The sequence below is a fragment of the Micromonospora sp. NPDC049529 genome, assembly GCF_055586685.1.
In genome coordinates, this window is the sequence record NZ_JBVJHT010000001.1 from 236,309 (window position 1) to 319,003 (window position 82,695).

77 protein-coding genes, 2 tRNA genes, 1 pseudogene and 1 riboswitch (1 of these 81 running past the window's edge) are annotated in these 82,695 nt (G+C 70.4%); of the genes and pseudogenes, 50 read left to right on the forward strand and 30 right to left on the reverse strand.

What is annotated here, in order from left to right:
- Nucleotides 1–384 carry the 3' portion of a dTDP-4-dehydrorhamnose 3,5-epimerase family protein gene (locus tag ACZ6QQ_RS01120; protein ID WP_465873277.1) on the forward strand. It extends 228 nt beyond the left edge of the window, so 384 of the gene's 612 nt are visible here — the last part of the coding sequence; the start codon falls outside the window, past its left edge; it ends in the stop codon at nucleotides 382–384.
- Between the two features lie 169 nt (nucleotides 385–553).
- Here ACZ6QQ_RS01120 and ACZ6QQ_RS01125 read toward each other — a convergent pair whose 3' ends face one another.
- Nucleotides 554–2,302 carry a proline--tRNA ligase gene (locus tag ACZ6QQ_RS01125; RefSeq protein WP_465873279.1) on the reverse strand — a complete coding sequence of 583 codons (1,749 nt, stop codon included), beginning with the start codon at nucleotides 2,300–2,302 and terminating at the stop codon, nucleotides 554–556.
- A gap of 128 nt (nucleotides 2,303–2,430) precedes the next feature.
- Here ACZ6QQ_RS01125 and ACZ6QQ_RS01130 point away from each other — a divergent pair, with 128 nt between their 5' ends.
- From ACZ6QQ_RS01130 to ACZ6QQ_RS01145, 4 genes are all read left to right on the forward strand, one after another.
- Nucleotides 2,431–2,958, forward strand: coding sequence for a SigE family RNA polymerase sigma factor (locus tag ACZ6QQ_RS01130; RefSeq protein WP_465873280.1), 528 nt, complete (start codon nucleotides 2,431–2,433; stop codon nucleotides 2,956–2,958).
- On the forward strand, nucleotides 2,955–4,136 hold the full coding sequence (locus ACZ6QQ_RS01135) for a hypothetical protein (RefSeq protein WP_465873282.1): 1,182 nt from the start codon (nucleotides 2,955–2,957) through the stop codon (nucleotides 4,134–4,136). Before ACZ6QQ_RS01130 ends, ACZ6QQ_RS01135 begins: the two co-directional genes overlap by 4 nt.
- Before the next feature lie 152 nt (nucleotides 4,137–4,288).
- Nucleotides 4,289–5,056 (forward strand): SGNH/GDSL hydrolase family protein, encoded by a 768-nt coding sequence (locus tag ACZ6QQ_RS01140; protein WP_465873283.1) that lies wholly within the window; start codon nucleotides 4,289–4,291, stop codon nucleotides 5,054–5,056.
- A 219-nt stretch (nucleotides 5,057–5,275) separates the two neighbouring features.
- A complete protein-coding gene (locus ACZ6QQ_RS01145) occupies nucleotides 5,276–6,178 on the forward strand; it encodes a sulfurtransferase (protein ID WP_465873284.1) in 903 nt (300 codons plus the stop codon).
- Between the two features lie 141 nt (nucleotides 6,179–6,319).
- Here the strand turns inward: ACZ6QQ_RS01145 and ACZ6QQ_RS01150 are convergent, their stop codons facing one another.
- Together ACZ6QQ_RS01150 and ACZ6QQ_RS01155 are read right to left on the reverse strand one after the other, a co-directional pair.
- Nucleotides 6,320–7,621 (reverse strand): YncE family protein, encoded by a 1,302-nt coding sequence (locus ACZ6QQ_RS01150; protein WP_465873285.1) that lies wholly within the window; start codon nucleotides 7,619–7,621, stop codon nucleotides 6,320–6,322.
- 97 nt (nucleotides 7,622–7,718) lie between these two features.
- Nucleotides 7,719–8,291 carry a hypothetical protein gene (locus ACZ6QQ_RS01155; RefSeq protein ID WP_465873287.1) on the reverse strand — a complete coding sequence of 191 codons (573 nt, stop codon included), beginning with the start codon at nucleotides 8,289–8,291 and terminating at the stop codon, nucleotides 7,719–7,721.
- A gap of 297 nt (nucleotides 8,292–8,588) precedes the next feature.
- Between ACZ6QQ_RS01155 and ACZ6QQ_RS01160 the strand changes: the two genes are divergently transcribed.
- The gene (locus ACZ6QQ_RS01160; RefSeq protein ID WP_465873289.1) at nucleotides 8,589–8,981 is read left to right on the forward strand and encodes a hypothetical protein; all 393 of its coding nucleotides are present in this window, start codon (nucleotides 8,589–8,591) and stop codon (nucleotides 8,979–8,981) included.
- Between the two features lie 38 nt (nucleotides 8,982–9,019).
- Here the strand turns inward: ACZ6QQ_RS01160 and ACZ6QQ_RS01165 are convergent, their stop codons facing one another.
- Nucleotides 9,020–10,267, reverse strand: a complete 1,248-nt coding sequence (locus tag ACZ6QQ_RS01165; protein ID WP_465873290.1) for an MFS transporter — start codon at nucleotides 10,265–10,267, stop codon at nucleotides 9,020–9,022.
- A 117-nt stretch (nucleotides 10,268–10,384) separates the two neighbouring features.
- Between ACZ6QQ_RS01165 and ACZ6QQ_RS01170 the strand changes: the two genes are divergently transcribed.
- The 5 genes from ACZ6QQ_RS01170 (at nucleotide 10,385) to ACZ6QQ_RS01190 (ending at nucleotide 17,933) form a co-directional block, all read left to right on the forward strand.
- Nucleotides 10,385–12,178 carry an HSP90 family protein gene (locus tag ACZ6QQ_RS01170; RefSeq protein ID WP_465873292.1) on the forward strand — a complete coding sequence of 598 codons (1,794 nt, stop codon included), beginning with the start codon at nucleotides 10,385–10,387 and terminating at the stop codon, nucleotides 12,176–12,178.
- A gap of 6 nt (nucleotides 12,179–12,184) precedes the next feature.
- Nucleotides 12,185–15,187, forward strand: coding sequence for a hypothetical protein (locus ACZ6QQ_RS01175; protein WP_465873293.1), 3,003 nt, complete (start codon nucleotides 12,185–12,187; stop codon nucleotides 15,185–15,187).
- A 24-nt stretch (nucleotides 15,188–15,211) separates the two neighbouring features.
- Nucleotides 15,212–15,835 (forward strand): TetR/AcrR family transcriptional regulator, encoded by a 624-nt coding sequence (locus tag ACZ6QQ_RS01180; RefSeq protein ID WP_465873295.1) that lies wholly within the window; start codon nucleotides 15,212–15,214, stop codon nucleotides 15,833–15,835.
- Between the two features lie 97 nt (nucleotides 15,836–15,932).
- The gene (locus tag ACZ6QQ_RS01185; RefSeq protein WP_465873297.1) at nucleotides 15,933–17,270 is read left to right on the forward strand and encodes an acetyl-CoA carboxylase biotin carboxylase subunit; all 1,338 of its coding nucleotides are present in this window, start codon (nucleotides 15,933–15,935) and stop codon (nucleotides 17,268–17,270) included.
- Nucleotides 17,271–17,435: 165 nt separating this feature from the next.
- The gene (locus ACZ6QQ_RS01190; RefSeq protein ID WP_465873299.1) at nucleotides 17,436–17,933 is read left to right on the forward strand and encodes a hypothetical protein; all 498 of its coding nucleotides are present in this window, start codon (nucleotides 17,436–17,438) and stop codon (nucleotides 17,931–17,933) included.
- A 152-nt stretch (nucleotides 17,934–18,085) separates the two neighbouring features.
- On the opposite strand, the gene ACZ6QQ_RS01195 is transcribed toward ACZ6QQ_RS01190, so the two are convergent.
- Complete coding sequence (locus ACZ6QQ_RS01195; RefSeq protein ID WP_465873765.1) at nucleotides 18,086–18,811, reverse strand: XRE family transcriptional regulator; 726 nt, start codon at nucleotides 18,809–18,811, stop codon at nucleotides 18,086–18,088.
- Nucleotides 18,812–19,229: 418 nt separating this feature from the next.
- Between ACZ6QQ_RS01195 and ACZ6QQ_RS01200 the strand changes: the two genes are divergently transcribed.
- From ACZ6QQ_RS01200 to ACZ6QQ_RS01220, 5 genes are all read left to right on the forward strand, one after another.
- Complete coding sequence (locus tag ACZ6QQ_RS01200) at nucleotides 19,230–19,511, forward strand: hypothetical protein (protein ID WP_465873301.1); 282 nt, start codon at nucleotides 19,230–19,232, stop codon at nucleotides 19,509–19,511.
- Nucleotides 19,512–19,704: 193 nt separating this feature from the next.
- Nucleotides 19,705–19,941 carry a hypothetical protein gene (locus ACZ6QQ_RS01205; RefSeq protein WP_465873302.1) on the forward strand — a complete coding sequence of 79 codons (237 nt, stop codon included), beginning with the start codon at nucleotides 19,705–19,707 and terminating at the stop codon, nucleotides 19,939–19,941.
- A 143-nt stretch (nucleotides 19,942–20,084) separates the two neighbouring features.
- Nucleotides 20,085–20,993, forward strand: coding sequence for a hydroxymethylglutaryl-CoA lyase (locus tag ACZ6QQ_RS01210; protein WP_465873304.1), 909 nt, complete (start codon nucleotides 20,085–20,087; stop codon nucleotides 20,991–20,993).
- A 130-nt stretch (nucleotides 20,994–21,123) separates the two neighbouring features.
- Nucleotides 21,124–22,656 (forward strand): acyl-CoA carboxylase subunit beta, encoded by a 1,533-nt coding sequence (locus ACZ6QQ_RS01215; RefSeq protein WP_465873306.1) that lies wholly within the window; start codon nucleotides 21,124–21,126, stop codon nucleotides 22,654–22,656.
- A gap of 87 nt (nucleotides 22,657–22,743) precedes the next feature.
- Complete coding sequence (locus ACZ6QQ_RS01220) at nucleotides 22,744–23,892, forward strand: acyl-CoA dehydrogenase family protein (protein ID WP_465873308.1); 1,149 nt, start codon at nucleotides 22,744–22,746, stop codon at nucleotides 23,890–23,892.
- A gap of 98 nt (nucleotides 23,893–23,990) precedes the next feature.
- Here the strand turns inward: ACZ6QQ_RS01220 and ACZ6QQ_RS01225 are convergent, their stop codons facing one another.
- Complete coding sequence (locus ACZ6QQ_RS01225) at nucleotides 23,991–24,410, reverse strand: hypothetical protein (RefSeq protein ID WP_465873310.1); 420 nt, start codon at nucleotides 24,408–24,410, stop codon at nucleotides 23,991–23,993.
- A 191-nt stretch (nucleotides 24,411–24,601) separates the two neighbouring features.
- Here ACZ6QQ_RS01225 and ACZ6QQ_RS01230 point away from each other — a divergent pair, with 191 nt between their 5' ends.
- Nucleotides 24,602–26,881, forward strand: a complete 2,280-nt coding sequence (locus tag ACZ6QQ_RS01230) for an MMPL family transporter (RefSeq protein WP_465873311.1) — start codon at nucleotides 24,602–24,604, stop codon at nucleotides 26,879–26,881.
- 164 nt (nucleotides 26,882–27,045) lie between these two features.
- A complete protein-coding gene (locus ACZ6QQ_RS01235) occupies nucleotides 27,046–29,697 on the forward strand; it encodes an ATP-binding protein (protein WP_465873313.1) in 2,652 nt (883 codons plus the stop codon).
- A gap of 266 nt (nucleotides 29,698–29,963) precedes the next feature.
- Here ACZ6QQ_RS01235 and ACZ6QQ_RS01240 read toward each other — a convergent pair whose 3' ends face one another.
- Nucleotides 29,964–30,410: a MarR family winged helix-turn-helix transcriptional regulator gene (locus ACZ6QQ_RS01240; protein WP_465873767.1), complete on the reverse strand. Its 447-nt coding sequence runs from the start codon at nucleotides 30,408–30,410 to the stop codon at nucleotides 29,964–29,966.
- A 158-nt stretch (nucleotides 30,411–30,568) separates the two neighbouring features.
- Between ACZ6QQ_RS01240 and ACZ6QQ_RS01245 the strand changes: the two genes are divergently transcribed.
- Together ACZ6QQ_RS01245 and ACZ6QQ_RS01250 are read left to right on the forward strand one after the other, a co-directional pair.
- The gene (locus ACZ6QQ_RS01245) at nucleotides 30,569–31,150 is read left to right on the forward strand and encodes a YceI family protein (RefSeq protein WP_465873315.1); all 582 of its coding nucleotides are present in this window, start codon (nucleotides 30,569–30,571) and stop codon (nucleotides 31,148–31,150) included.
- Between the two features lie 286 nt (nucleotides 31,151–31,436).
- Nucleotides 31,437–32,915: a glutamate-cysteine ligase family protein gene (locus ACZ6QQ_RS01250; protein WP_465873317.1), complete on the forward strand. Its 1,479-nt coding sequence runs from the start codon at nucleotides 31,437–31,439 to the stop codon at nucleotides 32,913–32,915.
- A gap of 51 nt (nucleotides 32,916–32,966) precedes the next feature.
- Here the strand turns inward: ACZ6QQ_RS01250 and ACZ6QQ_RS01255 are convergent, their stop codons facing one another.
- Entirely contained in the window at nucleotides 32,967–34,364 is a 1,398-nt protein-coding gene (locus tag ACZ6QQ_RS01255) for a hypothetical protein (protein WP_465873319.1), read from the reverse strand.
- A gap of 185 nt (nucleotides 34,365–34,549) precedes the next feature.
- On the opposite strand from ACZ6QQ_RS01255, the gene ACZ6QQ_RS01260 reads away from it, so the two are divergent.
- Both ACZ6QQ_RS01260 and ACZ6QQ_RS01265 read left to right on the forward strand, forming a co-directional pair.
- Nucleotides 34,550–35,251, forward strand: coding sequence for a PASTA domain-containing protein (locus ACZ6QQ_RS01260; RefSeq protein WP_465873321.1), 702 nt, complete (start codon nucleotides 34,550–34,552; stop codon nucleotides 35,249–35,251).
- A gap of 37 nt (nucleotides 35,252–35,288) precedes the next feature.
- A complete protein-coding gene (locus ACZ6QQ_RS01265; protein ID WP_465873322.1) occupies nucleotides 35,289–37,085 on the forward strand; it encodes a PASTA domain-containing protein in 1,797 nt (598 codons plus the stop codon).
- A gap of 67 nt (nucleotides 37,086–37,152) precedes the next feature.
- Here ACZ6QQ_RS01265 and ACZ6QQ_RS01270 read toward each other — a convergent pair whose 3' ends face one another.
- A complete protein-coding gene (locus tag ACZ6QQ_RS01270) occupies nucleotides 37,153–37,665 on the reverse strand; it encodes a hypothetical protein (RefSeq protein WP_465873323.1) in 513 nt (170 codons plus the stop codon).
- A gap of 194 nt (nucleotides 37,666–37,859) precedes the next feature.
- Nucleotides 37,860–38,162: a hypothetical protein gene (locus ACZ6QQ_RS01275; protein ID WP_465873324.1), complete on the reverse strand. Its 303-nt coding sequence runs from the start codon at nucleotides 38,160–38,162 to the stop codon at nucleotides 37,860–37,862.
- Between the two features lie 576 nt (nucleotides 38,163–38,738).
- On the opposite strand from ACZ6QQ_RS01275, the gene ACZ6QQ_RS01280 reads away from it, so the two are divergent.
- The 3 genes from ACZ6QQ_RS01280 (at nucleotide 38,739) to ACZ6QQ_RS01290 (ending at nucleotide 40,516) form a co-directional block, all read left to right on the forward strand.
- Nucleotides 38,739–39,614 carry a helix-turn-helix domain-containing protein gene (locus ACZ6QQ_RS01280; protein WP_465873325.1) on the forward strand — a complete coding sequence of 292 codons (876 nt, stop codon included), beginning with the start codon at nucleotides 38,739–38,741 and terminating at the stop codon, nucleotides 39,612–39,614.
- Nucleotides 39,590–39,811, forward strand: a complete 222-nt coding sequence (locus ACZ6QQ_RS01285) for a DUF397 domain-containing protein (RefSeq protein WP_465873769.1) — start codon at nucleotides 39,590–39,592, stop codon at nucleotides 39,809–39,811. Before ACZ6QQ_RS01280 ends, ACZ6QQ_RS01285 begins: the two co-directional genes overlap by 25 nt.
- A 291-nt stretch (nucleotides 39,812–40,102) precedes the next feature.
- Complete coding sequence (locus tag ACZ6QQ_RS01290) at nucleotides 40,103–40,516, forward strand: hypothetical protein (protein WP_465873326.1); 414 nt, start codon at nucleotides 40,103–40,105, stop codon at nucleotides 40,514–40,516.
- On the opposite strand, the gene ACZ6QQ_RS01295 is transcribed toward ACZ6QQ_RS01290, so the two are convergent.
- The 6 genes from ACZ6QQ_RS01295 to ACZ6QQ_RS01320 form a co-directional block, all read right to left on the reverse strand.
- The gene (locus ACZ6QQ_RS01295) at nucleotides 40,484–41,095 is read right to left on the reverse strand and encodes a hypothetical protein (RefSeq protein ID WP_465873327.1); all 612 of its coding nucleotides are present in this window, start codon (nucleotides 41,093–41,095) and stop codon (nucleotides 40,484–40,486) included. The two genes, ACZ6QQ_RS01290 and ACZ6QQ_RS01295, sit on opposite strands and share 33 nt — an antisense overlap.
- Nucleotides 41,096–41,230: 135 nt before the next feature.
- Entirely contained in the window at nucleotides 41,231–42,010 is a 780-nt protein-coding gene (locus ACZ6QQ_RS01300; protein ID WP_465873329.1) for a 3-ketoacyl-ACP reductase, read from the reverse strand.
- Complete coding sequence (locus ACZ6QQ_RS01305; RefSeq protein WP_465873331.1) at nucleotides 42,007–43,434, reverse strand: hypothetical protein; 1,428 nt, start codon at nucleotides 43,432–43,434, stop codon at nucleotides 42,007–42,009. The genes ACZ6QQ_RS01300 and ACZ6QQ_RS01305 overlap by 4 nt, the downstream gene beginning before the upstream one ends.
- A 317-nt stretch (nucleotides 43,435–43,751) precedes the next feature.
- Nucleotides 43,752–44,558 (reverse strand): WecB/TagA/CpsF family glycosyltransferase, encoded by an 807-nt coding sequence (locus tag ACZ6QQ_RS01310; protein WP_465873332.1) that lies wholly within the window; start codon nucleotides 44,556–44,558, stop codon nucleotides 43,752–43,754.
- Nucleotides 44,559–44,712: 154 nt separating this feature from the next.
- Complete coding sequence (locus tag ACZ6QQ_RS01315) at nucleotides 44,713–45,786, reverse strand: NAD-dependent epimerase/dehydratase family protein (RefSeq protein WP_465873334.1); 1,074 nt, start codon at nucleotides 45,784–45,786, stop codon at nucleotides 44,713–44,715.
- A 122-nt stretch (nucleotides 45,787–45,908) separates the two neighbouring features.
- Nucleotides 45,909–45,994 (reverse strand) — tRNA-Leu (locus ACZ6QQ_RS01320).
- Nucleotides 45,995–46,237: 243 nt separating this feature from the next.
- Between ACZ6QQ_RS01320 and ACZ6QQ_RS01325 the strand changes: the two genes are divergently transcribed.
- From ACZ6QQ_RS01325 to pknB, 7 genes are all read left to right on the forward strand, one after another.
- Nucleotides 46,238–47,032 carry a DUF3662 and FHA domain-containing protein gene (locus tag ACZ6QQ_RS01325; protein WP_363595866.1) on the forward strand — a complete coding sequence of 265 codons (795 nt, stop codon included), beginning with the start codon at nucleotides 46,238–46,240 and terminating at the stop codon, nucleotides 47,030–47,032.
- Between the two features lie 4 nt (nucleotides 47,033–47,036).
- Complete coding sequence (locus ACZ6QQ_RS01330) at nucleotides 47,037–47,519, forward strand: FHA domain-containing protein FhaB/FipA (protein WP_465873336.1); 483 nt, start codon at nucleotides 47,037–47,039, stop codon at nucleotides 47,517–47,519.
- Entirely contained in the window at nucleotides 47,516–48,988 is a 1,473-nt protein-coding gene (locus ACZ6QQ_RS01335) for a PP2C family protein-serine/threonine phosphatase (RefSeq protein WP_465873338.1), read from the forward strand. The genes ACZ6QQ_RS01330 and ACZ6QQ_RS01335 overlap by 4 nt, the downstream gene beginning before the upstream one ends.
- Nucleotides 48,989–49,067: 79 nt before the next feature.
- The gene (locus ACZ6QQ_RS01340; protein ID WP_465873340.1) at nucleotides 49,068–50,519 is read left to right on the forward strand and encodes an FtsW/RodA/SpoVE family cell cycle protein; all 1,452 of its coding nucleotides are present in this window, start codon (nucleotides 49,068–49,070) and stop codon (nucleotides 50,517–50,519) included.
- The gene (locus tag ACZ6QQ_RS01345) at nucleotides 50,516–52,018 is read left to right on the forward strand and encodes a peptidoglycan D,D-transpeptidase FtsI family protein (RefSeq protein ID WP_465873342.1); all 1,503 of its coding nucleotides are present in this window, start codon (nucleotides 50,516–50,518) and stop codon (nucleotides 52,016–52,018) included. The genes ACZ6QQ_RS01340 and ACZ6QQ_RS01345 overlap by 4 nt, the downstream gene beginning before the upstream one ends.
- Nucleotides 52,018–53,469, forward strand: coding sequence for a serine/threonine-protein kinase (locus tag ACZ6QQ_RS01350; RefSeq protein WP_465873344.1), 1,452 nt, complete (start codon nucleotides 52,018–52,020; stop codon nucleotides 53,467–53,469). Before ACZ6QQ_RS01345 ends, ACZ6QQ_RS01350 begins: the two co-directional genes overlap by 1 nt.
- On the forward strand, nucleotides 53,466–55,277 hold the full coding sequence (gene pknB, locus ACZ6QQ_RS01355; protein ID WP_465873345.1) for a Stk1 family PASTA domain-containing Ser/Thr kinase: 1,812 nt from the start codon (nucleotides 53,466–53,468) through the stop codon (nucleotides 55,275–55,277). The genes ACZ6QQ_RS01350 and pknB overlap by 4 nt, the downstream gene beginning before the upstream one ends.
- A 93-nt stretch (nucleotides 55,278–55,370) precedes the next feature.
- On the opposite strand, the gene ACZ6QQ_RS01360 is transcribed toward pknB, so the two are convergent.
- Genes ACZ6QQ_RS01360 through ACZ6QQ_RS01375 form a run of 4 tightly spaced genes read right to left on the reverse strand, consistent with a single transcriptional unit; the run spans nucleotide 55,371 to nucleotide 59,331 of the window.
- On the reverse strand, nucleotides 55,371–56,021 hold the full coding sequence (locus tag ACZ6QQ_RS01360; protein WP_465873347.1) for an aminodeoxychorismate/anthranilate synthase component II: 651 nt from the start codon (nucleotides 56,019–56,021) through the stop codon (nucleotides 55,371–55,373).
- A 5-nt stretch (nucleotides 56,022–56,026) separates the two neighbouring features.
- Nucleotides 56,027–56,311, reverse strand: coding sequence for a hypothetical protein (locus ACZ6QQ_RS01365; protein WP_465873349.1), 285 nt, complete (start codon nucleotides 56,309–56,311; stop codon nucleotides 56,027–56,029).
- Nucleotides 56,312–56,314: 3 nt separating this feature from the next.
- The gene (locus ACZ6QQ_RS01370) at nucleotides 56,315–58,516 is read right to left on the reverse strand and encodes a class E sortase (RefSeq protein ID WP_465873351.1); all 2,202 of its coding nucleotides are present in this window, start codon (nucleotides 58,514–58,516) and stop codon (nucleotides 56,315–56,317) included.
- A 5-nt stretch (nucleotides 58,517–58,521) separates the two neighbouring features.
- Nucleotides 58,522–59,331 (reverse strand): DUF881 domain-containing protein, encoded by an 810-nt coding sequence (locus ACZ6QQ_RS01375; protein WP_465873353.1) that lies wholly within the window; start codon nucleotides 59,329–59,331, stop codon nucleotides 58,522–58,524.
- Between the two features lie 219 nt (nucleotides 59,332–59,550).
- Here ACZ6QQ_RS01375 and ACZ6QQ_RS01380 point away from each other — a divergent pair, with 219 nt between their 5' ends.
- The 8 genes and pseudogenes from ACZ6QQ_RS01380 to ACZ6QQ_RS01415 all read left to right on the forward strand — a co-directional run bounded on the left by ACZ6QQ_RS01380 (nucleotide 59,551) and on the right by ACZ6QQ_RS01415 (nucleotide 67,784).
- Nucleotides 59,551–59,814 carry a cell division protein CrgA gene (locus tag ACZ6QQ_RS01380; protein ID WP_329105635.1) on the forward strand — a complete coding sequence of 88 codons (264 nt, stop codon included), beginning with the start codon at nucleotides 59,551–59,553 and terminating at the stop codon, nucleotides 59,812–59,814.
- 301 nt (nucleotides 59,815–60,115) lie between these two features.
- Complete coding sequence (locus ACZ6QQ_RS01385; RefSeq protein ID WP_465873355.1) at nucleotides 60,116–62,308, forward strand: (Fe-S)-binding protein; 2,193 nt, start codon at nucleotides 60,116–60,118, stop codon at nucleotides 62,306–62,308.
- Between the two features lie 133 nt (nucleotides 62,309–62,441).
- Nucleotides 62,442–62,570, forward strand: a pseudogene (locus ACZ6QQ_RS01390) (histidine kinase); the annotation flags it as partial.
- A gap of 47 nt (nucleotides 62,571–62,617) precedes the next feature.
- Complete coding sequence (locus ACZ6QQ_RS01395; RefSeq protein WP_465873357.1) at nucleotides 62,618–62,740, forward strand: hypothetical protein; 123 nt, start codon at nucleotides 62,618–62,620, stop codon at nucleotides 62,738–62,740.
- 83 nt (nucleotides 62,741–62,823) lie between these two features.
- Entirely contained in the window at nucleotides 62,824–64,149 is a 1,326-nt protein-coding gene (locus tag ACZ6QQ_RS01400; protein WP_465873359.1) for a hemolysin family protein, read from the forward strand.
- A 25-nt stretch (nucleotides 64,150–64,174) separates the two neighbouring features.
- Entirely contained in the window at nucleotides 64,175–65,218 is a 1,044-nt protein-coding gene (locus ACZ6QQ_RS01405) for a hemolysin family protein (RefSeq protein WP_465873361.1), read from the forward strand.
- Between the two features lie 135 nt (nucleotides 65,219–65,353).
- The gene (locus ACZ6QQ_RS01410) at nucleotides 65,354–66,382 is read left to right on the forward strand and encodes a C40 family peptidase (protein ID WP_465873362.1); all 1,029 of its coding nucleotides are present in this window, start codon (nucleotides 65,354–65,356) and stop codon (nucleotides 66,380–66,382) included.
- Nucleotides 66,383–66,596: 214 nt separating this feature from the next.
- Nucleotides 66,597–66,734: riboswitch (cyclic di-AMP (ydaO/yuaA leader) on the forward strand.
- Nucleotides 66,735–66,746: 12 nt separating this feature from the next.
- On the forward strand, nucleotides 66,747–67,784 hold the full coding sequence (locus tag ACZ6QQ_RS01415; protein WP_465873364.1) for a C40 family peptidase: 1,038 nt from the start codon (nucleotides 66,747–66,749) through the stop codon (nucleotides 67,782–67,784).
- A gap of 119 nt (nucleotides 67,785–67,903) precedes the next feature.
- On the opposite strand, the gene dcd is transcribed toward ACZ6QQ_RS01415, so the two are convergent.
- Nucleotides 67,904–68,482, reverse strand: a complete 579-nt coding sequence (gene dcd / locus ACZ6QQ_RS01420) for a dCTP deaminase (RefSeq protein WP_326561965.1) — start codon at nucleotides 68,480–68,482, stop codon at nucleotides 67,904–67,906.
- Nucleotides 68,483–68,597: 115 nt separating this feature from the next.
- Here dcd and ACZ6QQ_RS01425 point away from each other — a divergent pair, with 115 nt between their 5' ends.
- Entirely contained in the window at nucleotides 68,598–69,242 is a 645-nt protein-coding gene (locus ACZ6QQ_RS01425; protein ID WP_465873365.1) for a pyridoxamine 5'-phosphate oxidase family protein, read from the forward strand.
- Between the two features lie 114 nt (nucleotides 69,243–69,356).
- Here ACZ6QQ_RS01425 and ACZ6QQ_RS01430 read toward each other — a convergent pair whose 3' ends face one another.
- Nucleotides 69,357–70,334: a zinc metalloprotease gene (locus ACZ6QQ_RS01430; protein WP_465873367.1), complete on the reverse strand. Its 978-nt coding sequence runs from the start codon at nucleotides 70,332–70,334 to the stop codon at nucleotides 69,357–69,359.
- A 211-nt stretch (nucleotides 70,335–70,545) separates the two neighbouring features.
- Here ACZ6QQ_RS01430 and ACZ6QQ_RS01435 point away from each other — a divergent pair.
- Nucleotides 70,546–70,619: transfer RNA gene (locus tag ACZ6QQ_RS01435), tRNA-Gly, on the forward strand.
- Nucleotides 70,620–70,931: 312 nt separating this feature from the next.
- Here ACZ6QQ_RS01435 and ACZ6QQ_RS01440 read toward each other — a convergent pair.
- Nucleotides 70,932–71,414, reverse strand: a complete 483-nt coding sequence (locus ACZ6QQ_RS01440) for a DUF4760 domain-containing protein (RefSeq protein WP_465873368.1) — start codon at nucleotides 71,412–71,414, stop codon at nucleotides 70,932–70,934.
- 278 nt (nucleotides 71,415–71,692) lie between these two features.
- Between ACZ6QQ_RS01440 and ACZ6QQ_RS01445 the strand changes: the two genes are divergently transcribed.
- From ACZ6QQ_RS01445 to trxA, 3 genes are all read left to right on the forward strand, one after another.
- Nucleotides 71,693–72,259 (forward strand): hypothetical protein, encoded by a 567-nt coding sequence (locus ACZ6QQ_RS01445; protein WP_465873369.1) that lies wholly within the window; start codon nucleotides 71,693–71,695, stop codon nucleotides 72,257–72,259.
- A gap of 152 nt (nucleotides 72,260–72,411) precedes the next feature.
- Nucleotides 72,412–72,804 (forward strand): MerR family transcriptional regulator, encoded by a 393-nt coding sequence (locus ACZ6QQ_RS01450; protein WP_465873370.1) that lies wholly within the window; start codon nucleotides 72,412–72,414, stop codon nucleotides 72,802–72,804.
- A complete protein-coding gene (gene trxA / locus ACZ6QQ_RS01455) occupies nucleotides 72,774–73,121 on the forward strand; it encodes a thioredoxin (RefSeq protein WP_465873372.1) in 348 nt (115 codons plus the stop codon). The genes ACZ6QQ_RS01450 and trxA overlap by 31 nt, the downstream gene beginning before the upstream one ends.
- A 110-nt stretch (nucleotides 73,122–73,231) precedes the next feature.
- On the opposite strand, the gene ACZ6QQ_RS01460 is transcribed toward trxA, so the two are convergent.
- Both ACZ6QQ_RS01460 and ACZ6QQ_RS01465 read right to left on the reverse strand, forming a co-directional pair.
- Nucleotides 73,232–73,984: a glycosyltransferase gene (locus ACZ6QQ_RS01460; RefSeq protein WP_465873373.1), complete on the reverse strand. Its 753-nt coding sequence runs from the start codon at nucleotides 73,982–73,984 to the stop codon at nucleotides 73,232–73,234.
- Nucleotides 73,972–74,679, reverse strand: a complete 708-nt coding sequence (locus tag ACZ6QQ_RS01465; RefSeq protein ID WP_465873375.1) for a UTRA domain-containing protein — start codon at nucleotides 74,677–74,679, stop codon at nucleotides 73,972–73,974. Before ACZ6QQ_RS01465 ends, ACZ6QQ_RS01460 begins: the two co-directional genes overlap by 13 nt.
- A gap of 204 nt (nucleotides 74,680–74,883) precedes the next feature.
- Between ACZ6QQ_RS01465 and ACZ6QQ_RS01470 the strand changes: the two genes are divergently transcribed.
- Entirely contained in the window at nucleotides 74,884–75,759 is an 876-nt protein-coding gene (locus ACZ6QQ_RS01470; protein ID WP_465873377.1) for an LLM class flavin-dependent oxidoreductase, read from the forward strand.
- 12 nt (nucleotides 75,760–75,771) lie between these two features.
- Here ACZ6QQ_RS01470 and ACZ6QQ_RS01475 read toward each other — a convergent pair whose 3' ends face one another.
- Genes ACZ6QQ_RS01475 through ACZ6QQ_RS01485 form a run of 3 tightly spaced genes read right to left on the reverse strand, consistent with a single transcriptional unit; the run spans nucleotide 75,772 to nucleotide 77,453 of the window.
- On the reverse strand, nucleotides 75,772–76,137 hold the full coding sequence (locus ACZ6QQ_RS01475) for a hypothetical protein (RefSeq protein ID WP_465873378.1): 366 nt from the start codon (nucleotides 76,135–76,137) through the stop codon (nucleotides 75,772–75,774).
- The gene (locus ACZ6QQ_RS01480) at nucleotides 76,083–76,844 is read right to left on the reverse strand and encodes a hypothetical protein (RefSeq protein WP_465873380.1); all 762 of its coding nucleotides are present in this window, start codon (nucleotides 76,842–76,844) and stop codon (nucleotides 76,083–76,085) included. Before ACZ6QQ_RS01480 ends, ACZ6QQ_RS01475 begins: the two co-directional genes overlap by 55 nt.
- A 57-nt stretch (nucleotides 76,845–76,901) precedes the next feature.
- Entirely contained in the window at nucleotides 76,902–77,453 is a 552-nt protein-coding gene (locus ACZ6QQ_RS01485; protein WP_465873382.1) for a phosphoribosyltransferase family protein, read from the reverse strand.
- 169 nt (nucleotides 77,454–77,622) lie between these two features.
- Here ACZ6QQ_RS01485 and ACZ6QQ_RS01490 point away from each other — a divergent pair, with 169 nt between their 5' ends.
- From ACZ6QQ_RS01490 to ACZ6QQ_RS01505, 4 genes are all read left to right on the forward strand, one after another.
- On the forward strand, nucleotides 77,623–78,264 hold the full coding sequence (locus tag ACZ6QQ_RS01490; protein WP_465873384.1) for a septal ring lytic transglycosylase RlpA family protein: 642 nt from the start codon (nucleotides 77,623–77,625) through the stop codon (nucleotides 78,262–78,264).
- A gap of 147 nt (nucleotides 78,265–78,411) precedes the next feature.
- Nucleotides 78,412–79,539 (forward strand): PP2C family protein-serine/threonine phosphatase, encoded by a 1,128-nt coding sequence (locus ACZ6QQ_RS01495; RefSeq protein WP_465873385.1) that lies wholly within the window; start codon nucleotides 78,412–78,414, stop codon nucleotides 79,537–79,539.
- Nucleotides 79,540–79,677: 138 nt separating this feature from the next.
- A complete protein-coding gene (locus ACZ6QQ_RS01500; RefSeq protein ID WP_465873386.1) occupies nucleotides 79,678–81,531 on the forward strand; it encodes an acyl-CoA dehydrogenase in 1,854 nt (617 codons plus the stop codon).
- 167 nt (nucleotides 81,532–81,698) lie between these two features.
- On the forward strand, nucleotides 81,699–81,968 hold the full coding sequence (locus ACZ6QQ_RS01505) for a DUF6458 family protein (RefSeq protein WP_329105587.1): 270 nt from the start codon (nucleotides 81,699–81,701) through the stop codon (nucleotides 81,966–81,968).
- 15 nt (nucleotides 81,969–81,983) lie between these two features.
- Here the strand turns inward: ACZ6QQ_RS01505 and ACZ6QQ_RS01510 are convergent, their stop codons facing one another.
- Nucleotides 81,984–82,517, reverse strand: coding sequence for a SixA phosphatase family protein (locus ACZ6QQ_RS01510; protein ID WP_465873388.1), 534 nt, complete (start codon nucleotides 82,515–82,517; stop codon nucleotides 81,984–81,986).
- A partial coding sequence (locus ACZ6QQ_RS01515; RefSeq protein ID WP_465873390.1) for a hypothetical protein occupies nucleotides 82,514–82,695 on the reverse strand: 182 nt, incomplete at its 5' end. The genes ACZ6QQ_RS01510 and ACZ6QQ_RS01515, both read right to left, overlap by 4 nt.

Genomic DNA, 82,695 nt, shown 5'->3' on the forward strand with positions numbered 1-82,695 from the left:
CCGCAGGGTTCCCTGCTGGACATTGTGGTCGACCTGCGGGTCGGCTCGCCGACGTTCGGCCAGCACGAGGTGGTCCGGCTGGACACGATCGACTACCGCGCCCTCTACCTCTCCGAGGGTCTGGGCCACGGTTTTGTCGCGCTGGAGGACAACACCGTGCTGAGCTACGTCTGCTCGACCGGGTACGCCCCCCAGCGGGAGCGGATCGTGAACGTGCTGGACGAGGAGCTCGCCCTGCCGATCCCGGCCGACATCACCCCGAAGTTCTCCGAGCGGGACGCCAACGGCCCGAGCCTGGCCGAATTGCTCAAGGCCGGGCTGCTCCCGGAGTACGACGAGTGCCTGCGCTACTACGCGTCGCTGCGCGCCGCCCACCAGGGCTGACCGGTACCACCGCCCGCCCGCCCGTGGCGCTGACCGGGATCACCGGCCAGCGCCGGGGCGGACCCGGCAACCCTCGACCCGGTCGAGTGCCCGGCCGGGCGGGACCGACCGAACGCGGGTCAGGCGACCCGGCCGGGAAGCAAACCCAGGCGACCCGGACGAACGCGGGTCAGGCGACCCGGCCGGTGAGCCGGGCGACGATCTCCGCTACCGGCAGTTCGACCCGTTCACCGCCGGCCCGGTCGCGCAGCTCGGCGTACCCGTCGGCGAGCCGGCGGCCGACCACGACCGTGCGCGGGATGCCGATCAGCTCGGCATCGGCGAACTTGACCCCGGCCGACACCTGCGACCGGTCGTCGACCAGCACCCGCAGGCCGGCGTCGGCCAGCTCCCGGCCGAGTCCGAGCGCCGCCTCGGCCTGCGGGCCACGGCCAGCCGCGACCACGTGTACGTCAACCGGCGCGACCGCCGCCGGCCAGGCCAGACCACGGTCGTCGTGGTGCTGTTCGGCGATGGCGGCGACCGCACGGGACACCCCGATGCCGTAGCTGCCCATGATCGGCCGGACCGGCTTGCCGGCCGGACCGAGCACGTCCACCGCGAAGGCGTCGATGAACCGGCGACCGAGCTGGAAGATGTGCCCGATCTCGATTCCCCGGCGGATCGTCAGCCTCCCGGACCGGCAGGCCGGGCAGGCGTCACCCGCGCGGACCTCGGCCGCCTCGATCGTGCCGTCCGGGGTGAAGTCCCGGCCGCTGACCACGTTGACCGCGTGCCGGCCGGGCTCGTTCGCACCGGTCAGCCAGGCGGTACCGGTCACCACCCGGGGATCCACCAGGTAACGGATGCCGAGTTTCGCCAGCACCTGCGGTCCGATGTAGCCGCGAACCAGGTCGGGCCGGTCGGCGAACCCGTCGAAGAGGGTGGCGGTGTTCGGGTAGAGCGCCACCTCGACCCGCTTCAGGTCCACCTCACGGTCACCCGGCACGCCGATCACCAGCAGTTCCGGCTCGGCGACCCCAACCCGGCGTACGGACAGGACCACGTTCTTCAACGTGTCCGCGGCCGTCCAGTCGTCCCGACCACCCAGTTTGCGGGCGTTCGCGAGCTGCACCAGCGCCTCGATCGTCGGCGTGTCCGGGGTGTCGTACGCCTGCGCCGGCGGGAACGCGTCCACATCACCGGCGGCCGGCGGCGGTGTGGTCACCGCCTCGGTGTTGGCGGCGTAGTGGCAGGCGGTGCAGCCGACGAAGGTGTCCTCGCCGACCGGGGTGGCGGCCAGGAACTCCTCCGACGCCGACCCGCCCATCGCCCCTGACGAGGCGGCGACGATCGTGTAGTCCAGCCCCAGCCGGTCGAAGATCCGCTGGTACGCCATCCGGTGCTGGTCGTACGCCGCCTGCAACCCCGACTGGTCCAGGTCGAACGAGTAGGCGTCCTTCATCAGGAACTCCCGCCCGCGCAACAACCCGGCCCGGGGGCGCGCCTCGTCCCGGAACTTCGTCTGCACCTGGTAGAGGATCGCCGGGAAGTCGCGGTACGAGCTGAACAGGTCCTTGACCAGTAGTGCGGCCATCTCCTCGTGGGTCGGCGCGAGCAGGTGCTCGGCGCCGCGACGATCCTTGAGGGTGAAGATGTCGTCGCCGTACTCGGTCCACCGGCCGCTCGACTCGTAGGGCTCCCGGGGCAGCAGGGCGGGGAAATGGATCTCCTGACCGCCGATCGCGGCCATCTCCTCGCGGACCACCTGCGCCACCCGGTCCAGCACCAGTTTGCCCAGCGGCAGCCAGGTGTAGCCGCCGGACGCGGCGCGCCGGATGTAGCCGGCCCGCAGCAGCAGCCGGTGGCTCGGCACCTCCGCGTCCGCCGGGTCCTCCCGCAGCGTACGAAGGAAGAGCGTGGACATCCGAAGCAGCATCCAGGCAGCCTGGCATGTCGCAAACCCGACGTCCAAGCATTTCGGTACGACCAGCAACCTCGCGTCGCAGGGTCGCGTCTTGGGTGGCATGACTTGCCCACGTTCCACTACCCCAAGGATCGGTTCGGGTGGATCCCTCACTTAGCGAGTTCGACACCTTCGTCCGCACGCGTACCCCCGCGCTGCTGCGCTCGGCGTATCTGCTGACCGGGGACCAGCACCTGGCCGAGGACCTCGTCCAGTCGGCGTTGGCCCGCACCCACCGGGCCTGGCGGGGACTGCACGAGACGGGCAACGCCGAGGCGTACACCCGCAAGACCATGTACCACCTCCAGGTCTCCTGGTGGCGACGCCGCCGGGTGGCCGAGTCGATGACCGGTGACATGCCCGAGCCGCGCCGGGACGCCTCGACGGACCACGCCAGCCAGACCGCGCTCCGGCTCTCCCTGCGGGCCGCACTGCTGAAACTGTCCGCGAAGCAGCGGGCGGTGCTCGTACTGCGGTTCTTCGAGGACCGCAGCGAGGCGGAAGCGGCCGAACTGCTCGGCGTCTCCGCCGGCACGGTCAAGAGCCAGACGTCCCGGGCCCTGGCCCGACTGCGTTCCGTCGCCCCCGAACTCGCCGACATGTACCTCCTGGAAGGGAGCACCCGATGAACCTCGACCGTCTTCGCAGCGACCTGGCCGACCTGGCGGAGGAGGCCGCGCCGGTGGACCTGCGGGACCGCACCCTCCGTACGTCGCGCCGCCTCGGCCTCCAGCGGACCCTGGCCTCCTCGGCCGCAGCCCTGGTGATGCTCGGTGCCGCGACCGGCACCGCGTTCGCCTTCTTCCCCCGTGGCGACGTCGGTCCCACGCCGGCCGCGACGACGCCACCGGCGGTCGAGACCACGACGGCACCCCCGTCGCCGACACCGACGCCGAAGATGACCGTCGAAGCCCCGCCGCCCGCGCCGCTGACCCCCGCCGAGGTCGAGAACGGGTCGTTGACGCTGCCGGCCTGGGGAACCCCCTCCTGCCCGGCCGGAACCTTCCGGTTCAGCAAGGGCAACCACGTCTACCGCCCCCAGCCCGATTCCCCGATGGCGTTCGCCATCCTGGGCAAGCCGGTTCCGGTCGACGTGGACGGCGACGGTTCCAACGAGATGGCCGCGCTGGTCGTGTGCAGTCCCCACGCGGTGCACGCGCAGCAGGTGCTCGTGTTCAAGCGCGGTGTCGACGGTGGGATAGAGACCTTCGGGCAGGTGGTGAAGGTCCAGCCGGGGCCGGACCAGTCCGTACCGGAGGTGTTGCAGGCGGTGGCGGCCGGCCAGTCCGGGACAGTCCGGGCGCAGTGGGCCGACCAGCAGGCATTCTCGCCGGCGGCGCCGCAGTGGCGCGACTACCGCTGGCTCGGAGGCCGCTTCCAGCAGACGGCGGGCCCGACCAGGTTCCCCGACGTGAGCGCCGACGTACGGGTCACCGCCGCGAACCCGACCATGGTCAAGCAGGCAGACGGCTCCTACGAGGGTGAAGTGGCGGTGATCGTACGCAACGTCGGCCCGGCGACCGCAGAACCGCCCGTGGTGCATCTGACGCTGCCGAAGGGCGTGACCCTGGTACGGGCGCAGGGCACGAAGTCCGGTTGCGGCGTCAACGACCAGGGGCCGCCGATGGTCATGATCTGCACCGTGCCCGAGGTCGGCGTGAACAAGAGTGTGACCGCCGTCTTCACCCTGGTCTACCGGGGCGAGATGGTCCCGATGACCGGCGGGGTCGAGGTGTCGGCCAGCCAGGATCGCCGTACCCAGGACAACAAGGCCTCCTTCCAGTTCTTCAAGCAGGCCACCGGATAGTTCCGGAACCCCTCTGAGGCGTCCCGCGTGTGGCGGTGCCGAGCAGTGTTTGTCGGCGCCGCCACTTTCGGCGTACCCGGCGGTAACCTCGCCTCGGCGGGTGTAAGACTCCGATGGACCTGGTGGCAGGCGGCGGATTCAGGAGGATGCGGATGCGCTGGCGCAGCTTCGTGGCGGTGGGGGACAGCTTCACCGAGGGCATGGACGACGCGTACCCGGACGGCACCTACCGCGGGTGGGCGGACCTGGTCGCCGCCCGCCTGGCCGTCGAGGTCGGCCCCGATTTCGGGTACGCGAACCTGGCGATCCGGGGACGCCTGTTCCCGAGTGTGGTGGCCGAGCAGGTGCCCGCCGCCCTGGCCATGCGCCCCGACCTGGTCAGCTTCGCGGCCGGGGGGAACGACGTACTGCGCCGCAACTTCGACGCCGAGGCGCTGACCAGCCGGTTCGACCGGGTGATCCGGGAGTTCCGGGAGACCGGGGCGGATGTGCTGGTGTTCCGGTTCGCCGACGTGATGTCCCGGCTGCCCGGCCAGCGGGTGATGGCGCCCCGGGTGGCGGCGCTGAACCGGGCCGTCGGCGAAACCGCGCAGCGGTACGGCGCCCGACTGGTCGACCTCTTCGCCGACGAGGTGTTCATGCACCCGGAACTGTGGAGTCCCGACCGGCTGCACCTCTCCGCCGCCGGTCACCGACGGGTGGCCGGGCACGTGCTGGGCGCCCTCGGCCTGGCGCCGGACGAGCAGTGGCTGGTCGTACCGCCGCAGCCGGCACCGACACCCTGGCTGGCGGCCCGCGGCGCCGACCTGCGCTGGGCCGGTCAGCACCTGGCCCCGTGGCTCAAGCGCCGCCTCACCGGCCGCTCCTCCGGCGACACCGTCACCGCCAAGCGCCCGCTCCTGAGTCCGTTCACCGACTGACCTTCACGGTCTGGCCGGTCGACGAACGGGCCGCCCGCACCGAGCGGACCGGCGGTCCTGCTCTCGAAGACCGCGCCAGGGTCACCTTCCCAGCCGGCGTGCTCCAGCAATACGTTGCCCACAGTCTGGGGCTTCCCGTACGACGACAGCTGTCGAAGTGACCCAGCAGGCATCCGGTTCCCCAGCTGATCGGCGGAAGGCTGGCGTACGTTGGGCTGCATGTCCGTACCAAGTGATCCCACGCCTGCCCTGCAGGCATACGCCGACCCGCAGCGCCTGGTCACCACCGAGTGGCTGGCCGAGAACCTGGGCACGGAAGGTCTGGTGGTGATCGAATCCGACGAGGACGTGCTGCTCTACGAGACCGGACACATCCCCGGAGCGATCAAGGTCGACTGGCACCTGGAACTGAACGACCAGGTCACCCGGGACTACCTCGGCGCCGAGGCGTTCGCCGAGCTCTGCGCGGCCAAGGGCATCGGCCGGGACGACACGATCGTCTTCTACGGCGACAACTTCAACTGGTGGGCCGCGTACGCCCTCTGGGTCTTCTCGCTCTTCGGCCACGCTGACGTACGGCTGCTCAACGGCGGCCGGCAGAAGTGGGTCGAGGAGGGTCGCGAGCTGACCCGGGAGAAGGTCGAGCGTCCGCGCGCCGAGTACCCGGTGCCGACGCGTGACGACAGCCAGATCCGGGCGTACCGCGACCAGGTGGCGGCGCACATCGCCAGCGCCCGGCCGCTGGTCGACGTCCGTTCGCCGGGCGAGTACAGCGGTGAGCTGCTGCACATGCCCGACTATCCGCAGGAGGGGGCGATGCGCGGTGGGCACATCCCCGGTGCGGTGAACAAGCCGTGGAAGTCCGCCGCGAACGAGGACGGTACGTTCAAGCGCCCCGACCAGCTCCGGGCGATCTACGCCGACGAGTTGGGGCTGTCGACGGCGGACGACATCATCGCGTACTGCCGGATCGGCGAGCGGTCCAGCCACACCTGGTTCGTCCTGCACCACCTGCTCGGCTACCCGCAGGTACGCAACTACGACGGCTCCTGGACCGAATGGGGCAACCTCGTCCGCGCCCCCGTCGTCCAGGGCCCCAACCCCGGCGGCCTCCCCACCTGACCCCGCCGCCCTCCCCGTCCCCGTCCCCGTCCCCGTCAAGATCACCGCACTTGTAGAGAAAGAGTGGCTATCCCAACGCGGGAAGCCACTCTTTCTCTACATGAGGGCAGCGCTTTCTCTGTGTGAGGGGGCGGTGGCGGCTCAGGGGTGGGGGGTGAGGTGTCGGAGTTGGCTGAGGGTGGGGATGGGGAGTCGGCGGGTCTCGCGGCCGGTGGCGAGGTCCAGGCAGGTGATGGTGTCGGTTTGGCCGACGTAGCAGCAGCGGTTGTCGGGGGTGGTGGCGATGCCGCGTACGGGGGTGGGAAGGGTCCAGCGGACGGGGGTGGCGCGGTTCAGCGGGAGGGCGATCAGTTCGTGGCCGGCGCCGATGAGGAGGGTGCCGGGCGGGCCGAGGGTGGCGGCGGCCGAGGTGACCGGTCCGGTCGGCGGGGTGAACGTGAGGGTCCGATTGACCGTCAACTCGGTCGGGTCGATGACCGCCACGGTGCCGCTGGTCGTGTCGACCACGTAGACGCCGCCCCCGTTCGCGTCGAGCGTGATGGCGTGACCGGCGGCGGGATGCTCGCCGAACGGCGACGGCAGGTCGACGCAGTACGCCCACTTCTCGGTCAAACTCAGCGTGTGGACGAACGCGTGCACGTGCGGGGCGTCCGCCCGAGCCCCACCGACCAGGTCCCGGGTGTGCTCATGCTCGGGCTGGTGGGTGTAGAGGGTGAACAGTCGATGGGTACGGGCGTCGTACACGGCCTGCCGTCCCTCGCCCCGCATCTCCTCCTCGGCGCCGGGCGGCACCACCGCCTTCTGCCGGGTGAACAGCGGCTGTAGCTGGCCGGACGCAAGATCGACAATGCGTACCCGGTAGCGGTCCGGGGCCGCCGGCGGAAGATAGTCGAGGACGAAGAGCGCCTGGCCGGCGGTGTCGAACGCCTCCGGTTCGAGGTTGCCCGGCAGTTCCACCCGGTTGCGTTGACCGGCGCTGCCGGCCACCACGATCGTGGTCCGCTCCCGTCCACCCGGCCGGTACGGACCGGTCCCCGGCTCGCCCGGCGTGGCGAGCGCCACCAGGCTGCCGTCCGGGTTGGTGGCCCGCGCGGTGAGCCGTTCGGCGATCGTGCCGCTGCTGACCGACGCGCCGTCGGAGAGCCGGTGACTGGTCAACCGGGTGCCGCCGCCTGCCCCCTCGGTACGCACCAGCCGGGTCCCGTCACCGCTGAGTACGGCCTCGGACCGGTTCACCACGGTCCGGCCGGTGGCGGCGTCGAGGACCGCCAGTTCACCGGCTGCCAGCTCGACGACCAGGGATTCCGTGGGGGACGAGTCGCCCCGTGCCGGCTCGTCCGTCGCGCCGTCCCGGCATCCGCCGCTGCCCGCGACCAGTGCACCACCCGCCGCTCCGGCCGCGATCCCGCCCGCCAGCCGCAGCACCGTACGCCTTGTTGTCATGCCCGGTAGAGGCGTGACCGGTCGGCTGGGTTCCGACCCGTCCGCGCCATATTTTTGCGACGGCCTTTCGGGTACGGCCGAATGGATGGCAGGCGGGTCAGGTGCGGGACGCTTCGGGCTGATCGGTCGAGCCAGCGGCGGCGTCGGCGGCCCGAGGGGTGGCGAAGGGGTGGCGGGACAGGTCACGGGAGAGGTGGGAGCGGCGCAGGCCGAAGGCGCGCAGTCGGCGCAGGTCGGTCGAGCGGTCGTAGCTGAGTTGCCGGTGGAAGTAGTTGACGTGCTCGATGATCGCGAACAGTCCGTAGCCGAGGCCCGGCCAGGACGCGATACCCGGCGAGTCGACCGCCCCGTACGCGGCGATGGCGACACCGACCGCGAGCAGCGGCAGGTTGGCGACCCGGAGCAGCCGGAAGATCCGGATGCCCGGTAGTTCCCGCTGCCGGGTGTTCGCCTGGTGCAACTTGGCCAGCCAGTAGCCGGCGCCCTCGATCAACAGCAGTGAGAAGAGCAGGTAGCCCGCCACGTTGGCGAGGGTGACCGGCGCGTCGAGCAGGGCGATCCACACCACGGCGTGCAGCGGGATGTTGACCAGTTCGCCGTAGGCGAGCGAGCGCAGCCGTCGGCGTACGGGTCTGTTCCTGTCGGCAGCGGAGCGGGAAGTTGATCGCACGCTCCGCATCATTCACCACCGATGCCCGGTCGTGGGCCCCGTGATCCACTGGGGCCGCCGACCGGGGCCGCCCACCGGATCAAGAACCGTCACCGTCCGATCCAACGTCCGCTCGTGCGTCGCGGGAGCACTCGTAACACTTTCCTGAGTATCGATGCGCCGATCTTGCGGCCGGGTCGGGATCTTCACTACATTGACGAATGGTTCTGGCGTTGTCCGTGGTGCGGCGGGCGACGTTGTTCCGCTGGATTGACTCCTCTGCCCCGACCCATCCCACGTCGACAGGAGAAGGATCCCGTGAAGACCAGAACAATCGCGCGACGCGTGGCAGTCGTCTCGGCTATCGCCGCTCTGGCCAGCGTTTTCATGACGGTGCCGGCGCAGGCGTCGAGCGCCCGCGGGTGCATCTACCCCGGTGTCTGTTTTTACCAGACGAAGGCCAGGTGGGACGCGTACAGTCCCAACGCCCGCTACGTCGACACCTACTACCAGACGCTCAGTTCCAGCGCCGCCGGTGCCGACTACATTCTCAACACTCGCAACGACGACGGGGCCCTGATTTACACCAGGTCCACCGACGGATCGAGTCGCACCTTCTGTATCTTCCCCAACACGCACGCCCCACTGGCGAGTTATGAACACGCCTATGCGATAGACATCCACGACGCGTACAACTGCGCGTACCAGTAATTGACACGGCACTGATCGGCTGACGGCAGCAGGGTCGGTCAACCGGCCCTGCTGCCCAGCACCCGCCAAGCCGCCCCGGTGACAACGGCGAAGACGGCGGCTGCCGCATACCCGATCGGCAGGACCCCGTAGGCGTTCGCGGTGAAGCCGGCGAGCAGCGCGCCGACCGGGGCGGCGAGCAGTCCGGCGAAACGCTGGGCGCTGCCGACCCGGCCGAGCAGTTCCGCCGGCACATGCCGCTGGCCGTACGCCGACCAGAGCGCGTTCCACGTCGCCGATCCGGCGGAGAAGACCGCCAACGCGATCCCGCCGGGCACCGGATGCCGGGACATTGCGAGCCCGACCAGGGCGAACGTCTGCACGAGCAACACCCAGCGGAGCCCGGTACGGGTGCCGAGCCGGCTCGCGAGCCGACCGGCACCGAGCCCGCCGGCCAGTCCACCGAGCACCGCCGCTGCCATGAAGACGCCGTAACCTGCCTCGGACACCCGCAGCACCTCCAACGCGTAGAGGACCATCACCGCGATCAGCCCGCTGATCGCGAGGTTGCTGGCGGCGCCGAGCGCGGTGATCCGCAACAGGATCGGATCGCGCCGGATCCACCGCAGCCCGTCCCCGGCCTCCCGCCACGTCGACCGTCGAACCTGGACGGGAGCCCGGGGAACCGGAACCGGCGGCAGGGTCAGGGCCAGCAGTGCGGCGAGCGCGAACGAGGCGGCGTCGACCGCGAACGGCCACCCGGCATCGGCCGCGAAGAGCAGTCCGGCGACCGGGGCGCCGACGAATCCGCCGGCCACCGCCGTACCCGCCGCGAGCCGGCCGTTCGCGGTCGGCAACCGGTCGGCGGGCACCAGTGCCGGCAGCACCGCGAACGCCGCCGCGTCGAAGAGCGCACCGAGCGCCGCCAGCAGGAACGCGGCGACGGCCAGCGAACCGATGCCGACCTGCCCGAACAGCACCAGGACCGCCAGTGCGGCGACCAGCACGCAGCGCAACCCGTCGACCGCCGCCATCGTGCGCCGCCGGTCCCAGCGGTCGGCGTAAACCCCGGCGTGCAGGCCGAACAGCAGTGGCGGGACCTGCCCGGCGGCGACCACGGCCGCGACCAGGCGCGGGTCGCGGGTCAGCGAGACCGCGAGCAGGGCAAGAGCCGGGGTACGCACCGCGTCCCCGAACCGGGACGTCACCGCCGCCACCCAGAGTCGCCCGTACGCGGCACCGAGCGTTCGCCGTACGCCGGTGTGGTCGCGGACCTCGGGTTTCGCGCAGGTCGCCGGTTTGGTCATTGCACGACCGTGGGGGCTCGACCAGGTTGAGGGTCAATTCGGCCCGGATAAGGGCGGCGGGTGTCGCCGGTCACCGGTACGGTGGGCGCCTGCACCTGAACCGGGGAGTAACAAAGCGTGGACCGCACCTTCCAGGTTGACCTTCGCGGCATCGTCGACCTGCTCAGTCACCACCTGTACGCCAGCCCCAGGGTCTACCTGCGGGAGCTGTTGCAGAACGCGGCGGACGCGATCACCGCCCGACGGGCGGGGGATCCGGGCGCCCCTGCCGTGGTGTGGGTCGAGCCGCCGGAGTTGACCGGTGACGGCACCCTGCGGATCCACGACACCGGCATCGGCCTCAGCGAGACGCAGGTGCACGAGTTGCTCGCCACCATCGGCCGCAGCTCCAAAAGGGACGAGCTCGGCTTCGCCCGGCACGAGTTCCTCGGCCAGTTCGGCATCGGCCTGCTCTCCTGTTTCCTCGTCGCCGACGAGATCCGGGTCGTCACCCGGCACGCCGACCAGCCGACCGTGCTCTGGACCGGCCACACCGACGGCCGCTACCGGGTCGAGGTGGCCGCACCCGACGCCGCTCGGGCCGAACCGGGCACCACCGTGACCCTGGTGCCGCGTCCCGGCGCCGAGCAGTGGTTCACCCAACCGACGGTGACCGAACTGGCCCGGCTGTTCGGTTCGCTGCTGCCGGTCACCGTGCGGGTCGGCGAGGTCGAGACGACCAGCGGACCGCCGCCGTGGTCGGCCGCCGCCGGGTCGTCACCGGCCGCCCGCCGTGACGGACTGATCCGGTACGCCCGCGAAACGCTCGGCTTCACCCCGTTCGACGTCATCCCGCTGTCGGTGCCGGAGGCGGGCCTGACCGGGGCGGCCTTCGTGCTGCCGACCCCGGCGAACCCGGCCGCCCGGGTCGGACACCGGGTCTACCTGAAACGGATGCTGCTCACCGAGGGCGCAGAGGGGCTGCTGCCGGAGTGGGCGTTCTTCGCCCGGTGCGTGGTCGACGCCGGTGAGCTGCGCCCGACCGCCAGCCGGGAGGCGCTGTACGAGGACAGCCTGCTCGAATCCACCCGCGAGGCGCTCGGCGACCAACTGCGGGGCTGGCTGGTCCAACTCGCCAGCGGTGACCCGCGTCGGCTCGGCGAGTTCCTCCAGATCCACCACCTCGGGGTGAAGGCGCTCGCGCTGCACGACGACGACATGCTCCGGCTGGTCGAGCAGTGGTGGCCGATGGAGACGAACGCCGGCCGGATGACCCTGGCCGAGTTCCGCGCCCGGCACGGTGTCATCCGGTACGCCGCCACCACCGACGAGTTCCGGCAGCTCGCGGCCGTCGCCGCCGCCCAGGACCTGGCCCTGGTCAACGGCGGTTACACGTACGACAGTGAGATCATCGAGCGGTTGCCGGGGCTGGACCGGTCGGTCCTGATCGAGCGGCTGGAGCCGACCGACCTGACCACCCGGTTCGACACCCTCGACCCGTCGGTGGAGCTGGCGTTGCGGCCGTTCCTGGTCGCCGCCCAGCGCACCCTGGACCGGCTCGGTTGCGAGGTGGCGCTGCGCGCGTACGACCCGGCCTCGTTGCCGGCGTTGTACCTGGTCAGCCGATCGGCGGCGTTCCACGACCAGCTTGAGTCGACCCGTGCGCGGGCCGACGACCTGTGGGCCGGGGTGCTGGACGCGATCGCCTCCTCCGGCCCGCCGGAGCGACCGCAGCTCGTACTCAACCATCGCAACCCGCTGGTCCGCCGGATCACCACCCTCGGTGACCCGGACCTGGTCGGCCTCGCCGTCGAGGCGCTGTACGGGCAGGCGCTGCTGCTCGGCTACCACCCGATCCGACCGGCCGACGCGGCCCTGCTCAACAATTCGTTCCTCGGCCTGCTCGGCCGGGCTGTTCCGGGACAGGAGTGATCCGCGGTGGCCAGCGGTAACGCCGATCTGTGGGCGGTGTACGAACAGACCGCCCACCTGCCGTTCGGCGCCGGGCAGATCGCCGCGGTCGAGCAGCTGATCCGGCAGGTCGACGCCAAGGGTGACCAGGAGCTGGCGTTCGCCGCCCGGATCCTCGGCACCAGCGCCTACACGTACGGCGGCGAGCCGGCGAAGTCGTTCGTCACCTTCTCCTGGTGCCTGGCCGACTACGACCGCAACCCACAGCCCTACCACCAGCGGTACGTACACACGCTGCTCTGGCACTTCAAGCACATGGTCAACGCCCTGCTCGACTTTCCCGAGGTGCCGCTGGAACGCACGTACGCGGTGCTCGACGACATGGAACGCCGCTACCGCGACGGCGGCCACAGCCTCCAGGCGGTCTACAAGTACCGGCACCTCGTCGCCCGGCACCGGGGCGCCGACGAGGAAACCGAGGAGTGGTACCGCAGGTGGGTCACCGCTGCCCGCGACGAGCTGTCCGACTGCGCCGGCTGTGACCCGTCCGGGCAGGTCCGGCACCTCGCCGGAACCGGGCAGGTCGAGGCGGCGGTGGCGCTGGCCGAACCGGTGCTCGCCGGTCGGCTGACCTGCAACGAGCAGCCGCAGGGGATCCTGACCAGCCTGCTGGTGCCGTACCTGCGGTCGGGGCGGCGGGAGCGGGCGCGGGACGCGCACCGGCGGGCGTACCGGCGGTTGCGGGGCAACCTGGCCGACCTCGGCAGCATCGGCGAGCACGTGGAGTTCTGCGCGGTCACCGGTAACGAGTCGCGGGGGCTGGAGATCGTCGAACGGCACCTGGACTGGGTGGACCGGGCCCCGTCGCCGGCGGACGCGATGTCGTTCGCCGCGGCGGCGGCCCTGCTGCTGCGCCGGCTGGACGAAACCGGGCACGGTGAGCTGACCGTGCACCGCCGGGCGTACGCCGACCGACCCGCCGCCGACCTGCCGGTCGGTGCGCTCGCCGCCGACCTGAAGCAGCTCGCCACCGACCTCGCCGCCCGGTTCGACCAGCGCAACGGCACGTCGAGCCAGTCGGGATGGGTCGGGCGCCGGCTGGCGGCCGAACCGATCGGGGAACATCTGCCGCTGTCGGCGACCGCCCGCCGCCGGCCCGCCCCGGCCACCGTTGCCGGCTCACCGGCGGCGGCCCCGGAGCCGTCGCAACCGGCCGTCGGCGCGACGGATCCGGCGCCGACGCAGGTCCCGACACCGCCGGTGCCACCGGTGCCGACCCCGGCCGACATCCCGGTCGAGGCGACCCCGACCGACCTGCTCGACCTCGCCGAACGACACTGGAACACCGAGCGGTACGAGCACCTGCGCGTGCTGCTGCGAGTGCTCGACGAACGCTTCGGCCCGGACCCGGTGAGCTCGGACCCGGTGAGCTCGGACCCGGTGACGGCCGACGACGCCGGGCGGAATCGGGGGCTTGCCCCGGCGGACGAGGCCCGGTGGGTCGAGCTGCGGGCGGTGGAGCGGATGGTGTCCGACGACCGGTCCGCCGCGATCGCACTGCTCCGGCGGGCGGTCGAGCACTACCGGGAACTGGCCGACCAGCGGCGGGAATGGATGGTCGCCGGCCGGCTCGGCGTACTGCTCTGCCACGACGGGAACGAGACCGAGGGCCTGCCGCTGGTCGAGGCGGGAATGGCGTACCTGACCGAGCACGGGGACCGGGCCGAGGCGGCGGGTGCCCGGGACCGGGTCGCACTGGCCCTGGCCGGGTTGCAACGTTGGCCCGAGGCGCTCGAAGCCGTCGAGCTGGCGGCCGATACGGCGGCCGAGGTGGACGATCCGTACCTGGTCGCCCGGATCGGGCTACGACGGGCGATCTGTCTACAGGCGGCCGGTCGGCGCGAGGAGGCGCGGGACGCGGCGGCACTGGTCCGGGAGAGCTACCGGACGCTGGGTGTGCCCGAACGGCTCGCCACCGCCTGCATCTGCCACGCCCAGAGCCTGGACGACCCGACCGAGGTACGCGCCGCGCTGGACGAGGCGTTGCCGCTCGCGACCGGGGAGGCGGCCCTGCACGTACGGATCGGTCGGGCCAGGGCGTCGATGGCGCTGCAACGTCCGGTGGACGCGGTCGACGACTTCGTCGAGGCGGTCGCGATCTGCGCCGAACAGGGCATCGCCGAGGGGGCCGCGTACCTTCGGTTCGAGCTGGCGAACGCGTACCGGCTGACCGGGCGGATGCTGGACGCGGCCGAGGTCGCCGAGGAGGCGGTGCTCGAACTGGACCGGCTGGGCCAGCAGGGCGACGCCGACCGGTGCCGGCACCTGCTCGCCGGGGTGTACCGGGAGCTGGACGAGGACCAGCTCGCGCTGACCCTGCTGGACCAGCTCGCCGAGAACCTGGACGGGCCGGACAATCTCGGCGGCCGGGCGCAGGTGCTGGAGGAGGCCGGTGACCTGCTCTACGCCCAGGACCGGGACGCCCTGGCGGCGCACCGGTTCGCGGCGGCCGCGACCGCGTACGGGCTGGCCAAGATGCCGCTGGACGCGTCCCGGGCCGGTCGGCGCGAGGCGGACGCCTGGCACTGGGCCGGTGAGCCGGAGGCGGCCCTGGCGGCCGTCGAGCGGGCCGAGTCGGGCCTGGCCGCCCTGCCGGCGGAGGTCGCCGACGAACCGGCGGCGCGCTGGGAGTCGTCGATGCTCGCCGACAGTGCCGCTCGGGCGCTGGTCGGCGCCGACCGGCCGGAGGAGGCGTTGCGCCGGGTCGAGGGGGTACCGCAACGGCTGCGGTCGATCGAGGCGTTCGGTGAGGCGCTACAGGTCGAGCTGCTGATCGGGGAGGTGCTGCTGCGGCTGGACCGGGCGGCCGAGGCGGAGCCGATTCTGCGTACGGCGCTCGGTGCCCTGCCCACCGGATCGCCCGCCGTACGCCGCGCGGCGTGGTTGCTCGCCGAGGCGTTGGGGCAGTCGGGGCGGACCGCTGAGGCGGAGGAGCTGCGCCGGGAGCACGATCTGGACGCCGATGGCTGACCGGGGCCGGACTAGGCTGGCCTGGTGACGCTGGAACAGCAGGTGACAGGGGCGACGCCGGGCGGCACCCCGGCGAGTCCGCGGCGCCGGTCGCGCCGTGACGAAATCTTGGAGATCGCGGTCGGGTTGTTCGCGGCCCGTGGCTACCACGGCGTGTCCATGGATGACATCGGGGCAGCTGCGGGCGTCACCGGGCCCGCCCTCTACCACCACTTCGCGGGCAAGGAGGCGATGCTCGCCGCCGCGCTGATCCCGGTCAGCCAGGGGTTGCTCGACGGCGGCCGGCAGCGGGTGGCGGAACATCCGGGCCGACCGCAGGCGATCCTGGAGTCGTTGATCGACTTCCATGTCGACTTCGCGCTCGCCAACCCGGCGGTCATCGCGCTGCACCTGCACGAACTGGACCGGTTGCCGGAGGAACCGCGCCGGCAGATCCGCCGGTTGCAGCGGCTCTACGTCGAGGAGTGGGTGTCGGTTCTCACCGTGCTGCACCCCGGGCTCGCGGCCGGCGAGGCCCGGGTGCTGGCGCACGCGGCCTTCGGCCTGATGAACTCCACCCCGTTCCTCGGCGGCGAGGTCGACCGGCGTCGCCGGGCCGCACTGCTGCGGGCGGCCACCCTCGCCGCCCTGCTCGGGCCGATTTCCTGACCCTCGACGGGTTCGGAGCAACCCCGGATTCGTGATCCGAGGGGTACTCATGGTGTCCTAGCAATGTCAGGACGCCCGGACCCCCGAGGAGAAGGACATGATCGAGTCGCTGCTGGTCGCGAACCGCGGTGAGATCGCCCGCCGGATTATCCGCACTGCCAAGCGGCTCGGCGTACGGACGGTTGCGGTCTACTCGGAGGCTGATGCCGAGATGCCGTTCGTCCGCGAAGCCGACGAGGCAGTCTGTGTCGGCCCGGCCAACCCGGCGCAGAGCTACCGCAACGCCGAGGCGATCCTCGCCGCCGCGAAGTCGACCGGTGCGGTGGCCATCCACCCCGGTTACGGCTTCCTGTCGGAGAACGCGGACTTCGCCCGTACCGTCGAGACCAACGGCCTGATCTGGGTCGGACCGAGCCCGGACGCGATCACCGCGATGGGCGACAAGATCAATGCCCGGAATCTGATGGCCGCCGCCGGAGTGCCGGTGGCCCCCGGTACCACCGACCCGGCCGCCGATGTCGAAGCCGCCCTGGCGGCGGCCGACTCGATCGGGTTCCCGGTGATGGTGAAGGCCGCCGCCGGTGGTGGCGGGATGGGCATGGCGGTCGCGAACGACGCCGAGTCGCTGAACACCGAGTACGACAAGGTCCGCGCGTTCGCCGAGCGGATGTTCGGCGACGGCTCGGTGCTGATCGAGCGTTACTTCCCCCGGGTACGCCACGTCGAGGTGCAGATCCTCGGTCTGGCCGACGGTCGGGTGGTGGCCCTCGGCGAGCGTGAGTGCTCGGTGCAGCGGCGCAACCAGAAGCTGGCGGAGGAGTCGCCGTCGCCGGCGGTCTCGCCGGAGTTGCGTGAGCGGTTCCTGGCTGCGGCGGTCCGGGCCGGTGAGGCGGTCGGCTACCGCAACGCGGGTACGGTCGAGTGCCTGCTGGACCCGACGACCGGCGAGTTCTTCTTCCTGGAGATGAACACCCGGTTGCAGGTCGAGCACCCGGTGACCGAGCTGGTCTACGGGGTGGACCTGGTCGAGGAGCAGTTGCGGGTGGCCTCCGGGCTGGCGCCGAACTTCGACCCGGACGCGCTGGAGCCGCGCGGGCACGCGATCGAGCTGCGGATCAACGCCGAGGACCCGAAGCGGTTCCTGCCGGGGCCGGGCGCGGTCAAGTCGTGGGTGGAGCCGACCGGCGAGGGTGTCCGGGTCGACTCGGGCTACGCGGCCGGTACGACGGTGACCCCGTTCTACGACTCGCTGATGGCAAAGTTGATCGTGTTCGGGGCGGATCGGGCCGAGGCCATCGCGCGGGCTCGGGAGGCGGTTGCCGGGTTCGTGGTCGAGGGGCCGAAGTGCAATCTGCCGTTCTTCGCTGAGTTGTTGGAAAATGCCGAGTTCATCTCGGGGGATTACGACACGGGGATCGTTTCGCGGATGCGGTGAGTCGTGGGGTGGGGCCCACCGTGCCCACTCTGGGCCGTCAAGCTTGATTCCCGCCGTGGGCACGGTGGGCCCCACCACCTCGGCTCGTCATCGGATGACGTGCGTGGCTTTGCGACGATCGGCGTGTTGTCGACGGTCACGCAGTCCCTGGATGGGAGCCGGCACATGGAGCAAACCCGCGAGTTGGCAAACGATCGGCCGTCCTGGGCAGGTCAAGGCGATTTGAACAACGTCTACCAGGAGATCTGCTCCAACATCAGGGCGACGGACGAGGTCAGTCTCAAGCTCCTGACGGCGATTCCACTGGTGACCGGTGTGGGTATCGTGCTGCTGATGCGGGCTCCCGGGGCGGAGATACCCGACGCCGCCGTTGCGCTGCTGAGTCTCTGCGCTGCGCTGGTTACCTTCGCCGTGTACCGGTGGGAACGAAAGAACATGGCGAACTGTAGGCACTTCCGACGGTGGGCTGCGACCCTGGAACGGGACTTCTACGGACTGCGGCTGGAAGATCTGGAGTCCGCGCCGGCTGTCCTTCCCCACGCGCGCATACAGACGCCACGCTTTCTCGGAAGAGTGTGGACCAAGAAGGAGGCGCTTCAACTGCTGTACTGGGCGGCGATTCTGGGATGGCTGTCTGCCGGCTCCTACTCCATGACCGTGTAGCAACCCCGTACACCCTCGGTTCCGAGTCGGCGCCGCAACCGCCTAGGCAGCGGCTCGCGGAACTTCCGACAGGCGCTCCGACGACCGTGAAGATTATGAGGGGCAGCAAACGCGGGACCAGCGCCGGGTCATCAGAGCCGGGTCATCGGTCGTCACGGCTCGGGATCGGGTGGGCGATTGTAGCGCTCCAGGGTGGCCTTGTTCGTGGAGGCGTCCTGGAAGATCAGTTCCCAGGGACCGGTGTTGATGTCCATGTTCTTGCCGAACCCGACCCACTTGCCGGCCATCCTGCGCCCGGTCGGCTCGGCGAGCATCTGGATCGAGCCGTGATACCGCGCACCCCGGTAGTAGCTCTTCGGGTCCGTCTGTTCGACCCAGGTGCCGGTCAGGACGTTGCCGTCGACCGTCAGGTCCAGGGTCAGCGAAGAGTCTGCCGAACCGGGCAGGCTGCGTACGGTCAGTCGGTCGCCGTGCTGGAGCAGCGTGACGTAGTGCTGGCCGGTGAAGGTGGCGTTCCGGCCACTGGAGAAGTACTCGTAGCGACTCAGCCACACCCCGGAGTAGTCACCCTGCGGGCGTGCCCGACCTGCCTGAATGCCGGTCGTCGGGACAACCATTTCGGTGGGTGAAGTGGTGTCGTGCCCGCCGCGACCGTCGTCGGTCACGCGGGCGTGTGCTGCGGGCGCGAATCCGAGGACCTCGATCGGCAGGCCGGTGAGAGCTTCCAGGGCGCATGCGTAGGTCGGTCTGGGTGAGGTGATGGCGCCGGATTCCCAGCGCTGCACGAGCCGCTTGTTTGCGTCGTTGGGCCGCCCGGCACGCTGACCGGCGGCTTGGAGTGCGCGAGCGAAATCGTCCTGGCTCATCAGCAGGTTCATGCGGGCGGCCCGGAGCGCGCTGTTGGGTGTCGGCACCCTTCGGATGGTAATGGCAATGACGCCACAATGACGCCCTGCTCGCCGTCGTTGGGCCGCCTCTGTGGTCGTCGCGGAGGGCGACTGCTTGGCGGCATTGTGTGAGTGTGGGTGCCGGACAAGTCGAGCGTTGGGACGAACTCCTCCGCGCCGTAGTTCTGGCCGCTACCCGACGGAGGTGTGCGATGAGATGGAAGTGGTTTGCCGGCAGCAGACACGGATCGGACCCGATCGGTCCGTTCCGGGATCGACCGGCCCGCGAACCGGCACCGCAGCAGAGTCCGGTCGTGGATGTGCCGACCGTGGTCTCCGGTGGGGTACGCGCGCGGACGATGAGTGACCCGGAGCGACGAGCACGCTCCAACTCCCGCGAGGCGAGCTGGTGGCGATCTCGATGAACATCCTGCGCAGCGTGCCTGCTGGAACGCTTCTACACCTCCGACCGGGCGAGTGGTACATCAACGACGAGCCAGCCGCAGAGGAGGTCACGATCCGACTGGTCGCGATCGACCCGGCGGACCCGCGCACCATCGACGGAGAACAGGAGGTGTGGCTGTCTGCGCACTGGTCGACCTGCACCGACCCGAACCGGGCAGGGCACCTGCCGTGCTTCATCGGCTACGTCCGCGCCGCCGCGATCACGAGGGAGGCGACGGCGAGATGAGCCGGCAGGATGAGCCTCTCACTCCGGCGGCGATTTGGTGGGCGGCGGCCCGCACCATCGAGGGCCACGCCGGTGAGCGTCGGTGCCCGCAGTGCCGGCCGGAAGGGTGTTCCCAGCTCGACTGGGCTCGCCGGGGGCGGGCCGGGGGTGGCCAGGCGTCGGCGGCGCCGGTCATGCTGGCCGGTGTCCGTCCGTGACCGAGCCGGCGCAGGAGACCGGGCCGGTCGCCCAACTGGTGAAGCGGACGTACAACCACACGCCGGCTGCCCTCGCCGCACTGGACGAGCTGGCGTCGAACTGGCGGGTGTCCCGTACGGATGCGGTCAATCACGGGCTCCGGATCGCGGCCGTGGTGCTCAGGCTCGCCCCGGATGGGCACCTGGTGGTGACCCGACCCGACGGGACCACCGCCGAGGTGTACCTGGTCTGATTCGGGGCCGGCGGCAACCGGCCCCGGCAGAGCAGGATGCCCGGCCCGGACCTTGGATGGTCCGGGCCGGCTCCGGCCTGTGGGCTCGTACGGGTGGGCGAGTGACAATGGGTGGGTCCAGTGACGTCACAGTGAGGTGGCCGATGAGTCAACTGCCAGGTGCGGTGTCGATCCGCGAGGTGGGACCGCGCGACGGGTTGCAGAACGAGGACCCGATCCCGACCGATGCGAAGGTGCGGCTGCTCGACGCGCTTTCGGGGACCGGCGTGGGGCGGATCGAGGCGGTGTCGTTCGTGCATCCGCGCGCGATTCCGCAGATGGCCGACGCGGACGAGGTCTGGCAGGCGGCGACGCGGGCACCGGAGGTGCGCTACTCGGCGCTGGTGCCGAACTCGCGTGGGGCGCAGCGGGCGCTGGCGGCCGGGTTCACCGAGATCGAGGTGGTGGTGTCGGCGAGCGACACGCACAACCGGCGGAACGTGAACCGGTCGACGGACGAGTCGTTGGACGACATCGCCGGGCTGATCGAGTTGCTGCACGGGGCCGGGGCGACGGTCGAGGTGATCGTGGCGACGAGCTTCGGGTGCCCGTACGAGGGGGATGTCGCTCCGGCGCGGGTGGCGGGGATCGTCGATCGGGTTGTTGCCGATGGCGCTGATCGGGTCGCGTTCGGTGACACCACGGGAATGGGTACGCCGCGTCGGGTGCGCGAGTTGGTGACGGCGGTCCGATCCGCCCAGCCGGATGTGCCGATGTTGCTGCACTTCCACAACACCCGGGGTACGGGCCTGGCGAACATCCTGACGGCGTTGGAGTTGGGGATCACCGAGTTCGACGCCAGCATCGGTGGGCTCGGCGGGTGTCCGTACGCGCCGGGGGCGAGCGGGAACGTGGCCACCGAGGAGGTGGTGCACATGCTGCACGACATGGGTATCGAGACCGGGATCGACCTGGACCGGTTGATCGAGGTGGCGGAGTTGGCGGAGAAGCTGGTCGGGCGGCAGTTGCCGTCGGGGGTGCTGCGGGCGGGGCCGCGTACTCGACTTGTCTGACCCGGTGGGCGTGTGCCGGGTGTTGTTCGGCTCGATGCGCTAGCCTAACGACCGTTAAGTAGACTGTGTGGTGTCCCGACGGACGTCGGGACACCGGGTCGGTTGGTCGGGTGCGGTGTGAGGAGTCGGCGTGACGCTGGACAGTGAGGCGCTGGAACAGCTCCGCAAGCGGGTCCGGGGCGGTGGCGCGGAGAAGTACCACGCGGCGAACGCGGCCAAGGGCAAGCTCTTCGCCCGGGAGCGGGTCGCGCTCCTGGTGGACGAGGGCTCCTTCGTCGAGGACGGCGCGTACGCGAACGCGCTGGCCGAGGGGTTGCCGGCCGACGGTGTGGTCACCGGCCAGGCCACCATCGACGGCCGGCCGGTCTGCCTGATGGCGAACGACTCCACGGTCAAGGCCGGCAGCTGGGGCGCGCGTACGGTCGAGAAGATCATCCGGATCATCGAGCGGGCGTACGCGGCCGGACAGCCGATGGTCTACCTGGTCGACTCGGCCGGGGCCCGGATCACCGACCAGGTGGACCTGTTCCCGGGGCGGCGCGGCGCCGGCAAGATTTTCTGGAACCAGGTGCGCGCCTCCGGTTCGATTCCGCAGGTCTGCGCGTTGTTCGGGCCGAGCGCGGCCGGTGGCGCGTACATCCCGGCGTTCTGCGACGTGGTCGCCATGGTCGAGGGCAACGCCAGCATGTACCTGGGTTCGGATCGCATGGTCGAGATGGTGACCGGCGAGAAGACCACGCTGGAGGAGATGGGCGGGGCGCGGGTGCACTGCGCCGAGTCGGGCGTGGGCCACTTCCTCTGCAAGACGGAGGCGGACGCGCTGAAGGTGGTGCGCGACTACCTGTCGTACCTGCCGGCGAACTGGACGCAGGAGCCGCCGGCCGTACCGGCGGTGCCGGCGCCCGCCTCGGTCGATCTGGCCGCGCTGGTGCCGGCGAGCGAGCGCCAGGCGTTCGACATGCGCCGGTACGTCAAGGGCCTGCTCGACGCCGACTCGTTCCTGGAGATCCAGGCGCTCTGGGCCAAGGAGCTGACGATCGGGTTCGGCCGGCTGAACGGCGAGGTGGTGGGCGTTGTCGCCAACAACTCGATGTTCAAGGGCGGGGTGCTCTTCGTCGACTCGGCAGACAAGGCGACCCGGTTCGTCCAGCTCTGCGACGCGTTCAACGTACCGCTGCTGTTCCTCTCGGACGTGCCCGGATTCATGGTCGGTACGGCGGTGGAGAAGCAGGGCATCATCCGGCACGGCGCGAAGATGATCACGGCGATCTCCGAGGCGACCGTACCCAAGATCTGTGTGGTGGTGCGCAAGGCGTACGGCGCGGGTCTCTACGCGATGGCCGGTCCCGGCTTCGAGCCGGACGCGACGATCGCCCTGCCCACCGCGAAGATCGCGGTGATGGGGGCGGAGGCCGCGGTGAACGCGGTCTACGCCAACAAGATCGCCGCGATCGCCGACCCGGACGAGCGGGCCGCGTTCGTCGCCGCGAAGCGGGCCGAGTACGAGCGCGACATCGACATCGTGCGGCTGGCCAGCGAACTCGTCATCGACGCGATCGTGGAGCCGCACGAGCTGCGGACCGAACTAGTCCGGCGGTATGCCGCCGCCAGGGGCAAGGACCGTGAGTTCTCCCGACGCCGCCACGGCGTCACCCCGGTCTGAACGTTCTCGTTTTTCCCGCCGGTGGTCCGCCACGAGCGATTCGGCCGGCACCCGTGTCCCACGTTGTACCGCCTACGAGGAGGAACCATGGACTTCCGGCTCACCGAGGAGCAGGAGGCGCTCCGGCAGACCGTACGGGAGTTCGCCCGGGAAGTGGTCGCCCCGGTCATCGGCGAACACTACGAGAAGCACACCTTCCCGTACGAGGTCATCCGGGAGATGGGCAAGATGGGCCTGTTCGGGCTCCCCTTCCCGGAGGAACAGGGCGGTATGGGTGGCGACTACTTCGCGCTCTGCCTGACCCTGGAGGAGTTGGCCCGGGTCGACTCCAGTGTGGCGATCACCCTGGAAGCGGCGATCTCGCTCGGCGCGATGCCGATCTTCCGGTTCGGTACGGCGGCGCAGAAGGCGCAGTGGCTGCCGAAGCTGCTCAGCGGTGAGGCGCTGGCCGGGTTCGGGCTCACCGAGCCGGGGACCGGATCCGATGCCGGCGGCACCACCACGCGGGCGGTGCTGGACGGCGACGAGTGGGTGATCAACGGCTCCAAGGCGTTCATCACGAACTCGGGGACGGACATCACCGCGCTGGTGACCGTCACGGCGGTGACCGGGATCAAGGAGGACGGCTCGAAGGAGCTGTCCACCATCATCGTGCCGTCGGGGACCCCCGGTTTCACCGTGGCACCGGGTTACTCGAAGGTCGGTTGGTGCGCCTCCGACACCCACGAGCTGACCTTCGACGACTGCCGGGTGCCGGCGGCGAACCTGCTCGGCACCCGTGGCCGGGGCTACGCCCAGTTCCTCCAGATCCTCGACGAGGGTCGGATCGCCATCGCCGCGCTCGCGGTCGGACTCGCCCAGGGCTGCGTCGACGAGTCGATCCGGTACGCCAAGGAGCGGCACGCGTTCGGTAAGCCGATCGCGAAGAACCAGGCGATCCAGTTCAAGATCGCCGACATGGAGTTGCGGGCGCACATGGCCCGGTTGGCGTACTACGACGCCGCCGCGCGCATGCTGGCCGGCGAGGACTTCAAGCGCCAGGCCGCCATCGCCAAGCTGTACGCGAGCGAGAGCGCGGTGGACAACGCCCGCGAGGCGACCCAGATCCACGGCGGCTACGGCTTCATGAACGAGTTCCCCGTGGCCCGCTTCTGGCGCGACTCGAAGATCCTCGAAATCGGCGAGGGCACCTCCGAGGTCCAACGCATGATCATCGCCCGCGACCTAGGCCTCTAACACCCCGGATCACCTCGTTGATCATGAAGTTAGCGCGGATTTTCGTCCTCGGAGGCGCGCTAACTTCATGATCAACGAGGTGATGGGGCTGGGGCGGGTTAGCGCCAGCGGTTGATTGCGGTGAGCGCCAGGTCGGTGAAGTCGGTGACGAGGGCGGGATCGGAACTCGTGCCCTCCCAGCCCTGGTCGGCGAGGACCGTGACCACGTCGTCGACCCGCACCACCACGATCCGATTGAGCTGCTGGTAGCCCGTGGGCTCCCCGTCGGTGTCGAGCAGCGACTGCTCGGTCTCGAACATGATCGCCCGGTCGCCGACGGTGGGCGGCGGCAGCGTACGGATCGTCTTGGTGATGCCGCCGATTCCGACGAGCACCGTACAGGTGGCCGGCGCGTTGACGACCTGGTCCACGGTCAGGTCGACCAGGTAGTACAGGGCCAGCACCTGCCGTTGCCGGGCCGGCAGTTCGCGTAGGGCCGCCACCAGCAGCGGTCGGAGCGGGATCAGCCGGGCTAACATCGGCCGGAGCGGGATCAGCCCCGGCGAATGCGCCGGCCCGGTTCCGACTCCCGACCGGGTGACGGGTCCGGATGTGCGAATCGGACGTTCGGACTGACCGGTTGCGGGCTGGCGCGAGCCTGCGCCGGGTGCTTGCATCGACGGGACAAACACGCAAAGCGACCGTACGGGTCGCCGGGGAGGTCTCGGTCATGTTCGCTGCACTCGGGCGCTCGATGTGGCGCTGGCGCTGGCCGGTGCTGGGTGCGTGGCTCGTCGTCGTACTCGCCGGTGCTGCCCTCGGCGGTTCCGTCTTCGACCGGCTGACCAGCACGGACAACCTGCGGTCCGATGCCGAGTCGCAGGTCGCCCAGGCGCGGGTGGAGCAGCTCCTGCCCGAGGGCCCGACCGTGGTGGCCGTGGTGCGCGACCGGGACCCGTACGACCCGCCGTTGGTGGAGAGCGTCAACAAGATCTCCGCCGAGCTGCGGGCCCTGCCCGGAGTGGCCGGAGTGGACGATCTCTACAACGCACCGGGCGGCCGGATCGGCGCCGACAACCGCAGCACCCTGGTCCGGGTCGAGCTGGTCGACGGACAGCCGGACGCCGAGCGGGAGCGGGTCGAGGACCGGGTCACCGAGTTGCTGCGCCGCATCGACGCGCCGCAGGTGCTGGTCGGCGGCGAGGAACTGGCCGAGCGGGCGTTCGCCGACCAGGCGGTCCGGGACGCCGCCGTGGGCGAGTCGATCGCGCTGGTGGTGTTGCTGGTGGCGCTCGTGGTCATCCTCGGCGGCCTGCTGGCTGGCGCGATCCCGCTGCTGGCCGCGCTCGGCGCCGTCGCGGTGACGCTGCTCGGCCTGCTCGGGCTCGCCTCGGTGACCGAGGTCGGCGAGTTCACCGTCAACGTGGTCACCCTGCTCGGCATCGGCCTCACCGTCGACTACGCGCTGCTGCTGCTGTTCCGGTTCCGGGAGGAGCGGGCGGCCGATCCGGACGCTGGTCCGGCGGAACTGCTCGGTCGTACCCTGGCCACCGCCGGGCGGGCGGTGCTGATCTCCGGGTTGGCCGTGGCGGCGGCGATGATCGGGCTGTTCGTCTTCGCCGAGCCGCTGCTGGCGGCGATGGCGCTGGGTGGCGCCCTGGTCGTGGCGCTGGCGACGTTGGCCGGGCTGACCGCCGTACCGGCGTTGATCGCGGTCGGCCACCGGCGGATCCCGGCGCCGGGCGCGCGGACCTGGGCAAACCGCGCGGTCGGCGCGGTCACCGGCCTGGCCCGCCGGGTCCGACCGGCCACCCCCACCCCGGGTACGCCGAGCCGCCCGCACCCGCGCACCGCCCCGGCCCCCGCCGGTCTGCTCGTCCGGCTCGCCACGTTCGCCCAGTCCCGGCCGGGGCCGGTGGTCGCGATCGTCTCGGCCGGTCTGCTGCTGCTCTCGGTGCCGTTCCTGTTCGGCGCCAACCTGGCCAACTCGGACGCGCGGGCACTGCCGTCGACGATGGAGGCGCGTCAGGTGCACGACGTGCTGCTGCGCGACTTCGAGTCCGGGCGGGCCCAGCCGGTGGTCGTGGTGGTGACCGCCGACCCGGCCAGCCCGGCCGTACGCGACCTGATGAACCAGCTCAACCGGCTGCCGAACGTGATCCAGATGCAGCCCCGGCCGGATGTGCCGGGTAACGCGCTGGTGATCGACGTGACGCCCGAGGGAGCGACCGGTGGCCCCGAGTCCCGCGAACTGGTCCGTGCCGTACGGGCGCTGGACGCGCCGGTGCCGTTGCTGGTCGGTGGCCCGGCCGCCGAACTGGTCGACTACCGGTCGTCGGTGGCGCAGCGCCTGCCGCTGGCCGTACTGGTGTTGTTGCTGGTCACCGGGGTGCTGTTGTTCGTGTTGACCGGGTCGGTGGTGATCGGGGTCAAGGCGCTGCTGATGAACGCGCTGACCCTGCTCGCCACCCTCGGCATCCTGGTGCTGGTGTTCCAGTGGGGGGTGGGCGCCGCGCTGCTCGGGGTCGAGTCGTGGGGGGCGATCGACCTGACCACGCCGATCCTGCTCTTCGTCTTCGTCTACGGACTCTCGATGGACTACGAGGTCTTCCTGCTGTCCCGGATCCGGGAGGAGTGGCAACGCTGGTCCGGGCAGGTGACACCGGCCGGTCGACGCAGTGCCGGCGACCGTGCGGTGCTGGCCGGGATCGCCCGTACCGGGCCGGTGGTGACGGCCGCCGCGGTCTGCATCGTCATCGTCTTCCTCGGTTTCCTGCTCGGCGACCTGACCGCGGTGAAGGAGATCGGCTTCGGGATGGCGGTCGCGGTGATCCTGGACGTCACGGTCGTACGCGGACTGCTGCTGCCGGCGGTGATGAGCCTGCTCGGTGAGTGGAACTGGTGGGCGCCGGAGCCGCTGCGCCGGTTGCACGAGCGGTGGTCGGGCCGGCGTGGCCCGGTGCCGCCGGCCGTCACGGTGCCGGCGGAGCCGCTCGGGGCCGGTCGCTGACCCACCGGTCAGTATCACGATCCGATGATGTTGACCGATTTCTGACCGGATCCTGACCAGTTCCGGACATCTGCGGCGGTAACTGTCGGGTATTAGGTGCCTCCCCGTCGGTACCTTGACGCATGCCTGCCCCGGCTGCCGCGGTGTGCGTACTCTTCCTGCCCATGACTCCGGATCATGGGTCGGAGCGGGATGCCACCTGCTTCCCCGAGCTGCTGCGCACCCGGCGCCGGGCAGCTGGAATGACCCAGGCCGACCTCGCCGTACGGGCCGGAGTCGGGGTTCGGACCGTACGCGATCTGGAGCGCGGACGGGCGCAGCGCCCACAGCGGACAACCGTCGAGCTGCTCGCCAGCGCGCTCCGTCTGGCCGGCGCCGAACGCGCGGAGTTCATCGCCTCGTCGCGGGGGCAGGGTCCGACCGGGGCGGAGGCCGCACCGGCGACCCCGGCCGGGAGCCCGGCGACCGGGGCGGCGGCGGTGGCCGTCGGCGCCCCACCCGTGGTGCCCGGCGGCCGGCCGGCGGCAACCGGCCTCGGCCTGCCCGCGCCGGGAGCACTGATCGGTCGCGACGTGGAGGTGCCCGAGCTGGCCGGTCTGCTGACCGTCGGCACCGGCGCCGCCCCCTCGGTGGTCAGTCTGGTCGGGCTCGCCGGGGTGGGCAAGACCGCCCTGGCCCTGGCCGTCGCGGACCGGGTCACCGCGCAGCATCCGGGCGGGGTGGCCGGCATCGTGGTCACCGACATGTCCACCGAGAGCGACGTGCTGTCGGCGGTCGCCACCGTCTTCGGCGTCGGCCGGGCCCAGGACCTGGCCGCCCGGCTCTCCACCGGACCGTCACTGTTGCTGGTCGACGCGGTCGAACGGGCCCCCGGCGCGGTCGCCGAGGCGCTGCACCGGTTGGTCGTCGGTGCGCCGACGCTGCGGGTGCTGGCCACCGGGCGGCATCCGGTCGGGCTGGTCGGCGAGCGGGTCTGGCCGGTGGCGCCGCTGGAGGTGCCGCCCGCCGACGCCCCCGCCGAACTGGCCGTGGTCGCCCACTACCCGGCGGTCGAACTCTTCCTCGCCCGGCTGCGCCAGGTCCGGCGGGAGAGCCCGCAGCCGGACGAACTGGCCGCACTGCTCGCCCTGGTCCGCCGGCTCGGCGGTCTGCCGCTCGCGATCGAGCTGGCGGCGGCGCGCGGCGGCGTCCTCGACCTGAACGGGCTCCTCGACCGGTACGGGGACCGGGTGCTCGACCTGGCCCGCCCGGCGGCGGTGCACGAGGCGGTCGCGTTGACGCTGCGCGACGCGGTGGCCGCCTCGTACCGGTTGCTCGACCCGGACGACCGGGCGGCGCTGCGCCGGCTGTCGGCGTTCCGCAACCGGTGGTCGGTCGAGCTGGCCGAGGCGATGCTCGCCGGTGAGTCCGACCGGACCGGGCGCCCGTTGCCGGCGGACCCGGTGCCGCTGCTCGACCGGCTGCTGGCGCTCGGCCTGCTCAGCGCACGGGGCCGGGGACCGTTCCGGTTCCGGCTGGTCGACGTGGTGCGGGACTTCGCCGCCGAGTGCGCGATCACCGAGGGCGAGCAGACGGTGATCCGGCGCCGGCACGCGCAGGTGTTCGCCGGGCTGGCCGCCCGGACTGCGCCGGAGCTGAACGGGGCGAACCCCGGCGGCGCGGTACGCCGGCTGGACGAGATCTCCAGTGATCTCTGGGCCGCGCTGGCGCACGCCACCACCGACGACCCGCACACCGCGTTGCGCCTGGCGGCGAGCCTGGTCCGGTGGTGGCGGTTCCGGGGCAGGGACGTCGCCGGGCGGCAGTGGCTGCGCCGGTTGCTGGACGATCCGCGTACCGCCGGGGCCGATCCGGCCGTACGGGCCTGGGCGCGGGTGGGGGTGGCGCAGCTCGCCGCCGCGCACGGCGCCGGCCCGCAGGAACTCCCATCGGCCCGCGCGGCGCTCGACTGGTTCCACGACAACCGCGACGTGGGGGGTGAACTCGCCGCGCTCGGTGTCCTCTGTGGCCTGTGGACGGCGACCGGCGGGTACGGCGAGGCACGCCGGTTGGGTGAGACGATGCTGACGCTGGCCGGACGCAACGGCCGGCTGCGGGACATGGCGGTGGCGCAGCACTACCTGACCTGGCACGAGATCCGGAGCGCGAACCTGCCGGCGGCGCGGCGGCGGCTGGCCGCGATGGACCTGCTCGGCGCCCAGTGTGGCGACGAGCGGCTGCGGGCGTTGGCGCGGGCGAACCTGGCCGAGGTGGCCCGCCTCGACGGCCGGTACGCCGACGCGGTCAGCCAGGGCTGGCGGGTGGTCGCCGCACTGAGCGAGTACGGCGATCCGACCCACCGCCGGCAGGTTCTCGGCACGGTCGGGCTCGCCCTGGCCCAGGACGGCCGGCTGACCGAGGCAAGTGCGGTCCTGGCCGAGCTGCGGATGAACGCCGTGTCGGCGGTGATGTCGACGGAGGTCCGGTCACCGGCGGAGGCACTGGACACGGGACGACCGTTGGTCGACGACCGGGGTGGTGGTGAGGACGGGACCTGTGCGCTGATCGAGGCGATCCTCGCCGTACAGCGGTCCGACCGGGAGTGGGCGGTCGAGTGGTACGCGGCGGCGGCCAGCGCGTACGCCGTTGGTCGGGACCTGCGGGGTGCGGCGGAGGCGTTGGTCGGTCTGGTCGCGACCACCGACGACCCGGAGCTGCGTACGGTGTTGCTGGCCCGGATCGACCAGGTGTGCCGGGAGGGTGCGGTCACGCTGCTGCCCCGGGAGCGGGCGATGCTGGGTGAGATGCCGGCGCTGCCGGCCGAGCCGGTCGACTGACGCCGCTGCGTTGATGCGTTGGTTCCGGGCGTGGCGCGAGCGAGACTGCCCCCCGACAGCCCCTCACTTCCTCCCGCTCGCGCCACTTCCCCCGGAGCCCCCCGTTCGATGGACACTAGTCCGACCGGACGCGTGTTTCGTCCGGTAACGCGGCTAATGCCGAAGTGTACGGATGACTTCTGCCGGTTTTTCTGCCGGTCTCACGGGTGTTCCGACGGACACCGTCCGGCGGGTGCGGAGCCTCGGGCGGGCGGCGAGGGCCGGGGCTAGGCTGCGGACGCGGTGTCCTCGATCCCGGTGCTGCCGGCGGTGGCGCCCGGGTTCACCGCGTCCCGTACGTCCCGCAGGGCGCCGAGCAGGTTGCGCAGGGCATCCGGGGTGAGCTGCGAGGTGAACCACCGCTCGATCAGCGCCAGGTGGCCGGGGAGGGTTTCCTCCAGGCGGGCCAGTCCGGCGTCGGTCACCACCGCGTAGAGGCTGCGCCGGTCAGACGCGCAGGCGTGGCGGCGGAGCAGGCCGTCGCGCTCCATCCGGTCCACCACGCGGGTGACCCCGCTGGTGGAGAGGGAGGTCTGGGCGGCGAGGTCGCTCATCCGCAGGCGCCGCTCGGGCGAGCGGGTCAGGCGCATCAGCACCTCGAACTCGACCGACGACAGCCCGTGCTCGTCGAACTGGGTGGCGAACCGGGAGGTCAGCCCGGCGTGGACCTCCATCAGCAGCCCGAGGGCGGTGATGCCGGGGTGGTCGAAGAGCTCGTCGGTTGATGCCACCGGCACATCCTAGCAATCCTTGACAACGGGAATATTGCTCAGTCTATAGTTGCTCAGTCAGTCGTTGACGTACTCAATCATTCCTCGGAAGGGTCACGATCATGACCAGCAGCACGAACCCCGCCATCCGCGAGTGGGCCGGCCTGACCATCCCGGCCGCCGGCACCTACCTGCTCGACCAGGCACACAAGCGGGTCGGCTTCGTGGCCCGGCACATGATGGTGAGCAAGGTCCGTGGTGAGTTCACCGAGGCGACCGCCACCATCACCGTCGCCGAGGACCCGTTGCAGTCCTCGGTGACCGCGACCATCTCGGCCGCCAGCATCACCACCGGCCAGGCCGACCGTGACGCCCACCTGAACAGCGGCGACTTCTTCGAGGTGGAGAAGCACCCCAACCTGGAATACCGCAGCACCGGTGTGAAGTCGCACAGCGGCGACGAGTTCGTGCTCGCCGGTGAGCTGACCATCCGTGGCGTCACCAACCCGGTGGACCTGAAGGTCGAGTTCCACGGCGTCGGCAGCAGCCCGTTCGGGCAGGAGATCTTCGGGTTCACCGCGACCACCGAGATCGACCGCGAGGACTGGGGCCTGACCTGGAACGTGGGCCTGGAGACCGGTGGCGTACTGGTCGGCAAGAAGGTCAAGATCGAGATCGAGGGCGAGGCCATCCGCCAGGCCTGACCGACTCTCCATATCGGACAGTCTGCTCCCCTTGTCCGTTGAGCGACACGCCGCCCCGGCGACCGGTCCACCGGTCCCGGGGCGTGCGAATTTGAGACCGAATGCGAGCATCAACTGACTCTGTGCGATGGTTGGCTCCGCGCCGTTGGCCGCCCGCCGGCCGGCACCGTCGCTGATCTGGTCGGATGCGGTCCTTACTCGTACCGTAATAGTTCGGTCGCGGTAAGAATCCGGGCATCGACTCCTCCGGGCTGCGCCGACAGCGCTCTCGCGCCGGGGAGGACACATGGGCACTGAGGTTGGACAAACCGCATTCTCCCGCGCGGATCGCATCCGCTATCGGCAGAAGGTACGCCGCTGCCTGGATGTCTTCGCACTGATGCTGGACGACTTCGGCTTCGACGCCGAACGGCCGACCACCGGCCTCGAAATCGAACTGAACCTGGTCGACGCCGACGCCGAACCGGCGATGCGCAACGAGGAGATCCTGGCCAACCTCGGCGACCCGATGTTCCAGACCGAGCTGGGACAGTTCAATCTGGAATTCAACGCCCGACCGCGCCTGATCGAGGGCACCGGCTTCACCGACTACGAGCGGGACCTGCGCCTCAGCCTGGACCGCGCCGACGACCGGGCGATCAAGGCCGACGCCTCCGTCATCCTCATCGGCATCCTGCCCACCCTCACCGAGCGGCACCTGGTCGCCGACAACCTCTCCACCAACGCGCGCTACCGCGTGCTCAACGACCAGATCGTCGCCGCCCGGGGTGAGGACATCGAGATGGACATCCGGGGAGTCGAACGGCTGCACACCCAGACCGACTCGATCGCCCCCGAGGCCGCCTGCACCAGCATCCAACTCCACCTCCAGGTCGCGCCGGACAACTTCGCCAGCTACTGGAACGCGTCCCAGGCCATCGCCGGTATCCAGGTGGCGATCGGCGCGAACTCGCCGTACCTCTACGAACGGCAACTGTGGGCCGAGACCCGGGTCGCGGTCTTCGAGCAGGCCACCGACACCCGGCCGGACGAGCTCAAAGCCCAGGGCGTACGACCACGGGTCTGGTTCGGTGAACGGTGGATCACCTCGATCTTCGACCTGTTCGAGGAGAACGTCCGCTACTTCCCGCCGTTGCTGCCGATCTGCGAAGAAGAGGACCCGGTCGAGGTGTTGCACCGGGGCGGCGTACCGCGCCTCGGTGAGCTGCGGTTGCACAACGGCACCGTCTACCGGTGGAACCGCCCGGTGTACGACATCATGAACGGCCGCCCGCACCTAAGGGTGGAGAACCGGGTCCTGCCGGCCGGTCCGACCGTGGTCGACATGCTGGCCAACGCCGCCTTCTACTTCGGGCTGGCCCGCGAACTCGCCGAGGCGGAGCGGCCGATCTGGAGCCAGCTCACCTTCAGCGCGGCGGAGGAGAACTTCCACGCCGCCGCCCGACGCGGCATCGACGCCACGGTCTACTGGCCACGGCTCGGCGAGGTACGCGTCACCGACCTGGTGCTCGACGTACTGCTTCCCCGTGCGGCGGTCGGACTGGACCGGTTCGGTGTCGCACCGGCGGAACGGGACCGTCTGCTCGGGATCATCGAGCAGCGCTGCCGTACCCGGCGCAACGGGGCGGTCTGGCAGGCAAAATCGGTGTGGGCCGCCGAGCACAACCACGGCCTGGACCGCTCGGCCGCGCTGCACCGGATGCTCCAGCGGTACGGCGAACTCCAGCGCACCAACGAGCCCGTACACACCTGGCCGATCGAATGACGAGGTGCCCGCGCCGGTCCGGGCGCAACTGGCTGAGGCGGACCGTGGTCGTCAGCGGGTGCGACGACCGAACCGGGCCGCCCTGCTCCTCGGCTTCGCAGCGTCCTCCGGCCGGTCCGGGTCGGTCGACGGCTCCGGGCGCACCGCACCGTCCCCGTCGTCCCGCCGCTCGGCGGCCGGTTCGTCGGCCCATCGCTCGGCGGCCGGCTCGTCGTTCCATTTCCCGGCGTCCGGCCCACTGTCGCGCTGCGACGCCGGGTCGCGCGTTTCGGCACCGGGATCGCGCTGCTCGGTCGCGTCCGCCGGCCACAGCGTCGCAGCCGGTGCGCCCTGTGCGGTCGGTGCGGTCGACCGGTCCCGCAGCGGCTCCGTCGGGTCGAACCGCTCGGTGACCGGGTCGGTGCCGTACGACCGGGTCGAGGGAGAGTTGTCACTGGTCCGGCGGTCGGACCCACCGGCCCGTTGCGCCGGCACCGGACCCGGCTCCGGCGACTCCACCGGGTCCGACCCGGCCGGGCTCGCCGGTACCGGCCGGGTGGTCGCGGCACGCTGTGCCAGCGCCGCCACCAGCGCCGACCCGGCCAGGCCGGCGATCACCGCGTACGGTGCGGCCAGGTGCGCCGAAACCTGCTCGGCCCGGATCCCCACCAACCTCGGCGCGGCCAGGAAGTACGCGGCGGCGACCAGCAGCGGACCGGCCACGCCGGAAACCACCGCGCCGACCCGACGTTCGGGCAACCGTGCCGTGGTACGGGCGGCGAGCGCCCCGATCAGCAGCGCCGAGCCGAGCGACAGAGCCGCACCGGGCCAGTAGAAGTAGTCGCGGAACCAGAACCGTTCGCTGTCCGAGGTGATCTGCCAGACGCCGAGCTGTGCGCTGCCCAGCCCACGTCCGGACACGACGCCGTCGACGACCGCCACGATCGCCAGCAGCCACAACCAGCCGACCGTGGCGATCACGTTGCTGGCGACGGCCGGCGAGGAGAGCGCCCAGATCGCCATCACCAGCCCGAGCATCACACCGATGACCGCGTACCCGGCGGCGATGCTCTGTGGCGAGACACTGTCGGCCCGGATCGCCGCCCTGGCCGGTACGGCAACCAACGCGACGGTGACCAGGCCGCCGACCGCGCTGGCCAGGGCCAGTGCGATCCGCCACAGTCCGGCGGCGAACGTCTGGCCGGTCGGCGTCGAGGCGTTCTCCGGGTTCGAGCGGGTTTCGGGCGCACCGATCCGTTGCGCCGCGAGGGCGCCGGCGACCGTGGAGGTGGCGGCGATCCAGGCGGCCCAGGCGAGACTCGCCACCCAGGAGGCCTCACTCGTACCGCTGGCGGACGGCAGCCAGGCGATGATGCCGAGCCCGTAGCCGAGCCCCAGTTGCGCGGCACCAGCGCCGGCAGCTACGCCGATCGCGATGGCGACCGATCCTCCCCAGCCTCGTACGGCCATGCCGGGCAGCGTAGCGTCCACCCGCCGGCAGGGCGAGTCACGGCGACCGGGGTGCTGGCACCCTTACAGAGGGTGCGTATCGACGCCCGATTGGATCGTGGTTGCCCTCAGCCAGCACACTTCATCAGTCAGATGGTGATTGTCGGCGGGCGGATCGGTGCCCGGATGGTGAGGCAGTGGTCGACATGACGGATGGGAACGCGAGCTGGCAGACCTCGTCGCCGGTCGAGCAACCGGATCGGCCGCGCCGAGGGGCCATGGTCGCCGGTGCGGCGGTGGCGACCGTACTGCTCGCCACCATCGGTGCGATCGGCGGTTGGGCGCTGGCCAACAGCGAGGGCACCGACCCGGGCACCGACGCCGCGCCGGGTGCGACCAGCACCGTCGAGCCGTCCCCGACGAAGACGCCGAAGGCCCGCCCGGCCACCTCGGCACCGAGGACCGCCCCGACATCCGCCGCGCCGGCCGGCCAGTTCCCGCTGCCCGACCTCACCGGCCAGAGCTTCGAACGGGTACGGGAGGACCTGCGCGACCGTGGCCTCGGCTGGCAACTGGTGTTCGGTGACTCCGGCGAGGATCCGACGGTCGAGCGTACGGATCCTCCGGCCGGCGCGAACGTACGCAGGGGCACCACGGTCAAGGTGTACGTGGTCGGGGCGGCGCCGCTGATGGACGTACCGGAGGTGACCGCGCTCAGCTGCACCCAGGCACAGGCACGTCTGGTCGACGCGGGGTTCCAACCGGACTACCGCAGCGGCAAGAGCGGGCTGGTGCTGCGGCAGGACCCCGCACCCGGTACGCAACTGCGGTGGAACGAGAAGGTTGCCATCTACTGCGGCAACCAGCCGAACAATCCGCCCGGGCAGCCGACGCCGGCGGCCACCTGACCGGTGACCCGGCTGCCGGTCGTTCGACGAGCGTCGGGTGGACCGGGCCGGACGGCGGGTGATCCGCTTCCGGTGGTGCGGCGGTTGGCTGACCGGGCAGCCGGATAAATTGGACGGGCGCAGTTTGTCGGGGAGAGGACGTGCCATGGCGAAGGACGGTCATCAGCCACGGGACATGGCCGAGGAGCCTCCGACCGAGCCCGTCAACGACGCGACCGAGCCCGTCAACGACGCGACCGAGCCCGTCAACGACGCGACCGAGCCCGTCAACGACGCGACCGAGCCCGCCGGACCTCCGGAGGGGTCCGCCACGGTGTCGGAGGAGCCTGCCGCCGTCTCGGAAGAGCCCGCCGGGCAGCCAGAGGACGGCGGTGAGTCCGACCGGACACCCGAGCCGGACCCGGCGAACCAGGAGCCTGCGAACCCGGAGCCCGAGCCGGATGCCGTCGACGGCTCGCCAGCAGATGACGAGACGACGGCGCTGCCCGGCCCACCCGCCGGTTCGTCGACCGACGAGACGGTCGCGCTGCCGAATCGACCGCCCATGCCGTCGGCCGACGAGACCCAGGTCCTGCCGGACGGGTCGGCGGTGCCGTCGGCTGACAAGACCCAGGTGTTGCCGTCGGCCGATGACACTCAGGTGTTGCCGGATCGGTCGGCGGTGCCGTCGGCCGATGACACTCAGGTCCTGCCGGATCGGTCGGCGGTGCCGTCGGCCGACGAGACCCAGGTCCTGCCGGACCGATCGCCCGCCCCCGGCATTGACGAGACCCAGGCGCTGCCGTCACCCTCGCCGACACCGATCGCCACGGCCGGCGGTGACGAGACCGTGGCGTTGCCCGGCCCTGCGGCCAACACGGGTGGCGACGAGACCGTGGCGCTGCCGTCGTCCGGCGGGCCGTCGAGCGCTTCGTCCGGCGGGCCGTCGAGCGACGAGACCCAGGCGTTGCCCCGTCCTTCCGCTGCCTCCAGCGTTGACGAGACGGTGGCCTTGCCTCCGTCGGGCGGCCCGTCGAGCGACGCGACGATCGCACTGCCCCGTCCGTCCGCCGGGGCGGGTGGGGACGAGACGACGCCGTTGCCGGGTCGGTCGCCCGGCCCGGAGAGCGATCAGACCATGCCGATCCCGCGTCCGCCGGCCGGTCCGGCGGGCGATGTGACGGCCAGGCTGCCGCGGCGTACGTCGGACGGGTTGAACCGTACGGCGATGTTCCCGGCCGTTCCCGGCGGCGACCAGCCACCGGGCGGAGCCTGGTCGGGGCGGGCGGGAGTGCCCCCGGCGGGGCCTCCCGTCGTACGAGAACCGGCGCCCGCCGAGTGGCCCGGTGACGACGGACAGCCGAGGCGCTGGTGGTTCCCGATTCTGGTGGGGCTGATCGCGCTGATCCTGCTCGGTGTCCTGGCGTTCGGCGTCTGGCTGATCGTGCAGGGAAACCCGGACGACAACGGGCCCGCGCCGGTTCGGCCGTCACCGAGCCCGTCCGCCACGGCCGCGCCTACCACGGCCGTGCCGACCACTCCGGCTGCCACCCCGACCGAGAGCGCCACCGCCATCGTCAGTGTGCCGCCGGTCATCGGGCTGAGTCAGGAGGACGCCCAGATCCTGCTCGACCAGGCGGGGCTGCCGTTCCAGGTGCAGTTCCGCGAGTCGGATCGGCCGGCCGGCACGGTCATCGCCTCCGACCCCCGGCCGAGTACGCCGATCGCGGTCGGAACACAGGTCACGCTGACGGTCGCCGAGCCGCCCGCACCGACGGCGACGCCGAGCCCGTCCCCGAGCTCGTCGTCGACGACCGGTCCCCCGGTCACGCCGGACCCGACCCCGACCGCCTGACCCGGGCCGGAACCCGCCGACGCCTCCCGACCGACGCTGGTCGCCCACGCCGGTCATTCGGGGGAGATCACCAGAGCCGGCGGCGGCGACCGACCATGGTGAGACCGATCGCCGCGATGACCAGCCCGAGCAGGCCGGAATAAACCAGTGAACGCTGGTAGCCCTCGGGTCGTCGGTCCATGGCCCGGTCCGGGTCGGTGCCGTGGGTGCTCGACCGCGTGGCCATCGGATCGGAGCCACCGACACCACCGGCGGGTGTGGTCGGCCCGACCGGGGCGGGGATCGGTTCGACCACGTCCGGTGGTGTGGAACGGTCCGGTACGTGGGTGGGTGGCACCGGTGCCGGCCACCCGTCCGGCGTCGGCGACCGGGCCTGGTCCGGCAGGGGGTACGACGGCCACCCGGTGCTCGGGTCGGTGGGTTGTTCCTTCGGTGCGGGTGCGGGCAGGGCTGCGGGGCCGGCGGACCGGGAAACAGCGTTTCCGCAGCCTGCCACCGTGCCGCAGAGCAGCAGGGCGAGTACGGAAACGAGCGTGACGGGCAGCGTCGGGCGGTGCCGGGCGCCGGATTTCGTGGCCATGGCCACCCCTGCGGTTCGGGCCTCGCTTACGGCGGTCCACCGTCCGACTCGTCTCTTTCCCGAGCCGTACGGTCTCCCCGAGTCTATGGGGGTGGGCCCGGCGTTACCGGCCGAACGACCCGGTTGCCGCGTCCCGCTCCGGGGTGCCGTGGGTGCGATGAGCGGCGGCGACGGCACGGGACGTGGCCGGTGTGTCAGCCGACCCGTACCCGGACCGGTGACGCGTTGCGACTCGGTACCGTCCGTGGCCCGGCGTTGACGTGCCGGGCTGCGGGCGCGGAGAGTCGGATCGCGCGCAGCCCGTCCAGTTGTACGAAGATCGAGCGGCGGGCGACCGCGTCCAGCGCGCCGTTGAGCTCGTACCCGTCGAGCCAGATCCAGCCGTCGTAGGTGGGCCAGTCGTGCGCGCGGATCACCCGGAAGAGGATCGGCTCGGCGAACTGGACGCTCGCCGCGCGGGTCACCTGGAGGACGTCACCTGAGCGGGGAGGTAGCACATCGACTCCTGTCCGAACTGACCTTGGTTGGACGATTGAGCTGGTGAGCTTGGCCGCAGGATCCGGTGCCGCATGCCCTGCGGTATCCCGCCGCCCGCAGCGGTGGGATGGGGCGCTGGCCGGGCCGTGCGCGGACCGGCGTCGGTCCGTACGTCGGCCCGGCCAACACCCGTCGGCTCCGGGACCGCGCCAGCCGCCGTAGTCGTACGACGTACAGCGGCGGGGCCTATTACCCCAGGGCCTGTCCGGCTCGGGTGGTAGCGCGGAGGACGATACCGTCCGTAAAACGGGGAGGGCCGGTGTACGACCTCGCTAGATCGAAACGCTGAGTAACCCGAGCCATACGGACAGGGTGCACGAAGAGCGTGATCAATGCAAGTTGCAGCATGGCTCTTGCGCGTCTGGTGCCGCCTATGCTTGAAGTGTCGCGTGTGGACCCGTCAGACTGGGGCGGTATCCGCCGCCGCGGCCGGCTGACATGCGCGTTTTTCCCGCCGCGAACCTGATCGCCCGTCGCCCCAAAGGTCGCGCACTGCGGCGGGCCGAACTCATGCGCGATCGACCGGAGGTGACCCGGTGTCCGAGCGCCGGAGCCCGACAATCCGCCGCCGCCGACTGGGAGCTGAGTTGCGCCGGCTCCGCGAGGCGGCCGGAGTGACAATCGAGGTGGTCGCGGAGCGACTGGAGTGTTCGCAATCAAAGATCTCACGTATTGAGACAGGCCATACCACTGCCACCGTTCGTGACGTACGCGACATGATCAGCATTTACGGCATCGTCGGTGATGAGAGCGAAGACCTGTTGCAGATCGCCCGGGAGGCTCGGCAGAAGGGTTGGTGGGCCTCCTACAGCACGGTGCTGACCAGTGCATACGTCGGATTCGAGGCGGCCGCCGGCTCGATCCGGGCGTACGAGCAGCAGGTCGTGCCGGGGCTTCTGCAGACCGAGGACTACGCCAAGGCGATGATCCGTTCGGCCCGGCCGGACATCACCGCCGAAGAAGTCGAGCAGCGCGTCCGTGTCCGGTTGAGTCGCCAGTCGTTACTGCACCAAGACGATCCGATCGACGTGTGGGTGGTGCTCGATGAGACAGTGGTGAGTCGGCCGGTCGGTGGCGACGAGGTCATGCGCGACCAACTGAAGCGACTGTTGGAAGCGGCCGATCAGCCGAATGTGACGATCCAGATTCTGCCGTTCGACGTCGGTGCGCATGCTGGCATGGACGGCACCTTCACGATTCTCGACTTTCCGGAACCAGGCGACCCGCCGGTTGTGTACGCCGAAAACGCCACGGGTGGGCTCTTCCTGGAAAAGGCCGACGAATTGCAGAAGTACGCCTTTATTTTCGATCATATTCGAGCAGCGGCCATCCGCCCGGAGGATTCCGTAGCTCTTATCGCGAGGTTGACAGAGGAGCCATTGTGGAAGTGGAGACAAAGGGGTTTCGCGTAGACCTCACCCGCGCAGCGTGGTACAAGAGCTCGCGCAGCGGGCCGAACTGCGACAACTGCGTCGAGGTGGCCTTCGTGAGTGGCGCGATCGCCGTTCGTGACTCGAAGAACGCGGCCGGGCCAGCCTTGATCTTCACGCCGGACGAGTGGGACGCCTTCGTCGGCGGTGCCAAGGACGGCGAGTTCGACCTGGGCTAGTCAGACGCACCATGCGGGCCACTTTGAGCGCGGTCACCCGGTGGGTGCCCGCGCTCTCCATGTCCGGACAACGGTCGGCAGCAACCGCCACCACCGCCCGGAGGTGAGTCCGCCTCGCCGGCCCGGCGCCGCGCTTCAATGCTCAACCGCAGGTCACGGCAGGTGTGGCGGGCTGCTGATCCGTGCCACACCGTCGCCACCGCCGGCCCGCGTCGTTGTACCAGGCGGCGCGGCACCCCGCTGGGCCAACCCGCCGCGCGGGTTCGCGACGGAGCGAGGCAGGCGAGACGGATGACGATCGGGTCGGAAAATCTGGGCAATGGTTCGGTGAAGCCGGATCGGCTCGCGGGTAAGTACCGTGGCGCCCGACGGGACGGGGTGCTGACCGACGACGGCCCTCCCGGCCAGAACCTCGGCTCCCACGATGGCGGGGTGGCCGACCTGGGACCGGCCGGGTCAATCGACCACCTGCCGAAACGTCCGTCGCTGGATCTGGGTGATCTCACCGAACCGGTCTATCCGCCGCCGGACTGGGCCGAGCCGCAACCGGAGTCACTGGTTGACCACCCATTGTTGCGGGGGCTGCTGCTCGAATTGCCGCCGAAAGGCTCACTGCCCCGCCAGGAATGGCTGGACCGGTGGTTCGAGGCCGCGCGAGCAATTCTGGAACTGCTATACGTGCAGGACTCGGGTCGCCCGCGCTGAGGACGACGGCACCGCCGGTCGTACCGCGATCGATCCTTCGGCGAGCCGACTGTGCCGCAGCGCGTGCCGTACGCCGATGATGCTCATCCCGGCCAGGCCGACGGTGAGCGCGACCCCGGTCAGCGCCGGCGCGGTCAGCGGGACGAGTGAACTGGCGGCGGCCACCGCCGGCAGCATCACCAGTCCGGCCACCTGCGGCGGCAACGCGACCATGGGATGCGCCGCGCCGGCCCGGAGCACGGGTGGCACCGGGGCGTCCGGGGCCGCCGCGAAGGCGCCGGCACCGGCCCGCAGCCGGCGCAGCCGCCGTACGGTCAGCATCGCCACGGCGGTGGTCGGCACGGCGGCCAGTACGAGGACGAGCGGCGCCCGGTCGGCCACCGTCGGCCCGGCCGCGATCAGCGCGGCCAGCCCGAGCGCGGCCATCGCCCCGAGGCCGGTCACCGTCAGGGCCAACAACCAGGTGGTACGGCGACGAAGCGCGCGGGGACTGTCCAGTTGCGGCAGTCCGTCCGCGACGATGCCGGCGGTCAGCCACACCAGGGCCACCGCGATCAGCACGGCCAGGTCGATATCCATGAATTCAGGATTGCCCAGATCCGGGCGCCGGGAATCAGGGCCGTGCCCTGGGCCGCCCCCCGAGTTCGTCCAGTAGGGGTGGCCCGGGGCACCCCCCGAGCCGGTCCGGCGCCGAGCGGCGCGGCTGCCGAGCGGCTAGAGCGTACGCAGGTGGAAGCCGCCGTCGACGTCGATCACCTGCCCGGTGCTGAACGGAAGCAGATCGGTGGCGACCGCGACCACCGCCCGACCCACATCGTCGGGCTGTCCCCAACGGCGGATCGGCGTCAGCCCCTGGTTGAAGATCAGATCGTCGTACCGTTCCTTCACACCACCGGTCATGTCGGTCTCGATGACGCCCGGCCGGATCTCGTACACGTTGATCCCGTGTTCGGCCAGCCGGGCGGCGTAGAGCTGGGCGGTCATCGCCAGCCCGGCCTTGCTCACGCAGTAGTCACCGCGGTTCACGCTGGCCGTGTACGCGCTGATCGACGAGACGATCACGATTTTCGGGCTGCTGACGATCCCCGCCACCTGCTGTTCGATCATCGTCCGGGCGGCGAGCTGGACCAGGAAGTACGGCCCCTTGAGGTTGACCTCGATCAACCTGTCGAAGGACTCCTCCTGCGCGTCCAGCAGGTCGGCCCGCACGGTCGGGGCCACGCCGGCGTTGCTGACCAGCAGGTCGAGCCGACCGAAGGTGTTGACGGTCTCGTCCAGCAGGTGCTGCCGGTCGGCCCGCTGGGAGACGTCGGCCCGTACCGGAAGGGCCTGCCCGCCGCGTGCCTCGACCTCCTTGCCGACCTCGCGGGCGGCGTCGGCGTTGCTGGCGTAGTTGACCACCACGTCGTAGCCGGCTCCGGCGAGCGAGAGCACGATGCCCCGCCCGATGCCCCGGGACCCGCCGGTCACGATGGCCACCGGCCGCCGGCTCACCGGGCCACCCCGACCGGCGTCACAACCGACGGTACGGCCGTGGCGACCTGCCCGAAGAAGGTGTAGTACGGCTCGTCCCGGGCCACCCGCTGGACGTAGAGGGCCAGCTCGCGGGCGTGGTAGTCGCCCCACATGCTCGACTCGCCGTTCGGCACCCGCTGCCCGGCCGGTACGTGGTCCCAACCGTTCGGCCGGTGGTACACCGAGTGCAGGATCAGACCCTGGTGCCCAGGGTCGGTGCTCAGGTACGGCTCGTCGAAGAGGGTGTCGCAGACCGTCAGCCCGGCCTGCCAGTAGCGCTGCCCCTCGGCGTCGCGCCTGATCGAGGTGAGGTAGCGGCCGAGCCGGAGCAGCCCCTGCGCCCCGATCGCCGCCGCCGACGAGTCCACCGGCTCGTGCACGTTGTACGGGTCCGCCGGGTGGTCCAGGTAGTCGCCCATCCGGGCCAGACCGGGAGCACCGGTGTCCCAGTACGGGATCCCGTCGACCGGGGTGTGGGCCAGGTAGAAGTCGCAGGTGGCGATCGCGGCCCGGAGCAGCGTCGCCTCGACCCCGGCCCGCCCGCCGTACGGCTCGAACGCCTCGTCCGGCAGGACGGCGAGGAACTCCAACTGCTCGGGGAAGCCGAGCATGGCCCAGGCCAGTCCCCGGGTCCAGGTGCTGAACGGGGAGTAGCCCTGCTGGGTGCTCGGGCACCGGAAGCTGCCGTCGTTCACGTTGAAGATCGACTCGTGTGCGGTACGACCGGAGATGTCGTAACTGTCCCGGCCCTCGCCGTAGAAGATGTTCCACCTGGCGGTGTTGGTCGCGTGCTCGACCAACCGACCGAGCAGCGAGATCCGCTCGTCCCGCTCACCCATCAGCACGTGCCCGAGCAGGTGCGACACGGCGAGCGCCCGGCAGGACCGGATCGTGTCGACGAAGAGCGACTGCGGCCCGTTGAACGAGTAGATGTAACCGGTGCCGTCGATCGTGTCCCGCCACCGGGCCGCCTGCACCGCGCCGGTGAGCTTCAGCGCCAACTCGTAGAAGTGCCGCTCGCCCCGGTCCTCCGGCACCCGCCCCTCGTTCATCAGTCGCCACAGGTTGCCGTACGTGCTGACGTTGTTGAAGCCGTGGTCGTGTACGCCGATGTGGCTGACGTGGCTGGCCATCACCGCCACGGTCTGCTCCCGGCCGATGTCGAGGAACCGCCGCTCGCCGGTGGCGTCGTACTGCAGCAGCGCGGAGCCGTACTGGAAGCCCTGGGTCCATTCGGTCCAGCCCCGCGCGGTGTACCGCCCCCCGACCGTGAACACCGGCGACGGCGAGCCCGCCGGGCAACTCCGCTCGATCGAGTCGATCTTCTCCGCCGACAACTCCCAGAGCCGTTCGATCTTCGGGACCAACCGCCCCGGCGTCAACCCGTCATCGCTCCTCATCATGCCGACAGCATAGGAAAGCGCTTGCCCAACAACCACCCCCCACCCACGCCCCGCCCCGCCCCTCCCACCCCGCTTCCCCCGCCCTAATACAGAGAAAGAGTGCCTACCCGACCCCGGATAGGCACTCTTTCTCTACATCTGCGCGATCCCTACCGCCCGCCTCCGCCGCAACCAACGTCGCGAGTCGACCGAGCGGATTGGGGGCGGGTGACTTCGTCCGAGGACGGCGAGGCGAAGCCTTCGCCGCCCGCAGGACGAAATCACCGCACTGGGCGCCGCGAAGCGGAGCGAGCCAGCGCCAGCGGAACTGGCGCCAGCTACACAGAGAAGGTGGGGGGAGGGTCCGTGGCGGGGGGTGGAGGGGTGGCTCGCCAGAGTTTGGTCTTCTGGGCGGTGAGGCGGGCCAGGTAGGCGGGGTTCAGCACGAGGTAGCGCTGCCACAGGCGCCTCGGCTCCAGGCCGAGCCGCCACAGCCACTCCAGTCCGGCCCGCTGCATCCACGCGGGTGGCTTGCGCAGGAGTCCGGCGTGGTAGTCGAAGGCGGCGCCGACGGCGAGCAGGGGCATGTCCAGCAGTGGGCGCATCGCGTACGCGAAGACCTCCTGGCGGGGGCAGCCGAGCCCGACCAGGACGACCCGCGCGCCCGAGGCGCGGATCCGGTCGGCGATCTCGTTCTCCTCGTGCGGCCGGACCTGGCGGAACTTGGACGGCTCCACCCCGGCGAACTTCAGCGCCGGGAAGCGCCGCTCCAGCGCCGGCACCAGCCGGGACAGGGTCGACTCGGTCGAGCCGTACAGGTAGACCGGCAGGCCGGCGTCGGCGGCGCGGGACAGGACGCGCAGCGTGAGCGTCGGACCGTAGACGCGGTCGGCCAGGCGGGCGCCGTGCAGCAGGTTGAGTGCCCAGCGGACGGGCTGGCCGTCCGGCGTGACCACGTCGAACGAGTTGAGCCTGGCGTTGTGCGGCGGATCCAGCACACCGGTCATCACACCGTGTACGGCCAACGCGGTGAGCGCGAACGGTCGGCGCTCCTGCGCGGCGGTGATCACCTCGGTTGCTGCGGCGTCGTAGTCGATCACGTCCACCAGTACGCCGAGCACGTTCTTCTTACCCTCGGAGATCATCGCGTTCCCTCGCTGCGCCGGGCGGCGCGGTGATCCCCGTGACTGAGCTGACTGATCGAGCCGTGACACGCGCTCATGGCACTACCGCCGAATGCCCGCTCATGAGTCGAGCACCTTGCCATACCTGTTCATGGTGCTGCCTGAACCCGTGCCGTCATGCCTGCGGTATCCACTTGTCCACGTTGGCCTCGTAGATCTCCCGCAGGATCATCGGCACGTCGTAGATCTGCTTCCAGTCCGGGTAGTGGGCCTGGAACGACGCGTTGGAACCGATCCACCACTGGTGGTCACCGACCCGGTTCTCGTCCCGGTACTCGGTGATCATCGCCTGGCCGGAGATCTCCTCGGCCAGCGCGAACGCCTCCAGGTGCGAGCAGTTCGAGTGACGGCCGCCACCGAGGTTGTAGACCGCGGCCGAGCGCGGGTTGCGGTAGAACGCCTCGAACGCGTTCACCACGTCGTGGCTGTGGATCGCGTCGCGCACCATCTTGCCCTTGTACCCGAAGATCTTGTACGTCCGGCGTTCCATGTTGCAGCGCATCACGTACGCGAGGAAGCCGTGCAGTTCGGTGGCGGAGTGCGCCGGGCCGGTGAGGGTGCCGCCACGGAAGCAGGCGGTGCGCATGTCGAAGTAGCGGCCGTACTCCTGCACCATCACGTCGGCGGCGACCTTGGAGGCGCCGAAGACGGAGTGCAGGGTGCCGTCGATCGACATGTCCTCCTTGATCCCGTCCGCGTACGGGTGCTCGGGGTCGATCTCCCAGCGGGTCTCCTGCTCGACCAGCGGCAGGCTGTTCGGCCGGTCGCCGTAGACCTTGTTGGTCGAGCAGTGGATGAACGCCGCCTCCGGGGCGTGCTCGCGCACGTTCTGCAGCACGTTCAGGGTGCCGCCGGCGTTCACGTCGAAGTCGGTGAACGGGTCCCGGACGGCCCAGTCGTGCGACGGCTGCGCCGCGGTGTGGATCACCACCGAGATGTCGCGGCCGTAGCGGCGGAAGATCTCCGCCAGCGCGTCCCGGTCGCGGATGTCGACGTCCCGATGGGTGTACGCACCGCCGAGGTCACTGGTCAGCCGCAGTACGTTCCACGCGGTGGAGGCCTCGGCGCCGAAGAACTGCCGACGCATGTCGTTGTCGATGCCCACTACGTCGAGACCGAGGCCGGCGAAGTGCCGGACCGCCTCGGAGCCGATCAGACCGCCTGATCCGGTCACCAGCGCGACACTCACACGACACTCCAGGATCCTCGGCGACCGTAAACCATCGGAGCATAACGCGACATCCACGCGGCTCGGGCATTCGTACCCGGACATGAACGAAGGGCCCCGCGTGAACGCGGGGCCCTTCGTGTTGGTGGGGAAGGGGGGAGTTGAACCCCCACGCCCTTTCGGGCACACGGACCTGAACCGTGCGCGTCTGCCATTCCGCCACTCCCCCGTGCGCAAAACCCGGGACAGATCGCTCTGTTCCGTGCCGTTGCTCGGGCCCAACCAACTTCAGGTTATCCCAGCCAGTTCTACGACTGACGCCGGGACATATTACGCTGTTCGTACTGCGACCGTAGGCGTTACCGCTTGCGGCGCATGGAACACTAGCACGAGGACTCCGGCCTTCACGTAGGGGCCGGCAGCGGACGGCCGAGCGGCATGCGAGCCGCGTGTGCGACGGCCGGATACCATCATGTCCTCGGGACCCGAGGAGGAGCCGGTGAGCGTGCTGCAACGCTTCGAGAAGCGTCTGGAAGGCCTGGTCGAAGGGGCCTTCGCGAAGGTGTTCAAGGGGGTCGTCCACCCAGTGGAGATCCTCAACGCGATGCAGCGGGAGGCAGAGGCGCACAAGGCGATCCTGGCTGGTGGGCGCACTCTCGTGCCCAACCGCTACGTGATCGATCTCTCGCCGTACGACCACAGCCGGCTCGCGCCGTACGCCGCCGCGCTGGCCCAGGAGCTGGCCCAGTCGCAGGCCGAGTTCATCGGCGAGCAGGCGTGGACGGTCTACGGCGACGTGATCGTCGAGATCGAGCGCGGCGACGGACTGGACACCGGCATGTTCCGGGTCACGGCCGAGGTCTACACCGGCGGCGACGTCGCACCGGTGCAGCAGCAGTCGTACGAGCAGCCCGGCCAGGGTGGCTACCCGCCGTACGAGCAGCAGGGTGGTGGCTACGGCCCGCCGCCCGGCCACGGTGGCGGTCGCAACGTACGCCTGGTCTCCGGCGACGGGCGCAGTTACCCGCTGCAGATGGGCTCGACCGTGATCGGTCGGGGCGACCAGGCCAACCTGCGTCTGCCCGACGTCGGCATCTCCCGCCGACACGCCCGGCTCGACTTCGACGGCGCCCAGGTGGTGCTCACCGATCTGGGCTCCACCAACGGCACGATGGTCAACGGCCAGCGGGTCTCGGCGGTGGCGCTCAACCCAGGTGACATGGTCCAGCTCGGGACGACCACCCTCACGTTCCGAGTGGACGGCTAAAAACTTGGCGCCCTTCGTCATCACCGTCGCCCGGTTCGGGTTCATCGTCCTGCTCTGGGTCTTCGTCTTCACCGTGGTCGGGGTGATCCGTCGCGATCTTTTCGCGGGCGCCCGGTCCAGTCGTCTGGTCGCGGCGCCACGGGGGGTCGGCGCGGTGACCGGGCAGGGCAAACCGGCGAAGGTGAAGCGCGGCAGGGCGGCCCACCAGCTCGTCGTGACCGCAGGTCAGCTCGCCGGCACCCGGATCACTCTGGGTGAAGGTCAAATCACCATCGGCCGTGCGGAGGACTCCACCCTGGTGATTACCGACGACTACGCCTCGGCCCGACACGCCCGGCTGGTGCCCCGCTCGGGCCAGTGGTTCGTCGAAGACCTCGGCTCGACTAACGGCACGTACCTCGATCGCGCTAAGGTCACCGGACCAACCCCCGTCCCCCTCGGCGTGCCGATCCGGATCGGCCGCACTTCTCTCGAGTTACGGCCATGACTCTGACCCTGCGCTATGCGGCCCACAGCGACCGCGGTCTGATCCGAGACGGAAACCAGGACTCCGTCTACGCCGGTCCGCGGCTACTCGCCGTGGCGGACGGCATGGGCGGCATGGCCGCCGGTGACGTCGCCAGCAACATTGTCATCGGTGCGATGGCGCCGCTCGACGAGGACGTCCCCGGGGATGCTCTGGTCGACGCGCTGCGCTCCGCCGTCGATACCGCCAACCAGCAACTCCGCGACACGGTGGACGCCAACCCTCACCTGGAGGGCATGGGCACCACCCTGACCGCGACGCTGTTCTCGGGCAGCAAGATCGGCATGGTGCACATCGGCGACTCCCGCGCGTACCTGTTGCGTGACGGCGAGTTCGGTCAGATCACCAAGGACGACACCTACGTCCAGATGCTCGTCGACGAGGGTCGGATCACCCTGGAGGAGGCGAGCAGCCACCCGCAGCGGTCGCTGCTGACCCGCGCCCTCGACGGCCGCGACATCGACCCGGAATACTCCGTCCGCCAGGTGCTGCCGGGTGACCGTTACCTGATCTGTAGCGACGGCCTCTCCGGCGTGGTGAGCGCCGAGACCATCGGGCAGACGCTGCGCGAGTACACCGACCCGCAGCAGTGCGTGGAGCGGCTGGTCCAACTCGCGCTGCGCGGTGGTGGCCCGGACAACATCACCGTGGTCATCGCCGACGCCACCGACCAGGACATTCTCGAAGCCACGCCGATCGTGGGCGGCGCCGCCGCCCGGGACCGGGGGATGGCGACGTCGGCCGACGACTCGACCCCGGCCGCTCGGGCCTCGGCGCTCACCCCGCCGCGCCCGGCCAGCCCGGAGCCGGTGAACGCCTCGGCCAACGGCGACGACGAGTCCGACCGACCCCGGCGCCGACCGCTGCGTACGGCGGTTCAGTTGATCGTCCTGGCCGGCATCCTCGGCGGCGGTCTCTGGGGCGGCTGGACCTACAGCCAGCGGCAGTTCTACGTCGGCGCCACGGAGACCGGGCAGCTCGCCGTCTTCCGGGGTGTGCCCGGGCAGATCGCCGGGCTGGACCTGTCCAGCGTGCACGCGACCAGCCGGGCCGAGCTCAACGACCTGACCAACGCGGCCCAGGAGCAGGTCAAGCAGGGGATCCAGGCCAAGGACGAGCCGGACGCGGAACGGCTGCTCTCCGAGTTGACCGTCGACGAACCGGGCAACCCGAACCTGAAGCCGACCTGCCCGCCGAGCCCTTCCCCCTCCACCGAGGCGACGACGCCGCCGACCACGCCGGCCGCACCGCCGCCCGTCACGCCGTCGGCGAACGGCACCCCGGGCGCTTCGTCCTCACCCGAGGCCGGAACCGGCGCCAGCCCGAGCGCACCGGCGGCTCCGACCGAGCCCGCCAGCCCCGACCTGCTCCCGTCCGACACCCTGCCGCCGGCCACCCCCGACCCGGCGGGATGCCGGTCGCCCGAGTGACCGTGAGATCGAACGATCCGAGGGACTCATCGTGACTGCCCCAGCCGGACCGCCGCCAGCGCCCGCAGTCACGGGTGAGATGCCGCGCGTCCGGGACACCAAGTCCCGGCGCAACGCCGAGTTGGCGCTACTCCTGCTGGCGATGGCGCTGGTCGCGGTGTACGCGGCCACCGTCGAGGCGAACCTGCTCGACACCGTCACCATGGATTTCTGGGTGCCGACCGCGGCGCTGACCGCGGTCTTCCTCGCCCTGCACCTGGTGATCCGTTACCTGGCGCCGTACGCCGACCCGGTGCTGGTGCCGGCGGTCGCCCTGGTCAACGGGCTGGGCGTGGGCTTCCTGCGCCGGCTCGACCTGGTCGACCCGGACCTGGCGCCGGAGGCGCGTGCCGACTTCCCGATCTTCGCGGGGACCGGTGGCCGGCAGCTGGCCTGGACCCTGGCCGCCGTGATCCTCGCGGCCGGGCTGCTGTTCCTGGTCCGCGACCACCGGGCCATCTCCCGGTACGCGTACACGCTCGGCCTCGCCGGCATCGTGCTGGTGCTGATCCCGGCGGTGCTGCCGGGCCGGTATTCGGAGATCAACGGCGCCAAACTCTGGATCATGATCGGCGGGTTCTCCATCCAGCCCGGCGAGTTCGCCAAGCTGGCTCTGCTGGTCTTCTTCGCCTACTACCTGGTCCGCAAGCGGGAAGTGCTCTCGTTGGCCAGCCACCGGTTCCTCGGCATCGACTTCCCGCGCGGGCGGGACCTCGGGCCGGTGATCGGGGTCTGGCTGGTCAGCCTGATGGTCCTGATCTTCGAGAAGGACCTCGGCACCTCGCTGCTCTACTTCGGCATGTTCGTGGTGACGCTCTACATCGCCACCGAACGGGTCAGTTGGTTGATCATCGGTCTGGTGCTCTTCTTCGGCGGTGCCTTCCTGGCGTACTTCCTGGGGAGCACGGTCGGCGGTCCGTTCGCCAACTTCTACCTGCGCGCCGACATCTGGCTGCACCCGTTCGACGATCCGTACGACGACGGTTACCAGCTGGTCCAAGGCTTACTCGGGCTCGGTACCGGAGGTCTGTTCGGCGCCGGGCCGGGCGGCGGTCAGCCGACCGAGGTGCCCGAGGTGCACAACGACTTCATCTTCGCCGGCATGGGCGAGGAGATCGGGCTGTTCGGGCTCTCCGCCCTGCTGGTGATCTACCTGCTGATCGTCGAGCGCGGGCTGCGGGCGGCGCTGGCCGTACGCGACTCGTTCGGCAAGCTGCTGGCCGGCGGTCTCGCCTTCACCCTCGGGTTGCAGGTCTTCGTGATCGTCGGCGGGATCAGCAAGCTCATCCCGCTCACCGGTCAGACCACCCCGTTCCTCTCCGCCGGTGGCTCGTCGCTGATGGCGAACTGGCTGCTGGTGGCGTTGCTGTTGCGGATCTCCGACGCGGCCCGGCGGCCGGTGGACGGTTCCACGCCCGGGCGTCCGGCGGGCGGGTCCGGGTCACCCCCGGCCCAGCTGCACGGTGCCCCAACGGAGGTGATTCGCCCGTGAACGCGCCACTGCGCCGGGTCGGTGTGGTCGTCATGGTCCTGTTCGGCCTGCTCTTCGTCAATCTGAACTGGGTCCAGGGCTACAAGGCCGACGAGTACCGCACCAGCGAGTACAACGGCCGGGTCCAGGTCGCCCAGTACGACCGCAAGCGCGGCAACATCGAGGCCGGCGGGACCGCCCTGGCCAGCAGCAAGGAGACCAGCGGCAAGCTGAAGTTCCTTCGCTCGTACGTCGACGGGCCGATGTACGCCCACGTGCTCGGCTACCAGCCGGTCAACATCGGTCCGACCGGTATCGAGCGGAGCGAGAACGACTTCCTGAACGGCACCAGCGACCAGCTCTTCGGCGACCGGGTCCGGGACCTGTTCACCGGTGACCAGACGGCCGGCGGCAACGTGCTGCTGAGCCTCTCCCGTCGCGCCCAGCAGACGGCGTTCGACGAGATGACCAAGAACAAGGTCGGTGCGGACAAGGGCGCGGCGATCGCGATCAACCCGGCCACCGGGGCGGTCCAGGCGCTGGTCTCCATGCCCAGCTTCGACCCGAACACGCTGGCCACGCACGACACGACGGCGGCGAGCGCGGCGTACAAGAAGCTGGAGGACGACCCGAACGGGCCGCTGCGCAACCGCGCGCTCTCCGAGACCCAGCCGCCCGGATCGACCTTCAAGGTGATCGACGCCGCCGCCGCGTTGGAGGCCGGCTACAAGAAGGAAACCAAGATCCCGGCGACGTCGAGCTACACCGCGCCGACCTCGGGTTCCGAGATCCGTAACGCCGCGCCGAGCATCTGCCCGGAGGCGGAGGTCACCCTGATCGACGCGCTCACCGAGTCGTGCAACACCGGCTTTGCCCAGCTTGCGGTCAAGCTCGGTGCCGACACGATCAAGGACACGGCCCGGAACTTCGGTTTCGAGGACGAGGACCTCACCGTCGGCCGGCTCGACGAGGGCGGGATCGCCACCGCGGCCAGCCGTACCGGCGACATCCAGAACCCGGACGGCGGGGACGACCCGGCCGCGCTGGCCCAGTCCGCGATCGGGCAGAACAACGTCCGGATGACTCCGCTGGAAGGCGCGATGATCGCGGCGGCGGTGGCGAACAACGGCAAGCAGATGCGGCCGTACCTGGTGCAGCAGTTGCTCGGGCCGGACCGGACCACCGACTACTACACCGCCGACCCGCGCGAGCTGCGCCAGTCGGTCAGCCCGCAGGTCGCCAGTGACCTGCGGGACATGATGTTCAGCGTGGTCGCGAACGGCACCGGTGGCCAGGCCAGGATCAGTGGCTACCAGGTGGGTGGCAAGACCGGCACCGCGCAGTCCGACGCCAGCACCGCCGACCACGGCTGGTTCATCGGCTTCGTGATGAAGGACGGCAAGCCGATATCCGCCGTGGCGGTGCTGCTGGAGGCGGCCGGCAGCGGCGGCAGTTCCGAGGCGGCCCGGATCGCCGGCAAGATCATGCAAGCGGTCATCCAGGACGGGGGAGGCAAGTAATGCTCAGCCCCGGGGTTCTGCTCGGCAACCGCTACCGCCTGGACGAGCGGATCGCCGGTGGTGGCATGGGTGACGTCTGGCGCGGCACGGACGAGGTGCTCGGCCGTACGGTGGCGGTGAAGATCCTGCTGCCGGCGCTGCTGGACGAGCCCGGCTTCGCCGAGCGGTTCCGGGGCGAGGCCCGGACGATGGCGACGATCAACCACCCCGGTGTGGTGGACGTCTACGACTACGGCAGCGACCAGCAGATCGCCTTCCTGGTGATGGAGTACGTCGAGGGCGACGCGCTCTCGACCACCCTGGGTCGGGTCGGCCGGCTCACCCCGGCGCGCACGATGGCGCTGATGGCGCAGGCCGCCGACGCGCTGCACGCGGCCCACGAGAAGGGCATCGTGCACCGCGACGTCAAGCCGGGCAACCTGCTGGTACGCCCGAACGGCACGCTGGTGCTCACCGACTTCGGCATCGCCCGTTCCGCGCTCGTCGGCCAGCTCACCGCGGCGGGTTCGGTGCTCGGCACCGCCTCCTACATCTCGCCGGAGCAGGCGACCGGCTCCACCGCGTCGCCCGCCTCGGACGTCTACGCCCTGGGTGTCGTCGCCTACCAGTGCCTCTCCGGTCGGCGACCGTTCGAGGGCGAGAACCCGCTCGACATCGCCATGCAGCACGTACGGGACACGCCCAGGCCGCTGCCGGCGGACATTCCGCCGGCCGTACGGGCGATCGTCGAGCGGTCGATGGCCAAGGACCCGGCGGCCCGGTGGCCCACGGCGGCCACGCTCGCCGCGGTGGCCCGGCAGGCCGCCACCCCGGCACCGCCGATGCGGCCACCGGCGCACCCCGCGCCGCCCACCCACCCCGTGCCCACCCAGCCCAACCGGGCTGCCGGGCATCCGGCGACTCCCGCACAGCCGGGGCGCCCGGCCGGTTACCCCGGCTCGGTGCCGCCCGGTTCGCCGGTCGCCGGTCCGGTCTCCGGTGCGCCGCCGATGCCGCCGGGCGCGACCAGGGTCGGGCCGGCCTATCCACCGGCGGCTGCGGCCGTTCCGAACCGTCCCGGCTCACCGGCGGCTCCGGGGCAGCCGGCGGGGTACCACCGGGGCGCGGCCTCGGTTCCGACCCCCCGACCCCGGCAGGAGCCGCCCAGTTACGCTCCGCCACCGGCGGCCGTGGCCTTCCGGCCCCCGTCGCCGGCCAACCGGTCGTTGGTGGTGGCCCTCGCGGTGGTGCTGGGGCTGATCGTCCTGATCTGCTCCGGCGTGATTTCCTATTTCCTGACGAAGAACAACAAGCAGGATCCCGCCAGCGATTACAGCTTGCGGACAGTGACGTCTAGCTTGCAGAGAGTCAACGAAGGCGACGTTTCGCAATATGCGCCGTACCGTCGGATAGAGCGGTACGGGTACGGCGCCCGGATGACCCAGATGAGCGAAGGACGACAGACGCGATGACTGCGCAGGCCCGCCTGCTGGGTGGCAGGTACCAGGTCGGCGAGCTGCTCGGCTACGGCGGCATGGCCGAGGTGCACCGGGGGCGCGACCTCCGGCTCGGCCGGGACGTCGCGATCAAGATGCTGCGTACGGACCTCGCCCGCGACGCCACCTTCCAGATGCGCTTCCGTCGGGAGGCGCAGAACGCCGCGTCCCTCAACCACCCGGCCATCGTCGCCGTCTACGACACCGGCGAGGAGATCGCCCCGACCGGCGAGACACTGCCGTTCATCGTGATGGAGTTCGTCAACGGGCGCACCCTCAAGGAGGTGCTCGCCGCCGAGGGGCGGCTGATGCCCCGCCGCGCCTTGGAGATCTCCGCCGACATCTGCGCCGCCCTGGAGTTCAGCCACCGGCACGGGATCATCCACCGGGACATCAAGCCCGGCAACGTGATGCTCACCCTGAACGGCCAGGTCAAGGTCATGGACTTCGGCATCGCGCGGGCCCTGGCCAGCGGTGCCACCACGATGACCCAGACCAGCGCCGTCATCGGAACCGCCCAGTACCTCTCGCCCGAGCAGGCCCGTGGCGAGCCGGTCGACGCCCGCTCCGACGTCTACGCGGCCGGCTGCGTGATCTTCGAACTGCTCTGCGGCCACCCCCCGTTCGTCGGCGACAGCCCGGTCAGCGTGGCGTACCAGCACGTCCGGGAGGACCCGCCGGCGCCGAGCGACATCAACCGGGACGTCACCCCGCCGATCGACGCGATCGTGCTCAAGGCGCTCTCGAAGAACCCGCTCAACCGTTACCAGAGTGCCGGCGAGATGCGTGCCGACCTGCTCCGGGCAGCGGCCGGCCGGCCGGTGATGGCCACCCCGGTACTGCGCGAGGACGAGACCAGCGCCCTGCCGGCAGCCGGTGCCGTACGCCCCGGTGGCGGCGGTGCCCGGCCGGCTCCGGCCCGGGTCGGTGACCCGCGTCGCCGCCAAGCCTCGGCCTGGGTGCTCGCCACCCTCAGCGGCCTCGGCGTACTCGCGGTGATCGCGCTCGTCGCCGGTCTGCTGATCTACGGCAACGACAAGCCGAACGCGGTCGAGGTGCAGACGGTGGTCGGGCAGCCGGAGGCGGTGGCCGTCGCCGCCCTCCAGAAGCAGGGCTTCAAGACCGCGATCGGTGATCAGGAGTTCAACGACACCTGCGCCAAGGACACCGTCGCCTCGCAGGATCCGGCTGCCGGGGAGGCGGCCCAGCCGGCCGCCACGGTCACCCTGCGCATCTGTGGCGGCCCGCAGTCGGTGAAGGTGCCGGCCAACCAGGTCGGCAACCCGTACGAGAACGTCGCCGCGGCGTTGAAGCTGGCCGGGCTGGAGCCCGTACGCAAGGACGTGCTGAGCGACAAGCAAGAGGGCACCGTGACCAAGCTCACTCCGGGCTCGGACGCCTCCGTGCCGAAGGGTTCGAAGGTCACCGTCGAGGTCGCCACCGGCAACCTCAAGACCGTCCCCTACGTGGTCGGCGAGTCCCGCGAGGACGCCGAGAACACGCTGGACAACCTCGGGTTCGACGTGCGGATCGCCAACGGCTCGAAGGTCGCGCCGCAGGACGCCGGCCGGGTGGAGAAGCAGAGCATCCAGCAGGGCCAGAAGCGTCCCGCCGGCACCGAGATCGTGCTCACCGTCACCGTCGCCCGGGAAGAGCCGACCGCGAATCCGCCCACCCCGACGCCCACCCCGACACCGACCGGTGGCACCGGCGCGGGCGGTGGCACGCCGGTCGTCCCCAGCCAACTCCCGAGCCTGCGGCCGACCCGGAGCGGCATCCGCTAGGACCCGCCGACCGGCGGCGGCCCACCCCCGAGAACAACCGAGGGGTACGGCCGCCGCCGGCACACGCCGCAGGACGGTACGGAGCAGCCGGAGCTAGACGGTGACGAAGGCCGAGCGGCGGCGGGTGTCGACCTCGGCGGCGAGCGCCGGCGCCCGGTCGAGCGCCTCCGGGTGACCGCAGGAGGCCAGCCAGTTGGCCAGCATCAGGTGCCCGCCCTCGGTCAGCACCGACTCGGGGTGGAACTGCACCCCCTCGATCGGCAGCGTCCGGTGCCGCATCGCCATCACCACGCCGGACTCGGTCCAGCCGGTCACCTCGATCTCGTCCGGCAGCGTTTCCGGCAGGACGGCCAGCGAGTGGTACCTGGTGGCGGTGAACGGGTCCGGCAGACCGGCCAGCACCCCCACCGACTTGTGCTCCACCTGCGAGGTCTTGCCGTGCAGCAATTCCGGTGCGCGGGTGACGGTGGCCCCGAAGGCGACACCGATGGCCTGGTGACCCAGGCAGACACCGAAGATCGGTAGGCGGCCGGCGTACTCCCGGACCACGTCGAGGCAGATGCCGGCGCGTTCGGGCGTACCCGGTCCGGGTGAGAGCAGCACCCCGGCGACGTCGAGCCGGCCGATCTCGGCCAACTCGATCTCGTCGTTGCGGCGTACCTCGCAGTCGACTCCGAGCTGGCCCAGGTACTGGACCAGGTTGAAGACGAACGAGTCGTAGTTGTCGATCACGAGGACGCGCATCGCTTTTACCTGTTCGGACTGGGGGGAGGGGTGTTGTTCTGATCGGTGTCGTACGGCACCGAGTGGTCGTCCTCGGCCGCCGGATCGCCGCCGACGCCGGCGTCGGCGTCGACTCCGTCCGGGCTGCCGCCTTCCTGTGTCACCTGTACGTCATCGAACGGCAGCAGCGGCTCGGCCCACGGAAACACCACGTACCAGAGCAGGGCCACCGTCGCCGCGGTGAGCGCGACCGAGCCGACCAGCTTGCCGACCAGGCCAAATGGTAGCCGTCTCCAGATCCAGGCGTACACGGCTCAGCCCTTCAGCTCGTCCGGCTGCCCGGCCGACTTCGCCTGGGTACGGGCCAGTTGAGCGTGCACGATCAGGCGCTCGTAGTTGTCGAACTTGGGATTGCAGGTGGTCAGCGTGAGCATCGCCTTGGTCGCCTTGGCCCTGGGCTTGCCCGGTACGGCCGCCACCACCTCGGTCTGGGTCGGTTTGACGATGATGTTGTCGGTGACCTTGTAGACGAACCAGTCGCTCTTCGACTCGACCACGATCACGTCACCCTTCTTCAACTCGTCGAGTCGCCAGAAGGTGGCCTTGTTGCGGTGGCCGGCGACCGAGAAGTTGCCCACCCGGCCGGGCAGGGCGGTGTTCGGGTAGTGGCCGGGCGCGTACCGGATGTCCTTCTGGCTGACGCCCTCGACCACGACCCAGCTCTTGTCGAGCTTCGGGATGTAGAGCGAGGCCATCGGCTTTCCGCCGGGCGGGGCCTTGGGCGGGGCGACTCCGGGACCCTGGGTCGGGCCGACCGTCGGGTCCGGGCCGGGCTCGTCCGCCCAGGCCTGTTCGAGTTCCTGGCTCAGGTCGCTCTGGTGGGCGTTGACGATGACCGACTTGCCCCAGATCTCGTACCCGGCGAAGAGCAGGATGACCAGGCCGAATGTGATCATGAGCTCGCCGCTGAACCGGAGCCCGGTACGGATCCGGGAGCCGATGGTCGGGCGGGTCAACTCCGAGTAGACGCTCTTGTAGCCCTCGTCCGTACGCTCCGGGCGAAGTTTCACCACCCGCTCACCCCGCCGTGGTTGGGCCTCCGCCTTGTCGTCTGGCCCGTTGGTGTCGGCGTCCGGCCGCTCGTCGCCGGTTGACTGATCCGGGCTCGTCCGTTTCCCGCCGGCCACGATCGGCAGCAGCGTCGTGACATGTGCCGGCGGCATGACCTTCGGCTTCGGTTTCGGCTTTCCGGCGGCCAACGTCGGCAGCATGGTCGTCGCCGACGTGTCCCCTGCCGGCACCGACGGGATGATCATTGTCGAGTTGTCGGCCCGGGGCGGGGCGGCCGGTGGACGTCTCGGCGGTGAGGTGGGCAGCGGCGGCCGGATCGGGGTCGTGCTCGGCCCGACTCCGGCGGTCGGTGTGCTCGGCGCAGCCGTGTTCCATCCGGTGCCGAGCGCGGACAACTCGGCCGGCCCGGGAATGCGCTGGGTACGGTCGGCCGCCCCGGCGACGGGTTGGACGCGGTCGGCCGCCCCGGCAAAGGACGCCACCCCCGGAATGGGCTGGGTACGGTCGGCCGCCCCAGTCCCGGCCTGGGTGCGGTCGGCCGCCCCGGATCCGGGCTGGGCGCGGTTGGTCGCCTCCGGAACGGTGTGGACACGGTCAGCCGCCGCCGGAATCGGCTCGGTACGGACCGACGACGGCGGACCGGGCTGACCGCGTTCGACCGGGCCGGGTGCGGGTCGGCCGCGCTCGGGCGGGCCGGCCGTGGGGATGGGCTGTGTCCGTTCGGAGGCTTCCGGGTCCGGTGCCTGGACGGTCCGGGGCCGATCGGCTGCTCCGGGTGAGTGTCCGGGGCCGGGCCGGGGCCGCTCGGGTCCTCCAGCGCCGGCTGGGCCGGCGGGCGGGCCGGTTTCACGGGCACCGGCGAACGGGCCGGAGACGGGCGGTGCGGCAGCGAGCGGGGCGGCAGCGAGCGGTGCGGTCGCCGTGGGCACGGTTGCTCCGGTGCCGCCGTCGGCGGTCGGAGCGGCGGCAACCGGGCTGACCGCACCGGCGGCACGAGGGGGCACGTTCAGCGGGGCACCGGTGGGCCCGACCGTACCGGGCCAGACCCTGGCCGGGCCGACGGGCGCCGCAGCGGACGGCTCGGCGGGACCGGTGGTGGGCGCGTACGAGCCGAGGGTCGGGATCGGTGCCGTGGTGTCCGAGGTCGATCCCGGTCCCGGTCCGGGGCCGGTGGTCGGTACGGCCATCGGGCCGATGGTCGACGTGGCCGGTCGGGACGAGCCGGGGCCCGTGGTGGGTCTGCCGTTCGTCGACGGACCGGGGGCGGGTCGGGGGCTGGTCGGCGGGCTCGACCCGGCGGACGGTGGGACCGTCCGGGGAGCGGCCGGGGGCGACACGGCAGCGGGCGCACCGGGATCGGTGAAGCGCGGGATCACCATGGTCTGGTCGTCGGCGTCCGGGGCACGATGGCGGCCATTGCGCTCGTCGTACGGGTCGCCGCTCATCGAACTCACCCCGGCACCTGGGCGGTACGCAGCCCGGTTGACCCTTCGAAGGCCGGCACGGTCACGCTGGACTCCACTGTCTCCTGGTATCCGAGTTGGAAGTGGTCCACGGCGTCCTTGAACAACTGGACGCCCTCGGAGGCGGCGAGGGCCCGCTGCAGAGCGGCGGGGTCACCGATTGCGGTGATCTTGAAGGGTGGGGAATATACCCGCCCGTGTAGTAACAGGGTGTTTCCCACGCAGCGTACCGCGCTGGTGGCCAGTACGCGGACGTTCATGATGGACATGCCCTCGGCCCCACCTGCCCAGAGAGCGTTGACGACCGCCTGCACATCGCCCTGGTGGACCACCAGGTCGTCGTTGCTCGCGTTCGCCGGCCGGCTGCCGTCGCCGAGCCGGGGGGCGTCGTTGAGTTCGACGACGAGGCCCGGCCCGGCCAGGGCGGTGAAGCCGGCGGCCACCCGGCTGGCGGCGGCCCGGTCGCGCTGGGCGGCGACCGGGGCGTCGGAGCCGGCTAGCGACTCGGTCTGCCGCTCCACCTGGGCGCGCAGGGTCGCGGCCTGCTTCTCGGTGGCGACCACCTGGTCCCGGCGGTCCTTCATCAGCTGGGCCAGCTCGGGGCGGCGGTCCTCCCGCAGCGACGTGCCGTTCGCGGTGGTCGCCGAGGTGGTGAAGAGGAGGCCGGCGGCGAGAGCGATCAACGGCACAGCGGCCGACCAGCCGGGTCGGCGCTGCCCCGAGCGGCGTGGCAGTAGCCCGACAACCGCCCGACGGAGCACCTTGCGCCAGGAGATGACACCCGTTGTGTACTCCACCGAGCCCGTCCTCCCCATCGTGTCGATCTCTCGCACTGTGGGCTTCGTGTCCCACCCGGCAGCCGAATCCGCTCACCGGGTGCAACCGGTTGGCCCCGTTCATGGCCTGATCGGGTCATCGCGACTACGCTAGCTGTCGAACATTATTGGCCATGGACCGTCGCCCCTGCGTCCGGTTGTCAGGCCGGACGAGGATCGCCACCCCTCAGGAGGAGCGCCGTGCCGAAGTCGCAGGTCCGCAAGAAAAAGGTCTACACCCCGCCGACCGACGTGCGCCCCTCGGGCACGGCGGCGACCCGCAAGCCTAGCCCGATCTGGCTGCCCATCACCGCGGTCAGCTTGATCGTCTTTGGCATCGCGTGGCTGGTGGTCTACTACCTTTCCGAGACCCTCTACCCGGTGCAGAGCTGGGGTTACTGGAACCTCGCGATCGGCTTCGGGGGCATGGTGGGCTCGTTGGCCCTGCTCTCCCGTTGGCGCTGATCCGGTCGGACCGGATCAGACAGATCTCGCACGACAACCCGCGCTGACCGCCCCGTAGGGGGTTGGGTCAGCCGGTCCGGCCGGCGCCAGCACCGTCCCGCGGGCGCCGGCTCGGCGTACGCGCACCTGACCGGCGCGGCAGGCTCCGACCGGCTCCGCCTAGGGTGTCCGTACGGCGGCGCACCCGGCTGCGAGAAATCCCACGTTACCAGTGGGTAACTTGGCGCGTAGGCTGCAGACACGATCGCACCCCCGCGGTCGTGCCAGTCGCCGGGCACGTCGTACACCGGGAGGCCAGGGCATGGGCAGCGTCCAGATCGTCACCACGGCCGTCGCCGCCGCCATCACCGTGGTGGCGGTGGTGCTCGCGGTACGCGCGGTGCAGCGGATGCTGGCGGTGATCCGGGCGGGTAAGCCCGACCCGACGCGCTCCGGTGACCGGGGCCTGCGTACCCGGACGATGCTGACCGAGACACTCGGACACACCCGGATGCTGCGCTGGAGCGTGGTCGGCGCCGCCCACTGGTTCGTGATGGTCGCCTTCATCGTGCTCTCGCTGCTGGTGATCGAGGCGTACTTCGAGGTGGTCACCCCGACCGGCGCGCTGCCGGTGGTCGGCCACTGGCTGGTGTACGGCCTGGCCACCGAGATCATCGGAATCCTCGGTACGGTCGGCATCCTGGTCCTGATCGCCATCCGGCTGCGCAACCGCCCCGGCAACCCGGAGCGGCGGTCCCGGTTCACCGGCTCGACCATGTGGCAGGGCTACTTCGTCGAGGCCGTGGTGCTGGCGGTGCTCGTCTGCGGCTTCCTGATCCGTGGTTTCAAGGTCGCCACCCACCACTTCGAGTTCCCGGCCTGGGCCACCCCGGTCAGTCACGCCGTCGGCGCGGTGCTGCCGGACTGGTCCGCCGGGACCAGCGTCACCGCCATGGTGAAGATCGCCATCTCGATGACCTGGGTGATCGTCATCGCGCTGAACGTGACCATGGGTGTCGCCTGGCACCGGTTCTTCGCGTTCTTCAACATCTACTTCAAGCGCGATCCGGGCAAGCCCGGCTCCGGCCTCGGCGCGCTGCGCCCGATGATGAGCGAGGGCAAGCTCCTCGACTTCGAGGAGGCCGACCCCGAGTCCGACCAGTTCGGGGTCGCCCAGGTGGAGCAGTTCACCTGGAAGGGACTGCTCGACTTCAGCACCTGCACCGAGTGCGGCCGGTGCCAGTCGCAGTGCCCGGCCTGGAACACCGGCAAGCCGCTGTCGCCGAAGCTGCTCGTACTGAGCCTGCGCGACCACGCGTACGCGAAGGCGCCGTACCTGCTGGCCGGTGGGGGCAAGGACCTGACCGGCGAGGAGAAGGCGACCCAGGCCCAACTCGCCCACCTGGACGTGCTCTCCCTCGCCGAGGGGAACCGGCCGCTGATCGGCGGGGCCGAGGAGGGCGGCGTCATCGACCCGGACGTGCTCTGGTCGTGCACCACCTGCGGGGCGTGCGTCGAGCAGTGCCCGGTCGACATCGAGCACGTGGACCACATCGTCGACATGCGCCGCTACCAGGTGCTGATCGAGTCGAACTTCCCGCCCGAGGCGGGCGTCATGCTGCGCAACCTGGAGAACAAGGGCAACCCGTGGGGCGCCCCGCCGAACACCCGCGAGGACTGGACCAAGGGCCTGGACTTCGAGGTGCCCCGGGTCGGCGAGACCGAGGACTTCGAGTACCTGTTCTGGGTCGGCTGCGCCGGAGCGTTCGAGGACCGGGCGAAGAAGACCACCCGCGCGGTGGCGACCCTGCTGCACGAGGCTGGGGTCAACTTCGCCATCCTCGGCGAGGGCGAGACCTGCACCGGTGACCCGGCCCGGCGGATCGGCAACGAGTTCGTCTTCCAGATGCTCGCCCAGCAGAACGTCGAGACGCTGAACGAGGCGTTCGGCGACCGCGAGCCGGCCAAGCGCAAGATCGTCGCGACCTGCCCGCACTGCTTCAACACCCTCGGCAACGAGTACGGCGAACTCGGCGGTCAGTTCGAGGTGGTGCACCACACCCAACTGCTGGCCCACCTGGTCGCCACCGGCAAGCTGACCCCGGTCGCCCCGATCGACGGCGGCGTCACCTACCACGACCCCTGCTACCTCGGCCGGCACAACCGGGTCTTCACGCCCCCGCGCGAGGTGCTCGGCGCGGCGACCGCCGACGGGCTGACCGAGATGCCGCGCAACAGCGAACGTTCCTTCTGCTGCGGTGCCGGCGGTGCCCGGATGTGGATGGAGGAGCGGATCGGCAAGCGGATCAACGTGGAGCGGGTCGAGGAAGCGATCTCCACCGGGGCGAAGACGATCGCGGTCGGCTGCCCGTTCTGCACCACGATGATCAGCGACGGGGTGAACGGCAAGGGCGTGTCCGAGCAGGTCGAGGTGATCGACGTCGCCACCGTCCTGCTCCGCTCGGTCAAGCCGACCACCCAGGGACAGCCCGAACCGGCCGGCACCGCCAGCTGACCGACACCCGCCCGCCCGGCCCAACCCGGCCGCTCCGGCGCGGGGGCAAACCGCAGCGTACGGGCTGTGGAAAACCGCAACGGTAGCCTCGCCGCTGTGGACAACCCCGTCCGGCGGATCCCGCCGTACCCGCGCGATGAGCCGGGCCGGGATCGTCGAGGCGGTCGACGCCGAGCGGCGGCGGATCGAGCGGGACCTGCACGACGGTCTCCAGCAGCGGCTGGTCGCGCTCGGCATGCTGCTCGGCCGGGCCCGCCGCAGCGACGACGACCCGCAGCGGGCCGGGGTGCCGCCACCATCGCCGGGCAGTTGCACATCTCGCAGAGCGCGGTGGAGAAACACGTGGACGCGATCTTCGAGAAGCTGGGGCTGTCGCACACGACCGGTTACCGCCGGCGGGTGCCCGCGGTGCTCCGCTACCTGGGCAGCTGACTCGCGCACAATCAGCGCTCGTGCCATCCGCATAGTCGTGGAACAATCGGCGCCGAGGTGAGCAGATCATCGATAGCCCGCTGTTGACCACCCTTCTGCCGCTGGTCGCCTTCGTGCTACTGACCGCCGGCAACGCCTTCTTCGTGGTGGCCGAATTCGCCCTCGTGACCGTCGACCGGGCCCAGATCGACCAGCGTGCCGCCGCCGGGGACCGCCGCGCCACCACGGTCCACAAGGCACTGCGGGAGCTTTCCTTCCAGCTTTCCGGGGCGCAGCTCGGCATCACCATCACCGCCCTGCTCACCGGATATCTCGCCGAACCGGCGCTGGCGAAACTCTTCGGGCCGGTGCTGCGGCCGGTGATCGGCGAGCGTACCGAGCTGGTCACCCCGTTGCTGGCGTTGGTGCTGGCGACGCTGCTGTCGATGCTCTTCGGTGAACTGATCCCGAAGAACGCCGCCCTGGCCCGGCCACTGCCGGCGGCGCTGGCCACCGCCGCGCCGATGCGTACGTTCAGCATCGTCTTCAAGTGGCTGATCCGGGCGCTGAACAACTCGGCGAACTGGCTGGTCCGGCGGCTCGGGGTGGAGCCGCAGGAGGAGTTGGCCAGTGCCCGGTCCGCCGACGAGCTGGGTCTGCTCGCCGCTATCTCGGCACAGGCCGGGGCGTTGCCGCCGGACACCGCGATGCTGCTGCGGCGGACCATCCGGTTCGGCGACAAGCGGGCCGCCGAGGCGATGACGCCTCGGGTGGACGTGGTCGCGCTGCGGGCCGGCGCGAGCGTGGCCGAGCTGCTCGAACTGGCCCAGCGCACCGGGCGGACCCGGTTTCCGGTGTACGAGGACACCCTCGACCTGGTGACCGGGGTGGCCGGGGTGCCGGACGCGCTCGGCGTACCGCTGGCCCGGCGGGCCGAGACGACGGTCGCGGCGGTGGCCCGCGAGCCGGTGTACGTACCGGAGAGCCTCGACCTGGACAACGTGCTCGCCGAGCTGCGTCGCGCGGACGCCGACCTGGCCATCGTGGTAGACGAGTACGGCGGCACCGACGGTGTGGTCACGGTCGAGGACCTGGTGGAGGAGCTGGTCGGGGAGATCGCCGACGAGTTCGACCCGGCGGTCGGGCCGGACAGCGGGTGGCTGGAGCTGACCGTGCCGGGCGGCGAACGGACGGTGCTGGTCGACGGGGTGCGGCGCGCGGACGAGCTGGCCGAGCAGACCGGTTTCCGGCTGCCCGACGGTCCGTACGAGACCCTGGCCGGCTTCCTGCTGGCCCGGCTCGGGCACATCCCGGTCGCCGGGGAGAGCGTCACCGAGCAGGGGTACGAGTTCACCGTGGTCGAGGTGGACCGGCACCGGATCGAACAGGTACGGGTGCTGCGCCCGCCGGATCCGGGGGAGCCGGCATGACCCGGCCGCCGACGGGACCTGCCCGGTGACCGAGCTGCTGATCGCCCTCGGGCTGCTGCTCGGCAACGGCTTCTTCGTCGGCAGCGAGTTCGCGCTGATCGCCTCCAGACGTACGGTGATCGAACCGATGGCGGCGGTGCTCCGCCCGGCCCGGTGGGCGCTCGCGGCGATGAACCAGATCCCGCTGATGATCGCCGGGGCGCAGCTCGGCATCACGATTTGTTCGCTGGGTCTCGGTGCGATCGCCGAGCCGGCCCTGGCGCACCTGCTGGAGGGCCCGTTCCACGCGGCCGGGATGCCGGCCGGCGCGGTGCATCCGGTGGCGTTCGTGCTCGCCCTCGGCGTGGTGGTGTTCCTGCACACCGTGGTCGGGGAGATGGTGCCGAAGAACATCACCCTGGCCGGTCCGGAGCGGGCGGCGCTCTGGCTCGGGCCGGCGATGCTGGCCTTCTGCACGGCGACCAAGCCGCTGCTGCTGGCGATGAAGTGGGCGTCCCGGCAGGTGCTGCGGTTGTGGGGGATCGAGGCCGCCGACGCGGTGAAGACGGTGTTCACGGCGGAGGAGTTGGCCGGACTGGTCGCCCAGGCGCGTACCGAGGGGTTGCTCGACCCGGTGGAGCACGCCCGGATCACCGGGGCGCTGGCACTGCACCGGCAGACGGCGGCGGACGCGCTGCGCCCGTGGTCGACGGTGACGACGGTGGCCGAGGACGTGTCACCGGCGTCGCTGGAGGTGCTGGCCACCGGGACCGGCCGGTCGAGGTTCCCGGTGGTGCAGCGCAGTACCCGCCGAGTGCTCGGGTTCGTGCACGTCAAGGACGTACTCGGTTATTCCGGGGCGGCTCGGCGGGCTCCGGTGCCGGCCGACGTGGTGCGTCCGCTGGCGGTGGTGCCGCCGGACCGTACGCTGGCCGAGCTGTTGTTGTCGATGCGCCGGGAGCGTCGGCACATGGTGTTGGTGAGTGACGGCAAGGCACCGCTGGGTGTGGTGACGCTGGACGATGTATTGACTGCGGTCGTTGGTAGGTCGACCGAGACCGTTGTCCGGCAACCGATTGCGCCGGTCTGAATACAGCGAGGAGTATCCGGTCACCGGCCTTGATTCGCGCTCGAACCTTCCCTAATGTGGGGCTCCGACCGCTGTGGGACGTCGGCGCCCATTTCCCCCTCGGGTGGCACCCGGCGGTCGGTAACGAAGGAGTCGGTGCCGGTGGCACGCGTGCCCTCCCATCGCCATTCGACCAATCACGAGCATCCGGGCGGTGGCAATCGCCGCCGCACCTACCGCCTGGTGGCGCTCGCCGCGCTGGTGCTCACCGGACTGCTGCCCGCCACCCAGGCGCAGGCCGCCCCGACGGTCGACGAAATCGAATCGCAGATCGACGCCCAGTGGGTGCAGCTCGAACCGACCATCGAGCAGTACAACAAGGTGCACAGCCAGCTTCTGGCGAACCAGAAGAAGTCGGCGGAACTGCAAAAGAAGATCCAGCCGTTGGCGCTCCAGGCGAACATGGCCCTCGACCGGGTCGGTGACCTGGCCTCGCGCTACTACAAGACCGGCCCGTCCTCGGACCTGAACGCGCTGATCACCACCGGTACGCCGACCCAGCTCGCGGACCAGCTCACCATCCTGGACCACCTGGCCCGGCAGCAGCAGGAGCAGATCGCCGACGTCACCGCGGCCAAGGACAAGTTCGACGCGGAGAAGCGCAAGCTGGACGAGCTGATCGCGCAGCAGAAGAAGCAGGACACCGAGCTTGCCGGCAAGCGCAAGCAGATCAACGGTGAGATCGAGCGGCTGGAGAAGCTGCGGCTGACCGCGTACGGGTCGAGTGGCTCCGGTGGATCGCTGCGCAAGGGCCCGTGCCCGGCGACGTACCCCGGTGGCGCCGCCGGCACCGCGGTCAAGACCGCCTGCGCGCAGATCGGCAAGCCGTACGTCTGGGGTGCGACCGGCCCCAACTCGTTCGACTGTTCGGGCCTGACCCAGTACGCCTGGGGTAAGGCCGGGGTGAAGCTCACGCACTTCACCGGGGCACAGTGGAACGAGGGCAAGGTGGTGAGCCGGGCCGACGCCCGCGCCGGTGACCTGGTCTTCTTCTACAGTGATCTGCACCACGTAGGCATGTATGTCGGTAACGGACTGATGGTGCACTCGCCACGGTCTGGTAAGCCGGTGCAGATGCAGAGCATTGACGTCATGCCGGTTGCCGGGTTCCGTCGCCCGGGCTGACCGGGTTAATTGCCCAGATTTGCAATGAAGAACCCCTTGCTGACGGCACCCGCCGTTAGCAAGGGGTTTCCTTTGTGTCGACCACAACACACCGTAAGTAATTGTCCGATATACGGAACGATTCCACTCCTGCCACGGGTTGCACTTCAATAACAGCCTTCCTACTGTGGGAGATCGTCGGGGCGGCACCAGTCCACCCAGCCCGGGTGGCACCGGCCCGACACCGCCGAATCGTTTTCCGAAACGAACCGGGGACCCAGCACCTCGGGGTGAATCCGCGAATTCTCGTGGTAGGGCGCCACTTCCCGCCCGAACCCGTCAGCTAACCCGGTAGGCGGTTCCGGAAGAAGGAGCGCCCACCCCGGTGGCTAGCCATGCCCCGCGGCCGCTGTCCGTACGGTCGACTCCGGTCGACCCGTGGACCCTGCGGTCGCGTACCCGTTGGCACGTCCGTACCAGCCTGCTCGCCACGATCGTCGGTGTAGCCGTCGTCCTGCTCGGAGCCACCCCGGCCCACGCCGAACCCTCGGTGGCCGAGATCGAGAAGCAGATCGACGTGGCCTGGAACCAGCTCGAACCGATCATCGAGAAGCACAACGCCACCCGTCAGGACCTGGCCGCCAAGAAGACCCTGGCCGACGCGCTGGCCAAGAAGATCCAACCACTTCAGGTCCAGGTCGACGCGGCCATGGGCAAGGTCAGCGAGATGGCCGTACGGGCGTACAAGGGGGACAACACCTCCGCCATCAACGCCATCCTGACCACGGACTCGCCGACGATGCTCGCCGACCAGCTCACCATCCTCGACCAGTTCGCCCGCCGCCAGCAGCACGACGTGCAGGCGGTGGTCGACCTCAAGGAGAAGTACACGGCCCAGAAGGCCCCGCTGGACACCCTGGTCGCCCAGCTCACCAGGACCGAGGCTGACCTGGCCGCGAAGAAGAAGCAGATCGACGCCGAGATTGACCGGCTACAGAAGCTGCGGATCAAGGTGTACGGCAACGGTGGCGGCGGCCCGCTCGCCCCGGCCCCCTGCCCGTCGGAGTATCCGGGCGGCGCGGCCGGCGTCGCGGTCAAGTACGCCTGCGCCCAGATCGGCAAGCTCTACGTCTGGGGCGCCGCCGGCCCGAACAACTTCGACTGCTCCGGGCTGATGCTCGCCGCCTGGGCCAAGGCCGGGGTGACCCTGCCGCACAACGCCGCCGCCCAGCGCCGGGTGACCGCGTACGTCAAACGCGCCGACCTGCGCCCCGGCGACCTCGTCTTCTACTACGCCGACCTGCACCACGTCGGCATGTACGTCGGCAACGGCTGGGTCGTCCACGCCTCCCAGGCCGGCGAACCGATCAAGATGAAACGCGTCGACGAAGGCACCATCCACAGCTTCGGCCGCCCCGGCTGACCCGCTGTCCCATCTCTCTTCCGCGATCTAGGGCAAATACGTGCTTGTGGATCTCTAAGTACACGTATTTGCCCTAGATCGCGGGCGAGGTGGGTGGGAGGGGGAGGAAGAGGGAGGGGTTAGCGGGTGGGCCAGGTGCGCCAGTGTTGCCAGGAGCGGCTCGGGGTGGGGCCGCGTTGGCCCTGGTAGCGCGAGCCGTAGACGGCTGAGCCGTACGGGTGCTCGGCGGGGGACGAGAGCCGGAAGATGCAGAGCTGACCGATCTTCATGCCGGGCCAGAGGGTGATCGGCAGGTTGGCCACGTTCGACAGTTCCAGCGTGACGTGGCCGGAGAATCCCGGGTCGATGAAACCGGCGGTGGAGTGGGTGAGCAGGCCCAGCCGGCCCAGGCTCGACTTGCCCTCCAGTCGACCGGCGAGCTGGTCGCCGAGCGAGATCACCTCAAGCGTCGAGGCGAGCACGAACTCACCGGGGTGCAGCACGAACGGCTCGCCGTCCGGCACGTCCACGACCGAGGTCAGGTCGTCCTGCTGGCTCGCCGGGTCGATGTGGGTGTAGAGATGGTTGTTGAACACCCGGAAGAGCCGGTCCAGGCGTACGTCGATGCTCGACGGTTGCACCAGTGCCGGCTCGAACGGGTCGAGCCCGAGGGTGCCCGCCTTGATCTCGATGACCAGGTCACGGTCGGAGAGCAGCATCCCGACACCTTAGCGAGCCGACGAGATCGACTCCGGCGTACCCGTACCGGCAGTGGTCTGCGGCTCACGCGTGTCGCACTACCCTTCTCGAACATGTGTTCGATAGACTCCCCCCATGGCATCCTGGTCCGAATTCGCCGCCGACGCCCCGCGTCTCGCCGAGGCGATCCGCAACCTCCTGCAGCAGTACGGGCCGGGTCTCGGCTACCTGGCGACCGTGCGTGCCGACGGTGGTCCGCGCGTACATCCGGTGTCGCCGGTGATCAACGACGAAGGGCTCTTCTGCTTCGTCGTCGACTCCCCCAAGCGGCGCGACCTCGAACGTGACGGCCGCTACGCGTTGCACTCGTTCCCGCCGGAGGAGAGCGACGACGAGGCGTACGTCGCCGGTCGGGCCGAGGTGGTGACCGACTCGGCGAAGATAGCCCGACTGGCCGACACTCTGCGGGCCGAGCCGCAGGTCGACTGGCGGCTGTTCGAGTTCACCATCGAGGCCGCCATGGTGGCCCGACACGGGCGCGCCGATGCCATCCCGCTGGCCTACGGCGGGCAGGGCGGCGACCGGCCGGACGTACAGGTCTGGCTCGACCCGGCGGCCGGCGCACGACCGCAGGTCAGCCGCCGCGCTCGGCGGACCCGTCGGCACCCCAACCCCGCCGAACTTCGCGGCGCCTCGACCGCCAACGCCGTCGACCAGCGCTTCGCCCGGGAGCCGAGGGTGGCGGCGGTGGCGCCCGACCCCGCAGTCCGGGCCTCGTGACGAGGTGTGCGGCGGGCTCGAACCGGGCACTGTAAGCCCGTTGGACGCGACGAGGGCCGGCTCCTCGGGAATGGGCCGGCCCTCGTCGTTCGACTCGTCGTCAGGCGTGCGTCGTCAGGCCCGATAGGCCAACCACGCCTTCACCATCCGGCTCACCTGGCCGAGGGTGAACTCGTCCATGCAGGAGTCGACCGTGTAGTCCATGAAGTTGTGGATCGGGTCGAGCCCCGGCTTGCTGACACACGAGTCCCGGCCCGTGGGGCAGCCGAACGCCGGTTCCGCCTCGGCCGGGGTGTCCGCCACCGCGTCGCCCTCGCCCGTGCACCCACCCTGGAACGTGTGGAACAGGTCCAACCAGTGGCCGACCTCGTGCGTACCCGTGTCGCCCTCGTTGTACGGCTTCGCCGTACCGCCGGGCAGTGACTCGGAGAGCACCACCACTCCGTCGTACGTGGTCAGCTTCTTCTGCGGGAACGTCGCCCAGCCGAGCAGTTGGTCGCTGAGCGCGCCGAGGTAGAGGTTCAGCGTCTCGGGGCCCCCGACCCGCAGCGCCTTCTTCATCTGCGACTCGGCCAGGCTGTCGGCCACGATCGGGTACCAGGCCGGGTTGACGACGCGGTTTAGCTTCTTGAGCTTGAACCGGAACGGCGTCAACGCGCTGCCCTTGCCGCCGGTGAACGCCTCGTTCAACACCTTCAGTTGGGCGTCGATCAGCGCGCGCGGGATGTTGCCACCGTCGCGCGTCCGATCCTTGCTGATCACGTGCACCACCACCGGAATGGTGATCTTCGTCGGATGCGTACTGAACGGGGCGACGCCGACGCGCTCGGCGTACGCCCGGTCCAGGTCGCGATTGCGTTGCGCCGCCTCGGCGGCGCTCAGTTCGTTGGGGTCGTGCCGGCCCGGTGCACCAGGCTTGGCCTTCGCGGACGGGTGCGCGTCCACCGGCTCGACGCACGGCGCCACCGGTGGCCCGGCCGTGCCGGCGACCGCCGGCGTGGCGACCACCGCCGTGGACCCGAGCAGCAGTACGAGAGCAGCGGACGCCACGCCAGCCGAGCGATGCACCTTCCGGACGGGCTGCAAACCCATGACCTCACCTCTTCGCCCCACGGAGAGCGACGCTAAAATCACGCGCCGCAAGTTACAGGTGTGGCGGACGTTACAGGTCGGGATAGTCTTCGCAAACGACGCGGATCGGCGTGGTCCCGATCGATTCGCCGCACCGGCCGGACGACGCGTACCGCGCCACCGGGTACGTTGATGCGCGCCAGAGGCGGACCAGGTACAGTGGGCTCCGCTCGCGGGTGTAGTTCAATGGCAGAACATCAGCTTCCCAAGCTGACAGTGCGGGTTCGATTCCCGTCACCCGCTCCAAGGCAGAAGCCCTGGTTGGACGTCAAGTCCAACCAGGGCTTTCGCTTATGCTTTCGGTTTCCTGGGCGGGCGTGCCCGTGACGTGCCGGATCCCGGTGGGGTCCCACGGCGTCGAAATCGCGGCGGCGCAGTGCAGCGAGCTCGCCGTAGCGCAGCCTGGTGAAGGCGGCCACCAGGATCAGGGGGCCTGCAACGGCCGGGGCGCGATGCCGGCGAGCTTGCGTCTTGGGTAACGGTGGCGACGGGCCTCTCGGCGGCGCGCTCGATGGCGTCAACGCTCGATGGCGTCAACACCGGCTGGCGCAGGCACCCTCAGGAGCGGACGAGGGCACGAAGTTCGGGTACTCCTTTGTACCAGTGCAGATCCGCCGGGTCGCGGTTAGCGCTGGAAATCTGCCACAGCGGCTCGATGTAGCGATCAACCCAATATTCGATTTGATTGCCGAGCAGGCGCCGCATCAGCATCCGATCAACCGCGCCCGTGTCGGCCAAGGCTGCGCACCTCTCAAAGAAGTACAGAACCCGTCTGAGGCTCAACCATTCGTCTGCCTTTCCCTCTCGTCGTAGGTTGAGTACCAGTTCCTGTGCGGTTGCCGGAATGGCGCTGTTGAGGTTGCTGTCGAGTAGCGTCCAGGCGATGTGTCGTGCGGACACCATTTCGCTCGTCTGCCATGACATGTAGAGATCGAGGGTGATGTTCGTGCGCCTTTGTCGGTGCGATTCCATTCGTTGCACGACATAAGTTATGGCTCCACCCAACAACGCGCCGACTATTCCGGCCAGCAACTCCATCATGGAAGACCTTCCGCTCGGCTCCGTCACCTACGGAACACGAATCCATGGTCGGGCATCAAGTCAAGGAGCGGTCCTGCATGTCTGGCGCTGGTAGGCCGTAGGTGCTGACCCGATCACTGTGGACGGGTCTCCCTGACATCGTCCCGATCCATGTCTGGGAGCTGTCAGCAGATTTTGGTTCCACTTGCGCAGGTAAATGATCTTTTTCGGTTGACGGTTTGTCGGCTGTTGCTACCTTGCCTGCCAAGGCTGCCGTAGATGGATGGGGTGCATTGGCAATGGATCAAGCAGTCACTGCGTTTGCGGCGATGCTCGCAGTGCTCCTGGGGGCGACGGGCACGTACGTTGTTGGCAGGTTGACCGATCGGGACCGATTCGCCAGGGAACTGCGGGTGAGATGGGATCAGCGGCGACTCGATGCTTACGTCTCCTATATTTCGGCCGTGAAGCTGGCTGGCACTCGCGCAAACCAGGCTCATGAGCGTCGTCTGAAGGGAAAGCTGCAAACCGATATTGGTGCGTTGCTTCATGAACTCGCGGACGCCGAGATGCGTTCGACCGAAGCCTTCGAGTCGCTACCGCTGCTGGCCGACGGCGCCACCATCGAGGCGGCACACGAGCTGAATCACGCCACGTGGCAGCTGGGGCAGAGCGCTCGGCGGAGTGCGGAGATTGACGATCAAGCCTGGCATGCCCTCGCGGACAAGTGGATCAACTCGTTGAACAACTTCCACTCGGCGGCTCGGGCCGGTCTGGACGTCCCCGGGAAATTTTCTCGGCGAGACGTCGCGGCGTTGGCGGTCGCACGTCCTGAGCGCGCCATCTCGGCGGTGAGCGGAACTTAGGTCCTCATGGCAGGCGGGAGGAGAATCCGGTTTGTCGTCGGCCGGACTGCCCGAACCCGGCCTGCCCGTACCCCAGCCTGCCGTGCGCCTGTTGCCTTGACGCCGACGGCAAGGTTTAGCGTTGCCGGTACGACATGAAACAGGAGGTCAGCATGCTGATCGGCGAGCTGGCGGAGAACGCCGGTACGAGCACCCGGACGCTTCGCTACTACGAGGCGCACGGGCTGGTACGCGCACGACGGTCCGCCAACGGTTACCGCGTCTACGACGAGGCGGAGCTGCGGGTCGTACGCGAGATCCGTGCGCTGCTCGCCGTCGGCTTCGGTCTCGACGACATTCGTCCGTTCGTCGCCTGCCTGCGGGCCGGCAACATGTCCGGGCACGTGTGTCCGGATTCGGTGGCGGTGCTGCGTCGCAAGCTCGCCGAGGTCGACGCGTACATCGGTCAGCTCGGCGAGGTGCGGCAGCAGTTGCACACCCAGCTCACCCAGGCCATCGCGCAACGGGAGGAAACATGCTTCAAGCACAGGAAACCGGCGCAGTAGTCACCGTCACCGACGACACGTTCGCCGCGTTGGTGGTGGCCAGCGACCGGCCCGTGGTGGTCGACTTCTGGGCCGAGTGGTGCCCGCCCTGCAGAGCGATCTCGAAGAGCCTCGCGGAACTGGCCGAGGAGTTCGGCGACCGGATGACCGTCGCGACCCTCAACACCGACGAGAACCCGGCGACCACCCGCGCGTACCGGGTCATGTCGCTGCCGACGCTGCTGGTGTTCCGGCAGGGTGAACTGGTCGGCTCGACCGTCGGGGCCAGGCCGAAGAGCCAGCTGCGGGAGGCGCTGACCGTACACATCAAGCCGTGACCAGCGGCTACAGGTAACCGGTGGAGTCGGCCGGCCTCCGTCGGTAGGGTCCGGGCTCGACGTGGACGGGGCGTTCCGTTGACGGTGGTCGGGGCCGGCGCCCGCGCGGCTCAGGTGAGCAGGGCGCGGATCGCGTGGGCGCGGGCCTCGACCACCCGCATCCGGGCGGTGTGCTCGGCCGGTTCGCGGTGGGTGGCCTGGTTGGTCATCTGACCGGGCCACTTCCGGTAGAGCAGGCCGGGTTCGGCGGTGAACCAGCCGGGGCTGATCGCGTTCGCGGCGAGCAGCAGGCCGGTGTCCTCGGAGGCGGGCAGGGCCATCCAGCCGCCGAGGGCGAGCAGCAGTTCGGTCCGCATGCACAGGGTCGCCGGGTGCACCGGCAGGCTGTAGTCGTTGGCCTGCCAGAAGGCGAGCACGGCACCGGTGTTGATCATGCCCTCCGGCGGGTCGTCGGCCCAGTCCCGGGTGGACCCGTCGACGAGCAGGTCGAGCACCCGGGAGGTGGTCCAGCCGACGCTCGGGTGGTCGGTGAAGACGGCGATGTCGCGGGCGAGCGCGCCGGGTGTGAGCTGGTCGTCGGCGTCCAGCACCTTCACCAACTCGCCCTCGACCCGGGACAGGGCCAGGGTACGGGCGACACCCGGCCCGCCCGGCCGTCCGCTGCCGGGGCTGATCCGTGGGTCCAGTTCGGGCAGTTGGTCGATCAGCAGCCCGTCCTGCCCGTCCTCCTGGACCAGCCACTGCCAGTCCCAGCCGTCCGGCAACTCCTGCTTGGACAGTGAGTCGTACGCGCCGGCGAGGTAGCCGACGCTGGGCCAGTGGACCGGGGTGATGACCGAGACGAGCCGGCTCACCGCTGCCACCGCTTCAACGTGGTCGCGTACGCGAGTTCGGTGCGGTCGCCGGGGAAGACGACGTCGGCGACCTCCACCACCCGTCCGGTGGTGTCGATCGACGTTTTGCGTACGGCCAGGACCGGGTCGTCGGGGGCGAGGTCGAGCAGATCGGCCTCGTCCCGGGACGGGGGCCGGGCGCGTACCTCGTCGACGATCCGGTCCAGCTCGACACCGACGGTGTGCAGCTGGTGCTGGGTGCCGCCGGGCCAGGGCTCGTTGTCGGCGTCGAGCAGGTCCGGGTTTGCCTCGGCCAGGGCGTACGGCAGGTAGGAGTGGGAGACCGACAGGGCGGCGCCGCGCTGGCGGGAGCTGGTCCAGTAGATCCGCCGGAGCAGGGGTGTGCCGCTGGGGAGTTCGAAGGCGGCGGCCAGGTCGGCGTCGGCGTCGATGCGGTCGTAGTCGGCGTGGAAGCGCAGGTCGGAGGTGGGCAGTCCGGTGTCGTGTTCGGTGCCGCCGGTCCGGCGTCGCCCCGCCTCGTCGAGCAGCACCCGGTCCTTTTCCCACTGGTACCGCTCGGTGTTGTTGCGCCGTACCCGTGGTGGTCCCGTCTCCCGGTTGTCGAACGCGTCCGGGAGGTCGCCGTCCGGCGGGCTGTCCGGTGCGCCGCCGCGCGGCAGCTGGTCGGGGCGGGGGTAGCGCGGGTGACGGTTGCGGGCGATCACCTGGCTGACGGTACCTGCCGGGACGCCGACCCGCCCGCTATGCGGGTGCTTCACCCCGTGTCGTCCGGTTGGGGCGGCTTGCTGGTGGTTGATCTGCCGTCCGATCGGCAGTGGACCACGGAGTCGGTCACGTGAACGTCCTGCCCGCCGGACCGAGGTCGTAGGCATCGAGGTCGCAGGCTTCGAGGTCGTAGGCTTCCGATCATGCGTGTGGGTATCGTCATTCTTCCCGACCAGCGGTGGTCGCAGTCGCAGCACCGGTGGCGGCAGGCCGAGGCGTGGGGGTTCGACCACGCCTGGACGTACGACCATCTGGGCTGGCGTGACCTGGTCGACGGCCCCTGGTTCGACTCGGTGCCGACGCTCACCGCGGCGGCGACGGTCACCAGCCGGATCAGGCTCGGCACCCTGGTCGCCTCCCCCAACTTTCGGCACCCGGTGCACTTCGCCCGCGAGGTGACCGCTCTGGACGACATCTCCGGCGGCCGGGTGCTGCTCGGTCTGGGCTCCGGCGGGATCGGCTTCGACTCCGCCGTGCTCGGCGGCGAGACGCTGCCGCCCCGGCAGCGGGTGGACCGGTTCGCCGAGTTCACCGACCTGCTCGACCGGATCCTGCGGACCGACCGGGTCGACTTCCGGGGTGACTGGTACGCCTCGGTCGACGCCCGCAACAACCCGGGCTGCGTGCAGACGCCACGGGTGCCGTTCGTGGTGGCGGCGAACGGGCCACGGTCGATGAGGCTGGTCGCGCGCTTCGGGCAGGGCTGGGTGACCACCGGGCTCGGTGGTGACGACATGGCGGCCTGGTGGCGTACGGTGACCGAGCTCAGTGGTCAGCTCGACCGGTCCCTGGAGGCCGCCGGCCGGGATCCGGCCACCCTGGACCGTTACCTCTCGCTGGACGCCGCCCCGGTCTTCTCGCTCTCCAGCGCTGCCTTCTTCGCCGACGCGGTGGCCCGTGCCGCCGACCTCGGCTTCACCGACGTGATCACCCACTGGCCCCGCGAGTCGAGTTGGTACGCCGGTGACGAGGCGGTGCTGGAGGAGGTGGCCACGACGGTGTTGCCCGCCCTGCACTGATCAGTCGGAGAGTCAGATGAGCTGGGCGGCGTAGACCGCTGCGGCCAGGGTGTTGTTGTCGCCGGTGGCGGCGTGGACGTCGAGCACCGCGTCGGCGAGCTTGACGACGTGCTCGTCGCCGTTGCGGCTGGCCCGGTCGAAGGTCTCCGCCGCCGAGCCGATGGTGATCGGGGGCGGCGCGAGCGGTGCGGTCGGGGCGTACACGGCGGTGATCGCGGCCGTCGCGGTCCAGGCCGCGGTCACGCTCGGCAGCCACTGCGCCGGTGCCAGTTCGGGCAGGGTACGCAGCACCGCGGTCGGCGCGGTGACCGAGTGCACCAGCATCACCGGGTTGGCGTGGCCGAAGCGCAGGAAGTCCAGGCTGGCCCGGTGCACCACCTCGGCGAGGAAGTCCGCCGCCCGCGTCGGGTCGGCCGGTGGGCGCGGCGCCGTGACCGATGCCGACCAACCGGGTACGTCGGGCAGTTGGGCGAACCGGTCCAGGATGCCCCCGTCCTGCGTCGGGATCCGGGGTAGCCGGTCGAGCGCGTCGGCGACCCCGCTGGTGCCGTGCAGCGGCGCGTACACGTGAGACAGCGGCCGTTGCGGCCGAAGTGGTTAGTGCCGTGCAGCGGGCCGGCGCCCGGCACCGGTTGCCACCGCGCGGCCCAGTAGGCGAGCGCCTGGCCGAGTTCGGTGACCCGTTCCGGTGTGGTCCGCTCCCGCAGTGCCCGTACGGCGTGGCCGACCCGGATGACGCCGTGGGTGGCGCTGGCCGCGATGCCGGGCAGCAGGCGGGGCCACCAGGTCGCCAGCACGGTACGCCAGGGCGTCTCGTCCATGGTCCGGGCGAAGTGGGCCAGCCAGTCGCCGGCCCGGTTCGGCTTGCCGAGCGCCTCTCGCCAGTCGTCGATCGGCCGGATGCCGCGTGGCAGTTCGTCGAGCCGGTCCAGATAGGAGTCGAGCCAGCGGTGTACGCCGGTTTCGTGGCCGTGCCGGACGAGGGCTTCGACCGCCATCGGGCCGTGGTTGCTGAGCCATCCCTCGAACTCGGGTCCGGTGCGGTGCAGTCGGGCGTACGCCTCGTCGAGTGTGTCCGTGTTCATGCGGTCCAGCCTCGGAGGTGAACCGCACTTCAGGTCAAGTCCCGGCGTCGAGGTGTGTCAGAGCGCCAGGTCGTGGCCGTCGAGCAGGCTGCGTATCCGCAGTTCGCGGGCGAGTTCGAGCGGGCAGTCGGCGACGATCGCGGCGGTGCCGACCGGGGTGGCGCCACGGGCGGAGATCACCTGGTAGAGGGCGCGGACCTGGGCGCCGCTGGCCACCCAGTCGTCGATCACGAGCACCCGGTCGGTCGGGCGCAGGTGCCGGTCGCGTACGCCGAGGGCGAGTTGCCGGCCCCGGTAGTCGGGTGGGGTGGTCGCCCAGGTGGTCGGTTCGGCGATCCGCCGGTCGCCGGTGTTCTTGTACGCGGGCAGGAAGCCGATCCCGAGCGCGGTTGCCACCAGGGGGCCGAGCAGCAGGCCGGTCACCTCGGGGGCGAGGACGACGGTGGGTGACTCGGAGCGGAACAGCCCGGCGAGCGCCGGCCCGATTTCGGCCAGTATATCCTGATCGCGCCACCAGCCGGAGATGTCGCTGACAAGGTGGCTGCTGTCCGGTCCGGGATCGATCCACCGGAACAGTTCGGTGAGCCGTTTGCTCAGCTCAGCGGCCATCTCAACCATCCTGAGGTACGGGCACGACCGGCCCAGGGCAGGTCGGCCGATCGGCTACACGTTTCATAGCAAATACTGGCAAAAGCATATGATCACGTTGACTTCCGAAGTGCCCCGCTCGCTACCTTCCGATCTTCATCATTCTGTCGTCAGCGGGAAGGACAGGTCGGTGACGGAAAAGCACCCCCTGGTTCGGATATTCAAGTCGCCGGTCGGCCTCACCGCCAGTGCCGCGCTGGGCGTGGCGCTCGCCGTCGGTGGCGCGGTCGGTGGAATCCACCTGGCCAGCGGCCCGGCCGCGTCCACCGCCTCGGAAACCACCGAGGTCGCACCGAGCGGATCGCCCAGCGGGTCGCCGAGCGCCTCGCCGACCTCGGCGACACCGGTGACCCCCTCGCCGTCCGCCACGTCGGCCACGCCGCGCGCGACCAGGACCCCGCAGCGCGCCTCGCGCGGCAACACCCGGGCCGCCACCCCGAAGCCGAGCGCGACGACCAGGAAGCCGAAGCCGGCGGCGACGCCGGTGGTCGGCACCGGCACCTGCGGCGCCTCCTTCTACGACACGGGGCAGACGACCGCGAACGGTGAGAGCTTCGACCCGAACTCGCTCACCGCCGCGCACCTCACCCTCGCGTTCGACACCCGGGTACGGGTGATCAACCCCGACAACGGCAAGTCGGTGGTGGTACGGATCAACGACCGTGGGCCGTACGTCGGCGGCAGGTGCCTCGATCTCTCCCGGGCCGCCTTTGCGGCGATCGCCTCCACCGACCTCGGCGCGATCACGGTCCGGTACGAAATTCTCGGGTGACAAGCCGTTGACCAGGTACGTCGACCGGCACCCGACCAGCTTCATGATCGGTGCGTAGCGGTGACGCCGCAGCCGGGCACCGGCCGGGTGGACAGAACCCACTCAGACGAGGGGTCAACTTCGTTCAACAGTGCCCGTCGATCAGGCATGCTGTTCGGCGTACCCATGCAATTCTTGCCGCCGGGCCGCCGCCCGCTGAGTTCTGGTTCCCGCGCCGGCCTCGGCGCGGCCCTCGTGCTGCTCGCGCTCGTGTCCGGGATCGAGGTCGCCGACGGCAGCCGGGCCGACCATATCGGACTCCTGGTGGCCGCCCCGTTCCTCGCCGCCGCGTTCGCGTCCTGGCGGGTGGTGCTCGGTGTGGGTGCCGCTGCCACCGGAATCGGCGTCGCCTTCACCCTGAGCGCCCAGAACGTCGAGTTGGGCAACGTGGTCAACGTGGGCGGCGTGATGGCCTTCATCGGGGTCGCGGCGGCGGTGGCCGTCGTCCGGCAACGGCAGGCCGAGCAGATCGCCGAGTTGTCCAAGCTCGCGGCGGTCGCCCAGCAGGCGGTGCTACGCCCGCTCGGGCCGCAGGTCGGAACGCTTGCGGTCGCCGCCCGCTACATCTCCTCCACCGCCGCCGCCGAGATCGGCGGCGACCTGTACGAGGTGATCGACACGCCCTACGGCGTACGGATGCTGATCGGTGACGTACGCGGCAAGGGGCTCGACGCCGTCCGGCTCGCCAGCATCGTGCTCGGTTCCTACCGCCACGTCGCGTACGAGCGGGCCGACCTGCGGGCGATCGTGGCGGACCTGGACCGGGCGGTGGCCCGCAGCGTCGGTGACGAGGACTTCGTCACGGCCGCGCTGGTCGAGGAGCGGGGCGGCACCCTGACGATCGTCAACTGTGGTCACCCGGCGCCGTTGCTGCTGCGCCGGGGGAAGGTGATTCCGCTGGAGCCGCCGTCGCCGGCCCCGCCGTTGGGTTTCATGCCGGTGGTCCGGCCGCGGGTCGAGCGGCTCGAACCGGGTGACCGGTTGCTGCTGTTCACCGACGGGCTCGGCGAGGCCCGTCGCGACGGCGAGTTCTTCCCGACCGAGGACCGGGCCTGGCAACTGCTCGGTCACGGTACGGTCGCCGACGGGCTCGCCTCGCTGGAGACCGCACTGGTCGAGTGGGTGCACGGTCGCCTCGACGACGACATCGCCCTGGTGCTGATGGAGTACGCCGGACCCCGTCCCGTCACTACCGTTGCCGTGCCCAGTTGGGAAGTCGGCGCCTCGGACGGGTGACCCTGAGCTGCGCTTTTGCTACTCCCTGTCGGTAGTGTGTCCGCCGTCACTTCCGTTACTGCCTTGTTCAGGCTACCGGTGAGTAATACAGTCGAGTTACTGGCCGGTAACACCTGTTCGGAAGCGGGGCCCGCCCACATGACGCACTACAAGAGCAACATCCGGGACCTGGAGTTCAACCTCTTCGAGGTCTTCGGAGCGGATCAGGCGTTCGGCCAGGAGCCGTACGCCGATCTCGACGTCGACACGGCCCGCAGCATCATCGCCGAGGTCGACCGGCTGGCCCGCGAGGACCTCGCGGCGAGCTACGTCGACGGTGACCGTAACCCGCCGGTCTTCGACCCGGCGACCCACACGGCGCCGCTGCCCGCCGCCTTCAAGAAGTCGTACGCGTCCCTGATGGAGTCCGAGTTCTGGCGGCTGGACCTGCCGCCCGAGCTGGACGGGACCAACGCTCCCCGGGCGCTCTGGTGGTCGCTGGCCGAGCTGATCCTCGGCGCGAACGCCCCGATCTGGATGTACGCCTCCGGCCCGTCGTTCGCCCACACCCTCTACGTCGAGGGCACCGAGCAGCAGCGCGGCTGGGCCAAGCTCTTCACCGACAAGCAGTGGGGCTCCTCGATGGTGCTCACCGAGCCGGACGCCGGCTCGGACGTGGGCGCCGGCCGGACCAGGGCGATCCCGCAGCCCGACGGCTCGTGGCACCTGGAGGGCGTGAAGCGCTTCATCACCTCCGGCGAGCACGACCTCACCGACAACATCGTCCACTACGTCCTGGCCCGGCCGGTCGGCGTGGAGGGCGTGGGCGGTCCCGGCACCAAGGGCCTGTCGCTGTTCATCGTGCCGAAGTTCCACTTCGACTCCGAAACCGGCGAGCTCGGCGAGCGCAACGGCGTCTACGCCACCAACGTCGAGCACAAGATGGGGATCAAGGTCTCCAACACCTGTGAGCTGACCTTCGGTGAGCACGGCGTACCGGCCAAGGGTTGGCTGCTGGGCGACGTGCACGACGGCATCCGGCAGATGTTCCTGATCATCGAGTACGCCCGGATGATGGTCGGCACCAAGGCGATCGCCACCCTCTCCACCGGCTACCTCAACGCCCTCGAATACGCGAAGAGCCGCAAGCAGGGTGCCGACCTGCTCGCCACCGACCGCAACGCACCCCGCGTCACGATCACCCACCACCCGGACGTCCGCCGTTCGCTGATGCTCCAGAAGTCGTACGCGGAGGGGCTGCGCGCCCTGGTCTGCTACACCGCGAGCTGGCAGGACAGGGTGAAACTGGCCCAGGCGGCCGGTGACGAGGCGGGGGTGAAGCAGGCCAAGCGGGTCAACGACCTGCTGCTGCCGCTGGTGAAGGGCTGCGGTTCGGAGCGGGCGTACGAGCTGCTCGGCCACGAGTCGTTGCAGACCTTCGGTGGTTCGGGCTTCCTCCAGGACTACCCCCTGGAGCAGTACGTCCGCGACGCGAAGATCGACACCCTGTACGAGGGCACCACCGCGATCCAGAGCCTCGACCTCTTCTTCCGGAAGATCGTGAAGGACAACGGCGGCGCGCTGATGGTGGTGGCCGGCGAGATCCAGGAGTTCATCACCGCCGAGGGCGGCAACGGTCAGCTCAAGGAGGAGCGGGTGGCCCTCGGCCGCGCCCTCACCGAGTTGCAGACCATCCTGGCAACGATGACGGGCTGGCTGGGCGAGGCGCAGGCCGGCGAGCCGCGCGCGGTCTACAAGGTCGGGCTGAACAGCCGGCGACTGCTGCTGGCCGTCGGCGACCTCGTGGTCGGCTGGCTCCTCCAGCGGCAGGCCGAGGTGGCCCTGCGGGCGCTGGGCGGCGAGGTGTCGGCGGCGGACCGGTCCTTCTACACCGGCAAGGTCGCGGCGGCCCGGTTCTTCGCCCACGAGGTGCTGCCCCGCATCGGGGCCGACCGGCGCATCATCGAGTCCACCAACCTCGACGTGATGGACCTGCCGGAGGACGCGTTCTGACCGGTATGGCAGCGCTAGCACCGACTGCCTAGCACCCCACGCGTACGGCGACCGACGAGCAAGACTGCTCGTCGGTCGCCGCGTTATCGTTGAGGCGGTGCGACCAACATTTTGTTGGGATTTGTCAGGTTAGCCCAGAAGCCATCGCACGGGGGAGTGCAGCGGACATGGGCGTCGGTAGCGGTATTTTCCTCATCGGACTGGGAGCCATCCTGACGTTCGCCATCAGGGCGAACATCTGGTGGCTCGACCTGCGCGCGGTCGGCTGGGTGTTCATGCTGGCCGGGCTGGCCGTGCTGCTGACAACCCTCTGGTACTGGCAAACCAGTAAAAAGAAGGCGCGGACCCTGATCGTGGAGGAGAACCGGCTCTCGCATCCGACCGCGATGATGCCACCGCCGCCGGACCCGCCCCCGCCGCAGGCCCCGCCCTCCTGACGGCTGCGCGGACCGTCAACTCCGGGCGGTGTGCGCCGCCTCTATCGGCCCCCGGCTCGGCGTGAGCCGCGTCCACTCGTCCACCGCCAGGCGGTGCACCGCGATGCCACTGGTGCGTAGTCCGTCCGGATCGGCGCGTACCGGGTCGAGCAGGCGGGAGAGTCCGGAGATGCTCGGGTTGTGCCCGATCAGCAACACCACCGCCGCCGCCGGGTCGACCGCCCGGATCAGGTCCAGTAACTCCCTGGCGTCACCCTCGTACACCGAGGGCTCGTAACTCACCACCGGACCGCCGCCAGCCTCCGCCTCGACCCCGGCCCTCGCGGCCGGGGTCTCGGCCATCGCCAGCGCCACCCCGTGCCAGGTCTGCCGGGTCCGTTTCGCCGGTGAGCAGATCACCACCGAGGGCAGATGACCGCCGTGGGCCAGCCAGGCACCGGCGGCGCCCGCGTCCGCGTACCCCCGGGCGGTGAGCGGACGGTCGAAATCCGCGATCCTGGCCGGGCGCTCCGCCTTGGCGTGCCGCAGCAGTACGACGCGCTTGGTCATGACGTCTCCTCGCTCCGCTCGTCGTCGTCATGACCTTTATAGCCGTGCTTGTTGGGCGACCTCGCTTCGCGCTCGGTCGGCAACGTCTCCTCGCTCCGCTCGTCGTCGTCATGACCTTTATAGCCGTGCTTGTTGGGCGACCTCGCTTCGCGCTCGGTCGGCAACGTCTCCTCGCTCC

What these genes read in the sequence shown, in the direction of transcription:
- ACZ6QQ_RS01125 (WP_465873279.1), bottom strand. Translation starts at nt 2,302, where the DNA reads ATGCTGCTTCGGATGTCCACGCTCTTCCTTCGTACGCTGCGGGAGGAC.
- ACZ6QQ_RS01135 (WP_465873282.1), top strand. Translation starts at nt 2,955, where the DNA reads ATGAACCTCGACCGTCTTCGCAGCGACCTGGCCGACCTGGCGGAGGAG.
- ACZ6QQ_RS01140 (WP_465873283.1), top strand. Translation starts at nt 4,289, where the DNA reads ATGCGCTGGCGCAGCTTCGTGGCGGTGGGGGACAGCTTCACCGAGGGC.
- ACZ6QQ_RS01145 (WP_465873284.1), top strand. Translation starts at nt 5,276, where the DNA reads ATGTCCGTACCAAGTGATCCCACGCCTGCCCTGCAGGCATACGCCGAC.
- ACZ6QQ_RS01150 (WP_465873285.1), bottom strand. Translation starts at nt 7,621, where the DNA reads ATGACAACAAGGCGTACGGTGCTGCGGCTGGCGGGCGGGATCGCGGCC.
- ACZ6QQ_RS01165 (WP_465873290.1), bottom strand. Translation starts at nt 10,267, where the DNA reads ATGACCAAACCGGCGACCTGCGCGAAACCCGAGGTCCGCGACCACACC.
- ACZ6QQ_RS01185 (WP_465873297.1), top strand. Translation starts at nt 15,933, where the DNA reads ATGATCGAGTCGCTGCTGGTCGCGAACCGCGGTGAGATCGCCCGCCGG.
- ACZ6QQ_RS01190 (WP_465873299.1), top strand. Translation starts at nt 17,436, where the DNA reads ATGGAGCAAACCCGCGAGTTGGCAAACGATCGGCCGTCCTGGGCAGGT.
- ACZ6QQ_RS01195 (WP_465873765.1), bottom strand. Translation starts at nt 18,811, where the DNA reads ATGAACCTGCTGATGAGCCAGGACGATTTCGCTCGCGCACTCCAAGCC.
- ACZ6QQ_RS01210 (WP_465873304.1), top strand. Translation starts at nt 20,085, where the DNA reads ATGAGTCAACTGCCAGGTGCGGTGTCGATCCGCGAGGTGGGACCGCGC.
- ACZ6QQ_RS01220 (WP_465873308.1), top strand. Translation starts at nt 22,744, where the DNA reads ATGGACTTCCGGCTCACCGAGGAGCAGGAGGCGCTCCGGCAGACCGTA.
- ACZ6QQ_RS01225 (WP_465873310.1), bottom strand. Translation starts at nt 24,410, where the DNA reads ATGTTAGCCCGGCTGATCCCGCTCCGACCGCTGCTGGTGGCGGCCCTA.
- ACZ6QQ_RS01230 (WP_465873311.1), top strand. Translation starts at nt 24,602, where the DNA reads ATGTTCGCTGCACTCGGGCGCTCGATGTGGCGCTGGCGCTGGCCGGTG.
- ACZ6QQ_RS01235 (WP_465873313.1), top strand. Translation starts at nt 27,046, where the DNA reads ATGACTCCGGATCATGGGTCGGAGCGGGATGCCACCTGCTTCCCCGAG.
- ACZ6QQ_RS01240 (WP_465873767.1), bottom strand. Translation starts at nt 30,410, where the DNA reads ATGGAGGTCCACGCCGGGCTGACCTCCCGGTTCGCCACCCAGTTCGAC.
- ACZ6QQ_RS01245 (WP_465873315.1), top strand. Translation starts at nt 30,569, where the DNA reads ATGACCAGCAGCACGAACCCCGCCATCCGCGAGTGGGCCGGCCTGACC.
- ACZ6QQ_RS01250 (WP_465873317.1), top strand. Translation starts at nt 31,437, where the DNA reads ATGGGCACTGAGGTTGGACAAACCGCATTCTCCCGCGCGGATCGCATC.
- ACZ6QQ_RS01255 (WP_465873319.1), bottom strand. Translation starts at nt 34,364, where the DNA reads ATGGCCGTACGAGGCTGGGGAGGATCGGTCGCCATCGCGATCGGCGTA.
- ACZ6QQ_RS01260 (WP_465873321.1), top strand. Translation starts at nt 34,550, where the DNA reads ATGACGGATGGGAACGCGAGCTGGCAGACCTCGTCGCCGGTCGAGCAA.
- ACZ6QQ_RS01270 (WP_465873323.1), bottom strand. Translation starts at nt 37,665, where the DNA reads ATGGCCACGAAATCCGGCGCCCGGCACCGCCCGACGCTGCCCGTCACG.
- ACZ6QQ_RS01290 (WP_465873326.1), top strand. Translation starts at nt 40,103, where the DNA reads ATGACGATCGGGTCGGAAAATCTGGGCAATGGTTCGGTGAAGCCGGAT.
- ACZ6QQ_RS01295 (WP_465873327.1), bottom strand. Translation starts at nt 41,095, where the DNA reads ATGGATATCGACCTGGCCGTGCTGATCGCGGTGGCCCTGGTGTGGCTG.
- ACZ6QQ_RS01305 (WP_465873331.1), bottom strand. Translation starts at nt 43,434, where the DNA reads ATGATGAGGAGCGATGACGGGTTGACGCCGGGGCGGTTGGTCCCGAAG.
- ACZ6QQ_RS01310 (WP_465873332.1), bottom strand. Translation starts at nt 44,558, where the DNA reads ATGATCTCCGAGGGTAAGAAGAACGTGCTCGGCGTACTGGTGGACGTG.
- ACZ6QQ_RS01325 (WP_363595866.1), top strand. Translation starts at nt 46,238, where the DNA reads ATGTCCTCGGGACCCGAGGAGGAGCCGGTGAGCGTGCTGCAACGCTTC.
- ACZ6QQ_RS01335 (WP_465873338.1), top strand. Translation starts at nt 47,516, where the DNA reads ATGACTCTGACCCTGCGCTATGCGGCCCACAGCGACCGCGGTCTGATC.
- ACZ6QQ_RS01340 (WP_465873340.1), top strand. Translation starts at nt 49,068, where the DNA reads ATGCCGCGCGTCCGGGACACCAAGTCCCGGCGCAACGCCGAGTTGGCG.
- ACZ6QQ_RS01350 (WP_465873344.1), top strand. Translation starts at nt 52,018, where the DNA reads ATGCTCAGCCCCGGGGTTCTGCTCGGCAACCGCTACCGCCTGGACGAG.
- pknB (WP_465873345.1), top strand. Translation starts at nt 53,466, where the DNA reads ATGACTGCGCAGGCCCGCCTGCTGGGTGGCAGGTACCAGGTCGGCGAG.
- ACZ6QQ_RS01360 (WP_465873347.1), bottom strand. Translation starts at nt 56,021, where the DNA reads ATGCGCGTCCTCGTGATCGACAACTACGACTCGTTCGTCTTCAACCTG.
- ACZ6QQ_RS01370 (WP_465873351.1), bottom strand. Translation starts at nt 58,516, where the DNA reads ATGAGCGGCGACCCGTACGACGAGCGCAATGGCCGCCATCGTGCCCCG.
- ACZ6QQ_RS01385 (WP_465873355.1), top strand. Translation starts at nt 60,116, where the DNA reads ATGGGCAGCGTCCAGATCGTCACCACGGCCGTCGCCGCCGCCATCACC.
- dcd (WP_326561965.1), bottom strand. Translation starts at nt 68,482, where the DNA reads ATGCTGCTCTCCGACCGTGACCTGGTCATCGAGATCAAGGCGGGCACC.
- ACZ6QQ_RS01425 (WP_465873365.1), top strand. Translation starts at nt 68,598, where the DNA reads ATGGCATCCTGGTCCGAATTCGCCGCCGACGCCCCGCGTCTCGCCGAG.
- ACZ6QQ_RS01430 (WP_465873367.1), bottom strand. Translation starts at nt 70,334, where the DNA reads ATGGGTTTGCAGCCCGTCCGGAAGGTGCATCGCTCGGCTGGCGTGGCG.
- ACZ6QQ_RS01440 (WP_465873368.1), bottom strand. Translation starts at nt 71,414, where the DNA reads ATGATGGAGTTGCTGGCCGGAATAGTCGGCGCGTTGTTGGGTGGAGCC.
- ACZ6QQ_RS01445 (WP_465873369.1), top strand. Translation starts at nt 71,693, where the DNA reads ATGGATCAAGCAGTCACTGCGTTTGCGGCGATGCTCGCAGTGCTCCTG.
- ACZ6QQ_RS01450 (WP_465873370.1), top strand. Translation starts at nt 72,412, where the DNA reads ATGCTGATCGGCGAGCTGGCGGAGAACGCCGGTACGAGCACCCGGACG.
- trxA (WP_465873372.1), top strand. Translation starts at nt 72,774, where the DNA reads ATGCTTCAAGCACAGGAAACCGGCGCAGTAGTCACCGTCACCGACGAC.
- ACZ6QQ_RS01470 (WP_465873377.1), top strand. Translation starts at nt 74,884, where the DNA reads ATGCGTGTGGGTATCGTCATTCTTCCCGACCAGCGGTGGTCGCAGTCG.
- ACZ6QQ_RS01480 (WP_465873380.1), bottom strand. Translation starts at nt 76,844, where the DNA reads ATGAACACGGACACACTCGACGAGGCGTACGCCCGACTGCACCGCACC.
- ACZ6QQ_RS01485 (WP_465873382.1), bottom strand. Translation starts at nt 77,453, where the DNA reads ATGGCCGCTGAGCTGAGCAAACGGCTCACCGAACTGTTCCGGTGGATC.
- ACZ6QQ_RS01495 (WP_465873385.1), top strand. Translation starts at nt 78,412, where the DNA reads ATGCTGTTCGGCGTACCCATGCAATTCTTGCCGCCGGGCCGCCGCCCG.
- ACZ6QQ_RS01500 (WP_465873386.1), top strand. Translation starts at nt 79,678, where the DNA reads ATGACGCACTACAAGAGCAACATCCGGGACCTGGAGTTCAACCTCTTC.
- ACZ6QQ_RS01505 (WP_329105587.1), top strand. Translation starts at nt 81,699, where the DNA reads ATGGGCGTCGGTAGCGGTATTTTCCTCATCGGACTGGGAGCCATCCTG.
- ACZ6QQ_RS01510 (WP_465873388.1), bottom strand. Translation starts at nt 82,517, where the DNA reads ATGACCAAGCGCGTCGTACTGCTGCGGCACGCCAAGGCGGAGCGCCCG.